A 115,343-nucleotide genomic window follows, 5' to 3' on the forward strand; every position below is an offset into this window, starting at 1 on the left:
CCTTCATCGGCTTCGAGGCGACGACGATCTACGCCGAGGAAGCCCGTGACCCCAAAGTCACCATTCCGCGCGCCACCTATTTCTCCGTGCTTTTGATCGGCGTCTTCTACATGGTCACCGCATGGCTGATGGCGGTTGGGGCCGGCGTCGACAAATTGCTGCCGGCGCTGCAGGGCCTGCAGGACCCGACGACCTTCCTGTTCGGCCTCTCCGACCGTTATGCCGGCACGCTGCTGACGCATGCGATGAGCATCCTGTTCGTGTCGAGCCTGTTTGCCGGCGTGCTGGCGTTCCACAATGCGGTTGCCCGCTACATCTATGTCTCGGGCCGCGAGAAGCTATTGCCGCAGTCGATCGGGGTCACGCATTCGGCGCACCAGAGCCCGCATGTCGCCTCGGTGATCCAGAGCGTGCTGGCGGCTGTCGTCGTCGGCCTGTTCGCCGTGCTCGGCCTCGATCCGGTGCTGGCGCTGTTCTCCTGGCTGACCAATGTCGCAACGCTCGGCGTCATCGTCATGATGGCTGTCGCCTCGCTCGCGGTGGTAATGTACTTCCGTGCCAATCCCTCGACGCAGGAGAATGCGGTGAAGACCACCATCCTGCCGGGACTGACCTTCATCGCCTTCGTCGTCATCATCTATCTGATCGTCATCAATTTCGGCAGCCTGTCGGGGGCCGGTGGCTTCCTCGGCGTGTTCCTGCCGGGGATGGTGCTGATCGCGGCGGTGATCGGCCTGCTGCTGGCCGGCGCCTTGAGGAGCCGCGACCCTGTCGCCTTCGAAAGCCTCGGCCTGCCGCTGAAGGATTGAGCGAAACACTGGATTGAGAGAGGGGCGGCGTGCCACGCCGCCCTTCTCACCGTGAAGGGGAGTGGCGGCTTTGAGCTTTGCCGAAAACATCACCGTCGAGGCGCTGGAGGCCGACCCCTATCCAATCTATGCCGAGCTCAGGCGCAGCGCGCCGGTCGCCTTCGTGCCCTCGGTCAATCTCTGGTTCGTCACCCGCTGGAAGGATGTCGAACTGGTGGCGAAATCGCCCGACACCTTCTCGGCAATCGTCAGAGCGGGCGTATCGCCCGTAGAGCGGTCCTTCGGCAAGCCGACCATCCTGACCACCGATGGCGAGACGCACAAGCAATTGCGCCAGGGCGTCGACCCGAAATACCGGCCGCGCACGGTCGCCGCCTATGCCGGCGATCTCGTGCGCTCGATCGCCGAACCCTATCTCGACGCGATCGCCGAGCGCGGTTCGGCCGAGCTGATGGCGGACTATTTCGAGCCGGTGTCGACGCTCAGCCTGGCGCGTTCGCTCGGCCTTGCCGACATCGACATGCCGACGCTGCGCCGCTGGTTCTATGGGCTCGCCCAGGGCGCCATCAATTTCGAGAAAGACCCGAAGCGGCAGGAGATCGCCGACGCCATCGGCGCCGAGGTCGGCGCCGCCGTGACGCCGACGCTGGAAAGGCTCGTCCGCGCACCGGATGATTCCGCGCTGTCGCATATGCTGCATGACGGCATGCCGGAAGGGAAAACGCGTCACATCGACTTCCTGATGCCGACCATCAAGGTGATCCTGCTTGGCGGCATGCAGGAGCCGGGCCATGGCGCCGGCTCGATCCTTGTCGGTCTGTTGAGGAATCCCGACCAGTTGCGGCAGGTGCTCGACGATCCCGCGACCTTCGTGCCCAAGGCCGTCGATGAAGGCCTGCGCTGGGTGGCGCCGATCGGCACGCAGACGCGCGAAACGACCCGCGCGGTCGAGATCGGTGGCGCGACGATCCCCGCCGGCGCGCCGGTCGCCGCACTTGTCTCTTCCGCCAGCCGCGATGAGAGCCGCTTTGCCGATCCGGACCGCTTCGACATCAACCGCGACGAAGGCAACCACGCCGCTTTCGGCTTCGGCCATCACTTCTGTTCCGGCCGCTTTTTTGCGCGCGAGCAGATGTGCCTCGCGGTAAGGCTCTTGCTTGAACGATTCCCCGATCTCAGCCTGGTGCCCGGCAAGGAGCCGGTGTTCCGTGGCTGGGAGTTCCGGGCGCCAACCACATTGCATGTTAGTTTCGGAGCCGGTTCCCCATGATCAGTCAAAATGCCATCGACACGCTGCGCAAGGCGGAGATCGGCGCGCGCGGCCTGTTCATCGATGGCGAACAGTCAGCGGGAATAACCGGCGCGACGCTGCCGGTCATTTCGCCGATCGACGGCCGCGCCTTTGCCAGCATTGCCGACGGCAATGGCGCCGATGTCGACCACGCGGTGAAATCGGCACGCAAGGCGTTCGAAAAGGGTTCCTGGTCGCGCGCGGCACCCGCCTTTCGCAAGAAGGTGCTGACCAAGCTCGCCGAACTGGTCGAACAGCATGTCGACGAACTGGCGGTGCTCGGCGTGCGCGACAATGGCACCGAGATCGGCATGGCTTACAAGGCCGAGCCGCTGTCGGCGGCCGGCACCATCCGCTACTACGCCGAGGCGATCGACAAGGTCTATGGCGAGATCGCGCCGACGGCCGAAAACGTGCTGGGGCTGATCCACAAGGAGCCGCTCGGCGTCGTCGGCGTCATCGTGCCGTGGAATTTCCCGCTGATGATCGGCGCCTGGAAAATCGCGCCGGCACTGGCCGCCGGCAATTGCGTGGTGGTCAAGCCGCCGGAGATCGCCTCGCTGACGCTGCTGCGGCTGGCGGAGCTGGCCACTGAGGCCGGCCTGCCCGCCGGCGTGCTCAACGTCGTCACGGGCCGCGGCTCCGTCACCGGCGAGGCGCTCGGCCTGCATATGGATGTCGACGCCATCGCCTTCACCGGTTCGGGACCGGTCGGCCGGCGGCTGCTCGACTATTCCGCCCGCTCCAATCTGAAGCGCGTCTTCCTCGAACTCGGCGGCAAGTCGCCCAACATCGTCTTTGCCGATGCGCCGGACCTGAAGCAGGCCGCGATCGTTTCCGCCAACGGCATCTTCCGCAATTCCGGCCAGGTCTGCGTCGCCGGCTCGCGCCTGCTCGTCCAGACGTCGGTCTATGACCGCTTCATGGAGGAGCTTGTCTCGGCGACCACGCGGCTCAAGGTCGGCGATCCGCTGGATCTCACCAGCGATGTCGGCGCGGTATCGAGCGCGGAACAGCTGGACAAGAATCTCGGCTTCGTCGCCAAGGCCACCGAACAAGGCGCAAGGCTGGTCACCGGTGGCGACCGGATCCTGGCCGAGACCGGCGGCAGCTACATGGCGCCGACGATCTTCGAGAATGTCACGCAGGACATGCAGCTGGCCCGCGAGGAGGTGTTTGGGCCGGTGCTGGGCGTCATGCGCTTCGACACCGAGGAGGACGCGGTGCGGCTTGCCAATTCGACCGTCTACGGGCTCGCCTCGGCGGTGTGGACATCAAACCTCTCCACCGCGCACCGCATGGTGCGCGCCATCAATGCCGGCGTCGTCCACGTCAACACCTATGGCGGCGCCGACATCACCGTGCCGCTCGGCGGCGTCAAGCAGTCCGGCTTCGGCCGCGACAAGTCGCTGCACGCGCTTGAGAAATATCTCGAGCTGAAAACCGCCTGGATCGCGCTTTGAGGACCCATGGCGATATCGGGCTCCCGCCGAATCTGATCCTCCCATCCAAGGTGTACAGGATCGCACCGCGGCCCACCGCTGGTGGGTCCGACGCCGTCTTGTGCTCCATGTCTTGAAATTTTTGAGAGAATATTCCTGGCATCGGCAGCAAAGGCGAAACACGTTCTTTGATAAAATCGATAGAATTTCTGACGATGTGACCAAGCCTAGGCAATCCGCCTTGCTGCTATGACTTCACAACCGCAGAGATCAATCATGTCGAACACTTTACCATCTTCCCTTTGGTCAACCATCAACCGGCGCGGCGGCCTTGCTCTGCTGTTCGCATCGGCCGTCGCGGTCGGCAGCCTGATGGCGCCGCATGCGTCCTTCGCCGAGGACAAGAAGGCGATCAAGGTCGGCATCATCAGCGGCGAGGACGAGGATGTCTGGCGTGTCGTGGTCGCTCAAGCCGCCGAAAAGGGCCTGGCTGTCGAGACTGTGGTGTTCAACGACTACACCCAGCCCAACGAGGCGCTGGAGCGCGGCGAGATCGACGCCAACGCCTTCCAGCATCAGCCCTATCTCGACAACCAGATCAAGACTCAAGGGTATCACATCGTGCGCGTCGGCTATACCGGCGTCTGGCCGATCGGCCTCTACTCCAAGAAGTACAAAGCGGTCGCCGACCTGCCCCAGGGCGCGGTCATCGGCGTGCCGAACGACCCCTCCAATGAAGGCCGGGCGCTGCGCGTGCTGCAGAATGAGGGCGTGATCAAGCTGAAAGACGGCACCGGCATTCTGGCCACCACCGCCGACATCGCCGAGAACCCCAAGAAGGTCGAGATCAAGGAGCTTGACGCCGGCATCGTCGGCCGCTCGGTCGAGGATCTCGACGCCGCCGTGGTCAACACCGACTGGGCGCTGAAAAGCGGCCTGACGCCGGACAACCGCATCGCGCAGGAGCCGATCGCCGACAACCCGTACCGCAACTTCATCGCCGTGAAGGTCGGCAATGAGAACGAGGCCTGGGTGAAGACGCTGGTGGCTTCCTACCAGAACGATGCGGTGAAAGCCGAGTTCGACAAGGTCTACAAGGGCACCGGCCTCAGCGCCTATTGATCCGCCGGACGTCCAGTTCGAGAGCAAGTGCGGTCCGCGCCTGAGCGCGGGCCGCAATTGCGTTTTCGGATGGCGAGAACAGGAACACGCATGGACCAGCATATCACGGCATCCGGGGAGATCGCCGATCCGACCCACGCCCGACCCGAAGCGTCGCAGGATGTGGTGCGCCTTGTCGAGCTGAAACGCCGCTTTGGTGCCACGCCGGCGATCGACGGCATCTCGCTGACGGTGCGCAAGGGCGAGATTCTCGGCATTATCGGCCGCAGCGGCGCCGGCAAATCGACGCTGATCCGCTGCCTGAACGGGCTGGAGCGACCGGATTCCGGCGAAGTGTTCATCGAAGGCCGCGAGATCAGCCGGCTCGGCGAGCGCGACCTGCAGCCGCTGCGGCGGCGCATCGGCATGATCTTCCAGCATTTCAACCTGCTGTCGGCCAAGACCGTCGAGGACAATGTCGCGCTGCCTCTGAAGATCGAGGGCTGTCCGAAGGCCGAGCGGCTGAAGCGGGCGGCTGAACTGCTCGACCTCGTCGGCCTGTCGGAGAAAGCCAAGGCCTATCCGGCATCGTTGTCGGGCGGCCAGAAGCAGCGCGTCGGCATCGCCCGCGCGCTGGCCGCGCGACCGGCGCTGCTTCTGTCGGACGAAGCGACATCGGCGCTCGACCCGGAGACGACGCGCTCCATTCTTGCCTTGCTGAAAGACATCAACCGGCAGCTTGGCCTGACCATCTTGCTGATCACCCATGAGATGGAAGTGATCCGCTCGATCGCCGACCGCGTGGCGGTGATCGATGCCGGGCGCATCGTCGAGCAAGGGCCGGTCTGGTCGGTGTTCGCCGACCCGCGGTCGGAGATCACAAGAAGCCTGCTTGGCGCCATTCGACCGCAGCTGCCGGCCGAACTGTCAGCAAGGCTGCAGCCGGCTTCCGGCGCCGAGACGATCCTGCGCATCGATGTCGCCGGCGAAGCCGCAAGCGGCCCGCTGCTGTCCGACCTTGCCACGGCTGTTCCGGGCGCCTTCCGTCTCGTCCATGGCGGCATCGACCATATCCAGCAGCAGCCCGTCGGCACGCTGTTCCTGTCCGTCCCCGGCAGCGATGCAAGTCATCTCGCCGAAGTGATCACATTCCTGAAGGCCCGCCAGGCGCGGGTGGAGGTGCTTGGCCATGTCGCCAATCCTGTTTGAGCTTCTGCTGCGTTCGATCTGGGAGACAATGCTGATGACGGCCGCCTCCGGCCTGATCTCGCTGGTCTTCGGCCTGCCGCTTGGGCTGGCCTTGATATCAACCGAACGCGGCGGCATCGCGGAAAGCCTGTGGGTGAACCGCGTGCTCGGCGCCATCATCAACGGCTTCCGCTCGGTGCCGTTCATCATCCTGCTGGTGGCGCTGATCCCACTGACGCGGCTGATCGTCGGTACCTCGATCGGCACCTGGGCGGCCATCGTGCCGCTGTCGATCGCCGCCACGCCCTACTACGCGCGCATCGCCGAAGTGTCGCTGCGCGAAGTCGACCATGGCCTGATCGAGGCGGCACGCGCCATGGGCGGCAACCGCTGGACCATCATCCGCGAGGTGCTGGTGCCGGAAGCCCTGCCCGGCATCGTCGCCGGCTTCACGGTGACACTGGTGACGCTGATCGGCGCCTCGGCCATGGCCGGTGCGATCGGTGCCGGCGGCCTCGGCGACCTCGCCATCCGCTATGGCTACCAGCGATTTGAGACGTCGGTGATGGTCGCCGTGGTCATCGTGCTGATCATCCTGGTTTGTGGCATACAGTGGGTGGGTGACCGGCTGGTCGCGCGGCTGGATCGGCGGGGGTGAGCCGGCTGAATATTCAGGTCGGCCGGGATCTTCTCATGAAACAATCTTACCGTTTGCGCCGCCCCTCACTGTCCTGCCGGACATCTCTCCCCGTAGAACGGGGAGAGAGAGGCTGCCCCTGACGCCGGCACCCTTCTTGGAACGCTGATGATTGGCGAAGTCGGCGACGGAGCGTCCCTCTCCCCGTCACTATGGGGAGAGGGACGCCGGCAGGCAGGTGAGGGGCAGCGCCGGCGGCTGGCCAAAGTGACGCTATTTCCTGCGGATTTCTTCTTTAATGAGCGAGCGTCGCTCATCCCCGGACAGCCCCTGCAGCACACTATGGTTGAGCACCTTCGCCATGCGGGGCGATAGCTTCAGACCTTCGACGGCACTAATTTTCTCGCCATGCGCTCTCGTCAGCACAAAATGACCCGTCTTGGCTGAACGGCCGATTCTTGAATTAGGAGCCTTCATTCGCAAATCATATCATGGACCTGGAAGGGAACCCAAAACGATTTCCCGGAAAGCCAAGCTAGCCCCGCAACCTCGCCCCCTCCGGATCGAAGAACGGCATCGGTGCCACCACGGCGCGGGTCGGTTTGCCGTCTATCTCGATGCTGAGTTCTGTGCCTATCGCCGTGAACGGCAGCCGCAGATGCGCGGTCGCCAGCACCTTGCCGAGGGAATAGCCGTGGTCGCTGTAAGTGACGATACCGGCATCCTCGCCATCGGCCAGCACACGCGCATCCGTTGCCGCTGGTTTGTCGCCGTCGAGGATCAGGCCGGTCCAGCGTTCATCGATGCCCTTGTCGCGGATCTTGAGCAAGGCTTCGCGGCCGACGAAATCGCCCTTGTCGAACTTGATCCAGCGGTCGAGACCGACATGGAACGGCGTGCGGGTCTCGTCCATGTCAATGCCATGCGCCGGATAGGCTTTTTCCAGGCCGAGCGTGAACATCGCCAGCACGCCATAGGGCTTCAGGCCGAAGTCCTTGCCGGCCCGCATCAGTACTTCCCAGACCGAGGCTGCCTCGTCGGCCGGCACGAAGAGTTCGAAGCCGAGCTCGCCGGTCACGCCTGTGCGCGAAATCAGGACCCGCGTGCCGTTGATATGGCCTGAGGTGAACGCCCAGCGCTTCAGACCATCGAGGTCGGCATCCCTGATCATCGCCTTCAGCAGGTCGCGCGAGCGCGGACCCTGGATGGTCGGGAAGGCAACGGCGGCGGTGATGTCGGTGACATAGGCTTTTCGCCCTCCGGCATGGTGCTGCAGCCAGGGCAGCATCTTCAGGCGATTGACCGAGCCTGTCACCAGCATGAAATGCTCCGATCCCAGGCGGAACACGGTGAGGTCATCCATGATGCCGCCATCCTCGCGGCAAATGGTGGAGTAGCGGACCTGGCCCGGCTTCATCGCGGCGGCATCGTTGACGATGACATGGTTGACCAGCGCCTCGGCGTCCGGGCCCTTAATGTCCATCTTGCCCATGGTGCTGAGGTCCTGCACGCCGACATTCTTGCGGGTGTTCAGGTGCTCGTCGGCGATGCCGGAATAGTACTTGGCCGAGATGAAATCGCCGCCGACCCGACCCATGGTCGCGCCGAGCCCGACGATGCTGCTGTAAAAGGGGGAACGCCGCTCAGCCAAGAAGGTCTCCATCGCTTGCCGACGGAAAAATACGAGCTTTTGCATCGCCGGCGGAGACGGAAACGACATGCCTTGCGCCGATCACGGCGGATCGAACGATCCGCGCCGTCGCGACCGTTTCTGTGTCAGCCGGCGCGTCTCTTGTCCGTCGCCGTCTGATCAACTGCAAGCTGGCCTGCCGACAGGACAACGCCAAACTTTTCGCTGGCTTCCGCTGAGGAGTAGTATCCCAGCGCCACATCGCGCAGCACCAGATCGGCATCGCGCTCGCGCGGATCACCATAACCGCCGCCGCCGGGCGTGCCGACGCGCACGCGATCGCCGGCCTTCAACGGAATGTCCTGCTCCTTGGACAGATGCGGCGGCACGTGTTCCTCGCCGTTGCGGAACACGGTCACCGTGTTGACCGCGCCGTCCTTGCCGCCAAGGGCGCCTTGCGGGCCGAAACGACCGTGATCCATCACGAAGGAGGCGCGCGCGTCGCCGCGCAGAATCTCGACCTCATAAGCGAGGCCGAAGCCGCCGCGATGCTTGCCGGCGCCGCCCGAGCCTTCGCGCAACGCATAGTGGCGGTAGAGCACCGGAAACGCCTGCTCCATGATCTCGACGGGCGGCGACTTGGAGATGCCGATGGTCGAGCAGCCATTGGTCAGCCCGTCATGGCCCGAATTGCCGCCATAGCCGCCGCCGGAGATCTGGTACATGACGTAGTCGCGGCCGCGCGCGGGATCGTTGCCGCCGAGCGCGAAATTGCCGCTGGAGCCGGCGGGGGCCGCCGTCACCTTGTCGGGCAGCGCCTGCACCATGGCCGCGAACACCGCTTCGGCGATGCGCTGTGAGACTTCGGCGGCGCAGCCCGACACCGGACGCGGATATTTGGCATCGAGGAACGTGCCCTCCGGCCGCTTCACGATCAGCGGCTCGAAAGCGCCGGCACTGATCGGCACATCCGGAAAGATGTGGCGCATGGCGAGGTAGACCGACGACAAGGTCGTTGCCAGCACGCTGTTCATCGGTCCGGCGCAGGGCTTCGACGAGCCGGTAAAATCGAAGGTCAGTGTATCGCCCTGCTTCTCCACCGCGAGCGCGATCGTTAGCGGCTCGTTGACCACGCCGTCGGAATCGACAAACGCCTTCGAATGGTAGGTGCCATCGGGAATGGCCGCGATGTTGGCGCGCATCTGCTCGGCGGCGCGGCGGCGCAGCTCGGCGATTGCCTCGACAACCGTTTCATCTCCGTAACGATCCAGGATTCCATTGAGCCGGTCCTGCCCAATCAGCAACGCCGCGGCCTGCGCCCGGATGTCGCCGATGCGCTGGTCGGCGACGCGAATGTTCGAGCAGATGATGGCGTAGATCTCGGGATCGAGCACGCCCTTCTTGAACAGTTTTACGGGCGGCAGCCGCAGGCCTTCCTGTTCGACAGCGGTTGCCGAGGCGGAAAAGCCGCCCGGCACCGAGCCGCCAATGTCGGGCCAATGACCGGTATTCGACAGCCAGCAGAAGATCTTTCCGCCTCGATAGACCGGCATGGCGAAGCGCACATCCATCAGATGGGTGCCGCCGAGATAGGGGTCGTTGACGATGTAGATGTCGCCCGGTTCCGGGGCCAGGCAACGGCCGCCGGCGATCATCTCGATCACCGTCCTGGTCGAATACTGCATGACGCCGACGAACACCGGCAGGCCCTGGCTGCCTTGCGCGATCAGCGAACCGTCGACAGCCGAATAGATGCCGTCGGAGCGGTCATTGGCCTCGGCGATCACCGGCGAGAAGGCGGCGCGCGAAAAGGTCAGGTCCATCTCGTCGCAGACCTGCTGCAGCGCCGCCTGGAGGACCGAAAGGGTGATGGCGTCGAGCTTTGCCATATTAATGTCAGGCATCTCAGGCCTCGCCAATGTCGATGATGATGTTGCCGTCGGCGTCCGACCGTGCGCGGTCGCCGGGTTCGAGCACGGTGGTGGCGTCCATCTGTTCGAGGATCGCCGGGCCTTCGATAACCGCATCGAGCGGCAGTTTTTCGCGTGCGTATACCGGCGTGTCGCGCCACTGGCCCGCATACCAGACCGGCCGGATTTCGCGCCGCGCCTCGTCGAGCGTCTTGGCACGTCCGGCCGGGTCGATCAGGCGCGACAGATCGATCGCCGGGCCCACACCGGTGACCGAGGTGTTGAGGTTGACCAGATTGGCGCGGATTTCCGGCAGCTCGACCTTGAAGCGGGCGAAATAGGCTTTTTCGAACAACGCTTGCAATTCCTGCCGGGTCACCGACGACGACGGCAGCGGCACGTTGATGATGTGGGTCTGACCGACGAACTGCATGTCGGCGGAGTGGGTGACACGGATCGTCTCCGGCTTTACTGCTTCCTTGCCGATCAGCTCTTCGCCTTCGTTTCGGTGCCGTTCCAATACCGAATGGAGCTGGGATTCATCGAGCACGGCCACCGGCTGGTTGATGGTGTTGACGAAGTCATGGCGCAGATCGGCGACGACGCAGCCGAGCGCATTGGTGATGCCGGGACGCGCCGGCACCAGCACACGGGGCAGGCCAAGCTCGCGCGCCAAAGCGGTCGCATGCAGCGGCCCGGCGCCGCCGAAAGCGAACAGCGCGAAATCGCGCGGGTCATGGCCGCGCGACACCGACACCATGCGGATGGCGCCGGCCATCTTCATGTTGCCGAGCCTGAGCACGGCACCCGCCGCCTCGACGCCGGACAGGCCGGTCGCCTTGCCGATCTTGTCTTCGAAAATCCCGGTGACGCGCTCTGATGTGACCGGGTTTTCGACCGCCAGCAGCTTTTTCGGCGCCAGCCGGCCGAGCACCAGATTGGCGTCGGTGATGGTCGGCTCGAGGCCGCCGCGGCCGTAGCAGATCGGGCCGGGATTGGCGCCGGCACTTTCCGGGCCAATCTGGATCAGGCCGGCCGCATCGACACGCGCGATCGAGCCGCCGCCGGCGCCGACCGTGTGCACCGCCACCATCGGCACATGGATGGGCATGGCATATTCGATCTCGATCTCGTTGGAGACCGCCGGCTCGGCGTTGCGGATCAGCGCCACGTCGGTCGAGGTGCCGCCCATGTCGTAGGTGACGAGATTTTCGAAGCCGGCGCGCTTGCCCGTATAGGCGGCGGCGATGACGCCGGAGGCGGGGCCGGACATGACGGTCTTGGCCGATTCACGTGTGACGAAGCGGGCCGAGATCATGCCGCCATTGCCGTTCATGATCAGGAAGTCGCGGGCATAGCCTTTTGCGGCCAGTTCCTTGCGCAACCGCTCGACATAGCGTTCGAGGATCGGCTGCACGGAGGCATTGACCGACGCGGTGACGCCGCGCTCGAATTCGCGCGCTTCCGACAGCAGCGCATGGCCCGTGGTGATGTAGCTATTCGGCCAGAGCTCGGCGGCGATTTCGGCGGCACGTCGCTCATGCAAAGGGTTGGCGTAGGAATGCAGGAAATGGATGACGAGGGATTCGCAGCCGGCCGCGATCAGCGTCTTAACCGCCTCGCGCATCTCGGCTTCGTCCAGCGGCGTGCGCACCGCACCCGAGGCCTCGACGCGCTCCGACACTTCGAGCCTGAGATTGCGCGGGATGATCGGGACGAAGCTGCCGGTCATGCCATAGGGTTGAGGCCGGGTGCGCCGGCCAAGCTCGATCACGTCGCGAAAGCCGCGCGTGGTGATCATGCCGGTCCTGGCTAGCCGGCGTTCCAGCACGGCGTTGGTGGTGGTGGTCGTGCCATGCACGATGAGGTCGATGCCGTCGATCGCAAAACCGGTGGCGCCAAGTGCTGAAACCACGCCGAAGGCCTGGTTGTCGACCGTGGTCGGGGTCTTGGCGATGTGCACCTTGCCGCCGCCCTTGCCATCGATCAGAAGCAGGTCGGTGAAGGTCCCGCCGACATCGATGCCGGCAACAACATTTCCCTGGGAATCGCGCGCTTGCGCGGGAAAATTCTCTTTCATCGTCGAAACCCGAAATGCTGGGACTACGGATATGCGTCAGTTTGGAAAGGTGTTTTAAGGTAGCATCTTGACGCAAATATCGTTTGTATACTAATAAATTCAGGACACAAGAGCTTACCGCTTTGGAGTGTGCGAACAGCACGCCGGGACCTGAACGGTCCGGGCGCGCAGGTGAAAGTTTGGCGCCCGCGTCCTTGGTTGGGCCAGAAAGTTGGATTTGATGAACACCACATCCGCTCTCAACACCGCCAGCGCCCGCCCGCTGCAATTTCCGATTCCGGCCAATGTCTATGCCGAAACCGTCGTCTCGGTGAAGCACTACACCGACCGGCTGTTCTCGTTCCGCATCACCCGTCCGCAGTCGCTGCGTTTCCGCTCCGGCGAGTTCGTCATGATCGGCCTGCCCAATGCCGAGAAGCCGGTTTACCGCGCCTATTCGGTGGCGAGCCCGGCCTGGGACGAAGAGCTGGAATTCTTCTCGATCAAGGTGCCGGACGGCCCGCTGACCTCGGAACTGCAGAAAATCCAGGTCGGCGACACCGTCATCATGCGCCAGAAGTCGACCGGCACGCTGGTGGTCGACGCGCTGACCCCGGCCAAGCGGCTGTTCATGATCTCGACCGGCACCGGCATCGCACCCTTCGCCAGCCTGCTGCGCGACCCCGACACCTATGAGAAATTCGATCAGCTGATCCTGACCCACACCTGCCGCGACAATGCCGAGCTGACCTATGGCCAGGAATTGGTGGCGGCGCTGGAAAGCGATCCGCTGATCGGCGAACTGACTGCTGGGCGCGTCACGCTCTACAATTCGACGACCCGCGAAGAGTCGGCCTGCATGGGCCGCATCACCGCGCTGATCGGCTCGGGCAAATTCTACGCCGACCTCGGCATCGAGAAGCTCAATCCCGAGACCGACCGCATCATGATCTGCGGCTCGATGCATATGCTGAAGGACGTCAAGGAACTCGCCGAAAGCCTCGGCTTCCAGGAAGGCTCGCTCAGCCATCCCGCGACTTTCGTCGTCGAGCGCGCCTTCGTCGGCTGAGGCCTGCTACCCACCCTGTGGACGTGCAGCTTTCCGGGCGAATGTCTGATACCGGATAGCCTGCTGGCATAGTTCGGGCCACTCCATCCCAATCGTGAACCAGGCAAGCGCGCGCCTGTCGCCGCATGCCGGCCATATCTGATTCCAGGCCAGGCAAACTGTGCCCTGGAATGGCAATGACGACGTCCGCCACGTCGCCTGGGCCGGCGTATCGATGGGCGGTTGAGAAGCGCCTCGCATCCCCGGTCGGTCGAGGCTCCAACGGATCATCGGAGTAACTTTATCGCGATGGTGCATTCAACGCGGCCTCACGCATCCTTGAATGCTGCGGCGCAACATGACCGACTTGTAACCTGACAGGACCGGGTCCTCGGGACTACTCTCCCGGTGATCGACACGGTCGCTCCTAACCCCCAACCATCCTGAAAAGGCTTGATATTCTTGCCCGCAGGTGGACGGAATCATGACTATTTCCACAACACAGCAAGCCAGGCGAAACCGACCCATGCGTTCTCGGCGTATCGTCCTATTGACCACAATCCTCCTCTTGAGCGGCGGCTACGGGATATGGCGCAACCACGCCGACGGCGTGGCAAGGGCAGCCGCTGCCACTCAGTCGTCGCAGCCCGCACCCAAGGTCCCGGTCACCGTGGCCACCGTGCAAAAGGCCGATTTCCCGCTTTACCTCTACGGGCTCGGAACGGTGACGCCGCTGAACAATGTCAGCATCTCAAGCCGCGTCGCCGGTGTCGTCCACGCAGGTTCCGGTCGAGGAGGGGCAGATGGTCAAGCAGGGCGACCTGCTCGCCGTGATCGACCCCCGCCCCTATCAGGCGGTGCTCGACCAGGCGAAAGCCAAGGAGGCGGAGGACGAAGCGACGCTCAAGAATGCGCAAGTCGTCCTCAAACGCCTTTCCACGCTCCTGCAAAAGACCTTCGAAACGCAGCAGGATGTCGATAACCAGCAGGCTGTGGTCAACTCCACCGCGGCCACGATCGAGGGCGATAAGGCGGCTATCGAGGCGGCCCAGCTCAACCTCGATTTCACCAGCATCACCGCGCCGCTGAGCGGCAAGACGAGCTTCCGCACCATCGACCCCGGCAACATCGTGCAGATTGGTCAAAGCCCCGGGCTTTTCACCGTCGTGCAGCTTCAGCCTATCTATGTGTCGTTCACGGAACCGCAGGACAACGTTCCGACCATCAACAAGGTTTTCGCGACTGGCCCGGTTTCGATCGACACGCTGGGCGCGGATATGAAGACCGTGCTGGCGAGCGGCAAGCTGGAGGCAGTGCAGAACGCAGTCGACCAGGCTTCCGGCACGATTTCGTTCAGGGCGACATTCGCAAACCAGGACGATGCGTTATGGCCGGGCTTGTCCGTCAACACACGCATACATATCGGCACGATGGAAGGCGCGATCGTGGTGCCGGACGAAGCCGTCCAGCATGGCCCTGACGGGCTCTTCGCCTATGTCGTCGGCGACGACGGCAAGGTCCGTCGTCAGACCGTCAAGACGGGTCCTTCGGACGGCGGCGAAACGGTCGTCACCGACGGCCTCAGCCAGGGGCAACGTGTCGTCGTTGGTGGTCAATACCGGGTGGTTGACGGCGCAAGCGTCGATCCGACGCCGGCTTCCGGCGCCGGACAGGCGCAGAACGGCGCTGCCGGAGGTGCAAGCTGATGGCAGCCATCGGTGTTTCCACGCCTTTCATCCGCTATCCCGTCGCCACGTCGCTGCTGATGATCGGCGTGCTGTTCGTCGGCGTGGTCGCTTATCTCAACCTGCCGGTCGCGGCGATGCCGAACGTCGACTTTCCGACGATCCAGGTGTCGACCAGCCTGCCAGGCGCCGACCCGATCACAATCGCGTCGTCGGTGACCCAGCCACTCGAGACGCAGTTCGCGCAGATTCCCGGCATCGCCGAAATGACTTCGAGCAGCCTGTCCGGCTCCAGCCAGATCACCTTGCAATTCGCTCTCGACGTCGACATCGCATCGGCCGCCGGACTGGTGCAGTCGGCCATCAATGCCGCCGGTGGACAGCTGCCGAAGAACCTTCCCAATCCGCCCACCTACAGGGAGGTCAACCCAACGGATTCGCCGATCATGCTGATTGGCGCGAGTTCGACCGACTTGCCGCTGACGACGTTGAGCGACGACGTCTACACCAAGCTCGCGCAGGTGATCAGCCATGTCGACGGCGTCGGCCAGGTGCTGGTCGGCGGCCAGCAGACGCCCTCGATCCGCGTCCAGCTCGATCCGGCCAAGCTCGCGGCAAGGGGGCTGTCGCTGGAAGCGGTGCGCACTCCGCTGTCGATCGGTACGGTGGACCTGCCCAAGGGCAACATCCAGGGCGAAGTGCGCTCCTTCACCATCTTCTCCAACGACCAGATGACCGCGGCCGATGACTGGAACAACGCCATCATCGCCTATCGCGATGGAGCGCCGGTGCGGGTCAAGGATGTCGGCCGGGCCGTGCTCGACGCGCAGGACTACACCCAGGCCGGCTGGACCGACACGACGCGCGGCGTCGTCCTCGTCATTTTCAAGGAGCCCGGCGCCAACATCATCGACACGGTCGACAAGATCAAGGCGGAGCTGCCTATGCTGACCGCCTCGATGCCGGCTTCGCTGAAGCTGCAGGTGCTTTCCGACCGGACGCAGACCATCCGCGCCTCGGTGGCGGACGTGCAGTTCACGCTGATGCTCACCATCGGGATGGTGGTGATGGTGATCTTCCTGTTCCTGCGCAATGTCTGGGCGACGGCGATCCCGGCCTTCACCGTGCCGCTGGCGCTGCTTGGCGCATGCGCCCTGATGTGGTCCGCCGGCTACAGCATCGACAATCTGTCGCTGATGGCGTTGACGATCTCGATCGGCTTTGTCGTCGACGACGCCATCGTCATGCTGGAGAACATCGTTCGTTACATCGAGCACGGCGAGAAACCGATGGATGCCGCTATCCGCGGCGCCAGCGAGATCGGCTTCACCATCATGTCGATCTCGATTTCGCTGGTGGCGGTGCTGATCCCGCTGCTCTTGATGAGCGGCATCATCGGCCGCCTGTTCAAGGAATTCGCGGTGACGCTGGCCATGACCATTCTGGTTTCGGCCTGTGTTTCGCTGACGCTGACGCCGATGCTGGCCTCGCGTTTCATCAAGCCGACGAACGAGGAGCATCACGGCAGGCTCTACCGGTGGAGCGAAAGTGTTTTCGACGGCATGCTGCGCGCCTACGAACGCGGCCTCGACCGGGCGCTTGGGCATCGTTTCATCACGCTGCTGGTGTTCCTGACCTGCGTGGGGCTTACCGGCTATTTCTTCACGCTGGTTCCCAGCGGCTTCTTCCCGCAGCAGGACACCGGCCTGATTTTCGGCCAGGTGATCGCCGGGCAGGATGTCTCCACCGGACAGATGCAGTCCTACATGGCGCAATTTGCCGGGATCGTCTCCAAGGATCCAGCGGTGGCGCATTTCGCGGCATCGACGGGCGGCAATGGCAATACGCAGAACACCGGCCGCATGTTCATCCAATTGAAGCCGCGCGACGAGCGCGACGTTTCGGCCGACCAGATCATCCGGCGGCTGCAGCCGAAGCTTGCGGCCGTCCAGGGCGCGCGCCTGTTCATGCAGGCCTCGCAGGACGTGCGCGTCGGCGCCAGGCTGTCGGCGTCGCAATACCAGTACGTGCTGGAAAGCAGCGACCTCGACACGCTCGACGACTGGGCGCCCAAGCTGTTGACGGCCTTGCAGCGCCTGCCCGAATTGCGGGACGTCTCGACCGACCAGATGAGCTCCGGCACGACTCTGACACTGCAGGTCGATCGCAACCAGGCCGCCCGCTACGGCCTGACGGCGAACGATGTCGACAACACGCTCAACGACGCCTTCGGCCAGCGCCAGGTCGCCCAGTACTTCACGCAGCTTTCGACCTATGACGTGATCCTGGAGGTGCTGCCTTCGCTGCGCGGCAACCTCAAGGCGCTCGACCAGATCTATCTGACGACATCGAGCGGTTCGCAGGTGCCGCTCTCGGCCATCGCCAAATGGACGACGAAGCCGGTGCAGCCGCTGGTCATCAACCATGAAGGCCAGTTCCCGTCGGTCACGATCAGCTTCAACCTGGCGCCCAACGTCGCGCTTGGCCAGGCCACCGCCGCGATCGACAGGGCCGCCGCCGAGATGCGGCTGCCGGCGACCATCCAGACCAATTACACGGGAACGGCGCAGGCCTTTCAGCAGTCGCTGTCTTCAGTGCCGGTGCTTATCCTCGGCGCCCTGGTCGTGGTCTATTTGATCCTCGGCATCCTCTACGAAAGCTACGTCCACCCGCTGACCATTCTCTCCACGCTGCCCTCCGCCGGGCTTGGCGCGCTGGGCACGCTGCTCGTCTTCCATATGGAGTTCAACCTGATCGGCCTGATCGGCGTCATCCTGCTCATCGGCATCGTCAAGAAGAACGGGATCATGATGGTGGACTTCGCCATCGCGGCCGAGCGGGACCAGCATCTCAGTTCGCTGGAATCAATCCGCCAGGCCTGCCTGCTGCGGTTCCGGCCGATCATGATGACCGCCATGGTTTCCATGCTGGGCGCGCTGCCGCTGATGCTGGAGAACGGCACGGGAGCGGAAATCCGTCAGCCGCTCGGCTACACCATGTTCGGCGGTCTGCTTGTCAGCCAGGCGCTGACGCTGTTCACCACGCCGGTGATCTATCTCTATCTCGACGACCTCTCTCATTGGCTCACCTCATTCCGCAAGCATGAGCAGGATGACGGCGAACCCGAACACATCGAGGCTGAAATCGGCCCGCCTGGGCGTAAGCTGGCGGCCGAATAGCTGCCTCGACGCGCGGGCCGGCATCAGACAGGACAGGCTTGTGGCCTCGACCCGAACGATCGTGTAAGTATCGCCCTAAACGAGAAAGGGCAGGAAATGAGCAACACGATCCGCGAAGCCGAGCCTGGCACCAGCGCGTCCAAGGTGACGCCGCTGCCGGCCCGCGCCGCCGCCAACACACCCGTCCCGCTGGACCATCGCATCGCGCGCAATCCCGGCATGAAGCTCGACCTCGGCTTCATGGAATCGGTGCGCAGCGTCAACCGCTCGGCGCTGGAACGCCGCGTCGCCAGCCTGACCAAGCGGCGCTCGATCAAAGCCGACAACCAGGCGGCCTGGCTGCTGCGCGCCGTCGCCTGCATGGATCTGACGACGCTGAATTCCAATGACACCGAAGAGCGCGTGCGCCGGCTTTGCGCCAAGGCGATCAACCCTTTCCGCCGCGACATCGTCGAGGGCCTCGGCATTGCGGGCGAAACCATCCGGCCGGCGGCCGTCTGCGTCTATCATCCCTTCGTCGCCACCGCGGTGGACGCCGTGCGCGGCACCGGCATTCATGTCGCCGCCGTCTCCACCGCCTTTCCGCACGGTCTTGCGCCGCTGTCGACCCGCCTGCAGGAGATCGAGGCTTCGGTGCGCGACGGCGCCGACGAGATCGACGTCGTCATTCCGCGCGGGCTGGTATTCGGCGCCAAGTGGCGGGAGCTTTACAACGAGATCGTTTCGATGCGCGCCGCCTGCGGTGACGCGCATCTGAAGGTCATTTTGGGCACCGGCGACCTTGCCACTTTGCGCAACGTCATGCTGGCCTCGATGGTGGCGATGATGGCCGGCGCCGATTTCATCAAGACCTCGACCGGCAAGGAAAGCGTCAATGCGACACTGCCCGTTGGCCTCGCCATGGTGCGTGCCATCAGGGCCTATTTCGAGGAAACCGGCTATCTCATCGGCTTCAAGCCGGCCGGCGGTATTTCCACCGCGAAAGCCTCGCTCGACTGGTTGGTGCTGATGAAGGAAGAACTCGGCCGGCCATGGCTGGAGCCGGAGTTGTTCCGCTTCGGCGCGTCGAGCCTGCTGACCGACATAGAGCGGCAGCTCGAGCACCACCTGACCGGTCACTATTCGGCCAATCACCGCCACGCAATGGCTTGAGCACCCACCCCGATCGGCTTGGCCGATCGACCCTTCCCGCTAAGAGGGAGGGTGAAGGAGGCACCCCATGAACATTCTCGACCGCTATCACGCCATGGAATACGGCCCGGCGCCGGAAGCCCGCAACGAGGCCGATGCGTGGCTTGCCGCGCGCGATTTCGGCAAGGCGCTGTTCATCGACGGCGGCTGGGAAGCCGCGACCGGCGGCAAGACTTTCGACACCAGCGAGCCGTCCTCCGGCAAACTGCTGGCCAAAGTCTCTGACGCCAGTGCCCCCGATATCGACGCAGCGGTTGCGGCGGCCACGAAGGCGCTGCCGAAATGGAGTGTCAGTTCCGGTTACACCAGGGCAAAGGTGCTCTATGCCATCGGCCGCGCCATGCAGCGGCATCAGCGCCTGTTCGCGGTGCTGGAGTCGATCGACAATGGCAAGCCGATCCGCGAAAGCCGCGACATCGACGTGCCGCTGGCAATCCGCCATTTCATCCACCATGCCGGCTGGGCGCAGGCGCTGGATCGGGATTTCCCCGGCCAAAAGGGCGTCGGCGTCGTCGGCCAGATCATTCCGTGGAATTTCCCGCTGTTGATGCTGGCCTGGAAGATCGCGCCCGCACTTGCCGCCGGCTGCACGGTGGTGCTGAAGCCGGCCGAGTTCACGCCGCTGACAGCCATCCTGTTTGCCGAAATCTGCGAACGCGCCGGCGTGCCGAAAGGCGTCGTCAACATCGTGCAGGGCGGACCAGAAGCGGGAGCGGCCATCGTCAACCATCCCGGCATCCAGAAGATCGCCTTCACCGGTTCTTCCGAGGTCGGCAAGATTATCCGCAAGGCGACTGCCGGCTCAGGCAAGAAACTGTCGCTGGAGCTTGGCGGCAAGTCGGCCTTCATCGTTTTCGAGGACGCCGATCTCGACAGCGCCGTCGAAGGCCTGGTCGACGGCATCTGGTTCAACCAGGGCCAGGTCTGCTGTGCCGGTTCGCGGCTCTTGGTGCAAGAAGGCATCGCCGATGCTTTGATCGCCAAGGTCAAGACGCGGATGAGCCGGCTGCGCGTCGGCAGCCCGCTCGACAAGAACACCGATATCGGCCCGCTGGTCGACGCCACACAGCTCGACCGCGTCAAGGGTCTGGTCGCCGAGGGCGCGAAACAGGGCGCCGTCTGCTGGCAGCCGGATGCGGTGCTGCCGTCCTCCGGCTACTACCATCTGCCGACGCTCGCCACTGGTGTTTCGCCGGCTAATATCCTGGCGCAAGAGGAAGTATTCGGACCGGTTCTGGCGACGATGACCTTCCGCAACACCGAGGAAGCGATCGAGCTCGCCAACAACACCCGCTACGGCCTCGCGGCGTCCGTGTGGAGCGAGAATGTCAACCTCGCGCTCCATGTCGCGCCGCAGCTGAAGGCCGGCGTCGTCTGGGTCAACGGCACCAACATGTTCGACGCCGCCTGCGGCTTTGGCGGCTACCGCGAAAGCGGCTTCGGCCGCGAGGGTGGGCGCGAAGGCATGTTCGAATATCTCACGGCAAAACTGGCGCTCGGCCCGGTCATCAAGCCGGCGACGCTCTCGGCGCAGCCCGTCGAGCAGGCCGATGACGCGGCGATCGATCGCACGGCAAAACTGTTCATCGGCGGCAAGCAGGTGCGCCCGGACGGCAATTATTCGCTGGCCGTCGCCACCGCCAAGGGCAAGTTGGCCGGCGAGGTCGGGCTTGGCAGCCGCAAGGACATTCGTGACGCCGTCTCTGCCGCCCGCGCCTGCAAAAGCTGGCCGGAGGCCACCGCCTACAACCGCTCCCAGGTGCTTTACTATCTGGCCGAGAACCTTTCCGGCCGCGCCGGCGAGTTTGCCGCCCGCCTGACCGAACTGACCGGCGCTACGCCCAAGGTCGCGCGGGAAGAAGTAGACCAAACTATCGAACGGCTGTTCCTCTATGCCGGCCTTGCCGACAAGTTCGAGGGCCGCGTGCACCAGCCACCGGCCCGCGCCGTGACCCTGGCGCTGCACGAGCCGGTCGGGGTCGTCGGCATCGTCGCGCCCGACGCATCGCCGCTGCTCGGGCTGATCTCGCTCATCGCGCCGGCGCTGGCCATGGGCAACACCGTCGTCGCGGTGCCGTCCGAGCGCTATCCGTTGCTGGCCACCGATCTCTACCAGGTGATCGAGTATTCCGACGTTCCGGCCGGCGCCATCAACATCGTCACCGGCCGCACGGCGGAACTAGCCGGCGTGCTGGCCAAGCATGACGATGTCGACGGGCTGTGGATATTCGCCGATGCCGAGACCTGCGCCAAGGCGGAAGCCGAGTCCATCGGCAACCTCAAGCGCGTCTGGAGCGGCAATGGCCGCGGCCTCGACTGGGCGTCCGACGAGGCGGCTGGTGACGCGTTCCTGCGCCGCGCCGTCGAGGTGAAGAACGTCTGGGTGCCCTACGGCGACTGACATTTCCATGCTGTCGCAATGGTGATCGTGTTCGGGCTTGACGCCCGGACACATGTTCTTTAACGAGAAAAAACATCTTTATCTGTGAACTGGCTGCGACACAGGCCGCACAATCGAGCCTGACTGGCACATGACGCCTTCGCCGGTCGCCGATAAAGGCAGTTGACCCAAGCAGGCGAGGAAAAAAGGCATGGCGGATCTGGCAGGCAAGGTCGTTGTCATCACGGCAGCGGCGCAAGGCATCGGCAAGGCAAGCGCTCTGGCCTTCGCCAAGGCTGGAGCCACGGTCTACGCCACCGACATCAACGAGACGCTTCTCGCCGAACTCGCCAAGACCTCCGGGATCAAGACCCGCAAGCTGGATGTGCTGAACGACGAGGCGGTCAATGCCGCGTTTGCCGAGATCGGCCGCGTCGACGTGCTGTTCAACTGCGCCGGCTTCGTCCATTCCGGCTCGATCCTCGAGATGAAGGATGGCGATCTCGATTTCGCCCTGAACCTCAATGTGCGCGCCATGGTTCGCACCATCAAGGCCGTACTGCCCGGCATGCTGGAGCGCGGCGATGGCGCCATCATCAACATGTCCTCGCTGGCGAGCTCGACCAAGGGCGTGCCGAACCGCTTCGTCTATGGCCTGAGCAAGGCCGCGGTGATCGGCCTGACCAAGGCGGTCGCCGCCGACTATGTCGGCAAGGGCATACGCTGTAACGCCATCTGCCCCGGCACGGTCGAGAGCCCGTCGCTGCAGGACCGCATGCATGCGCAAGGTGACTACGAAGCTGCCCGCGCCGCCTTCATCGCCCGCCAGCCGATGGGACGGCTCGGCACGCCGGAGGAAATCGCCGATCTCGCCGTCTATCTGGCCGGCGCCACCTATACGTCCGGACAGGCCTATAATATCGACGGCGGCTGGTCGATCTGAACCAATCTGACTGAGGAGAGCATTCTATGAAACTGCTGCGCTATGGCGAGGTGGGGAGCGAACGTCCCGGCCTGCTCGATGCGGATGGAACGATCCGCGATCTCTCCGCCCATGTCGCCGACATTGCCGGCACGGTGCTTCATCCGGCCTCGCTGGAGATGCTGTCGAAGCTCGATGCGAAGTCGCTGCCGGCGGTTTCCGGCAAGCCTCGGCTCGGCGCCTGTGTCGCCGGCACCGGCAAGTTCATATGCATCGGCCTCAACTATTCCGACCACGCCGCCGAAACCGGCGCCACCGTGCCGCCGGAGCCGATCATCTTCATGAAGGCAAGCTCGGCCATTGTCGGCCCGGACGACGACGTGCTGATCCCGCGCGGCTCTGAAAAGACCGACTGGGAAGTCGAGCTCGCCGTGGTCATCGGCAAGACGGCGAAATATGTCAGCGAAGCCGATGCGCTCGATTATGTCGCCGGCTATGCCGTTGCCCACGACGTCTCCGAGCGCGCCTTCCAGGCCGAGCGTCAGGGCCAGTGGACCAAGGGCAAGAGCTGCGACACGTTCGGCCCGACCGGCCCCTGGCTGGTGACCAAGGACGAAGTGGCCGACCCGCAGAACCTCAAGATGTGGCTGACCGTCAACGGTAAGACCATGCAGAACGGCTCGACCAAGACCATGGTCTACGGCGTCGCTTACCTGGTGTCTTATCTCAGTCAGTTCATGTCGCTGCACCCCGGCGACATCATTTCGACAGGCACGCCGCCCGGCGTTGGGCTCGGCATGAAGCCGCCGGTGTTCTTGAAGGCCGGCGATGTGGTAGAGCTGGGCATCGAGGGCCTGGGTCAGCAGAAGCAGACGTTCAAGGCGGACGTGTAAATCTGCCGAATTCCACCGCTGCAGCCCTATGAGGTCCCCCTCATCCGGCCGCTTCGCGGCCACCTTCTCCCCGAGGGGAGAAGAGACTGGCGCCAGCGCTCGTAGTCTCCTCTCCCCTCGAGGAGAGGTCAGCCGAGCGAAGCGGAGGCTGGGTGAGGGGGAGCTGCGCCGCGCTACTTCAGCACCTTCCCATCCGCGCCAAACCGATAGGTCTTCGCCGGATCCGGCGTCGCATAGAGCGTGGCACCCGGCTCGGCGTCATAAACGCCAAAGATGCGCACCGTAATCAGCCCGGCCTTTTCGCAGTCGAGATAAAGGTTGGTGTCGGCACCAAGATGCTCGGCGTGCACGACGGTGCCCTTCCAGCTGCCCGACTTCGTGTCGACCGTCAGATGCTCCGGCCGCACGCCAATGGTCTTGGCCGTTTCGCCGAGCCTGGCACCGTCGACGAAATTCATCTTCGGGGAGCCGATGAAGCCGGCGACGAACTCGTTTGCCGGCGAATTGTAGAGCTCCATAGGGCCACCGATCTGCTCGATCCGGCCGGCATTGAGCACGACGATCTTGTCGGCCAGCGTCATCGCCTCGACCTGGTCGTGGGTGACGTAGATCATCGTTGCCTTCAGCCTGCGGTGCAGCTGCGCGATCTCCAGCCGCGTGTTGACGCGAAGTGCGGCATCGAGGTTCGACAAGGGCTCGTCGAAAAGAAACAGCTTCGGCTCGCGCACAACGGCGCGGCCGATGGCGACGCGCTGGCGCTGGCCGCCGGAGAGCTCGGCCGGCCGCCGTTCCAGATAGGGCTCCAGCGACAGCATCGACGAGGCAATGCCGATGCGGCGATCGATCTCGGCCGCCGGGGTGCCCGCCTGTTTCAGGCCGAGGCCCATATTGTTCTTCACCGTCAGATGCGGGTAGAGCGCATAGGTCTGGAACACCATGGCGATGCCGCGCTTGGCCGGCGGCGTGGCGGAGACATCCGCGCCGTCGATGACCACCCGGCCCGAGGTCGAATCCTCGAGCCCGGCAATGACCCTGAGCAAGGTCGACTTGCCGCAGCCCGACGGGCCGACGAAGACGACGAATTCGCCGTCATTCACTTCGAGGTTGATGCCCTTCAGCACCTCGACCGGCCCGAAGGCCTTCTTTACATTCTCAATCTTCAGCGAGCCCACAATATTTGTTCCTAGCTCTAGAGTTTGACGGCTGCGCCGCTGCGCACGCTCTCGTCGGCTGCGAGGCAGACGGCGAGCGATTTCACCGCGTCGTCCATGTGTTTGGTGAGATCCAGATCCTCGCGGATGGCCTTCAGCACGAAGGCCTGTTCGAGGTCGCAGAGGTCTTGGTGGCCCGGTTCGGCTGCCATCGACAGCATCTGGTCCTCCTTGACGAATTTGCCGTCCGGCCCAGTCGCGGCGCTGTGCAGGCGGATGGTCGAGGTCTTGGTGTGGGTGTCGATGTCGTCGGACTTCACGCCCTCCTTCATGACAATCGACACGCAGCCCTTCGGCGAGATGACATCCTTCACGAAGAAGGCTGTTTCGGAAATCATCGGGCCCCAGCCGGCCTCGTACCAGCCGACCGAACCGTCATCGAACAGCACCTGCAGGTGGCCGTAATTGTACATGGTGGGCGCGACCTCCTCGGTCAGCCGCACGCCCATGCCACGCACCTCGACCGGCCTGGCGTCGGTGATCTGCAGCATGACGTCGAGATAGTGGACGCCGCAGTCGACGATCGGCGACGTCGTCTGCATCAGCTGCTTGTGCGTCTCCCAGGTATGGCCTGAGGATTGCTGGTTGAGGTTCATGCGGAAGACGTAGGGGCCGCCGAGCTTGCGCGCCTCGGCGATCAGCCTGATCCAGGACGGGTGATGGCGCAGGATGTAGCCGATCACCAGTTTTTTGCCATTGGCCTTGGCGGCCGCGACGACGCGCTTGGCGTCGGCGACCGTCGTTGCCAGCGGCTTTTCGACGAAGACGTGGCAGCCGGCTTCGAACGCCTTAACCGCATAGTCGGCATGGCTGTCGGAATAGGTGGCTATGCAGGCGACATCGGGCTTTTCGTTGCGCAAGGCCTCGTCGAAGGAACGACGGATGCCATAGCCCGACAGCCCGTCCGGCAGCGGCACGTCGGAGCGGTTGATGAGCGCGGCGATCTCGAAGCCCGGGTTGGTGTGGTACGCCAGCGCATGGCTGCGGCCCATATTGCCGAGCCCGGCGACGACGGCACGAAGAGGCGATTTAGAGCTCACCTAGCTACTCCAGATATTCGAGTTTCTTCTTGAGAGGGTGTCACCCCGCCCGGCGCTGCGCGCCGACCTCCCCATCGAGGGGAGGTAGGACGTTGGCGCGAACACCCCCACTGCCAAAGAAGCTTCTCCGAAAGGTGCCCCTTGGCGGTCGTGAATGAAGCCGCGACCTTCTACCTCCCCTTGATGGGGAGGTCGGCGCGCAGCGCCGGGTGGGGTGAAGGCTCCAGCAGAGATCTGTAGGGCTCCGCTCACTTGACGGCTCCGGAGGTAATGCCGCGGATCAGCTGCCGCGAGAAGATGACGTAGAGGATCAGCACCGGCATGATCGCCAGCGAGAGTGCAGCCAGGATGGCGTTCCAGTTGGTGACGAACTGGCCGAGGAACAATTGCGCGCCGAGCGTCACCGTCTTGGTTTCTTCCGACGGCGCCAGGATCAGCGGGAACCACAGATCGTTCCAGATCGGGATCATGGTGAAGACGGCGACCGTCGCCATGGACGGCCTGACCAGCGGCAGCACCAGGCGGAAGAAGATGGTGTATTCGGACAGACCATCGATGCGGCCGGCGTTCTTCAGATCGTCGGACACCTGCTTCATGAACTCCGACAGGATGAAGACGGCGAGCGGCAGGCCTTGCGCGGTGTAGACCAGGATCAGCGCCGTCAGCGTGTTGACCAGCCCGCTCGCCACCATCAATTGCAGGATGGCGACGGTGCCGAGCCGGATCGGGATCATGATGCCGAGCGCCAGATAAAGTCCCATCAGCGTGTTGCCGCGAAAGCGGTATTCCGACAGCGAAAACGCCGCCATCGCACCGAACAAAAGCACGAAGAACAGCGAAGCGACGGTGACGACGAGGCTGTTCTGGAAATAATGGATGAAGTCGCCCTGGCCGATGACCGTGGTGTAGCCGATCAGGTCGAAAGTCCCGGGCGTCGGCGGCGTCAGCGGCGCGCCGAAGATGCCGGCGCGGGATTTAAACGAATTCATGATCACCAGGATCACCGGAAACAGCGCGATCGCCGTATAGGTCAGCAGGATCGCGTGTGCGCCGATGGTGCGTGGGAGCGAACGGGTGGCGGTGCTCATTGGGAGGTCTCCTGGACAATCGCGATCCGTGAGGTCGGCGCCCAGGCACCCCCCTCTGCCCTGCCGGGCATCTCCCCCGCAAGGGGGGAGATTGGCAGTTTTGGCGTTGCCGCACGTCTTGCAACGTTGGAGATTGGCGAAGGCCGAAATGACATCCGATCTCCCCCCTTGCGGGGGAGATGGCCGGCAGGCCAGAGGGGGGTGTTTAGCCGTAACATATCCACCCCTCAGAACTGGTAACGACGCAGGCGCGTCTGGACGAGGAAGAGGTAGACGCAGACGCCGCCGAGGATGATCAGGAACATCATCGTGGCGATCGCCGCACCCATGTTGGGATCGCCGACCTGCAGCTGGAAGCCGAAGAAGGCGCGGTAAAGGAAGGTGCCGAGAATGTCGGTCGAATAATTCGGCCCGGCGAGCGCGCCTTGTGCCGTGTAGATCAGGTCGAAGGCGTTGAAATTGCCGACGAAGGTGAGGATCGAGATGATGCCGATCGACGGCAGGATCAGCGGCAGCTTGATCTTCCAGAACTGCGACAGGCCGGTGATGCCGTCGCATTCGGCCGCTTCGATCACCTCTTCGGGGATCGACAGCAGGGCGGCGTAGATCAGCATCATCGGAATGCCGACGAACTGCCAGACCGAGATCAGGCTGAGCGCGGTCAGCGCGTATTGTTCCTTGCCGAGCCATGGTGTGAATAGGCTTTTCAGCCCGACCAGGTCCATCATATGCGGCGCCACGCCCCATAGCGGCGACAGGATCAGCTTCCAGGCGAAGCCGACGATGACGAAGGACAGGATGGTCGGCACGAAGATCGCCGTGCGGTAGAAGGCCGCGAACCGGAGCCTCGGGCTGGACAGAAGCGCCGCCAGCATGACGCCGATCGGATTCTGCACCAGCATGTGGATCATGAAGAACCAGGTGTTGTTCCTGAGCGCGTTCCAGAACCCGACGGACCAGTTGGGATCGCCGAACAGGGCGCGGAAATTGTCCAACCCGACGAAGATCTGGTGCTGCTCGATGTTGCGGAACAGCGACAGCTGCAGCGTGCCGGCCAGCGGCAGGATCATGATCGCCGTGTAGACGAGCAGCGCCGGCGCCAGGAAGACGCCGATGTGCCAGCGGGTCGGTCTTTTCGGTCGTGTTTCTGCGGCCATGAGTTCGGTCCCCGCCGTCTCTCGGTTCCAGACGATGTTGATGCTAGAGCGGTTCACCGTTTCACGGAAACGCCGAGCCGCTCTATCTTTTTTGCACGCAATTCCGGACGGAAAACCGCTTCACACTTTTCCTGGAATTGCTCTAGATGACGCCTCGATGCACGGCCCTGACATCCTTGCCGGTTTCGGCAAGAACAAAGGCCTGCGACTGATCAGCTAGCCTTTCCCCAGTGGATCAAGGGTAAGGCCGCGAGGCGGTGCCGACAATCGCTATCTGAACAGATGCACTCTGAAAAACCAGGAGTGTCCGGAACCGGCCAGGCATGCGCCCGGCCGGCTCCGTTGCCTGAGCTCTTACTTCGCCGGCTTGTACCAGCTGTCGAGACCGGTCTGCAGCTTCTTGGCCGCGGCTTCCGGGGTGTCGGTGCCGTTGATGACGTTGGCCGATTCAACCCAGGTCTCGTTTTCGAGGTTCGGCGTGCCGCGCGACAGGATCTGGTAGGTCGAGCGGATCGTCGACTTGCACTTGCCGCGCCAGGAGACGAATTCCTGCGCCAGCGGGTCTGCCATCTTCACCGGCGAGGAGTTCAGGCTGAAGAAGCCCGGCAGCGCGTTGGCGTAGATGGTGGCGAAATCCGGCGAGGCCACCCACGACAGGAAGGTCTTGGCGGCGTCGGCGTTCTTCGAAGCTGCATTCAGGCCCATGCCGATATCGGTATGGTCGGATATGTAGCAGGTGTCACCGGCCTTCTCGACCGGGGGCGGGAAGGCGCCCATCTTGAACTGGGCCTGGGTGTTGAACAGGCCGATTTCCCACGAGCCGGCCGGGTAGATGGCGGCGCGGCCAAGCGTGAACAGGTTCTGGCTGTCCGGATAGGTCTGCGCTTCAAAGCCGTCGCCGAGATACGGCTTCCACTTGGCCAGTTCCTCATACGGAGCGACCCAGTCCTTGTCGGTCAGCTTCTGGTCGCCCTTGATCAGCGCTGCACGGCCGTCCTCGCCCTTCCAGTAGTTGGGGCCGATGTTCTGGTAGCCCATGGTCGCAGCTTCCCAGAGATCCTTGGTGCCCATCGCCATCGGGATGTAGGTGCCGTCGGCCTTGATCTTGTCGAGCGCGGCGAAGAACTCGTCACGGGTCGTCGGCACCTTGATGCCGAGCTTGTCGAAGGCGTCCTTGTTGTAGATGAAGCCATGGATGACGGAGGCCATCGGCACGCAGAAGCTTGCCTTGCCGTCGTCGGTCTGCCAGGCGGACTTGGCCACCGGCGAGAAGTTCTCCATGCCGGGCAGCGCCGAGAGGTCGGCGAGGTTGCCCTTCTTGTAGAGTTCAAGCGACTTGTCGAACGGGCGGCAGGTGATCAGGTCGCCCGCCGAGCCGGCGGCGAGCTTGGCACCGAGGGCCGCGTCATATTCGGTCGGAGCCGATGGTGCGAACACCACCTTGATGCCGGGGTTCTTGGCTTCGAAAGCCGGGATCAGTTTGTCCTTCCAGATGGCAAGGTCGTCACCGCGCCAGCTTTCGATGTTGAGCGTTACGTCCGCGGCAGAAGCCACCCCGGCCGAGCCGAGAATGCTGGTGCCCAGAAGCAGTGCCGTCAGTAGTTTCGTTGTCATGCTCAGTCTCCCTGTTGACCTTTTTCAGGTTCGGTTTTGATGAGAACAGAGGCTTTTGGCCCCTTGCTCCCCTCGCAAGCCCGTTTCACCCCGATGGAAATCGGGATGAAACAGGCTCTATTTCTTTGTTCGAGCATGATCTTTTTCGGGATCATGCCCCAGCGCGGAAAGGGCCGGCCGCAGCTTCTGGCCGGCCTCTTCCAGTATCTTCTGTGCCGCAGCGGCGCTGTCGGCGCCGGCGGCGAGCAGAATGGCGGTCTTGACCGCGCCACCGCTCTTCTCGAGCAGCCCGGCCGCTTCGTCCTTGCCGCGCCCGCTGATGGCGGCGACGATGCGCGCGGCGCGGTCGCGCAGCTTGATGTTGTCGGCCATGAGATTGACCATGTAGCCGTCATGGACATGGCCGAGATGGACGGCGGTCAAGGTCGACAGCATGTTGAGCGCGATCTTCTGGGCGGTGCCGGCGCCCATGCGCGTCGAGCCGGCGATCACTTCCGGCGGCGTTTCGAGCAGGATGGCGGTTTCGGCCTGACGAAGCAGAGCGGAGTCGCGGTTGTTGGCGATGCCGATGGTGGCCGCACCCCGGCGGGCGGCTTCCTCGATGGCGCGTACCGCATAGGGCGTGCTGCCGCTGGCGGAAAGGGCGATCAGGCAATCGCCCGCGCCGATGCCGGCATTGGCCACGGCCGTCGCGGCTTCCTCGGTGTCATCCTCCGGCCCGCCGGCCAGCGTCCTGAACGCCTCGTCGCCGCCGGCGACCAGGATGGCGATGCGGTCGCGCTGGATGCCGAAGGTGCCGGGCAGCTCCAAAGCGTCGGCCAGCGCCATCAGGCCGGAACTGCCGGCCGCGGCATAGGCAAGCTTGCCGCCGCTGTTCAACCGCCCGGCGATGATCTCGGCGGCTTTGGCGATGGCGGGGATGGCATTGCGGACGGCCTTGGCAGCTTCGATCTGCGCATCGGCCAGCGAAACAAGGATAGCTTCCGGAGCCTGGATATCCAGCCCCTCGGCATTCCTGTGAAGCGCTTCGGTGCGCGTTTCAGCCATCCGTGTTCCTCCAATACCAGAACAATACCAAAAAAATACCACTTGTCCACATGCATTAACGAATTCGCGGACAGGAAATCGCTGAGCCGACGAAATATGCAGATTTTTCAATAAAATACGGCTTAATCTTTTTGAAACGGAAATTAATCCTTGGCTATTGGTATTTTATTGGTATTATTCGCCCGGAGGAGAAATCGCGTGAAATTCGTGCTCGGTATCGATGGCGGCGGCACCAGCTGCAGGGCCGCCTTGGCAACGGTGGACGGCGCTGTCGTCGGCCGCGCCAAAAGCGGCGCCGCCAACATCCGCACCGACCTCACCGGGGCGCGCTCGAACATTGTCGACGCCGCGCGGCAGGCTTTCATCGCCGCCGGACAGGATCCCGAACTGATCCCGCAAACCCCCGCCATTCTCGGCCTCGCCGGCGCTAATGTCGGTACCTACCGGCAACAGCTCGAAGCAATCCTGCCGTTCAGCATCAGCCGCGTCGAGACCGACGCCGAGATCGCGCTGGAAGGCGCCGTCGGCTCCGGTGACGGCGCGATGGCGATCCTCGGCACCGGCACCGCCTATATGGCGCGCAGGAACGGCACGTCGCGCGCCATCGGCGGTTGGGGTTTCCAGGTCGGCGACCAGGGCAGCGGCGCCCGCATCGGCCGCGATCTCCTGGAACAGACACTGCTGGCCCATGACGGCGTGCGCGCGCGCTCACCGCTGACCGACGCCATGATGGCCACCTTCCGCAACAATCCCGAGGACGTGGTCGAGTTCACCACCAATGCCAAGCCCGGCGATTTCGGCGGCTTCGCGCCCAAAGTGTTCGAGCATGCCGAAAAGGGCGATGCCGTCGCCAACTGGATCGTCGACAAGGCGGTCAGCGATGTCGAAGCTTCGCTCGGCGCGCTCGGCCTTCCGGATGATGCGCCGCTTTGCCTGCTCGGCGGACTGGCACCGCTTTATGCGCCGCGCCTGTCGGCACGCTACCAGGCGCTGCTGACGCCGCCGCTCGACGACGCGCTGGGCGGGGCGGTGCAGATGGCGGCGCGTCTGTTCGCCAAACCAGCGGAGGCGGCTCGATGAGCGACGCCGCCGACCAGATCTTCGCCACGCTGAAGCAATCCTCGCAAAGCGGCGCCCCGCTCTATCTGCAGCTGCGCAAAAGCATCGAGGACGCGGTCAACCGCGGCCTGATCGGGCCGGGTGACGCGCTGCCGTCCGAGCGCGACATCGCCACCAAGGCCGACATTTCCCGCGTCACCGTGCGCAAGGCGGTGCAGGACCTGGTCAAGGGCGGCATACTGGTGCAGCGTCATGGCTCCGGCACTTTCGTGGCGCCACGCATGGAGCGCGTCGAGCAATCGCTGTCGCGGCTGACCTCGTTTACCGAAGACATGGCGCGGCGCGGCATGGCGGTGCGTTCGGCCTGGCTCGACCGTGGCCTCTACGCGCCCTCGCCCGACGAGATGATGGTGCTCGGCCTGTCGTCGAGCGAACTGGTGGCGCGTGTGGCCCGCCTGCGCATCGCCAATGACACGCCGCTGGCGATCGAACGCGCCTCGTTGTCGGCCAGCGTGCTGCCCGACCCTGCGGGCATCGGCTCCTCGCTCTATGCGGCGCTGGAATTGACCGGCAACCGGCCGGTGCGGGCGGTGCAGCGCATATCGGCCGCCAATCTTGGCGACAGCGATGCGCGCCTGCTCGAAGTGCCGCCGGGCATTGCCGGCCTGCACATCGAGCGCATTTCCTATCTCGCGAGCGGCAAGGTGATCGAATTCACCCGCTCCATCTATCGGGGCGACGCTTATGATTTCGTCGCCGAACTGCGGCTGACAGGGCCGAGCGAAGAGGGCCGACCATGATCTCCAACACCACCCATATGCAGCGCGAGATCGAGGAGATCCCGCAAGCCGTCGCCCGCCTGCTCGATGGCTCCGGCGCCGTGCTCGCCGAAGCCGGGCGCGGCATCAGGGAACGCGACCCCCATTTCGTCGTCACTGTGGCGCGCGGCTCGTCCGACCATGCCGCGACCTTCATGAAATATGCCGTCGAACTGACCGCGGGCCTTGCCGTCGCTTCGGTCGGCCCTTCCATCGCTTCGATCTATGGCCGCAAGCTCCGCCTTGGCGGCTCGGCCTGCCTGGCGATCTCGCAGTCGGGCAAGAGCCCTGACATCGTCGCCATGGCCGAAACCGCACGCGCCGGCGGCGCGCTGACCATCGCAATCACCAACACCGCCGATTCGCCGCTGGCGCGCGCCTCGGACTATGCGATCGACATATTGGCCGGGCCCGAGCGCAGCGTCGCGGCAACCAAGACCTTCGTCAATTCCGCCGTCGCCGGTCTTGCTTTGATGGCGCATTCCACCGGCGACGAGGCGCTTCTGGCGGCACTTGCCCGCTTGCCCGAGCATTTCGGCAAGGCGATCGCCTGCGACTGGATGAGCGTGCTCTCCGAAACCATCGAGAAGCAGAAGTCGCTGTTCATCCTTGGCCGCGGCCCGTCGGCGGCGATGGCCAACGAGGCGGCACTGAAGTTCAAGGAAACCTGCGGCATGCATGCCGAGGCCTATAGTGCGGCCGAAGTGATGCATGGCCCGCTGGCGCTGATCGGCCCCGACTTTCCCGTGCTGGCGCTGGCCGCGCGCGATGCGTCCGAGCCGTCCATCGCCGAAGCGGCAGACGGCCTGGCGGCCAAGGGGGCGCCGGTGTTCGTTACATCAGCGCTTGCCAACCGCGCCACGCGCCTGCCGCATGTCGCCACCGGTCACCCGCTGACCGATCCGCTGACGCTGATCGTCTCCTTCTACGTGTTCGTCGAGGCCTTCGCGCGCCACCGCGGCCTCGATCCGGACACGCCGCGCAATCTTCGCAAGGTGACGGAGACGGTATGAGCGATCGTTTTGCCCTGACCGGCGCCCGCATTTTCGACGGCGACGACTGGCATGAAGACGCGGCACTTGTCGTGCGTGACGGCCTGGTCGAGGCTATTTTGCCCACCGGTGCCATCCCCGCGGATATCCGTGCTGTCGACACTGGCGGCCGCATGCTGGTGCCGGGCTTCGTCGACATCCAGGTCAATGGCGGCGGCGGCGTCATGCTCAACGACCACCCCGATGTCGCCTCGATCGAAACCATATGCCGGGCGCACGCGCCGTTCGGCACGACGGCGCTGCTGGCGACGCTGATCACCGATACGCCTGCCATCACCGCTGCTGCCATCGCCGCCGGCGAGGCAGCCGCGCAGCAAAAGGTTCCGGGATTCCTCGGCTTGCATCTCGAAGGCCCGCATCTGTCGATCGCCCGCAAGGGCGCGCATGATCCGGCGCTGATCCGGCCGATGACGGATGCCGACCAGGCGATGCTGATCGCGGCCCGGCAGAAGCTGCCTGTGTTGCTCACCACGATCGCGCCGGAATCCGTCGAACCGGCGCGCGTTGCGGCATTGGTCAAGGCCGGCGTCGTCGTCAGCCTCGGCCATTCCGACACGGGTTACGCCACGGCAAAAGCCTTCGCCGAAGCGGGTGCCAGCGTGGTCACCCATCTGTTCAACGCGATGAGCCAGATCGGCAACCGGGAACCTGGCCTTGTCGGTGCGGCCATCGACATTGGTACCTTGTCCGCCGGGCTGATCGCCGACGGCATTCATGTTCATCCCACGACCATCAGGATCGCGCTCGATGCCAAGCAGGGCCCGGGCAAGATCGTGCTGGTCAGCGACGCGATGGCGACGATCGGCACCGACATGACCTCGTTCACGCTGAACGGCCGCACCATCTACCGCCGGGATGGGAGTCTCAGGCTTGCCGACGGCACGCTGGCTGGCGCCGATCTCGACATGATCTCGGCCGTGCGCTTCATGCACAATGTCGTTGGTATCGATCTGTCCGAGGCCTTGCGCATGGCCTCGCTCTACCCGGCGCAGGCGATCGGCCAGTCGCACCGGCTTGGCCGCCTGGCCAATGGCACGGCGGCGGATATCGTTGCGCTGTCGGACGATCTTGGCATAGGAAGCGTCTGGATCGGCGGCGACAAGGTGTTCGAGGCCGGCGCTTCACGCTGAAAGCGAGGCCATGCAGACAATCGATTGTGTCGTCGCCGGAGCAGGCGTCGTCGGGCTTGCCATTGCCAGGGCGCTTGCCGTGTCGGGCCGTGAGGTGGTGGTGGTCGAGCAGGCCGATGCGATCGGCACCATCACCAGTTCGCGCAATTCCGAAGTCATCCATGCCGGGCTCTACTATGCGCCGGGAAGCCTGAAGGCCCGGCTCTGCGTCGAAGGGCGTCGGCAACTCTACGCCTACTGCGCGGAGCACAACGTCGCCCATGCTCGCACCGGCAAGCTGATCGTTGCCAGCGAGCCAGGCCAGACGGACGGGTTGCGGAAGATCCAGGAAAATGCGCGACGCTGTGGGGTCGACGATCTCCAGTTCTTGACGCGGGGCGAGGCCGAAAGCCTGGAACCGGCGCTGACATGTGCCGGCGCGCTCTTGTCGCCATCGACCGGCATTGTCGACAGCCATGCACTGATGCTCTCGCTGCGCGGCGACGCCGAAGCCGCCGGCGCATCTTTCGCTTTCCTCACCTCGGTCGCCGGGGCGACGATCGACGCCGACGGGATCCGGATCGACACGCGCGATGCCTATGGCGAGACCTTCGCCCTGGAGGCTCGCGCCTTCGTCAATGCGGCGGGTCTTGATGCGCAAGCGGTGGCCTGCCGCATCGATGGCTTCCCAAGGGATCTCATCCCCCGGCAGTGGCTGGCGCGCGGAAACTATTTCGCGCTTCCGGGCCGGTCGCCGTTTTCGCGGCTGATCTATCCGGTCCCAGTCGAAGGCGGCCTTGGCGTCCATCTGACGCTTGACCTCGGCGGCAGTGCGCGCTTCGGGCCTGATGTCGAATGGGTCGACCGCGTGGATTATACCGTCGATCCCGACCGAAGCGCCGTCTTCTATGAAGCGATCCGGCACTATTGGCCCGATCTTGCCGACGGCGCCCTGCAACCGGCCTATGCCGGCATCAGGCCGAAACTGTCCGGCCCGGGTCAGGCGGCGGCCGATTTCATGATCCAGGGTCCGGCCGATCATGGCACTGGGCGGATCGTCAATCTGTTCGGCATAGAGAGCCCCGGCCTGACGGCAAGCCTGGCGATCGCCGACCATGTCGTCGAACTGCTGGACGGGAAATGACAGGGCCGTCGGGCATTGTCGTCTCAAGCGAACGTCATGAAACCTTTTGATTTTGAAGCCGTTGTCAGGGCGTATGTCCGACGCGAAGCCCAGATCGAAACCGGCCGACGGCATCAAACCGGACGGCACTCCGAAGCCACGTCGAGGAAAGCCGCGACGCCAGAGGCCGCGTGACGAGATTCCGCGCGATAATGAGCCGCGCGAGAAGAAGCCGCGCAAGAACAAGGCATCGATCGTCGAAGCGGCAGCTTCCGAGGTTGTCGGCGAGACTCCACTGCCACCGGAAGCCGTCGAACCCGATCCGGAGTTGACGGCCGAGGAGGCCGAGCAGGCGCGCAAGAAGTACCTGCTGAAGCGGTTCTGGATCAGCGGACGCGGTTACTGGGGGCGGCACGGCGACAGACTCGGCTGGCCATTGACGGTCGGGCTGCTGATCCTGATCATCGTCAATGTCGGCTTTCAGTACGGCATCAATCTCTGGAACCGCGCCATCTTCGACGCCATCGAAAGGCGCGACGCCCATACCGTCTATTTCCTCAGCGCGGTGTTCGTGCCGCTCGTGCTTGGCAGCATCAGCCTTGTCGTCGTGCAGGTCTATCTGCGCATGACCATGCAGCGCCGCTGGCGCTCCTGGCTGACCACCTCGGTGATAGCGCGCTGGTTGGCCAATGGCCGCTACTACCAGCTGAACCTCGTGAAGGGTGACCACCAGAACCCCGAGGCCCGCCTCTCGGAAGATCTGCGCGTCGCCACCGAGGCGCCGGTCGACTTCGTCGCCGGCGTAATTGTCGCCACCCTGTCGGCCTCGACCTTCATCGTGGTGCTGTGGACGATCGGCGGAGCCTTGAGCGTCACGCTGGGAGGCTCGACCTTCACCGTGCCCGGCTTCCTCGTCATCACGGCGGTGATCTATGCCGCGATCACCTCCACCTCGATGTTCGTTATCGGCCGCGATTTCGTGCGTTTGTCCGAGGAGAAGAACCAGACGGAAGCCGAATTCCGCTACGTGCTGACGCGCGTGCGCGAAAACGGCGAGAGCATCGCCTTGCTCGGCGGCGAGGCGGAGGAACGGAGCGGCATCGACAGGACCTTTGCAGGCGTGCTGAAGCGATGGGCGCAACTGACCGGCCAGCACATGCGCACGGCGGTGGTGTCGCAGGGCTCGAGCCTGTTCGCGCCGGTCGTGCCGGTGCTGCTGTGCGCGCCAAAATTCCTCGAAGGCTCGATGTCGCTCGGCCAGGTCATGCAGGCGGCCTCCGCCTTCGCCATCGTGCAGGGCGCGTTCGGCTGGCTGGTCGACAATTATCCACGTCTTGCCGACTGGAACGCCTCCGCACGCCGCATCGCCTCGCTGATGATGTCGCTCGACGGGCTGGAGCGTGCCGAACAGAGCGACGAGCTGGGGCGCATCAAGCATGGCGAGACCAAGGGCGATACGATGCTCTCCCTCGACAATCTCTCCGTGACGCTCGACGACGGCACTTCCGTGGTGAAGGAAACGGAAGTCGGAGTTGAAGCGGGCGAGCGGGTGCTGGTGTCCGGCGAATCCGGCTCGGGCAAGTCGACGCTGGTGCGGGCGATCGCCGGCCTGTGGCCATGGGGAAGCGGCAGCGTCAATTTCCATCCCGACAAACGATTGTTCATGCTGCCGCAGCGGCCCTACATCCCTTCCGGCACGCTGCGCCGGGTGGTCGCCTATCCCGCGGCGGCCAACCGCTGGAAGATCGAACAGATCAAGGCCGCCCTCGACAAGGTCGGCCTCGGCTACCTCACCGGCCGGATCAAAGAGGAAGCGCCCTGGGACCAGACCCTGTCGGGCGGCGAAAAACAGCGGGTCGCCTTCGCGCGCCTTTTGCTGCATCGCCCAGACATCGTCGTGCTGGACGAGGCGACCTCGGCGCTGGATGAGAAGAGCCAGGACCAGATGATGGAAACGGTGATCCGCGAATTGCCCGAGGTTACCATCGTCAGCGTGGCGCACCGCGCCGAACTGGAAGCCTTCCACACCCGCAAGATCACGCTGGAGCGGCGCAAGGGCGGCGCAAAACTGGTCGGGGATATCAACCTTGTGCCGCGCAAGCGCAAACGCAGCCTGCTTCAGCGTGCCTTGTGGGGCTCCGGGACGAGGCTTGAAAAGCCGCGCAAGACGGCGAGCCGCTAATTAGGACGCGTAGAGATCCTTGTAGGTGTCGCGCAAAAGATTCTTCTGCACCTTGCCCATCGTGTTGCGCGGCAATTCGTCGACGAAGATCACCTGCTTCGGATGCTTGTATTTCGCCAAGCGCCCGGCGATGGCGCCAAGGATTTCAGCTCCGGTGATCTGTGCCCCCGGCGCCCGCACGACGACCGCGGTGACACCTTCGCCGAAATCCGGATGGGCAACACCGATGACGGCGCTTTCCAAGACCCCGGCAAGCGCGTCGATCTCGCTTTCGAGCTCCTTCGGATAGATGTTGTAGCCGCCCGATATGATCAGGTCCTTGCCGCGGCCGACGATGTGGACATAACCATCGGCATCGACGATGCCGAGATCGCCGGTGATGAAGAAGCCGTCGGCGCGGAATTCCGCCTTGGTCTTTTCCGGCATGCGCCAGTAGCCACCAAACACGTTCGGACCCTTGACCTCGATCATGCCGACCTCGCCCTGGGCCAACGGCTTGCCCGTGTCGGGATCGGCGATGCGCAGCGCAACACCGGGCAAGGGGAAGCCGACCGTGCCGGCGCGCCGTTCGCCGTCATAGGGATTGGAGGTGTTCATGTTGGTCTCGGTCATGCCGTAGCGTTCGAGGATGGCGTGGCCGGTGCGCTCGCGCCAGGCCTTGTGCGTCTCGGCCAGCAGCGGCGCCGAGCCGGACACGAACAGGCGGATATTCTTCGCCGCCTCGCGGTCCAGGCCATCCTGCTGGAGCAGGCGCACATAAAAGGTCGGCACGCCCATCAGCACTGTGGCACGCGGCAGCAGTGCGATGATGCGGGCCGGATCGAATTTCTGTTCGAACCGCATCGAGGCGCCGGCCATCAGGATGACGTTGGTGGCGACAAACAGGCCGTGCGTATGGAAGATCGGCAGCGCGTGGATCAGCACATCGCCTGAGGTGAAGCGCCATTGCTCGACCAGCACCCGCGCATTCGAGGCGAGGTTCTCGTGGCTGAGCATGGCGCCTTTCGATCGGCCGGTGGTTCCCGACGTGTAGAGAATTGCCGCGAGATCATCCGCGCCCCGCTCGACATCGTGAAAATCGGACGCCTGCCGCGATGCCTGGTCCGCCAGCGATCCCTGGCCATGGCGGTCGAGCGTGACCACGACCGCGCCGGATGGCTCGACCATGCGCGCGATATCGGCCGACTTCGCCGGATCGCAGATAATGACGCGAGGTGCTGCATCGCCGAAGAAATATGCGAGCTCGGTCAGCGTGTAGGCGGTGTTGAGCGGCAGAAAGACGGCACCGGCGCGCACACAGGCGAGGTAGAGCAACAGCGCCTCCGGGCTCTTCTCGACCTGCACCGCGACACGATCACCCGGCTCGACGTCCAACTGCAAAAGCGCATGCGCGAGCTGCGCCGACCGCGCCAGCATGTCGCCATAGCTGAGCCAGCGCCCATCGTCGGTTTCCATCAACAGACGCCCGGGCGCCGGCATCCGGGACCGGAACGCATCGAACAGATGATTGCTCATGAAGTTTTCCCTGGGGTGGCGGCAATGGCGGCGCCGGACACGCTCTTCAGGCGGCATGCATCGGCGGCGAAGAGTTCGCGTTTCCCAGCCACGCCGTCAAGACCGCCAACAGCGGTCAAGCGCGTCCCGTTTGCCGAAAAGGTCGTGAACGATGCCGGCAAAATCCGCGAAAGGAAACGATCGTTACCGCCGGGCGCGTTCGACCGAGGCGGCGGCTTTTGAGATTTCGCCTTGCTTGAAGCGTTCCATGCACATGGAAGCGGTCAGCTGATAGTGATCGATCAAGGCCTGGACGGCGCCGTCGGCATTGCCGTCCAGCGCGCATTCGGCGATCAGCCGGTGTTCGCCGAAATCGTCGCGCTGGATGCCTTCGCCGTCACTGGCCATTTGCCGGTAGCGATAGGCGTGATCGGAAAGCTGATCGCAGAAACCCACCAGCCAGTGCGACCGGCAGGCCGAGATCAGCACCCGATGGAAGGTGCGGTGCAATTTCTCCCAATCCGGATCGAGCGACGAGAGACTTTGCGGCGAAAGGCGTGAGGCGCGGCCCAGGCGATGCAGTGCCAGCACCAGCTGTTCTTCCCATTCGGCGGTGCGGTGAGCAATGGATTCGCGAAGCGCCCGCTCCTCGAGCCAGCAGCGGGTGCGCGTCAACTCCTCGAGCTCCGTCGCACTGACCGGCATGATGAAAAAGCCACGCTGGTCGTGACGACCAAGAAGTCCTTCGGAGGCAAGGCGATTCAGGGCTTCACGAACCGGGGAAGCACCGGCGCCATACTTGGAAACAACCCACTCGACCCGCAGCTTGCTTTCGGTTTCAAGAGCACCGCCGAGAAGATCATCCCGCAATTGGTGATAGACCGTACTGGCAAGTGTGCTCTTGGATCCTGTGCCGTCGTCGTTCAGGTTGGCAGCTCCATATGTCAAAGTTGACTCCTTGTCCCCATTTTTCTCCGGGCAATCGAGTCCGAAAAGAATCCTTCCGTACATGTATCATACAGTGTTTGCGCCCAGAGGCTCAAGCAGAAGATGGCTCTATTGTACTTAAGCACAAAGGAATATATCCCGATCTGCATCTGATCGTGGAAATTTGCGCGTCTCTACAACCAGTAGAAGCTTAACGTGTTTTGTATGCACGCAAGATCATCTGTTTCTCGTGTGGCCATGCGAGCATCTTTTCTGGCGCGCGCAAAGACAGCGGATGGTTCGCCCGAATCAGCCTTCTGTGCCGGTCTGATTCGGGCATGGCGGGCCCTGAAGGAACCGCGTCTGCACCCGGCTTTGGCCGGCCTATTGGACTGAAACGGGGGATCTTGGCGAGTTAGCCGGCGGCTTTGTCGGCCGCTGTCCTGATTGCCTCGATGTTGGCGCGGTAAGCTTCGACGCTGCCGCCCTTGAAGATGGCGGCACCTGCCACCAGCACATCGGCGCCGGCTGATGTGACCAAGGGGGCTGTTTCGGGCGAAACGCCGCCGTCGATTTCGATGCGGATCGGCCGGTCGCCGATCAGCGCCTTGACCCTTCTCACCTTGTCGACCATGGCAGGGATGAAAGCCTGGCCGCCAAAACCTGGATTGACGGTCATGATCAGGATCAGGTCGAGCCGGTCGAGCACATATTCGATCATCGTTTCCGGCGTCGCCGGATTGAGCGACACACCGGCCTTCTTGCCGAGGTTCCTGATGGTCTGCAGCGAGCGGTCGAGATGCGGGCCGGCCTCCGCATGCACCGTCATGCCGTCACAGCCGGCCTCGGCGAAGGCGGCGAGATAGGGATCGGCCGGCGCAATCATCAGATGGCAGTCGAAGAAAGCCTTGGTGCGGTTGCGGATCGCCTTGATGACGGGCGGACCGAAGGTGATGTTGGGGACGAAATGGCCATCCATGACATCGAGATGGATCCAGTCCGCACCGGCCGCCGCCACCGCTTCGACCTCGTCACCGAGCTTCGAAAAGTCCGAAGCCAGCACCGACGGTGCGATCAAGGTCTTTCTGCTCATCTCGCGGCCTTTCCGGGCGCCCTTTTCATAACCGCTCACCCTGGACCGACTGCCTAATGCGCGGCGGGTGACTTGTCGAGGGTGCAGACACGGCGGCTCCACAGGCTTGGGTGGCGTTGCGGCGTCTCCGATCCACACTTGGGTCATGAAGAAAAACCCGCCGGCTTGCGCCGGCGGGTTCGTGGTCTTGGTGTCGCGCAGACGGTTACTGCTGCTGGAGTTTCAGGATCCTGTTTGGTACCGGGTCCTGTTGCTGTTCGGACTGCGGCAGGCGCCTTGGCAGGACCTGCTGCAGCAGGATGCCCGGGTTGAGCTCCAGCGACGGCTGCCCGCGCATCGGCCGGCAGTTGGGATACCGCCCAACCGTGCCTTCCGGGCAGCGCCGCCTGAAGATCGGCTGACACTGGCCATTGATCATCTGCGAGCCCGGTGCGCATTCCGTCTGTTGCCTGGGTTTGCGGCACGCGCCGTCGATCACCTCGGTCCCACGCGGGCAGACACACTCGCCGCGCTTGTTGTGGACCTGGCCGCGTATGTCGCACTGCTCCAGTTGCGGCTGCTTGCGCCGGCAGGCATTGCCTTGCACCTCGGTACCCCGCGGGCAGACGCAATTGCCGTCGGCGTCGTGGACCTGGCCACGGATGGTGCACTGGTCAGGCTTCGGCCGGACCGGACGGCAGGCCCCGTTGCGCACCTCGGTTCCTTGCGGACAGACGCAATCGCCATCGGCATTGCGGATCTGGCCGGGGATGCGGCACTGCTGGGGCTTCGGCCGGACCGGACGGCAAGCGCCGTTGCGCACTTCGGTCCCTTGCGGGCAGACGCAGTCGCCATCGGCGTTGTGGATCTGGCCACGGATGGTGCACTGCTCAGGCTTCGGCCTGTCCCTCACACACGCGTTGGCTTGCCTGTCGAGATGCGTTCCGTCGGGGCAGTAGCAGCCATTGCCGTCCGAAGTCGGGACCGAACCGGGTATGGTGCAGCCTGGCTTGGAGGTCTTGACGCAGGCACCGTTCTCAAGCTCCGTGCCGCGTGGGCAGATGCAGCGCCCGTCCTCGGTCCGGATCTGGCCTTCGAGCAGCACGCAGCGCTTCGGCGGCGGCACGGGAAGCGGCAGAAGGTTGGTGCCGCCGCCGGTGCACTGGCCGTTGCGGAAGGTGGTGCCTTCCGGGCAGACGCAGCGGCCAGCGTCGTTCATGACGAAGCCCGGCGAGCACTGGTTCTTCACCTCATGCGTGATGATGAAGGGGTGGCACGCATAGGCCTTGCCGCGATCGCCCTGCAGGTTGGTCTGGTCGCCGCCCAGCACGTCGCCGCCGCCCTGCACCCGCGTGTCGGGAGACAGGACACCAACGCAGTTCTGGCCATTGACGTTGCCCTGCAGATTGGCGAGACGCCCGTCGTCGGGAATGACCACGGTGACGTGATGCGACTGGCTTTCGCCGGCACCGAGCGTCAGGTTGGCGATGCAGGAGGCCGGCAGTGTCATCGGCTCCGGCGAACAGCCGAAGGGCGGGTCGATCGAGGTGATCGCAACGCCATCCAGCCGGCCGAGACCTTCCACGCCGATCGCATCACCGATGCGAACCGGGCCAGAGAAGGGGCTCGTCCCATCATTTGTGATGGCGATGTCGAACGAGCAGGGCTGGCCGAGCCGGCATTCGCGGTCGCCGGTCTTTTCGACACGGATGGTCGAAGAGCCGCCGCCCTTGGCGCAGGCCTGGCCGATCGGATTGACGACGTCGTCGCCTGGCGCCGGACCATAGGAGCCGCGCGCGCAGTTCTCGAACTCGCCATTGGCCGAGACCGTCACGTCGAAGTGCCTGCTGGTTCCGGGTGTCATGACGGCGCCGGGAATCTGGCACGACAGCGTGTTGGCCGGAACCGGTCCGCACGCCCATTCCGCGCCGTCTGGTGTGACGGTCTGGATCTGGACAGGCGCGCCGCCCGACACCAGCGTGGCGGCATCGTTGACCCGCACCGGACCGGTGGGGGCAGCCGTGCCGGCGTTGGAGACGGTGATGCGGCAAGAGACGACCGCGGCACCGGCCAGTGAGCCATTGCAGACCTTGGTGATGCGCAGGCCAGGCTGGCCGCCATTGGGACGACGGATGCGTTCCTTGGCGCAAGCCTTGTTGTTGGTGAGGTCGACCTCACCGGGAATGGCCTTCACCTCGGCGCAGTTCTCGACCGTATCCGACTGGTAGCCGGCCGGCATGACCGCCTTGACGAAGATCGGCGTCGAGGCGCCCGCGGGCAGCGAAATCCCTGCATTGTCGCAGCGGAACTGGCCGGGGCCGTTCGGTCCGCATGTCCAGGGCGGGCTCGGCCCGAAGGTCGAGGAGGCCGGCGCGCCGCCAGGGTAGTTGTCGATCACCGTCAGCGGCCCATTATAGGTTGCTGTGCCGTTGTTGATGATGTCGATCACGAAGAAGCAGACGCCGTCGGCCGTGCAGATTTCGGTGCGGGCACGCTTCTTCAGGATCAGGTCGACCTTCTTCTCGACCGGCGGCTGGCAGTCGCGGTCGCGATCGCCACGGCGGCAGATCGGGATCGAGGCGCAGCCCCTGTCGTTTTGCTGGCTGCCGAACAGCGGCTTGCCGCTGGCCGGATAATTATAGGTGGCGCAGTTGCGCAGCACCTTGCCTTGCCAGCCCCCGGCCGGCTTGAAGCCGAGCTTGAGGTCGACAAAAGCCCCCGGATTGAGCGTGGTCACCGGATAGGTGCATGTCATCGGGGTGGTGCCGGGCACGCAGACCCAAGGCGGATTGGGCCCTGAACTCAGCGTCGAACCGGCCGGCAGCGTCACTTCGTCAAGCACGATCTTGCCGTTATAGGGCGCGGTGCCGACATTGGTGACCCGGATGGTGAAGTCGCAGCCGCCGGCCATGGTGCAGCGCGGGACATCGGCGCGTTTCTCGACCTTGAGGTCCGGCTCCTTGTCCTTGGGCGGGCATCTCTGGTCACGCGGGATGACGATATCGATGGTCTGCGTGCAGCATAGGCCCCAGCCTTCCTTCGGGCCGGGATAGGTCTCGATGCCGGTGACGATGAGGTGGATGACGTCGCCGGGCGATGCGCCGACGATCTTCCAGTTGAGCACACCGCCGCCCGGAGGCACCAGCTGGGTGTCGGGGATGATGGTGATGCCGGGCGTGGTGGTCGACACCTGCACCCACTTGCCGGCCATCTCCGGGCCGACCGGCATGTGGTAGATGAAGGCGCCGCCGCCGGGCACGCAATCGACCGTGCCGCGTTCCACCTTGAAGCATTCCTTGCCGGGAGGCGGTGGCGGGGGTTCGCACTTGGTGACGTCGATCTTGATCGAGGTTTTCACGCCGGTCTTGTAGTCGCCATCGTCGGGCTTGCTCGGATCCTGCGACGGGATGATGGAGCCCGTCCCGGTTCCGTTTGTCACCTTGATCAGGCCCTGGTTGTCGACCATCGTTGGCGCGGGAAACGCCGCGTGGTCGATCTTGGCCGTGATCTGGAAGGTGATGACGCGTTCGTTCGCTGCGCCGACGCCATCGAGATCGTCGGCGGAAAGCCGGAAATCGGAAACCGTCGCCGTATCGTTCGGATTTGTCGACGTGCTGATCGAAGCGCCGGGCAGCGGCCCACCGGATGAATCCGTGCCGTCGCCGCCTACATGCACGCTGACGATCTGCAGGCCGTGCGGAAGCACGTCCTTGAAGTCGAGCTGGGCTTTTTTCAACAAGGCCGCCAGGCTCGGGTTGGCAAAGTTCTGCGGATCGCCGCGCACGCCGAAGCTCAGGAAATATTCGACATAGTCGCAGCTTCGTTGTCCGCCTTTCTTGGTGAAGAAGGGTACGAGCCGTCCCGGCTCCGGATTGACGACGCGTGGGTTGTCGAAATCGAGCTTGGGTTGGGTGACAGCGGTGTAGACATCATAGGCGAAGCTTTGCACCGGGGTCAGGGTGGCGACCGCGATACCGGCCGCCATCAGCCAGCGCGCGCCGCGCCTGGCGTATGACAGGGGTTTCATGATCGTCTCCATGACGGTTGAGTTGTTTTGCGCGAGCGGGGAGAGTGCGAGATTTTTCATCTTCCCCTCCTCAACGTTCGCAGCTGACGGCTGGGGTGCGGAGCGGCAAGGTCATCTTGCAGCAAGGGTAGTAGCCGCCCTTGTCCTTGTCGGACTTCCTGTAGAAGCAAAGTCCAACATCCACTCTGTCGCCCGGATCGTGGCCGGTGATGTTGATCGTGTAAGGCTTGCCTGGCGCATGCGACATGGGTGAAGTCACCCCGACGCCTGGCGTCCTGGACTGGGCCTTGATCGAATCGCCGCCGAAGCCGGCATGGTCATGGAGATAGAGATCGGCCTCGAGGCCCGAAGGCGTGCAGTAGTACTGGACATCCTCGACATCGAGACAGGGAGGCAGATTGCCGGGCGGTGGGAAGTCCGGCGGGTAGAAGGGTGGCAGATAGCCGCCCGGGATTTCTTCATAATAGCCGGCACGACCCTCGCAAGGGTGCCAGACGGCGACATCGCCGACATGGCCTTCCACCTCGGGATCCTCGAAATAGCCGTCGAAATCGACGAACCAGGAACCGAAGGGCGGCACGTTGGCCGGCTTGACCAGGTCCTTGGGCGTGATCTGCACGCCATGCACGGCGAGCGGCCCGCCAGCGGCGAGCTGCTCGGCGAGCGTTGGATTGTCGCGCAATTTGTCACCGGTGTTGACCAGCGTCTGGGTGCAGACCGAGGTGTCGAGATTGCCGTCGGCATCATAGCCATATTGCAGGTCGAGACCGCCGGCCGACTGCCGGCTGCCTTGCGGGAAGCCGACCGCATATTCCTGCGGCACTTCCACCCAGACCGATTCCGTTGCCGGATCGTCCGGATTTTCTCTGAAGTAGCGGATGACCTCGCCCTTGCCGGAATCGGCGAAGCGGCTGTAATCATAGCGATTTTCGACCGGGCCGCGCTGGGCGAGGTACATGAAGCCGCTGTTGTCGAAGGCAATGTCGGTGACGGCGTAATCCTTGTCGGCCTTGACCGTCAGTTCCCAGCGCGGGTCGCCGGCAAAAGTGCCGTCGCGGGCAATGCCCACCGACCAGATTTCCGACTTTTCGCCGACCGAATAGTAGAGCCGGCCGCCATGATAGGAGACGGCCCAGACGCGACGCTCGTCCTGGGTGTAGCCCCAGGTCTCGGGATCCTCCGTGTCGAAGGCGGCACCCTGAATGTCCATCACCGCGCCATCGTCGGCGACGGGAGCCAGGCCATGCGCCGGGCGCCCGGCGACACCATGGTCGAAGGTGTCGATCAGTCTGCCGTTGGCGTCGATGCGGTGGATGAGGCCGGTGTCGAGGTCCGAGGCGAAGAACTGGCGGTGGTTGGGATCGAAGGTGAGGTTGCCGATGCCGGGGCCGCTGTTGGTGTCGATGTCGGCGAATTTGGCCACCTGGCCGGTGATGCCGTCGATCTTCCAGATGGTGCCTGGTCCGCCGCCGTTTTCGGTGCCGAACTGGCCTTCCATGAAGGTGGCGCCTGCCGTGCCGCGGCGCTGCCGCTCCGGCCTGCCGTCATTGTCGGCGTCCGGCGTTACGATGCGGATGCCGTGCAGCGAGGTGGCGGCGGCGTAAAGGTTGGGAATGCCCGATGGAACACCATCGCGCACGCCGTCATCATAGGTGACGCCGAAAACCTGGCCGATCTGGCCGGCCGTCACCTCGAAAGGCGGCGGTGTGAAGACGAGCTGGCCCGAAGCCGGGCCGCCGAGATGCGAAACATCAAAAACGCGCAAGGTGGCGCGCGTGGTGTCGATGAAGGTTTCGTCGACCGGATCGACCCCAGGCGGCAGGCCCTGGTCGAAATTGGGGATGATGGTGCCGGAAAATCCGGTGACCGCCATCGAGCCGGGATAGATGATCTGGCTGTCCTGCGCCTTGGCGGCGCCGCCAAGCCAAAGGCTGGCGGTCAGGGCAAACACAAGAAGTCCGCCGGTTGCCTTGATCAGGCGGCGCAAACGGTTGGCGAAAGAAGGCACGAGCGGGCCGTGGTCGCAAGACATAGAACTCCCCCCGAAGTCTATGGGCGGAACCTCCGGCTGAGCCGCACGAACCAGGGCAAGGCGCGGCGGTCCGGCTCGTTCTTCCCTGATCGAATTGTCTGCTTTCCTCGAAATCACGATACGCCTGCTCTTACGCAGGGTCAACGGAATCAGCGGGAAGCCCAGCGCATCGACCCCGTCCCGAAGGCGGTGGTCGCGCCGAACTCCTGTTGTTCCCGGAGACCGCAGAGCCTCTGGGTTGCTGGTCATGGGGGCTTCCTTTCCGGGCCGCACCATGCGGCACCTGGACGTCAGTCGCGGGCGGAGGTGGAAAGGTTCATGGAAGCCTTGCGCAGAATGCTTGCGCCCGATGCCGCCTGTTCTTATATACGCGCCAAGCCGTCCGGCACCGGAACACCGGTTGCCGAACGGGATTTCTTGTGAACAGGGGCTTTCGTCGGAACGCCTTCACGGGTCCTGAAAGCCTGCTTAGCGGAGAGACTAGAAAAATGGCAAAAGTAATCGGTATCGATCTCGGCACCACAAACTCCTGTATCGCCATCATGGATGGCAAGGAGCCGAAGGTGATCGAGAATGCGGAAGGCGCGCGCACGACGCCTTCCATCGTCGCCATCTCGGGCGACGGCGAACGTCTCGTCGGCCAGCCGGCCAAGCGCCAGGCGGTCACCAATCCTGAAAACACCATCTTCGCGGTCAAGCGCCTGATCGGCCGCCGCTATGACGATCCGGTGACGGAAAAGGACAAGAAGCTTGTCCCTTACAAGATCGTCAAGGGCGACAATGGCGATGCCTGGGTCGAGGCCGGCGGCAAGAAGCAGTCGCCCTCGCAGATCTCGGCCATGATCCTGCAGAAGATGAAGGAAACGGCGGAAGCCTATCTCGGCGAGAAGGTCGAGAAGGCGGTCATTACCGTTCCGGCCTATTTCAACGACGCCCAGCGCCAGGCAACCAAGGACGCCGGCAAGATCGCCGGCCTCGAAGTGCTGCGCATTATCAACGAGCCGACCGCGGCGGCCCTCGCCTACGGCCTCGACAAGAAGGAAGGCAAGACCATTGCCGTCTATGACCTTGGCGGCGGCACGTTCGACATTTCGGTGCTCGAAATCGGCGATGGCGTGTTCGAGGTGAAGTCGACCAATGGCGACACCTTCCTCGGCGGCGAGGATTTCGACATGCGCCTGGTCGAGTACCTGGCGGCCGAGTTCAAGAAGGAACAGGGCATCGACCTGAAGAACGACAAGCTTGCCCTGCAGCGCCTCAAGGAGGCCGCGGAAAAGGCCAAGATCGAGCTGTCGTCGACCACGCAGACCGAAATCAACCTGCCCTTCATCACCGCCGACGCGACCGGCCCTAAGCACCTGACGCTGAAGCTGACGCGCGCCAAGTTCGAAAGCCTGGTCGAGGATCTCGTCCAACGCACCATCGAGCCCTGCAAGGCGGCGCTCAAGGATGCCGGCCTGAAGGCTGGCGAGATCGACGAAGTGGTCCTGGTCGGCGGCATGACCCGCATGCCCAAGATCCAGGAGATCGTGAAGCAGTTCTTCGGCAAGGAGCCGCACAAGGGCGTCAACCCGGATGAGGTTGTCGCGCTCGGCGCCGCCATCCAGGCCGGCGTGCTGCAGGGTGACGTCAAGGACGTGCTTTTGCTCGACGTGACGCCGCTGTCGCTCGGCATCGAGACGCTGGGTGGCGTGTTCACCCGACTGATCGAACGCAACACGACGATCCCGACCAAGAAGAGCCAGGTGTTCTCGACCGCCGAGGATTCGCAGTCGGCCGTGACCATCCGGGTCTTCCAGGGCGAGCGTGAAATGGCCGCCGACAACAAGGCGCTCGGCCAGTTCGACCTGGTCGGCATCCCGCCGGCCCCGCGTGGCGTGCCGCAGATCGAGGTCACGTTCGACATCGACGCCAACGGCATCGTCAATGTTTCGGCCAAGGACAAGGGCACCGGCAAGGAGCACCAGATCCGCATCCAGGCCTCGGGTGGTCTTTCGGACGCCGACATCGAGAAGATGGTGAAGGACGCCGAAGCCAATGCCGAGAGCGACAAGAAGCGGCGCGCCGTGGTCGAGGCCCGCAACCAGGCCGAGGCGCTGGTGCATTCGTCCGAGAAGTCGCTGAAGGAATATGGCGACAAGGTCTCGGAAGCCGAGCGCACGGCGATATCCGATGCGATCGCGGCGCTGAAGACGGCGGCCGAAGGCGACGACGCGGCCGACATCGAGGCCAAGAGCCAGGTGCTTGCCGAAGCTTCGATGAAGCTCGGCCAGGCCATGTACGAGGCCTCGCAAAAGGAAGCGGCGGAAGCCGACGCCAAGGCGGACGCCGCCAAGGACTCTGACGTGGTCGATGCCGATTTCGAGGAAATCGACGAGGACGACGACAAGAAGAAGTCGGCCTGAGCCGCCTGAAGGCAAGATAATGCGGAAAGCCCGGCGCAAAGCCGGGCTTTTTTGCAACCCTCGCTGAAAAAAGTGCGAGCCCTGCCGAAAAAATCGCTGAAAACCACGGACAAGTTCGCGCCGGCCCTAGCATCCGGGCAGCACCGCTCCTAAATCGAGACAACGTGCCGGCAAACGACGCAACAACATGCATCAAGACGTTGAGCATCCGGACTGCGGGAAAAAATGAAAGCTGATTTCTACGAAACGCTGGGCGTGCAAAAGGGAGCCGACGAGAAGGAGCTCAAGAGCGCTTTCCGCAAGCTCGCCATGCAGTTCCACCCCGACCGCAATCCCGGCGATCATTCCTGCGAGCACAAGTTCAAGGAAATCAACGAAGCCTACGAGACGCTGAAGGACCCGCAGAAGCGCGCGGCCTATGACCGTTTCGGACACGCCGCCTTCGAGCAGGGCGGCATGAATGGCGGTGCGCAAGGCTTTGGCGCCGGCGGCTTCGCCGACATATTCGAGGACATTTTCGGCGACATGATGGGCGGGCGCCAGCGCCGCTCTTCCGGCGGCCGCGAACGCGGCGCCGATCTGCGCTACAATATGGAAATCTCGCTGGAAGAGGCTTTTGCCGGCAAAACCGCGCAGATCCGCGTGCCGGCCTCGATCTCGTGCTCGGAATGCTCTGGGACCGGCGCCAAGCCGGGCACCCAGCCCGTCACCTGCTCGATGTGCAACGGCCACGGCAAGGTGCGCGCCACGCAAGGCTTCTTCTCGATCGAGCGCACCTGCCCGCAATGCCAGGGCCGCGGCCAGACGATCAAGGATCCGTGCCCGAAATGCGCCGGCCAGGGCCGCGTCACCGAGGAGCGCTCGCTGTCGGTCAACATTCCGGCCGGGATCGAGGACGGCACCCGCATCCGGCTTGCCAATGAGGGCGAGGCCGGCCTGCGCGGCGGGCCTTCGGGCGACCTTTATATTTTCCTGGCGGTGAAGCCGCACGAATTCTTCCAGCGCGATGGTGCCGATCTCTATTGCAAGGTGCCGATCTCGATGACGACGGCAGCCCTTGGCGGCTCCTTCGAGGTGACAACGCTGGACGGCACCCAGACCAAGGTGAAGGTGACCGAAGGTACGCAGAACGGGCGCCAGTTCCGCCTCAAGGGCAAGGGCATGCCGGTGCTGCGCCAGCCCAATGTCGGCGACCTCTACATCCAGACCGCCGTCGAGACGCCGCAGAACCTTACCCGCCGCCAGCGCGAGCTGCTGGAGGAGTTCGAACAGCTCTCCTCGCAGGACAATTCGCCCCAATCGAGCGGGTTTTTTGCCCGCATGAAGGATTTCTTCGAATCCTTCGGCGAGCGTTGATAATGCAAGAACGGCGCGCAAATCGATGAAACGCGCCGCATCTCGGGACACGACGAAATCTATCTTATCCACGACATCGGCAGGGTCGTGCCTTGCCTTGCGCTGCTCAGGTGTTAAGTAACCTGAGGGGAGCGCTGAGGAGAGCTTGCATGACACGTGGTCCCGGACTGCGGAAGGCGCTTGCCGAAAAATTCGACGACGAGCTCAAGTTCTTCAGGGGCTGGATCGACAAGCCGAAGACGGTCGGCTCGATCGTTCCGACCAGCTCGATCACCGCGCGCAAGATGGCCTCGATCGTCAATCCCAGGTCCGGCCTGCCGGTGCTCGAGGTTGGTCCGGGCACAGGCGTCATCACCCGCGCCATCCTCGCCCAAGGCGTGCGGCCCGAAAACCTCTATGCCGTCGAATACAACACGGATTTCGTGCGCCACCTGCGCCAGCTCTATCCCGGCGTCAACGTCATCGAGGGCGATGCCTTCAACCTCAACGCCACGCTTGGCGAGAGGAGCGGGATGATCTTCGATTCCGTCGTTTCCGGCGTGCCGCTGCTCAATTTCCCCGTCGCCCAGCGGATCGCCTATATAGAGAGCCTGCTCGACCGCATCCCGGCCGGGCGGCCGATTGTGCAGCTGACCTACGGTCCGATGTCGCCGATCCCGGCCGGCCGCGGCGACTATACGGTCAAACATTTCGATTTCATCTTCCGCAACATCCCGCCGACGCAGCTGTGGATCTACCGGCGCGGCAAGGGTGACTGAGACCTTGCCGGAGGCAGGACGCTTCCAGATTTTCCGGAAGGATCATTGCAAGGCTGGCTGGTTCGCCAATCGATCCAGAAATGCCCCAAGCCTTCCGAACGCTTCCTTTCCGGCCTTCCGGTCGAGATCGAACTGATATTCATGCGGCAAGGCCGGGCTGTAATCGTCCGCAAAGAACAGCGTGTCTACCTCGACGCCCTGCGCCCTGATCGCTGCTGCGATCAAGGTGGATTGCGGCGCCAGCGGATCGGCATTGCCGACCGACACGAATGCCGGCGGAAATCGCGGCGTCAGGTGCCGATTGACGGAGAATTCGGCGACGCGCGGATCATCCTTCAACTGCTTCGTCCCGAGATATGACCACATGACGGTCCTGATGAAGCCCGCGAACGGCCCCTCGGGCGCAATCATCGTGGCATCGTAGACGCCGCAGAACAGTGCGACGCCCTTCAGCCGCGCGCGTTCGATGGCCGGCTTGACGCCAACCGTGGCGGCATAGGCTGGATCGCTAACTGTCGCAGCAAGTTGGGCGACGATCTGCGAGCCAGCGGAGTCGCCGGCAAGAAAAAACCTGTTGGGGTCGATACGGTAGCGACCGGCATTGCGGGACAGGAAGGCAAGCGCCTTGTTGGCTTGAAGGACCGGGGTCGGATAGCGGGCTCCCGGGGCAACCGAATAACCGACCGCGACGGTGACATAGCCACGCCCGGCCAGGATTTTCATGTAGCCCGAAATGTCGGCCTTGTTTCCGGCGACAAAGCCGCCGCCATGCACCCAGACGATTGCCGGCAAGGCCTTGTCCGGGATGTCGGTCGGAAAGAAAACATCGAGAAGCTCGTCCGGGCCCTCGCCGTAGCGCTCGTCGCGCAGCCCGCTCACATTGGTTGGCACGTGCTGTTCAAGCGCCTGATTGCGCTCGACCCCGTCCTTGTGGAAAGCATAGCGAATCAGAAGGACCGAGGGCCATGGGCTGAATATGAATGCGGCATAGCCGGCTGCGACAGCCGCCGCCAAACCAACCAGGACGTAGCCAACCCACCTCACTCTCATCGCCGCAACCTATACATGGCATCTAGCTTCGGCAAAGCGCCGACCGCAGGACCGCAATCTCAGCTATTGATTCGGCCAGCGCATCGCCTATAGCTGCCTCCACAGCAAGGGATTGCCGATGTCGATCGTCCCGAAAATCCTCGTCTTCGCCGGTTCGGTGCGCAGCGGCGCCTATAGCGGCAGGACCGCCGATGTGGCGCAGAAGGAACTTGCGGTGCAAGGCGCCGAGGTGACCCGCATTTCGCTCGCCGATTATCCCCTGCCGATCCTCGACGAGGATTTGGAGAAGGAGAAGGGTGTCCCCGACAACGCCCAGAAGCTTGCACGGCTGATCATCGTCCATGACGGGCTGCTGATCGCCACGCCGGAATATAACGGCTCGATCCCGCCGCTGCTCAAGAACACGATCGACTGGGTGAGCCGGGTGCGCCGCGACGGCGGCCGATCGGTCAGGCCATTTGCCGGCAAGGTCGCCGGACTGTGCTCGTCCTCCAACGGCCATTTTGGCGGCATCCGCTGCATCAACCATCTGCGCGCCGTGCTGGTGCGCTGCCAGATGGAGGTGGTGACGCCGGAATGCTCGGTGCCGGACGGCGGCGACGCCTTCGACGAAGGCGGCAATTTCCGTGATGAAAGACTGTACAGATCGATGGAGCACCTATGCCGCACGCTGATCGAAACCTCGCGCATGCTGTCGACCCGGATCGAGGCGTGATCGCCGCAACGATGCAGACCCAATCCATGCAGACCCAATCCATGCAGGCCAAATCCATGCAGGAAAGATTGATCGTCGGCCTCGACGTGCCGACCGTGCGGGAAGCCGAGCAGGCGGTGCGCGAACTCGACGGCGTCGTCTCCTTCTACAAGATCGGCTATCAGCTGGCCTTCGCCGGCGGGCTCGACTTCGCCAGGGAACTGGCCAGCGGCGGGACAAAAATCTTCCTCGACATGAAGCTGCTCGACATAGACCACACGGTGGCCAAGGGCGTCGAGAACATCGTCAAGATGGGCATGACCATGCTGACCATCCACGCCTACCCCAAAGCGATGCGGGCGGCGGTGGAAGCGGCGCGGGGCAGCGAGCTTTGCCTGCTCGCCGTCAGCGTGCTGACTTCGATGGACGAGCAGGACATGATCGATGTCGGCTATGAATATGACCCGCACACGCTGGTGCTCAGGCGCTCGGAACAGGCGCTGCATGCCGGCATGGGCGGCATCGTCTGCTCGGCGGCGGAGGCCGAAGCGGTGCGGCGCATCGTCGGACCCGACATGGCGGTGGTGACGCCCGGCATCCGGCCGGCGGGCAGCGACCATGGCGACCAGAAGCGCGTGGTGACGCCGGCGCAAGCGATCCGCAACGGCGCCAGCCATCTTGTGGTGGCCCGGCCGATCATCGCGGCGGCCAACCGACGCGAGGCGGCCGAAGCCATTCTGGACGAAATGCGCTCGGCCTGATGTTCCAGATACAAACTCGGAGAAGAAGCATGCCCAAGGGATACTGGATCGCTCGCGTCGATGTGCGCGATGCCGAAGGCTACAAGGACTATGTCGCCGCCGCCAAACCCGCCTTCGAGCGCTTCGGCGCGAAATTCCTGGCGCGCGGCGGCGAGCATGAAAAGGCCGAAGGACCCGGCCGCGCCCGCAACGTCATCATCGAATTCGAGTCGCTCGCCGCGGCGCATGACTGCTACCACTCGCCGGAATATCAGCGCGCGGTCGCCATCCGCCAGAAGGTCGCCGACGGTGAGATCGTGCTGGTCGAAGGCGCCTGAGCTTCAGACGAGGTCCTGAAGGTTCACGTCGCGCAGCTTGGCGCCGCCAAGCAGGGCTCCGACCAGCTGGTGCTTGAGGGCAAGGCACTGCGAGCGGGCAAGTTTCACGATGCCGGGGACGTCGCTCTTCTCGCAGGCCTGCAGCAATTGCTTCTGCTGTTCGATGATCAGCGGCATGAAATCGCGCGACTTGAAGCCGAGGTGGAGCGTCCGCTCCGACTGGTCGAGGATCTGGCTCAGCAGCTGTGCCAGCCGCAAATTGCCGGAGAGCTCGGCAATCGCCAGGCGAAAGGCACGATCGGCCGCGAGGAACGCAACCGGGCTGCGCAGCGTCTCGGGCTTCAGCACCTTTCTGGCCGCCAGCCTGATCTCGTCCAGTCCACGCTCGGTGATCCCCGAAGTGGCAACCCGGAACACTTCGGGTTCGATCAGGCTTCGCACATCGAAGATCTCGTTGACGTCGCGCAAGGTCAGCGTCGTGATGACATAGCCACGGCGCGGCTCGCTCCGGACCAGGCCTTCCTGCATGAGGCGGGCCAGCGCCGAGCGGATCGTCGCCTTCTTGATGCCGTAGCGCGCCTCGATCTGCTTTTCGGTCAACGCTTCACCGGGCGACAGGACGCAGGCGACGATGTCGCTCTTCAGCTGTTCGTAGGCCTGTTCGCTGCGCAGCACATCCGCCGTCGACAGCGCCGTTGTCCCACCTGCGGACGCTGCCGATTTCGATGGTGCGGCTTTTGTCGGCTTCATGCTTCTCTCGCTTTGCATCGGCCTTGACATTGGCCATCTTAGCTATTCTTACTGAGCATCTCAGTCAGGAGCTGTGGCATGCCTCTATCCGCCGACTCCCCTCTCTACCCCGCGATCGAGGATATCGTCAACGCGGCGGCAGGCGTTGATCCCTTCGAGCGGGTCAAGGCCGTCTTGAGCGACTATACCAACCGCTTCCATGCGCTCGGCGGACTTGTGCATGAGGAGGATGAGGACGAGTTGCTGCTGCATGCCAGCCCGAAGCTGACGATCTACCACATCACGCTTTCGCCCGGGGTGCAGTATCCGCCGCATAACCATCTGATGGACGCCCTGATCGGCATCTATTGGGGTGGCGAGACCAACTTCATCTACCCGCTCGCCGGCGATCAGGTCGATGAGCCGGAGCGGCAGGATTTTTCGGCGCCCGCGCTGGTGCACATGTCTTCCAACACCATTCACTCGGTCGCCAATACCGGCAACGCCCGCTCCGGCGCCCTGCATGTCTATCTCGGCGATCTGCCAGGCACCGATCGCCAACTGTGGAGCCTCGCCGACCACCGGCCGGAGCCGTTCGACAACATCAGGTACATGGCCGGCGCGCGGCCGATCCAGCAATCGCGGGGATAGGCCGGGACCAACCTAGCTAAGGCCTTGTCTAGGGCTCATCGCCGGCAAGCACTTCGGCCTGATGCCGGTGTCCGAGCGTTTCGTAGCCGACGACGGTGACGGCCGGCGCCAGCATCAGGATGACGAGGCAGACCGCCATGTCGACGCCGGCGGACGCGGCGAGGATGGCAACCGCCACGACCGCCACTGTTGCGACCAGCAGCCAGATGTGGAACGGGTCGAAGCGCCGGACGAGATAGGTATAGAGCGCATAGATTGCCGCCAGGAACACGCTGACGGGAATTGCCGTGGCAAGCAGTGTCGCAAGCGGGCCGATATGCGCCTTGTGCTCGATGAAATAGGCCGCGACATGCAGCCCGGCGCCGGTCGCGACGATGGCGGTGACAATCAGCATCTGGCCATAGCCCCAGACGAAGGCGCGGTTGCGGTGGACATGCAGGATCGGCGCGGAGGGCAGCATGTAGTAGACCCACCACATGCCGAAGGTGAGCCCGGTGCCGGCGATGCAGACCAGGGCCGCATCCACGGTCCAGCCCTGCTCCTCGACCACGGCGGAGAGGCTCGCGAGCGTACCGACAACCCCTTCACCCAGCGCGATGATGGCGAACAGGCTGTAGCGCTCGGCCATATGGTGCGCATGCCAGGGCGTGCCGCCATCGCTGCGTTCGGCAACCACCGGCCCCGCCAGCTCGATGAGGCCGAGGATGACGGCCAGTATGATGCTGGTGCCGACCGGGAAATCGACGACGATCTGCACCACCCAGCCGATCTGGGCGATGGCTATGGCTATGGCATAAGTCAGGCAGGCGCGGCGCCGGGCGGGATCCTGTCTCGCGGCGCGCAGCCACTGGAAGATCATCGCCACCCGCATGATCACATAGCCCAGCACCATCACCGAATTGTCGAGGTGCTCGCCATGCTCGATGGAGGCGAACATGCGCGGCAGGCCGATCGCCAGCACCAGTACGCCGATCATCTGCACCATGGTGACGAGGCGGAAAACCCAATCGTCGGTGTCATAGGCCGAGGAGAACCAGGAAAAATTGATCCAGGCCCAGCAGATGGCGAAGCTGGCGAAGGCGAAGCCGAGCAAGGCAGCCGTGTAATGGCCTTCGGCCAGTGCATGGGCGAGCTGCGAGGAGGCGAAGCTGAACGCCGTCACGAAAGTCAGGTCGAACAGCAGCTCGAGCGGGGTGGCGACACGATGCCCCTCATGCGGATCGCGCCCGGCCATGCGCCTGAGGTGATGATGGAGGGTTTCAGGATTGACGGGCGTTGTGTTCATCGCGCGGCCTTGGCTAGGGGTCGTCAAGCCGACACTAGAGACAGGACAGTCAGCGTCAAGGCGCGCAGCCAGAACCGCGTTCCGCCGGCCTGAGGGTTGCGATATACGGCTAGCCGTGATGGCGCTGGCTGGTTAGCCGGTTCGCAGCCGTCTCGGCCATGGCATCGGCGAGGCTCAGGCCCCATTGCGACCGACAATAGGCGCGGAAATCGAAGCAGGGCAGGCCGGGACAGACCTCGAACTCGATCAGGTGGACCGTGTCGTCGGCCTCGACACGCAGGTCGACGGAAAACACGTCGCGCAGGCCGAGCCCGCTGATCAGCCGTTCGGCGATCGCCCTGATCCTGGCGTCGGCGAAGGGCTGGAGGTCGGCGACGGCAACGAGCTCCGGTTCGGCATAAAGTCCTGCCGCCTTCGCCGCCTCACCGGTTTCGCCGTAGAGCGCCAGGCTGTCGGCCATGGTCTGGAAATCGGCGCCTGAATCGACAAAGGCGATGCCGAGCGCCTCGACACCGGTTTGCGGCGTCAACCCGAGAAAGCTGGCGCGGACGTTGCGTCCGGCGACATAGGGTTGGACGACGACGTCGTCGCGATAGGCGGCGAACACACGCCGGCTAAGCTCCAGCGCGTGGCCGAGGTCGCTGCTGCGCGAATCCGGCCAGATGCCGATCTTGGCGCCAAGCCGGTTGGGCTTGGCGAACCAGCCGGCGGCAGAGGCCGGCGGCTCGACCAGCCATTTGCCGTCCCGGGCAAGGCCGGCCTGCGGCACCGGCAGGCCGAGCGCGCCAAGCACCGCGCCGGAGCGGAATTTGTCCTGGCAGAGCGCGAACAGCGAATCATCGGCGCCGATCGTCCTCAATCCCTTCAGCCGGGCCAGCGCGGGTGCGGCACCGCCGCGGAAATAGGCGATGCCGTCGGACAACGTCCAGACCAGCGTGTTCTGCGCATCCGCACCGTCAAGCGCCTCGGCGGCATCGTCGAGCGCCACCGGCGCAAAGGCGAGACCGCGCGCCTCGCAGGCGGCGGCAAGGGCTCCGAATTCGAGAGCCAGATCGGTCGACTGCGCCAGATAGGACGAGATTTCGGTGGCGCGCTGTGGCGCGTAGCCGTCGGCGATCAGGCGGTCGAAGCAAGCCTTCTCCGGCTCATAGACAAGGATCAGTTTTGGCTTGTGGCGCGACATCAAATGAACAATTCCCGGCGGTGCGATCGCCTACCATCGCACGGCCGACGCAAACGGCTTTCGCGAAACCGACCCGTGCCGGGCGCTTGGGTGACAGTGCCGGTCGGCCAGTCTGCTCAGGCGATCAGCACGCGCGGTTCGAACCGGCCATTGACCGGACTATCGATGAGGAAGGTCATGCCCGCCTGCGGATCGAGTTGGCGCTGTTTCTCGTCCTTGCCTTTCCAGGCCGAGGTCACCGCCAGCCGGTCGGCCTTGGCGCCGACAAAGGCCGGACAGGACGCCTGCGTCACCGGCATGGGAATTTCGCGCAGCAATGTGCCATTGGGCGAATAGGCCTTCACCGCCTTGCCACCCCAGACGGCGTTCCACAGCACGCCATCGCGGTCGACGACGGAGCCGTCGACGTAGCCCTTCGAAGAGCGATGGTCGACGAACACTTTTGGCTCGCCAACCGGTAGGCCCGTGGCCGGATCGCAGGCGGTACGCATCAAAAGGCCGGTCGCGGTGTCGGTGTAATAGGCGATCGTCCCGTCCTCGGAAAAGCAGATCGAGTTCGACACGGTGATGCCGGTGTAGAGCGTGCGCAGCTTGCCCTTGAAAAACCAGTAGATCGAGCCCGCGCCCTTGGCCTCGTCCTTGGCCATCGTGCCGACCCAGAAGGCACCGCAGGGATGGACGCGGGAATCGTTGGAACGGGTGACCGGGTTGTCGGCCTCAATCGGCGTATGCAGCGTCATCTTGCCGGTCGCGACGTCGCGGACATGGAGGCCGGTCTCGGTGGCGATCAGCTGGCGCTGGTCATCGATGATGGCGATAGCGCTCGCCATCTGGCCAAGCTCATGGATTTTCAGCGCGCCCGTGAGCGGCTTTTCCAGAAGCTGGCCGTTGACGATGTCGAACCAGAACAGTGTGTCGGTGGCGGGATCGTAGCTCGGCCCTTCGCCGAGCTGGCAGATGTGATCGGAAAAAACCGAAACCTCACTCATCATGCGTCTCCGCCGAATGCCGCATCCCAGGCTGTTACTGCCTCCCGGGCCCGCGCGGCGACGTCGTCGACGCTCATGCCGGGCTTGAACAGGCTGGAGCCAAGCCCGAAGACCGTGACCCCGACCGCCTTGTAGCCGGCAAAATCCTTCTCCGAAACACCGCCGACGGCGCCGACCAAAGTCTGCGCCGGCAGTACCGCCCGTATGGCGGAAATGCCTGATGCACCGAGCGCGCTCGCCGGAAAGAATTTCAGCGCCGAGGCGCCGAGCCGGATCGCCTGGAAGGCCTCGGTGGGCGTGAACACGCCAGGCATGGTCACCATGCCGTAGTGCATGGCGCGCGCCATCACTTCGGCATCGATGTTGGGGCTGACCAGGAGCCGCCCGCCGGCCTTGTGCAGGCCGTCGACATCGGCCGCCGTCAGCACCGTGCCAGCGCCGACCAGCGCTGACTTCGGCAGCACTTCGGCAATCCTGGCGATCGACGAGAAGGGTTCGGGTGAATTCAGCGGCACTTCGATCGCCTCGATGCCGGCATCGAACAGTGCCTGCCCCATGGCAATCGCCTCTGCAGGCTTCAGGCCACGCAGGATGGCGACCAGCCCGCGCTTGAGTTTTGGAAAGGCTGCGGTCTCGGTCATGCCAAGGCTCCGGTTCTGGCGATCATGCCGTTTTCGCGCGCGGCTTCGATGAGCCCGGCGCGCACCGCTTCATCCGCATCGACGGCTCGGAAGGCAAGCCCGGCAAGGTCGAGTGCGGCCGAATAGAGCGAAGCCAGCGCGCCGGAAGCGATCAGCACGACCGGCGCGTCGTCGGCGCCATAGCGGCGCTTCGCCGAGGCGATCTCGCCGCCGATCAACAGCCCGGACAGGCAGGCCGCCGCATCCTGCGACTTCAGATCCTGCAGGAGCCCGGCGGCGCGGATGGCAAACAGCTTCGACGTGACGTCGCCGCCCTCGCCAAGCGCGCGTTCGCACCATTGCCGGAAGAACGGATTGTCCGCCGCCACCGCAGCCGGATGCTCGCCCAGCGAATGCTTGAGGATCGAATGCGCGGCCAGTACCGAAAACAACTCGCCGGTCGGCCATGTGCCGAAGCCGGCCACCGCGCCATCCTCGACCACGACCCATTTCGAATGCGTGCCCGGCATGCAGGCGAGATGTCGCCCCTTTGCCGGCAAACCAGCTCCGGCGAGCTGTGTTTCCTCGCCGCGCATGACATCAGGCGCGTCGGCCAAGCGCTGGGCAAGGCCGGGAACGATGCGGATGTCGCGTTTCTGATCAGCCACGCGGGCGGCACCGCCGAGGATGGCGCCGATCGGCGCCGGAACAGTCACATAGGGCGCCTCGATCCAGCCCTGGCGGGAGCCGGCCATGCCGCAGATGATGACGCGCAGCGTTTCCGGCGCGCCCATGGCGGCCAGGTGGCCTTCCAGCACGTTCGAAAACCCTTTTTCGCGCGCGGTGATCAGGCCGTCATCGCCGCGACGTTCGGCAAGCACCTTGCCGCTGCCGTCGATCAGCCATGCCCGAAGCCGGGTTGTGCCCCAATCGAGCGCCGCGACCGCAGGAGCCGCGCTCACAGGAAGCCTCCGTCGACGATCAGCATTTGCGCGGTCAGCATGCGCGAGGCATCCGAGGCCAGGAACAGCACCGTGCCGACCATGTCGTCCGGACGCATGACGTCCTTGATGCACTGCTTGGCGACATGGGCTTCAAGCGCCCCTTCGGTCACCCAGCGTTCCTGCTGCCGTTCGGTGATCACCCAGCCGGGCGCGACGGCGTTGACGCGGATGCGGTCGGGCCCAAGCTTGCCGGCCAGCCCCTTGGTCAGGCCGAGGATGCCGGCCTTGGCGGCGGTATAGGCCGGCATGTCGGGATGATTGATGAGGTAGGACGTCGAGGTGAAATTGATGATCGAGCCGCCGCCGGCCCGCTTCATGCCCGGCGCCACCGCCTGCGCGGTGAAGAAATGTGGCCGCAGGTTAATCGCCTGGTTGTTGTCCCAGAACTCCACGGTGACATCCTCGACGGCGTGGCGCTCGTCCCAGGCGGCATTGTTGATCAGCACCGTGACGTCGCCATGCACTTCTGCCGCTTTGGCCGCCGAGGCGCGCAACGCCTCGATGTCGCGCAGGTCGGTCTTGAGGTAGAGCGGCCGCCGCCTGAAGTCTCTCTCGATGCGGTCGGCAAGCAGCGTGCTCGGGCCATCGGCGATGTCGATGAAGGCGACATTGGCGCCCTGGCGGACAAAACCCTCGGTCAGGGCCGCGCCGATCCCGGAGCCGCCGCCGGTGATCAGCACCGAGGCTCCCTTGAGGTCGGCAAAATCCGCCGATGGCATCATATCTTTTTCTCTCCGCGCTTAACCGGCGCGCATCCTAGCCACGCAAGTCGCGCGGGCAAGGGCGAAAAGGTGGATTTGCGGCTTATGTCAGACAAAACGACAATGCGCCGCACTGGAAGCGCGCGGCGGTATCGGCGGAATGCTGATTACCTCGAAATCGCCGGTCAGATTGCCTTGGCGCGCAAGGCGCCACGGAAGGAATCGCGGAGATAGCCCAGCGTGGCGTCGGCGTCGACCGGCTTGCCGAACAGATAACCCTGCCCGCCGGCGCAGCCGAACTGGACGAGGCGATCGGCCTGCGCTTCCTCCTCGATGCCTTCGGCGACCACATCCATGCCCAACCCTTCGCACATGGCCAGAATGGCGCGGATGATGTGTTCGGACGGACGGTCGTCGAGGATGGAGGAGACGAAGGCGCGGTCGATCTTGAGCTTGTCGAAATGGAATTCGCGCAAGCGGCCGAGCGAGGACTGGCCAGTGCCGAAATCGTCGAGCGAGACGCGGATGCCGACGCGGCGCAGATCGTCGACGATTTGCGCGGCCGAGGCCGGGTCGTTCATCAGGCCGGTCTCGGTGATTTCGATCTCCAGCCGGCGCGGGTCGAAACCGGTGCGGTCGAGGATCGCCAATATATGCAGGCCGGTGTTCTGGTCGACGAGCTGCGAGGGCGACAGGTTGAAGGACAGGAACAGGTCCTTCGGCCAGCTCCTCGCCGCCTCGGTCGCCTTGCGCAGCACAAGCTGCGACAGCGGGCCGATGATGCCGCGCTCCTCGGCGATGGGGATGAAGACGGTCGGCGGCACCGCGCCGAGGTCGCGATCGGTCCAGCGCGCCAGCGTCTCGAAGCCGATGGTGCGGCGGGTGTTGAGATCGACGATCGGCTGGAAATGCGGCTCGACCTCACCGGCCGAAACGGCGCGGCGCAGCGCCTGCTCGATGCGGGTGACGCGCTTGGCCGCCTCTTCCATTTCGCGGGTGTAGACGACGACGCGGCCGCGGCCTGACCGCTTGGCGTGGTAGAGTGCCGTTTCGGCCTTGTTGATGAGGATCTCGGTGGTCTCGTCGCCGGAATAGAACAGCGAGCAGCCGACCGAGGCCGACAGCCTGGCGGTGCGTTCGCCGACATCGTAGGGCGCCGACAGGATTTCGATCAGCATGCGGGATTTTTCCGCCGCCGCCTCCTCGGAGAACACCAGCGGATAGAGGAAGGCGAATTCGTCGGCGCCGATGCGGCAGACCGTGGAATGGCCGTCCATCGAGGCGCGCAGCCGCATGGCGACCTGGATCAGGATATCGTCGCCGGCCTTGTGGCCGAACAGATCGTTGATCGGCTTGAAGCCGTCGAGGTCGAGAATGCCGACGGTAAAAGGCGCGGGATCGTCGGCGCGGTCGCTGATCAGGCGATCGACCTTGTCGAAGAAGCGGCGATGGTTGCCAAGCCCGGTCAACGGATCGGTGAAGGCCAGATCCGTGCTCTCCCTGTTTGCCTGACCGGTGCCAAACTGAGTTTGCATCGGTGTCCCTGTTTTTTGATGTCGAAATTTATTTTCGAGACTGGCAGCAAACCCTTTAGGAAACGTATCCCGAAAATCGATTTTTCGCGACCGGCGCATGATCCCGAAGAATGGTTTCCAGTTTTCACTGGCGATCTGCCCAAACAGAAAGCCGGATGCCTTCGAGAAGCCGGCTAACCCGTGCGTCAAGCCTTTGTTTTCAAGCTGATTTTCAGCCGTTTGACTTGACGCGATAAAGCTCGAGCGGGGCGCCGCGCGTCTCCGCCACCGGTTCCAGCCAGTCCGGCACGTTGCCGCGCATCAACCCGGCCAGGAAGCCGGCCGGCGCCTTGGCCGCGAACAGCCGGCTTTCCGGGTTGCCGCGGCAGAGCGCGACAAGGCCGACATGGTGGCTTTCGACGATGGCTTTGGCATCAGCGGCCGAACCCAGCAAGGCATCGAACACGAGCAGGTTTCCGGCGACGTTGCGATGGTAGGGCCCGGCGAACACGCGATGGCCGGTGAAGGCGAGGATCGGCGAGCCGAGATTGGAGATGGCAAGCACCGTGGTGGGGGCCATCGCGCCAAGTGCGGCGAACGACGCCTTGCTGTTGCAGGGTGCATCGATGCTGGCGTCCTGGGCAGGTGCGCCGGTTGCGAAAGCGTTCGATGCGGCCTGAGCGGCGCCCGACCAGATTGCATTGACCGAGATCAACCAGGCCGCGGCCATCTTGAGCACCGAGCCGCTGGACGGGCTGGCCTCGGCCCGCTGCCGCCATTTGGCGATCCAGGCCGAAAGCGGGATCACCGCGAACGCAATGGAGAAGGTCGAGCCGCGCACTTCCCAGGCGCTGACCAGGACCGCTACCACCAACAGCGCGCCGACGAGGCTGTCCTGCCGCCGCCAGCCGCCACGGCTGAAGCGAAGCGCCATCAGGACGATCGCCACCAGCGGCGTGGCAAAGCGCGCCACCGCCCTTGCCGGATCCTCGGCGACGAGCTGGACGATCGACTGCGCCTCTTCGATATAGCCGAGCCACATCTGCTGCAGGCGCGGGTCGAGATGGGCATAGGGCGCCGCCAGGCATTGCGGGAACAGGAGCACCACGATGAGAGCGAGAGCGGCGGCAAGCAGGCCAAGCGCCATCAGGCGCCGGGCGGCCGTTGCGTTGGCGATCCTCAAGGAGGTGATGACAGCCAGTCCGGCGCCGGCAAGTCCGGTGACAGCAAACTGCACGACCGAGAATGTGTCGCATTGGGCCCGGCCCCAGGACGACATTGGGATGGTGGTGACGAAGACGACAGCCGAGACGCAGGCGACGCCGAGGCCGAAATCCCTGGCGATCGGCCTTTCGCCGTCACCCTTGCCGAGAAACAGCAGGGCGACGACGGCGCCGAGGGCTCCGGCATAGGGCGCGCTTTCCATGCCGATGGCCAGGGTCAGCGTGGCGCAGATGCCGGCGACAAAGGCGGCTAGCCGGTTTGTGGGCGCCTCGAGCAGCAGATCGAGGCTCGCCAGCGTCAGCGCCAGCTGGACATTGTGGTGATCGAGCGCACCGGGGGAAAAGATACCGATGTAATACAGGGCCGCGCCGCCAACGACGGCAGCGGGCAGCACCGCATGCGCGCCGGCAAAAGCGCGCGCGGCACGGATGATGAAGAAGATCGCGATAAAGAACTGCAGGGTGGGCCAGAGTATCTGCACGATCTGTTCGGCCAGGGTGGTGCTGCCCGTCAGGGCCGATACGGCAAGGATGGCAAGCGCCTGCGGCGCGTCGAGCAGCCGCGACCAGTGCATGACGAAGCCGCCTTCCAGCCCCATCCGGTACTGGTGCAGGTCGAACCAGCCCTGGCCTCCCATGAGGTCGCGGACTTCGACCAGTTGCAGCAGGCTGTCATTGTCGCCGGCCGGATTGGCCAGTTGCGGGAACCCGGCATGGGCATTGAGGGCCAGCAGCAGCAAGGCGGCAAGCAACGCGAACGCGATATCGGACTTCCCTGAGGAAGCTCCCTTTGCTGTGCCCATCCCGATCGCCCTTGGCGGGAATGCCGGGCCTTTCCAGGCCAATCGACACTCATGAAGTCGGTTCTAAACCTAGCCTTAACGGCTTCAATAAATAGTAAAACCGCCTGAACGAGGCCGGTTTCCGGCGCGCGACCGTGTGGTCGATAGGCTTTCGGAGACGAAAATGCCGCAAGACGTCCGCCAAGAGCCTGTCATCGCCGTGCTGCTGCCTTGCTACAATGAGGAGCTGACCATCGCCGAGGTGGTGCGGCGGTTCCGCGAAACGCTGCCGGCCGCCACCATCTATGTCTATGACAACAATTCGAAGGACCTGACGGCGCTTCGTGCCCGCGCGGCCGGCGCCATCGTGGTGCGAGAGCCGCGCCAGGGCAAGGGCAATGTGGTGCGCCGCATGTTCGCCGACATCGACGCCGACATCTATCTGATGGCCGATGGCGACGGCACCTATGCGCCTGAGGATGCGCCGCAGCTGATCAACACGCTTTTGACCGAACGCTCCGACATGGTGGTGGGCACCAGGCGCGGCGTCACAGACGATGCCGGCCGGGCCGGCCATGCTTTCGGCAACCGCGTCTTCAACAGCCTCTACAAATGGCTGTTCGGCAGCGATTTCACCGACATCTTCTCCGGCTACCGCGTCTTCACCAGGCGCTTCGTCAAGAGCTTTCCGGCCGTCTCCGGCGGCTTCGAGATCGAGACCGAAATGTCGGTGCACGCCTCGCAGCTCAAATTGCCGGTCAGCGAAATCGCCCTCGACTATGGCCGTCGTCCGGAGGGCTCGTCGTCTAAACTGTCGACCTTCCGCGATGGTGCAAAAATTCTCTGGATGTTCGCCATGCTGATGAAGGAGACGCAGCCGCTGCGCTTTTTCGGCGCCTTTTCGTTGTTCTTCCTGGCCTCGAGCCTGTTGCTGATGGCGCCGGTGCTGGTCGAGTTCGCCGAAACCGGGCTCGTGCCGCGCATGCCGACCTGGGTGCTGTCGGTCGGCCTGCTGCTCTTGTCGATGCTGGCGGCGGTGACCGGACTGATCCTTGATTCGGTCTCGCGCGGTCGCGCCGAGCAGAAGCGTATTTTCTACCTGTCCATGCCTTCCGGGCGCGTCGAGCGGCGCGCCGGCGAAGTGGTGGTGAAACCGCAGCCGGGCAAGACTCCGCGCGCGGCCTGAACAATGCAACGCCTGGTCCGCTTTGTCTTCGCCGGCGGCATCGGTTTTGTCACTGATGCGGCGGCGCTCTGGCTGCTGCTGGCCGTCACGCCGCTCGGACCTTTCGTCGCCCGCGTGCTGTCGATCGGCTTTGCGCTCTGCGTCACCTGGCAGATCAACCGGCATCTGACCTTCTCGCCCTCGCGCCGCGGCATGGCACAGGAAGGCGCCCGCTATGGCGGCGTCGGCATCGCCACCAGCGTCGTCAACTATCTCGTCTATTCCGCAATTCTGCTCGCGCTGCCGGCGGCACCACCGCTGGCGGCACTTGCCGTTGCCTCGCTGGTCGCCATGGCACTGTCCTTCCTGGGTTACTCGCGGCTGGTCTTCGACCGTTAACGGCGTGGCCCGATTGGCAGAAGGCGCGCCGACCCTTATATCGCTCTCGTCGACTGCGCTGGGGACTTGCCATGAAGCTGAAAATCGCCGTCCAGATGGACCACATCTCCACCGTGTCGATCGCCGGTGACACGTCGTTTGCGCTGTCGCTGGAAGCGCAGCGGCGCGGCCATCAATTGTTCCACTACACGCCCGACCGGCTGTCGCTGCGCGACGGCAAGGTGTTTGCCCGCATCGAGGAGATGCAGGTGCGCGACGAGAAGGGCAACCATTATTCGCTGGGCGAAAAGGTGCGCACCGGCCTGTCTGAAATGGACGTCGTCCTGCTGCGCCAGGATCCGCCCTTCGACATGAACTACATCACCACGACGCACATCCTGGAGCGCATCCATCCCAAAACATTGGTCGTCAACGACCCGGCCTGGGTGCGCAACAGCCCGGAAAAGATTTTTGTCACCGAGTTTTCCGACCTGATGCCGGACACGCTGATCACCAAGGATCCGCTCGAAGTTGCCGCCTTCCGCAAGGAGTTCGGCGACATCATCGTCAAGCCGCTCTACGGCAATGGCGGCGCCGGCGTCTTCCATCTGCTCGAAGGCGACCGCAATCTCGCCTCGCTGCTCGAAATGTTCGGCCAGCTGTCCCGCGAGCCCTATATCGTGCAGCGCTATCTGAAGGATGTGCGCAAGGGCGACAAGCGCATCATCCTGATCGACGGCGAGCCGGTCGGCGCCATCAACCGTGTGCCGGCCGAGCATGATTCCCGCTCCAACATGCATGTCGGCGGCCGCGCCGAAAAGACCGAGCTGACGACACGCGAGCGCGAGATCTGCGCCCGCATCGGGCCGTCGCTAAAAGAACGCGGCTTCATCCTCGTCGGCATCGACGTCATCGGCGACTACATGACCGAGATCAACGTGACCTCGCCAACCGGCGTGCGCGAAGTGCAACGTTTCGGTGGCGCCGACATTGCCAGCCTGTTCTGGGACGCGGTCGAGGGGAAGCGGAAGTAAGCCGTTTTCAGTTCGTATTAACCATGTTCCGCTTTTGCAACCAGGCACAATCCTGCTGCAACCCAGGCGATTGAACGTTCTTGTAATGTTCTTGATTTGACCGGGGAATTGTGATTGTCTCCCGCAAGGGCCATTCTTGGCTGATCGCATGGGTTGCGGCCCATATCCGGGGTGGGAAAATGGTGGCGCGGGTTCGCACGGTTGCTTTCCAAGGCATCGAGGCCGTGCCGGTCGACGTGCAGGTGATGATCGCGCCCGGCAAGGTCAACATGCATATCGTCGGCCTGGCCGACAAGGCGGTGGCCGAAAGCCGCGAGCGGGTACAGGCCGCACTCCATGCCTCTGGCCTGTCGATGCCGTCGAAAAAGGTCACGGTCAATCTGGCGCCCGCCGACCTGCCCAAGGAGGGCAGCCATTACGATTTGCCGATCGCGCTTGGCCTGATGGCCGCCCTTGGCGCCATTCCGGGTGACATGCTGGCCGGCTATGTTGTGCTGGGCGAACTCTCGCTCGATGGCACGATTGCCGCGGTCGCCGGCGCCTTGCCGGCGGCGATCGGCGCCAATGCGGAGGGCAAGGGCCTGATCTGTCCGTTCGCCTGTGGGCCGGAAGCGGCCTGGGCCGGCAAGGATTTCGACATATTGGCGCCGCGCAGCCTGATTGCCATCGCCAACCATTTCCGTGGCACGCAGGTGCTGTCGCGGCCGGAGGCCGGCATCCACGCCGCGGCGCGCGACCTGCCCGACCTTGCCGACATCAAGGGCCAGGAGACGGCCAAGCGAGCGCTGGAAGTGGCGGCGGCCGGCGGCCACAATCTCTTAACATTGTGGCTAATTAAACGGCGCGGCGAGATCGCGGCCCAAAAGGTCCGCTAAGCGCCATTTGCAGGCGCGTTTCCCAACTCGGCCAGGATGAGGTCTTCAACGCGCCGAACCAGAGCGCCAGCCTGGTCGCCCTGGCTCAGGAGATAAAGGGGAACCGCTTCAAGCTCCGGCAAGTGGGCATTGCCGATCAGTTCGACCAACCCTGTCGGCGCAGTCCCTACCGCCATCGATGTGATCGCAACACCCGCCTGCACTGCAGCGAGAATCCCGGCCTGGCTACTGCTTTGCACCGCGACCCGCCAAGTGCGTTGCGATGCCTCCAGCGCCGTGATCATCGTGCGGCGGAAGACGCAGCCCTCCGGATAGACGGCGAGGGGAATTGTGCCATTGGCTTCCGGCTGGAAATCCGCACTGAGAACCCAATTCAATCGGGTCATGATCTGTTGTCGAGCGGATGTCGGCCTCGCCGCCAAAGTCACCAGCGCTATGTCGATCTCCTGTCGTTGCAAAGCGGCCGCCAGTTTCGCACTGAGATCGCAAACGATTTCGAACTCGGTCTCGGCCATTCGATCACGCATATTAGCGATCACCCGGGACAGGAAGCTGAACGCGTAGTCGTCGGGCATGCCGATGCGGACCTTGGTGCGCGGCCTCTGGCTGCGTGTGGTCGATATCATTTCGTCATAGGCGGCCAGCACGCTCAAAGCCTTGGCATAGAGCTCGCTGCCCTTCGATGTCGGCTCGATCCGGTGGTGGTGCCTGATGAACAGCGGCCCACCAACCTCGGTTTCCAATATCTTCAGCCGCATGCTCATGGCGGCCTGTGTGCAAGCGAGCTTCTCAGCCGCACGCGATAACGAGCCGCGTTCGTATATGGCGACGAAACTTCTAAGCAGGCGAACTTCGATATCCATTGCAGGATAAGCATGCCTTATCCCGCGGATAAGGACAATTTGCTTGTCAAACGTAAGCCGCCTTGTGAGCATTGTCGTGGTCAAGGGAGACAATTGCATCATGATCGTTGGTTTTATCGGCCTTGGGACGATGGGGCGAAATGCGGCGCTGAATGTGCGCCGAGCCGGTTTTGACATGGTCGTCCATGACATTCGCCCGGAGTCGATGGACGCGCTTGCCGCCGTCGGCGCAAGTCGGGCTGCGAGCCCGGCCGAGGTACTCGACCGCAGTGATGTCGTGGTGACAATGGTGTTTGGCCCGAAAGAAATCCAACAGGTGGTCAGAGGCGAAAACGGGCTTTTGACGACCTCCTGTGCAGGCAAATACTGGATCGACATGACAACCAGCAGCCCGAAGCTGATGCGTGCCTTGGCGGGCGAATTCCAGGCGAAAGGTGGCGGACCTGTCGATGCGCCGGTTACCGGATCTGTGGATGCCGCGATCCGGGGCGACATGCCGATGTTCGTCGGCGGCACTGATGGCGATGTCGAGGCGGTGCGCCCCGTGATCGAAGCCATGGGTGAACTTCGGCGCGTCGGCCGCTACGGCAATGGTTACGTCGCCAAGCTCGTCAACAACCAGCTTTGGAAAATCCATGCCGCTGCCATTGGCGAGGCGATGGTGACTGCCAAACTCGCCGGGCTGGAGCCGGAGATCTGGTGGCAGGTCATGAAAGGCGGGGCAGCGGATAGTTTCGTGCTCCAGCACGACGTTCCATCCATCTTCGCTGGCCATTACGATCCCTCGTTTCCCATCGCGCTCTGCCTGAAGGACCTCGGTCTGATCGAAGAGTTGATGGCGGAGACTGGCACACGAAACGAACTTACCCGCGCTACCCATGATCGTTTCAAATTGGCGGGCGAACGCTACGGCACCAGCGCTGGCGAAATGACGGTCTGCAAGGTCATTGAGGATGATGCCAACGTGGCTCTGAGGGTTGCAGGCGACTGGGTTGCTCCTTGGGATGTAGTCCATCCAGAGAGCCGGGTGGGCCGCTCGTGCGCCAATTAAGCGGTATCGAGCGATCGCGTTCCGAAGCGTCCGCTTTGCGCCTCAAATCAAGCCGTTGCCCTCGTTGCTGATGAGACCCAAGAGCTGCAAGTTGCATTAGGCGGCCGGCGCGAGATCAAAGCCGCCTTCATCAAACACCTCCAGTTGCGCTGGCCTTGGCAGTGACCCGTCGCCGTTCAGGCGAGCGAGAAGATGGGCCACGGCGAGCACCATCTCGGCGGCGTCATAGGGTTTGGGCATCGACGCGATTGCGACGGTCTTTGCCGAGCTAGCCCGGCTGACCTGGCCGCTGATCAGCAAGACCGGTATCCCGAGAGCTTTCAGATGCTCGGAGAGTTTGATGCCATCGTCACGCCCGGCGAGCCGGATGTTAACTAACGCCAGATTGGGCTTCTCGGCCCTGGCGACTTCAAGCGCCTCGGCGTTACGGTCCGTCAGGTTGAGGACCTTATATCCTGCATCCTGCAGTTCGTCCCGCAGGACCGTTGCTACAAGCGCTTCGTCCTCGACAATCATCAGGGTCTCGGTCGTATTGCTGTTTTGCGCTGCCGTCATGATCATTCCTCTGTTTGTCAGCTGCAGATCGCGACTGACGCCGGACGCACCGCTGCACGCGGCTCGCCCGCCGCTTCGGGCTCGCCTCCCACCAAGGCGACCTGGGTATGCGTGATGGAAACCTGGGTTCCCGGGTGCTCGGGAGTTATCTCGACCAAAGCACGCAACTGTCGGGCCAGCGCCGCGACGATGCTCGTACCCAGGCCGGTCCGCACCGGCACGGTCGGCGGCATGCCGACGCCGTCGTCGCGCACGCACAGGATCCAGTTCGGCCCGTGGAAATTATAGTCGATGGTTATCTTTCCTGGTCGTCCATCGGGAAAGGCGTGCTTGAGCGCGTTGATCACGAGTTCCGTGACGATCAGGCCCAGGCTCACCGACACCCTGGCCTCGACCACACCGTCTCCACCTTCGACAATAAGTGAAATCTGATCGACGTCGCCGATCATCGAAGCCGAGATGCTTTCACAGAGCTGGGTGAAATAGGCGTGCACTTCGATGTCGCCGTCTCTCGAGGTGGACAGCAACCGTTCAAGCGCGGCCACGGACATCACCCGATGATGGGCATTCTCGAGATGGCCGCGCGTCTCCTCCGACGTGGTGGTTCGCGCGTTGCCTAGCAAAACGCTGGCGATGATCTGCAGACTATTGGCGACCCGGTGGCGAACCTCCTGCAACAGGACGCGATTTTCGCGGGCGGCCTCTTCCTTCAGCGTCGTATCGGCCCGCGCGTGCGTGACATCTGAAACGGCGACAAGGATGCGCGTTTGCTCCAGATCCAGATAGTCCAGCCGTCTGGCCTGGACGATCAGATGCTGAACTGGCCGCTGCAGCCGTTGGAGATTGATATCATGGGCGTCAGCCGAACCGTCCCCCGCCAGTGTCGTTGTCATCAAGGATCGCAGTTGGAGGTTATCCCATTTGCCGTCATCCAAAGTGTAAAGCGGTTGGCCGGTCAGCTGCGCCGCGTCTGCGCCGAAAACCGAGCAAAAAGACGTGCTCGCCGCGATGATGGTGAGCTCACCGTCTAGAAGCAACAGCGGTGCTGGCGAGGACGTGACGATAGCTAAGGTCAGGCTGAGCGCTACGTCTTCGGGACTATGTTTTTTGGCAGACATGAACAGCCTTCGGAAAACCGGAAGGCTCGCGGAGCGAAAGCCAGGGGCCGGGGGGTCGCGAGCGTCAGAACGTGCGTTGGTCGACACCCTTGGAAGCGCTCACGTAAATCCATAACGGATGAGGGCGTGCAAAGTTGCGCCAATGAAACAATGTTTATGTGAGCGTATCAGACATGGCTTCCTAAAAGCCGCCCGTCCTTTGTCGGCCAGAAACGGACCTCTAGCCGGCTGCTATACCGCTGCACGAAGGGCGTGGAGCCGGCAGCCACCACAACCTGACATTGTGGCTAATTAAACGGCGGGCTCTTAGGGATCGTTAGACGTTAGACGCTTCAGCGCCGCCTTTACGATCGCGCCCTGATCGGAGTGATAGCCAACTTGAGCGTAGGCCGCCTTCAGGCCGCCGAGCCGACGGCGGAAGAACTGGCTGGTCGGTATGGTAGGATCTGCATCAATGACATCTATCGACAGGTGGCCGTGCTGATCCATCAATCGTCGCAGGTGATCCAGAAGCTGTTCATCCGTGATGCGGCTGCCGTCTTGGTTGAAGCGGATTGACGCTTTATTGGCACCCTTGTCATGCCGCTCACGCTGATTTCGTAATGAAGCTGCACGGCGGCTGGTCATATTCACTTCGCCAAAACCTGCCAAGTGACACGCGTTGGCAAGACCGCCGAACCTCCGAATAAAATATCTGGCAGTGGGCGAATGGACATCCTTGTTGATGATCGCCGGCGTCAGGTGCCCATGCTCGGCGTAGATGCGACGCAGTTCGTTGAGAAGATCCTCGTTGGTGTAGGGTTTGCCGTCGGCGTTTAGTTTCCATCGGGTCGGCATTTCATAGCCGACTGACAGATAAGCCGCGTACAGGCTCCCGTAGCGTTTCCGCAATGCCTGAGGCAGAGGCAGGTACGGACAATCATGCACGAGTGAATATGTCAGGCGCCCGTGCTGTACATAAAGCCGAGTAAGACGTTCATGGAGGTCTTGGTCACTCAGGCGCACCCTGGTGATCTCTTTCAGCCGACGCGCCGCAGCTTTAAATAGTTTTATAGGAATGATGGGCTCCATCATTTCAGAACGCGACCACGTCTCGGGCAGAGTCTTGAAAGGTCGGCCCAAATTGTTGAGCTGCCGGCCGAAGACGTAGCGGCCGATGTAGATTTCGTTTCTCAGGAGGTTACGGATGGTGCCCAGTGACCAATCGCCACCGTGGGTGGATGTGCGCCCCTCTGACGCCAGCGCTTTTTCGATCTCGGCAAGGCGCATTTTTTGATCGACGAACATTTGGAAGATTCGACGCACAAGATCCGTCTCCTCCTTCGGCCCATGGGTCAGAATGACCCGATCGGTGATGATCGCTTTGCGTTCGCCCGGCTCCAGTATCATACGGCGAGTGCCGCCCTCGTCGACCAGCTGCCGCCTGGTTCCGTAAGGAGGATCGCCGCCTTGCCTAAAGCCAAGCCGCGCCTGTTGGCGTTGCGCGCGCGATACCTTTCTTGAAAGCTCCCGGCTGTATTCTGCCGCCATGACGCGCTTTATCTGCTTGACGATCGCGGACGTCGCGCTGCCATCGTTTTCAAAGGCCTCGGCACAATAGGCGACCGAAACGCCAGCCTCTCGGCACAGAAACTCGTAGTGGGCTGACTGATCCACGTCCTGGAATCGCCCCCAACGGCTGATGTCCAGAACAAGAACAACCGTATAGGGCGCCTTGCCGCCCATCACGTCGCTGAGCAGTTGTTTGAGGGCCGCTCGTCCCCGCAGTGACAGGGCGCTTCGTCCCGCATCCTTGTAGGTTTCCACGATCTGATAGCCACGGGATTTGGCGTAGGCCGCAATTCCTGCGCTCTGATTGTCGAGGGAATAACGTTGGTGTTCGGTGGACATGCGTAGGTATTGCGCAGCCGGAATTGACCCGGTGCGTGCGACTGGCAGTTTCAAAGCTACTTTTCCTCGGGAGTCGGCGGCGTAAGATCTGCCTCGGGGAGTAACCGAAGCATGGCAACAGTCAAGGGACAGACTTCCGCCCCGGCGAAGCCGATATTTTCACGGAGCGCGACCGCCATATGGCAGAACGTCCTTGGGAACCTCCCCCTGCGCATTCAGGCCGTATGTATGTGGGACAGCCGGTGGAGGATTCACGCTAAGATTGTGGCTCGGCGCATAAAGCTCGTGGCCCAAATGAGCCCCTGCCACATCGATCGACTCAGCCGAATTTCAGGTGAGGAATGCGGCCACGCTGGCTGGGGTATAGCCGGCTTCGTCTTCCTGTAGGTCTGCCACTAGGTCGGCAAGCTTCGAGTGCCGGCCCGCCTCGACAAGCCCCTGGAAATGGGCAGCGAGCGTGCTCGAGCGTTTGATCAGAACGCGATACCTGCCCAGGAAAACATAAGGTTTGCTTTTGGGCGTGACGAAGTCACGCAGATATATCGCGCCAGTCCAACGCCCCTGCACCTCCACCAAAACCTGCGCTGGCCGCGATACATCCACCCTCTCAAGCTGAACGACCTGAATGGCAAGCGGGCCAAACGGCTTAACTTGTGCGAAGGTCACGGTACTATCGGGATCGGCATCGAAGAGCCACGAAGCTGAACGGTCTTGCTCCATAACGAAGCTGATCCCAACAGCGTTGGTCATGATTTTTTGCACGAGACGGGCACCTGGCTCGCCTTCGGTTTCGTGCATGACCATGCCGTTAGGCGTTTGGGCATAGAGGTGCTGCTGCGTGAAGCAGACTATGCCGGTCAGCGTTTGGAGTTCGTCGGCCCTGACATGAATCGGATCGCCGCCACGGAGTGGGTAGAGCTTGAAGGGTGCAAGGTCTGGGAAGCGACGTACGGCCTCAAAGAGTTCGTCCTTCGTGAAGGAGTCATAGACATTCCCGCCATGCATCGCGGCCTGACGCCGTAGCTCCGCTATCGTTCCGAGGTCCTGGCCGTTGGTGTGCTGCAGGAAGGCGCGATAGCCATCGTGGACAAGGTTAGTGACATCTTTGGCAAACTCCGCGGACGTCGAGTTCTCGATGAGTTGGCGACGATCGAGTGAAAAGGCAATGCCATCCGGGGTAGTGCGATTAGCGAGGTAGGCGCCGACGCGATCCAAATCGAAACAAAGGTGCGTAGTGCGCAATGGCGCTCCGAACCCGCAGATGCTGGTGCGCGAATGTCGCAGCCCAGGCAACGCATTCATCAACGATTGACGATCATTGAGGAGGAAGGTCGGCTTGCCGTTGACTATCCGGTAAGCGATGAGAAGCGAGAGGTCGGTTTTGCCTTTGCTGTCGCGCCAAGGGAAGAGTCGGATGCCGTGCTCGTCGATAATCTTGCCGCGACTGCCAAGCACAGCCTCATCGGGGACATCGGGCACGACGTTGGGAATGGCTATTTCCTCATCATCCGTTCGGAAGGTCACCGGGATTTCAGAACAGAGAATTTGTGCTCGGGCGCCGGTAAAGACGTCGTCGATGATGATGTCTTCGCGAAGCTGGATTCGCACCGTGGTTCCGCATGGCCGTGTGATCGGGCGGAAGACGGTGTATTCCTTGAGGTGGTCGAGGGAGACATCAAAAGCCGTTCCAACGGCTGCCTCCGCCGCTTTGGGGTCGCCGCGATAGGGTTCGAAGGAAGCCGTCTCGACGTGCGCGATCTGCGCAAGAGTAAAGACGGACCAGAAGCCGACGCCGAAGCGGGCGATGGGCGCGTACCCGGCGCTGGTGTAGCCCGGCTCGGCCGACCGGCTGCTGCCAACGGTGAGAAGGTTGTTGAGGATGACGCGCTCGGTCATGCCGCAGCCGTTGTCGACGACCACGATCTCGCGATGTTTGCGATCGAAGGTCACGGAGACCCGGGGCTCATAGACGTCGGCTTGGCTCGAATGGTGTCTCCGATATCGGCAAGCCTCGACGGCATTCTGAAGCAGTTCACGGATGGCGAGCCCACCGCTTTCTCGCCAGATTGCGTTTGAGGAGATGAGGTCGATGACGCTGCGCTTGTTGAGCCGCACGCCGAGACGTTCGAATCGGCCGTTGGGGAAGGCGAGGTTTCGGATGAAGGGTTCGGGTCGAATGCGAAGCCTCGGCGTGCTCAATCGCCGCTCAAGATCGCAATAACCTCGTATCCAAGCCTCCATCTGGTCGAAAGTGAGATGGGCCAGGGCCAGCACCTCTTCCTCACTAAAGGTGCCCGATACGATCACTCGACCGTCGGTGTCCACTGCGAGGCTGTCGCCGACACAGATGTGCTTCATATTCTCGAGATAGGAGATGCGGGCCTCCAAACTTGGATCCGTGGCAATAGCTGCCAGGACTCCGTCAACTACCCGCGTTTCGCTGAACTCCAGTGCGTCTGCTACGCACATTATGATGGCAAGCTGGCGAACGTCGATCGGCTTTTCCTCGGCCGCGTAGGACGGCGCAATTGTGGCCTCGAGCTCGCCGATCGAGAGGTTATGGGCGCGCATGATTTTGTCGAGAGCGTCCACGAGATTGATCGGCACTTGGAGGCGCGCCGCGTTCTCTTGGATATATGACCCACCGCGTTTCGAGTGCTCGCGCCGCAGGAACGATTGGAGCCGAGGATTGGTCTCCCAGTCAGGTCCTTCCGTAAGGCCGAGGGCTTTTAGCAACTGGTCGGCCTCGCCGGGGAACACCGTCATCCCTAAGTCGTGGGCGTAAGCGGCGAGGATGATGAGGTAGATTTCGGCAGCGGTGAACGATTGTGGTTGAGTGTCATCGAGGCATCCGAGCGCGATAACCTGCTCGACCCGGCGCAGCACGCGAAAGCCGTGATGGGCGTCGTGCCGTGTGTAATAGGGGAAGTGCTTGGCCGTGCTCGCCAACATCGGCGTGATCGCCTCGAGGAAAGTGATGGCGCGCTGGGCGTATGCAGCGTCGAGTTCGACAAGTCGCTGGTAGAGGCGTGTAGAACGAAGTTCCACCAAAGGCTCACGAATATCCACGCCTGTTAGCTCCCTCTCCTAGCTGGCGACTCTGTGCGGTCATGAGTCGTTAGGTCGAGCACTGTGTTATCCAAGCGACCTTCCGGCGTCAAAAGTGTGCCGCGAGAACGCGATAGGTTACGAATTGTGTCCTGAGACCTACCCAACTGTGAGCTACTTTGGGTGTGGTGCAGCCGCACTTACAGGCGTGATTACGTTGGGGAGGCAGGTCCGTTAAGCGTGAAATGGCGTCGTCCAAACGTCGATTTGGAATGACCGCAAGGGGCCGTTAGCCGGCTGGCAACCCTCAGAGCCCAGGCTGTTGGATTATGGTAACCTTGGAGGTGCCTGCTACACAGCGTTAATCGGTGGCACCACCGCTTTGATGGCAGCCCTGAGTTCTGGCTTTCTTGGGTCCTTAATCGCCCTGACGATCCAGGCTGTAAATACGTCTTTATGGACGCCGCGAAGGTAGCGTGCGGCAGTTGCGATTATGTGATCTTTGTGATCGTAGACGCGAAGCAGCGCTGATATGTCATCGTCAGTGATTGCCTTGATGATCGCGTCACGCACCTCTTTGGCGAGGGCGGCCACGTTGATCGTGGCGATCCGAGCCGTGAGCTCGGCGCCGAGCTCGGCCTCGTCCCTCACATCCTCAAAGCTGACTATCTTGAGCGCCCGATCGATTCGTCGCCGGCAATGCTCCACCGCGATCGCGGTTTGAACGCCGGGCTCCGAGGCCTTATTGAACAGATCGGCCTTCAACTTTGACAGCCGAGTAATCTTCTCTGCCTCGTTGTGCGACTCATGGTCGAGAATAGCGCTCGCAACGCTTGGCAACAGGAAGAGGTTTTCCACACGGAGACCGGCAGCACGAAGATATCGTCTCCGGCGAGACTAGCTAAGTCCGCCTCAGTTCGAGAATCCGCATCCACAAGGCCGGCACAGGTAACCCTAGTGAGCGACGCGTTGGCACGCATGGTGCGGACCGACCGGATGACCTGCTCGCACCCTCCGCGCGCCACGACCGTCAGATTGGGGTAGCAGGCTCGGTAGATCGCCAGATCAAGGCTGGTACCTTGGCCCTCTACAAACAAAATCGGACGACGACTACCGAGAATCAGAGTGGTGAGTTGCTCGTCGAAACCGCTGTCGTCGGGAACCTCCTCGACGACCCAACTCGCTGGCGACGAGAAGGAGCGCACGACGAGTTTGCGCCCGGTCTTGCTGGCGGCGAACTCCAAATCGTGGGTGATTAAGACGAACGCGCAGTCTGGTCGGCTTGCCTCCAATTCATCCCAAAGACGTCCGAGCACGGCACGATGAACGTGCAACTCAGGTTCGTCAAAAATGATAACACCTGTGGGCGCGAAAAGGACTTGACCGATCATGTAAAAGATAGCGCGCTCGCCGTCGCTCATTTGGCCGGCGCTGTAAGGTGCGACATTCCCGCCGCCTACAGGCTCAACTTGGATATCGTCTGCCGTAATGATCAGGCGCTTGGTGGGCAGCACTCTCTCCCACATTGCAGCCAGCTGCTTGAACTTCGTGCTTGCGGGTTCGCTAACAATCCCTTTGTAACGATCCGTTAATTCACGTACGGCGATGTTGTTCTGCTCAGCATAGAGCCACTGTAGCAAAGCGTCAAAGTCGTTTAGCAGATGAGTCGAGGAGTTCGATCGCCAGCGATTGCCCTCGCGATAAGTCGGTATGTCTTGCTGGGCATATTGATTGGTTTGAGGAGAGTCGATCCCAGACAATAGATTAAATTTGCTTTGGATCTCGCTGACCTTAACGACGTTAGGGTTCAGAGTGAGGGCTCGGTGAGCGCTTACGCGGTGTGCGTCGACGCCAGCCCATTGTTCTAACCAACTAGCCAGCCGCGTTTTGCCGCTGCCGTTGGCACCAACAAATATCGTCGTCTCGCCAGCGCTGAGTTTGAGGGAAAAGTCTGCGCTTGGAATTTGAACGTCTAGCGGGAGTGGCATGTCGTCAAAATGGCATTATGCTGGTGGCGCGTCTAGTGCAGGCGACCACAGGTAGAGCCGGTTAGCGCGCTCGTCCAACGACGGCTTCCAAGGATAACTCCGAGCGTACGGGACGGCAGATGGAGGCGCGAAGCGGTCGTTCGCATTTTGGAAGCCGCATGCGGGTCCGGGATCAGGGCGACCTTAACCGGCGGGTGTTCGATGCTCACAGATTCTGGTAGCCATTTGATCTCTTCGGGAAGGCGCCGAGGATATAGCCTCACCCAGACACTGACTCCTACGACATCGTGGCATTCCTTCACCGAGCCGTGCAGGGATCGCCCAGAGCTGAGAAAGTGCTTCTTCGACTTGCGATCGACACCGCCGGAGTCCCAGCGAGTTGAGTCGCCACCGACTTGAGAGAGTCGTAGCGCGCTCTAGACGGCTAAGGGTCGTCAGTCGGTCGACGGGTCGACTACTGTAACACCTTGCCTAATAAACGGCGGGGGGCGATCGGAAGCCAAGAGGCGCGCTGGTCTTTAAGAGGCTGCGAATTCATTTCCATTCAGGCTCATACGCGTGGGTCGAATGTCGGGACGGAATGAGCTCGCTATGTCAGGGCAGGCCAACAGGAGTATGGTTTCCAATATTAGCCCCCCGAGTCGTTTCCAAACGGACTTCCCTTGAAACACCATTTCAATCCTGCGGTCTCTATCAAACCGTGGGCCGGAACGGACAAGCTCGTCTGTCAGATGCGCTTGATCAATGGCCGAGTCGTTCATGGCCGCATCCATCCGAATGCTACCGGCTACGAGCGCGACCTGTACAAGACGAATGGCTTGACGCCGGAGGTAGAGCAGCACCTTGAGGTGAATTTTTTCAAGCCGGTCGACACTGCTGCCGAGCTGGCACTACGGAAGATGCTCGCTTGGGACAAGACGCTGTGGACGCCCGAGATGAGGAGCGCTTGGACACGTTACCTCCTTTCGCTACGCTTCCGTAATCCGGACACTGTCAACGATCTCAAAGCACACGTGCTCAACATATGGTCGGCAGCGCGGGAGAGCATCAGGAAGAACTTCGCCAATTGGCGACGTGACAACGATCCCCATACCTGGGACGAATTCGAGAAGCTGCTCGACCCGGCTGCCCCGCACATCGGTGCAACTAACCTGATGATCCGGATCATCGACAACGATAAGATCGGGCCGACGATTTTCGGCATGCACTGGTCGATCCACAAGCTCGTCGATTCCAAGGTACCGCTGCTGACTTCGGACCGCCCGCTCGACTGGCCGGCCGGTCTCTCATCCCCGAAGGCCTACATCGCCCTTCCAGTCTCGCCGAAAACGGTCTTCCTGGCTTCTAACGACTCCGGGATGCAGCACTGGGCAAAATCGCAATCGCACACCCAGATCGCCAAGGGCCTGAACAAGAGCGTCGTAACCCAGGCGCGCGAATACGTGTGGGGCACCGACGGTCGACAGATCGAGTTCGTACGGAAGCACTTCGGGACGGCATCGATCTACTCGGCGATCACCGCAGCTCAGAAAGCGGCGTCACTGCGCGCAGCGACTGGAGAGAAAGTCGACCCAGCGGCTTGAGCGGCGCTCGGCAGATCTAAGACGGCGGTGCGCGGCGAGCAGTTCCTCTAAGAAGCGGCGATGACGAGGATCTTCGCCATGTGCTAGGTGGTGTGGCACTGTGACTGACTTCGCGGGAGAGTGCGCAGGAGTGAACATCGACGGTGAGGACTTGGATTGGGCGCCGATGGACGCCGCTTTCAACAGCTTGAGCAACAGCTTTGTTGTCGGGGAACTCGAGCGAGCCTTTCTGGTGCAGGGTATTGACCCGACCAAGGCAAATCGTGCGGCGACGCGGTATTTGCAGTCGATGCGAAAGCATGGACGAGCGCTCTATATACGCAAAGCATGGCTCAAGTTGAGAGAGTACGGAGAGCCTTGGCTGAACCTGCGACTGTGAACACTTGGTGAGCGATCTGCTCTCATAAAATCTGAATTAAGTGGCAGCCTTCCTTGGGCAGCTAGTTCCTCGGCGAAGCCTCAAAACCCGCATTCTGGCTCACCGACGCCTACTTCGCGTCGTCGTCCGGTCTGACCAAATCGACATGGCTTACGCCCAGGGCTTGGGCAATTTTTAGCACCGTCTCGACACTGGGATTTCGCTGCCCGCGCTCCAAGCCGCTGACATATTGCTGGCTGATGTCCGCCCGCTCAGCGACCTGCTCCTGCGTTAACTGGGCGGCCGCGCGCAGCCGCGCGAAGTTTCTGCCGACCAGCTTGCGCATATCCATGCGCGCGAAAATCGACGGTTTCGGCCCGAGAGTTTATCAACTATAATATGTAAATGGCAGGGTGACGTCGGGGTTTTTTTATGCAGTCCAAAACGAAACAGGATGTGGTGCGCTGGATCGAGTCAGAGATGGTCAACGCCGATGCCGAACATAGGCTTTACCTGGAAGCCATCATGGCATTCCTGCACATGCCCCCTGATCGACGGGATCACATGTCATGGCAAATAGGGGATATCGAGTTTGCCCCGGATCGCCCGGTAGACTCCGGGGGGCGATGATATGGCCGATTGGATTGACAACGACACGTTCATTTCCAATGACGGCAAGGTTGTTAGGAAAGGGTTCTACCATGATGATGCCGGGGTGTTGCGGGCATATTTTGGCCCGAAGCCCTTGCAACCGCCGCCATCTCTCACAGCTGTCAGTACGCCAACCTTCGTGGGCTACCCTGCGCCTTACGAACGACGAAGGCCCGAACCATACTTCGAGCACAGGACCAGGGTGGACACTGCACCCTGGTCCCAGCCCGACCCTAAGCCAACCTTCGTGCCTTACGAACGACCAAGGGCTGAACCATACTTCGAGCATAGGTCCTCGACAGACACCGAGTCCTGGCCCGCGCCGGACGCCGAGCCCCGGTCAAACCAGTATGTCGAGCCCACCGGTGCCGGCCTGTCATGGCTAGGCGTACTCGCCATCGTGATTATCACCTCGATCGCAACGGCAACGTACATGTCATTCCTGAAGAATGATGGAGCCGGCGCCACTCAGGGGCAATGCTCGCATGCTGAATGCTGACTAGGTTGCAAGGCTTCTTGACGGCAACTGATGCGCGCTTCTTTTCGCACCTCATTACGCGGAACGTGTCCCAGGCGTCTGACTTGTATGTTGCAGTCCATTAGGCCTTGGCCGTGTGGACCGGTCCCCTGACTCGACAATTCCCGGTCCACATAATCGGCATGTACTTTGGACCGGGACGGTATATAGCCGCCGATCCTATTGGACCGGAGAGGGCAGATGCTTGTCGGATATGCGCGAACTTCGACTTTTGAACAGGAAGCCGGCTTGGCCGCCCAGGTTCGTGACCTGAGCCGCCTCGGTTGCGAGAAGATCTATAAGGAGCAGGCGTCGGCTCTTGGAATCCGAACAGCGCTGGAAGAAGCGATCGAGTTCTGCCGCGAGGGCGATACGTTTGTCGTCACAAAGCTAGACCGGCTCGCCCGCTCAGTTAAGCACATGTGGATGGTTCTCGACCGCCTCCAAACGAAGATGGTGGCCGTGAGGATTGAGAACCTTGGTATCGACACCGGCACACCAACCGGCAAGCTGATGTTGAATATTCTCGGCGGCGTGGCGGAGTTCGAACGGGAGATGATGCTTGAGAGGCAGCGCGAAGGCATTGCCAGAGCCAAAGCCGCAGGACAGTACAAGGGACGAAAGCCTACAGCGCGAGCACGACACGTCGAAATTTTCGCCCTGCGCGCTGAAGGGTTGAGCATGAACGTGATTGCCGCCCGGCTAGGTATTGGAAAGGGGTCTGTCGCAAGAGCGATCAGAGGTCTTTAGCCGGGTGTTTTTTCACGCTTGTTTTCCATTGCGGAAACGTCGTCTACACCCGAGAGACGCGCGGACACGCTGAGACGTTGTTGCTTTGCCACGGCCACGCCCGCTGAGCCAAGGCGGCGCGGCGGGATGTTGCCTAGGCGGTCGATTGGTCGGCTCCGAAAACGGACTAGAAATCATCCCTCGTGAGGAGGTCGACAATGTAGGCGTGCTCATGCGTTAGCCCCTCATTCAGAGTCATACGCATCGCCAGGTGTGAAGGCACCTGAAGCATCGAACTCTTTTCGCTGCCTCGCGCGTGCCCTTCGAAAACGGTGCACTTATCGAGGACCTCGTCAGGCAGCCGCCCGCCTTTGGGCTGACCCATGACGATACAATAAATGTCGCGATTCAACATATCCTCCAGGTTCCCAATTGCCGTAGGAACATCCCAGTCGCCGAGGTAGACGAAAACTGCGTCGGGCTTTACTCTGTCGAGGAGAACGGGCAAGTCGACCGGTTCACTCACTTCGATGGCGTCACAGCCGTAAGCTTTCAGCAACTTGACGGCGTCGTCGGGGCCATTCCCATCCAAGCCGATAACCAGCCAAGACGGCCGAGGCCGCTTTGCGCTGAATTCCTTTTCTTCCTCGAAGATTTTCTTACGGTCTTCGGCCAGTTCGCGCTCTTTCTTCAGCCACGCGAACATCGTCGATTCGAACATGAACGGGTGACCATCGGCATCGACATCGATCGAAGGACCCCATCCTTTTCGATACATAAAATAGAGTGTGTCTTCGGTCATCCTGACATAGCCAAATTTGCGCAACTGCCTGACCACTTCGGCAAGGCTCAACACGACATCGCCTTCTTTCATAAATCCTCTTCTTCCGTCGATTGAACGGCAATCTAATGGCCGATTGTCTTCGGCCGTTGGTGGGGACGTCGACTCTATCGGCCGACGGCATGGCGATATCACACGTGAAGCAAAGCTCAAATAAAAAAATTGTCTACATTTCTTTCGTGGGCTTTTGTCGTTGTTTTTGCTTTACGCCGGACCTGTCATCCCCTATATAGCCGATCATGTATCGTGATATTCTTGGTTGGCGCGGCCGACAACTTTATAAGCAAGGCTTGGTCGAGCTGGTGGCCGGCATGCCCGGCCTCGCCTTCAACGTCACCGCTGGCCTCCACCCAGGAGCGTCGCGAACGGAAGTGGAGGCTGCGCTTCGCGGGTGGGTCGCGCGAGTGAATCGATACTATCTCGGCCGAAACTGGCTCAGGCAACCCAGCAAGGGCACAAGCGGCATTGTGTTCTTCGAGGACAGACCGCACAATCACGCACACGCAATAGTTGCGCCGCCATTGGGCGCGTCATTTCTGCACTTTGAACTTTACGGGCGGTTTTGGTTCGAACCTTATCCGGCAAAGGAACTGGCATCATTTTATCCGCGCCCAGTCCACCATCGTGGCAAGATGCTGATCCAGCGGCTGGGCCGAACCAAGGAAGATCTTGATCGTACCGCTGGGTACAATGCCAAGAGAATCGAAAGGGACTTCCGCGCCATCACCGCGTGGAAGATGATAAACGACCTCGGCCGTCAGTAAGCCTTATTCATTATGATCGCCATGAGCAGGCCCTTCGCCACGCGTCGGTTCTGTTAAGGCCAAATGGGCCCACTTCTTGGCTCCCGCTAGGGACCCGAGAATGGTTTAGTATTGTCAGAAAGCCCTCCTTCGAAAGCGTACCATCCTTGGAAGGGGTAGACGAACGCTGACCCACCGTTGGCGGTGTCCAAGGGTTTGAGCCATGACTACTTCGACAAAGTTGTTCCATGCCTCCAACCGAATACCGTTGGCCGCACATGACCAAGACCGATGCCGGTCAGGTTGAAAAGCATCCGGTGCTCGACCAAAGACCCTGTCCACATCAAAACAATCGATATACTGAGGTGCCCCTGCGAAAGGGATGTGCCATGTGGATATGTTTCAAGGAAGGCTTTGTCTCGGCAGTTCAGAACCCAGACGATCCAGACGATCTGGTGGTCAGGGCCAGGAACGTCCGGCATCTAGAGGCGCTGTTTCCGAACCATGAGATCGTCATGTCACCAGATGCCGACTATGCTTGTCGGGCCTATATCCCCAAGACTGAATTCGGCGCTCTGTTAGCACGTAAATCTGCGGCAATCGATTACCAGAACTTCAAAGCCAGCGTGATGGATCGGCGGCTTCATCAGCTGTATGCCGAGTTCTGGCGCCTTCATTTGCGCTACCAATGGAGCGGCGGCGTCTAACCTTTCCGGCTCGATGGGTAAATCGACCGAAAAACATCACTTTCGCCAACAACCGGTTTATCCGCCCGTGGCCGTACGACCCGATTGTTGCCGTCCTTGAAGAAGACGTCGAACTGTCGCGCCGACCGGTCGTGTGGTTCGTCATCCATTCCCGCATCTCCGTTGCCATAGACACTGTCATGCTGTGCCTTCGATAGCTCGACGACGTTTTCGGCACGCGGCTGCCTGTCGCCCAGTGTGGCAACTTCGATTACAGAGATCAGGGACTTGAGCCGCCCGGCCACCTTGGTGCGAAGCCGGTACCTTTCATCGTCCCCGCCAGACCGCAGCTCGGCTATTAAGGTTTGAATTTCTGCTCGGCTCTGGACGAAGCTGGCCACTTCGACATCAAGCCGACGACGCTCTTGCGCGAGTTCATCAGATTCCATTGACAAAGCTTCTATCTCGCCCTGGATCCGGGCGAGCTCGCCCTTCAGGAAGTCAGACGGCATGTCCTGATCGAGTAGTAACCGAAACGTCCGGTCTCGCTCCCTTTCGAGTCGAACGAGGCTGCCTTCGGCCGCCTGCATTTTCCTCTCGACCGCTTGTCGATGGCCCGAGCCATCCTGAGCGCGAAGGAATGATCCCAGATCGATCTCCTCAACGAACGTCAGGAACGATGCCTCGAAGTCGTCGTAGCGCCAAGCCATGTTGTCACAGCCAAGCCCACGTCGTGCATTGTCACAGGCTAGGTACGTACCGCCTTTTGGGAGTGAGCCTTTATTGATGAAATGCATTGGTGCAGCGCAGTAGGCACAGCGTGCTAGCCCCGAAAACAGGTTGCTGACAAACTTGCCTTTTCGTCCAGCTCCGCCGATCCGGCGCTGAAAACGGCCCGACTGGACGCGCAGGAACAGCTGTTCGTCTACGACTGCCGGAAAGTAGTTCTGGACGGCCGGCCCTGCGGGAACGCGGCGGCCATCAACGATCTTGTGCGGCTGGTACTCGCCAATGGCCGCGCGACCGGTAAGAATTTTCCCGACGTAAGAGGTCTGCCAGCCCGTCGATCTACCAAACGGCTCGACGCCTGACTTGTTCAACCTTCTTGCAATCGCGTAGCTGCCGAGGCCAGATGCCGCATCCTCGAATATCGATTTGACGACGCTGGCGCGGTCGGGATCAATATTGAAGGACGCTCGGTCCATTGACAAATGTAGCCATGCCGGAGCCAAAGCGGTCAGCTTCTTCTCATCTATCGTTTTGCGCTTGTTGCCCCAAGCTGCGCTTAAGCGGCGGCTTTTGGTCTGCGACTCTTCGTGCGCTCGGCTCATGATCGCCAACGACACAACTAACTGACTGAAGTCGGTTGTCTCGGCCGTGTAGACCTGGCCATCGGCAAGGGTAACGAGCTTGACGCCGGCCTTAATCAAATCTGTAAAGACCGAGAGTGACGTGAAAACGTTTTGCCGGCTAAGTCGATCAAGGGACTCAACCAGCAGGTACGACCCGGAGGGCACATCTCCGCTCTTCACCGAATTTAGGAATCGACCAAGGCTGGACACATCGGACAGATTGGCTCCCCGGAACGCCGACACACCGAGATCCTCTAACTGAAACTCTTTTACGAGATCCAGATCGTGATCCTTGGCATAGGCCTCGGAGAGTTCAAGTTGCCGACGGCGGCTGTCTCCTCTCAACTGAATGTCTGTCGACATGCGTATGTAGGAATATGCCCGAGGGCGAATGGGTGCCGTTTTTGCCATAACCGGAGGCACTAACGGGTGTGTGACAGAGTGTCAATTAATTGACCATAATGTCTTGATGGTTGGCCCACCAGGCTCCGGCAAATCGATGCTGGCGCAGCGGCTGCCGTCGATCCTGCCGCCGCTGGCGCCGAAGGAATTGCTGGAAGTCTCGATGATCGCTTCGGTGGCGGGCGAGCTCGGCGAAGGCAAACTGACCGACCGGCGGCCGTTTCGCGCGCCGCACCATTCGGCCTCGATGGCGGCGATGGTCGGCGGCGGTCTGCGCGCACGGCCGGGCGAAGTGTCGATGGCGCATCACGGCGTGCTGTTCCTCGACGAGTTCCCCGAATTCACGCCGCAGACGCTCGATGCGCTGCGCCAGCCGCTGGAGACCGGCGACTGCATGATCGCGCGCGCCAACCATCGCGTCACCTATCCGGCGCGCATCCAGCTGGTGGCGGCGATGAACCCATGCCGCTGTGGCATGGCCGGCGAGCCGGGCTATCGCTGCCTGCGCGGCGAACGCTGCCGCACCGACTACCAGGCGCGCATTTCCGGGCCGCTGCTCGACCGCATTGATCTCAGGATCGAAGTGCCGGCGGTCTCGGCCAGCGACCTGATACGGCCCGATCGGGCGGAAAAGAGTGCCGCGGTCGCGCTGCGCGTCGCCCGCGCCCGCACCATCCAGCGCGAACGTTTCGAGCGGCTCGGCGTGACCAGCGCCACCACCAACGCCCATTGCGCGCCGGCGGTCATCGAAGACATCGCGATGCCCGATGCCGCTGGCCTGTCGCTGCTCAAGGACGCCAGCGAAAAGCTCGCTTTTTCAGCGCGAGCCTACCACCGCGTGCTGAAAGTGGCGCGCACGCTGGCCGATCTCGACGCCAGCGAAACCGTTGGCCGCATCCATCTGGCCGAGGCGATCTCCTATCGTATGAGTTCGGAACGGGTGGCGCAGGCGGCATAATATCCGGCACCGGTGCCTTGTCGCCGCCGATCTGAGCTAACGCCGAGGACAAGGGCCTGATCTGCCCTTTTCGCCTGTGGGCCGGAAGCAGCCTGGGCCGGCGAGGAGTTCGACATTCTGGCGTCGCGCAGCCTGATCGCCATCGCCAATCATTTCCGCGGCACACAGGTGCTGTCGCGACCGGAGGTCGGCATCCACGCCTCGGCGCTGGACCTGCCCGACCTTGCCGACATCAAGGGCCAGGAGACCGCCAAGCGGGCGCTGGAAGTGGCGGCGGCCGGCGGGCATAACCTCCTGACGTTGTGGTACGTTATCTTCGAGGAGTCCGGCACGGGCTATCGGGCTGGCAAGAATGTCTACTTAGAACACGAGAGCGGTCATTGCAGGATGAGGCCGTCGTAGACGGGAAAGCCACATCTTGGTTACGTCAGCGTTCCAGGTCAGCCCGCGTGAAGACAGGAAGAACGGGCAGCGCGGGAACGCCTTGGATGCTAGGGGCACCTTCGCCTCGCCAGATCGCGCATACGACTGCCAAGACGTCCGCCCCTTCATTCGCCGCAAGTTGATGGGCGTCCGCGACGGCGCCTCCGGTCGTGATGACATCCTCGATAAGGGTCACTTTCCGTCCTGCGATGTCCTGACCTTCGATGGCACGACACGTCCCGTAGGTCTTGGCCTCTTTTCGGACGAATGCCGCCGGCAGCCCGGTCTCAATCGAAATCGCTGTGACAAGAGGGATGCCCCCCAGTTCAAGGCCCGCGATGATTTCCGTTTCAGCAGGCAGAAGATCGGTCATTGCCCGAGCCAGCGACCTCAGCAAAACGGGTGTGCCTTCAAAGCGATACTTGTCGAAGTAGCGGTGGGACACTTGGCCGGATCGCAGCACGAATGCACCTTCCATCGTGGAGATCGCCGCGATCTGCCGTGCAAGGTCCGACAATGATATAGTCCCGCTGGCCATCCGCTCTCTCCTGAAAATGCAGACGGTAGGCAGTAGGATAAAGACTGTTTGTCAGCAAGCTTTCCGCGCCCGAATGGCCACTTCGTCCCGCGTGGCTGCCACTATCATACCAGAACGGCAACGACCGCTTTCACAATTACAGCCATTTAGTATTCCCTAATGTATAGCGGATCTTTTAGGTTGACGTTGTGCTACATTAATCCAAGGCTGGATAGAGAGACACCGACGTCCATCTAGAATGTCGGTGGAGACGCGATTCGAGATCGTGCTGGAGCTGGCAACTCGTGTGCCGAACACAGTTCGGCAACCCGCTTTTCGAAATCTGGCGTTGCGCGCGGATGGAGGATTACCCCCTCCACAAGAGCTTTCACATCCACTGGCGGCGTGTAGCCTCTCGTGTCAGGCAACATAAATGGCTTGATGAATTGGCCGTTGGCAGGTTCCGCCGACAAGCTCCACATCACGGCGCGAACCTCTCGCTCGTCTGCAAAGAAATGCCGCTTGTGCGTGATGAGTTGCATCATATTCAACGACGGTAGTGGATCGCGGTCATAGTCGATGTAGCGGACCATTGCGAGGTTCACTACAGCGTGGTTGAGCTGTCCATTGAGCGTCGAATACCTTGTCCGCACGACGACAGAGTCTGGCCCGCTGACGTAGCGCTCCCACATCGCAATGTTTTCCTCGCATGCCATGTGCCAGCAGGAGAGGTAGTACTTGTTCTGGAACTCGCGCGCAAAGTCGGATAGCTGAACGCGGTTGTCTAAGATGACGTTTCGCTCTTCTTCAGTTGGAGCGTTCTCTGCCGCGATACGCCAGCTTTCAAGCTCTGCGGCAGGCGTTGTTCCCTCAAACTCATCAGATAATAAGTCCGCCCGGCACATGTAGAGCGTGCGCGTCGTCACGAGCGATTCAAACTTGTCGAAAGCCATATACCGCCAGATCGCCGAACCCTCATCAGAAGGCTGCGGAAACGCGGGATGGCGATGATTGGAAACGGTGATTTCCATTCTTCACCTCGAATGTTGGGGCAGATGTACGCTCGTCTGCGGGGGATGGGAACGCCGGAGTTCTCCCCACGTTAGATGTCCCCCAGAGCCGCCGTCGCATGGTCCACCCGGCAGGCACGGCTGGATAAGGCAAGGGCTGGCGCGGGCGCAGGCCGAAGGCCGAGCCTCAGGCCCCTTGCCCTATCACCCTTGAGAAACTCATAGAGCTCTCTGGGTAGAGCGGCGATCACGCCCACTTCTCATTGATGTGATCGCGCCACCCTTGTGCAGCGCGAGCGGTCAAGAATAAAAGCTGACCGCTCTGCACAAGTTTTCGGCCTCGCTCCTGAAAGGCCGGAGCTTCAGCAGGTTTAGCCTCCAAAAAGGCCTCCTCCCCGGCGCGGCTGGACAGACAATGCTGGTACCGTTCCTGATCATGTTCCGCGAGGGTGTCGAGGCGGCGCTTATCGTCGGCATCGTTGCCAGCTATCTCAGCCGCACCGGTCGCGGCGCCTGGATGCCGGTGGTATGGATCGGTATTTTCCTGGCGCTCGCCTTCTCGCTCGGCGTCGGTGCCATCCTGCAATTTGCCAGTGTCGAGTTCCCGCAGAAGACGCAGGAACTGTTCGAGGCCATCATCGGGCTGGTCGCCGTCTGCGTGCTGACCTCGATGGTGTTCTGGATGCGCAAGGCGGCGCGCTCGATCAAGGCGGAGCTGCACAATTCGATCGACGCGGCCTTCGAGACGCCATCGCATAAGGGCTTCGGCCTGATCGCTATGGTCTTCCTGGCGGTGGCGCGCGAGGGCGTGGAGTCGGTGTTCTTCCTGCTCGCCGCCTTCCAGCAGGAGAACAGCTTTGCGCCGCTGGCGGCCCTTGCCGGCGTGCTGCTGGCGGCAGCCGTCGGCTACGGCATCTATGCCGGCAGCGTGCGGCTGAACTTCAGGCGCTTCTTCCGCTGGACCGGCGCCTTCATCCTGATCGTCGCCGCCGGCCTGCTCGCCAATTCGGTCAATGCGCTGCATGAGGCCGGCCTGTGGAACCATGGGCAGGGGATCGGCTTCGACATCAGCGGCGTGCTGCCGATGGACGGCCCGCTGGGCTCGGTGCTTTCGGGCATTTTCGGCTATATCGACGCGCCGACCTTGAGCGAGATCGTCGTCTATCTCGGCTTCCTCCTGCCGTCACTGTGGCTCTTCCTGGCGGACCGGCCAGGCCTGCAGCCGGCAACGGCCGCCAAGCAAGGACGGCCCGCGACATGATCACCACGCCGCAATCCCCCGCGCTGCCAAGCGCCGCCGTGCGGGCCGGCCTGGCGGTTTCGATCGCGCTGCTGCTGGTCGCCGCAGCGGCTTTCACCTATGCGACACGGGTCGCGCAGAAAGGACGCCATGACGCGTCATCCGCGACCCTGGTGGCGATCACTGAAAAATCCTGCGAGCCCAACGAGCTGACTGTTGCCGCCGGCCGGCATGTCTTCCGGATCGAAAACCGCTCCGACCGCGCCGTCGAGTGGGAAATCCTCGACGGCGTGATGGTGCTCGAGGAGCGCGAGAACATCGCGCCGGGCTTCACCCAGACATTGGCCACCCGGCTCGAGCCCGGCGACTACGCCATCACCTGCGGCCTGCTCTCGAACCCGCGCGGCCGGCTGCACGTGCTGCCCGCCGCCAATGCCGGTGCGGTGCAGAAACCCGATCTGGCCGCCTTCATCGGCGCGCTCGCCGAGTACAAGGTGTTTTTGGCGACCGAGACCGATGCCTTCGTCCAGGCGGCGGATGCCTTCACCGGCGCGGTGAAATCGGGCGATCTGGAGGCGGCAAAGGCGCTCTATCCGCCGGCCGAGACCGTCTATGCGCATCTCGCGCCGGTGTCGCCGCTGTTTTCGGATCTCGATGCGGCGATCGACGGGCGCGCCGAAGCGTTCGGCCAGCGCGAGGCCGATCCGGATTTCGGCGGCCTGCACCGCCTCGAATACGGGCTGTTCAGCCAGGGCAGCACGGACGGCCTCGCCCCCGTCGCCGACAAGTTCATGGGCGACGCGGCATCGCTCAAGACGCGCGTCCACGATTTGCGCATCATGCCCGAAAGCATGGTCAGCGGATCGGTTGCGATCCTGGAGCGGTTTGCAGCTCCAGGCCCAGGCTTCGGCGACAGCCCCTACGCCCATGGCGACCTCACCTTCTTCGAGGCGGCGGTGACGGGCGTTCGCAAGGTGTTCGACCTCCTGCGGCCAATCGCGGCCAAGACCGCGCCCGACATCGTCGCGTCGCTCGACAAGGATTTCACCGTGCTCGGCGACATGATCGCCGTGCGCCGCGCTGAGGCCTCCGACGTGCTGTCCGATCCCGCCAAGGCCGAGCTCGGCAAGGCCGCCACCGTGCTCGCCGGAGACCTCTCCCGATTGCGTGAAACCATGGACCTCAGCCAATGACAGCCAGGGAAAAACCCTTCGACCCGAATGCGGCCTTCTCGCCCTCACGCCGCTCGGTGCTGATCGGCGCGGTTGCCGGGGCGCTCGCCCCCCAGGCAGCCGTGGCTGCCGGCGCCGGCAGCGTCACCAATGCGCCGGAGAGTGACACGATCGACCAGCGGCAGGCTTTCCATGGTGAGCATCAGCCCGGCATCGTCACGCCGCGGCCGGCCGCCGGCCTGGTCGCTTCCTTCAACGTGCTCGCCCAGAATCGCGCAGGACTGCAAAGGCTGCTGCACACACTGACCGAGCGCACGGCCTTCCTGATGGCGGGCGGAACGCCGTCCGTGCTCGACCCGAAATTTCCCGCCGCCGATTCCGGCATTCTCGGCCCGGTGGTGACGCCGGACAATCTGACGATAACGACGTCGCTCGGCGCCTCGATCTTCGACGACCGCTTCGGCCTGCAGGCGCTAAAACCGAGGCATCTCGTCCGGATGACATCGTTCTCCAACGATGCCCTGCAGGATGAGTTCTGCCATGGCGACCTGTTGCTGCAATTCTCGTCGAACACGCCTGACACCAACATCCACGCCCTGCGCGATATCGTGAAGAACACGCCGGATTCGTTGCTCTTGCGCTGGAAGCAGGAAGGCTCGGTGCCGGTGCGGCCGCCAAACCCGGGAAAGCCCAAGCAAAGCGCGCGCAACTTCCTCGGTTTCCGCGACGGGTCGGCCAATCCGGATTCCACGGACGCCGCGCTGATGAAGCGGATCGTCTGGGTGCAGCCGGGCGGCGCCGAGCCCGCCTGGACAGCAGGCGGCACCTATCAGGTGGTACGTCTCATCAGAAATTTCGTCGAGCGCTGGGACCGCACGCCGCTGCAGGAACAGCAGACGATCATCGGCCGGCAGGAAGCGAGCGGCGTGCCGCTCGAGGGCGGCACAAGCGAGGCCGATGTCCCGCACTACGCCAACGATCCGCAGGGCAAGACCACGCCGCTCGACGCGCATATCCGGCTGGCCAATCCGCGCGACGCCGAGGCGCAAAAACACCTGATCCTGCGGCGGCCCTTCAACTATTCGAACGGCGTCAGCAAATCCAACCAGATGGATATGGGCCTGCTGTTCATCTGCTACCAGGCCGACCTCGAACAAGGTTTTGTCGCCGTCCAGACCCGCCTCAGCGGCGAGGCGCTCGAGGAGTACATCAAGCCCTTCGGCGGCGGCTATTTCTTCGCCCTGCCGGGCGTGAAGGACGACCAGGACTACCTCGGCCGCTCCCTGCTCGAAATGCCTGCCGAGACCCATGCCTGAATTCCGAACCCCCGCTTGACACTATGAGAGGACGTCCCTTGAGAAACCATCGCCTGCCGGCGGTCTCCGCCATCGCCCTGCTGACCAGCTTCGCGCCGGCTCACGCCGCCGTTTCGCCGCTCGATCTCGTCCAGCCGATCGCCGACTACAAGCTCTACGTCCAGGGCAAGATCGACACGCTGGTGACCAGCACCAAGGCGTTCACCGACGCGGTCAAGGCTGGCGACCTCGCCAAGGCCAAGGCGCTTTATGCGCCGGCCCGCGTCAACTATGAGACCATCGAGCCGATCGCCGAGCTGTTCTCCGACCTCGACGGCGCCATCGATTCGCGCGCTGACGACCATGAACAGAAGGAGAAGTCGGCCGACTTCTACGGCTTCCACCGCGTCGAATACAGCCTGTTCAGCCAGAACACGACAGATGGCCTCGGCCCGCTGGCCGACAAGCTCAACGCCGATGTGCTCGACCTGCAGAAGCGCGTCGCCGGCCTCACCGTGCCGCCGGAAAAAGCCATCGACGGTGCCGCCGGCCTGCTCGAGGAAGTGGCGTCCAGCAAGATATCGGGCGAGGAAGACCGCTACAGCCACACCGATCTCTGGGATTTCCAGGCCAATATCGACGGCGCCCAGAAGATCGTCGCTCTTGTGCATCCGCTGGTCGAGAAGGAGAACCCTACTCTGATCAAGACCGTCGACGACAATTTCGCCACCGTCGACGCTATCCTGGCCAAGTACAAGACATCGGATGGCTTCGAGACCTACGACAAGCTGTCGGATGCCGACCGCAAGGCGCTGGCCGGTCCGGTGACGGCGCTGGCCGAGGATTTGTCCAAGCTGAGGGGTACGTTGGGGCTGAACTGAGGATCGTAGAACGGATCTGCGATCTCTTTGAAACGCGGCGTTTGACCCCGCGGCGTTCGGGGCTGGTTGCCTACTCGCCAGACGCAGCGCCGCCCCTCATCTGGCTGCCGCCATCTTCTCCCCGAAACGGGGAGAAGGACGCTGTCATCGCTGGTTTCGCCAATCGCCGGCGTTGCAGGGATGGTACCGGCGGTGCGGCCAGCTTCTTTCTCCCCGTTTACGGGGAGAAATGCCCGGTCCACCCTCCGCAGCTGCTGCGGAGGACGGGCAGGGCAATGAGGGGCAGCGCCGACCTATGAATAGTGATCGCGGCGGCTCAATGCGACGCCCTTCGATCCACTGCTCTTGCCCGTTCAGCCCTTCGCCTTCAGTTCCAATCTCCGCGCGTGCAGCACCGGTTCGGTGTAGCCATTGGGCTGGCTGGTGCCCTTGAACACCAGGTCGCAGGCGGCCTGGAACGCGATGGACGTGTCGAAATCCGGCGCCATCGGACGGTAGAGCGGATCGCCGACATTCTGGCGGTCGACGATCGCCGCCATGCGCTGCAGCGAATCCCGCACCTGGATTTCCGAGCACACTTTGTGACGCAGCCAGTTGGCGATGTGCTGCGAGGAGATGCGCAGCGTGGCGCGGTCTTCCATCAGGCCGACATCGTTGATGTCGGGCACTTTCGAGCAGCCGACGCCCTGGTCGATCCAGCGCACGACGTAACCCAGAATGCCTTGCGAATTGTTGTCGAGCTCGCGCTGGATCTCGTCCGGTGTCCAGTTCGGCCGCACCGCGACCGGCACCGACAGAATGTCGTCGAGCTTCGCCTTCGGCCGGCTCTTCAGCGCCGCCTGCACGGCATGCACGTCGACCTTGTGATAATGCGTGGCATGCAGCGTCGCCGCCGTCGGCGACGGCACCCAGGCGGTGTTGGCACCGGCCTTGGGGTGGGCGATCTTTTGTTCCAGCATCGCCGCCATCAAATCCGGCATCGCCCACATGCCCTTGCCGATCTGGGCGTGGCCGGCGAGCCCGCATTCGAGCCCGGTGTCGACATTCCAGGCCTCATAGGCGGAAATCCAGGCGGCCTGCTTCATGTCGCCCTTGCGGATCATCGGGCCGGCTTCCATCGAGGTGTGGATCTCGTCGCCAGTGCGGTCGAGGAAGCCGGTGTTGATGAACACCACGCGCTCCCTTGCGGCCCGGATCGCCTCCTTGAGGTTGACGGTGGTGCGCCGTTCCTCATCCATGATGCCCATCTTGATGGTGTTCTTCGCCATGCCGAGCAGCGCTTCGACGCGATCGAAGATCTCAACGGCGAAGGCGACTTCCTCCGCCCCGTGCATCTTCGGCTTCACCACATACATCGAGCCGGCACGGGAGTTTTTCCGCAGTCCCTTCGCTCCGACATCGTGCAGCGCGATCAGCGCCGTCATCGCCGCGTCCATGATGCCTTCGGGCACTTCGTTGCCGTCGCGGTCCAGGATCGCCGGATTGGTCATCAAGTGGCCGACATTCCTGACCAGCATCAGCGAGCGGCCGGGCACGGTGAGCTGGCCGCCGGCAGGCGCCGTGTAGGCGCGGTCTGGATTGAGCTTGCGGACAAAACTCTTGCCGCCCTTGCTGATCTCTTCGGCCAGATCGCCCTTCATCAGGCCGAGCCAGTTGCGGTAGACGACGACCTTGTCTTCGGCATCCACCGCCGCGACCGAATCCTCGCAGTCCTGGATGGTGGTCAGCGCCGATTCCAGGATGACATCGGCAATGCCGGCCGGATCGGTGCGGCCGATCTGGTTGTTGCGGTCGATGACGATCTCGATATGCAGGCCGTTCCTGACCAGCAGCACAGCATCGGGGTTGGCGGCATCGCCGCGATAGCCGGCGAATTGCCTGGGATCGGCCAGCGTCGTCGAGCCGGCACCGGCACTCAGCCGCAGCGCGCCATGCGCCACCGAAAGGCCGTTCACCCCGGCCCATTTGCCTGAGGTGAGTGGAGCAGCCTCATCGAGAAAAGTCTTCGTCCAGGCCACGACCTTGGCGCCGCGCGCCGGATTGAAACCCTTGCCCTTTTCAGCGCCGCCCGTTTCGGGAATGGCATCGGTGCCGTAGAGCGCGTCGTAGAGTGAACCCCAGCGCGCATTGGCGGCATTCAGCGCATAGCGCGCATTCATGACCGGCACGACCAGCTGCGGCCCGGCAACGACGGCGATTTCTGGATCGACATTCTCGGTCGACACGGTGAAGGCCGGCCCCTCGGGAACGAGATAGCCGATCTCCTTGAGGAAGCCCTTGTAGGCCTCCATGTCGATGGGCGCGCCGTTGTCGCGATACCAGCCGTCGAGCTTTTCCTGCATGGCGTCGCGTTTTGCCAGCAGTGCGCGGTTTTTCGGCGCAAGATCGTGGACGATGGCCGAAAAACCGTCCCAGAACGCATCGGCCGCGATGCCGGTGCCGGGCAGTGCTTCCTTGGCCACGAACTCATGCAGCTCGCGGGCAATCCGCAATCCGGCGATCTCGATGCGATCGGTCATAAGCTTGTCTCCAGACGAAAGGCTCGGGCGGGCCTTTGGCATGTCGGGTTTGCAGGGTCAATTCGGCTTAAGGTGAAGGGGCCATTTAGGCAAGGTTGGCGAAGCTGCGTCCTTCTCCCCGTTTACGGGGAGAAGATGGCGGCAGCCAGATGAGGGGCGGCTCGGTGTAGGTCGAAGTGGCCGCACAGTGAAACAGCATTTCGTCGGCGCTGCCCCTCATCCGCCCTTCGGGCACCTTCTCCCCGTGAACGGGGAGAAGGAAGAAGCTACACCGCGATCCTTGGCCGTCCCGAGGCCACCGCTACGACATGCGCCTCGATGAACATGCGCTGGGCTTCGACGGTCGAAACCCTGAACTCCGTCGCGACATCAATCTCGGCGCTGTCGGTGCCGGCGTCCTTGGCGCGCTGGGCGACAATCGCCCGCACATCGGCCTCGGCGGCCGCGATCGCCGCCGCCTCGTCGAGGAAATCGCGCACCGTCTCGCCCGAGGCAAGCCGGAACAGCCCTTCCTTGGGCTGGCTGACCCGCGCCTCGGCCGAGACCCTGACCTGGCCGACGACAGCGCCGAGCGCGTTGGCGACATCGGTATCTTCCGGCACCACGCAGTCATTGCCGACCAGGGGCGCCAGGCCGGCATAGTGCAGCGGCGCCGAGGCGCCGAGGCCGATGACCGGGCGGTCGAGCGCGACGCTGAGGCGAGCGATGCCGGGGTGGGCGTCGACAGCGCGCTGCACCAGTGCGTGCGCCACCGTCGCGGCGCCATCGAGCCCGTCCTCGGCGAAGGCGGTTTCCAGGATGTATTCGGCCGACCAGCGCGTCAGCGTCACCAGCACCCGCTCCGAGATCACCTCCGGTGATGCCGCAATGGGCTGGCCACGGCCATCGCGCTTGCGGGCGAACAGCTCGGCGCCAAGGCGGGCGGTGGCAGCATCCCAGTTGGCCTGCTTGCCAACCACATGTGCAGCGTCCGACGGGGTGAAGCCTGAGATATGCACCAGCCCGCGCGAAACCAGCCGGTTCAAGGTTGCGTTCTGGGCATTCGATGTCAGCAGCCTGTCGAGGGCAAGCGGGGTCGCGCCGATCGCCTCGTAAAGTCGTGCTTCCGGAGCGGTGAGACCCGCTGCAAGCCTGTCCGGTACGCCGGTGCGCACCGCGAAGCGGCCATCCATGCGGCCGGGGTTCGGCGCCCGCAACTGACGTTCGAGCTCCGATTTGACGGCGTCACCATGCGCCATGCCGGCCAGCGCCAATGGCACCAGGCGGCGCGGGCCGAGCAGGATTTTCGGGTTGAGCGCGCCATCTTCCAGCGCCACTTCGGAATCGCCGCCGAGGCCGAAGGTGCGCATGGCGACCGCCTCGACCATGGTGCGGAAGCCACCGACGGTGGCGCCTTCCGGGTCAAGCCGCGGCCGGCCCTTGTCGAGCACCGCGACATCGGTGGTGGTGCCGCCGATGTCGGACACCACGGCATTGTCGAGCCCGGTCATATGGCGGGCACCGACCAGGCTGGCGGCCGGACCGGAGAGGATCGTTTCGATCGGCCGCTGGCGCGCGAACGCCGCCGAGACCAGGGCGCCATCGCCGCGCACCACCATCAAGGGGGCAGCGATGTCGCGGGCTTCCAAAAACCCTTCGGTCGCCGCCACCAGCCGGTCGATCATCGAAATCAGCCTGGCGTTGAGCAGCGTCGTCAGCGCACGGCGCGGGCCACCGAGCTTGGCCGACAGTTCGTGGCTTGCGGTGACAGGCAGGCCGGTCTTGTCGCGGATCAGCTCGCGCGCGGTGATTTCATGCGCCGGGTTGCGGGTGGCGAAATAGGCGCAGACGGCAAAGCCGGACACCGAGGCGCCGAGTTCCGGCAAGGCGGCCTCAAGCCCGGACAGGTCGAGCCTGGCGGCATTGCCGTGGACGTCGTGGCCGCCCGGGCAAAACACCACCGGATCGGTGCCGAGCGCCGTCTTCAGCCCGTCGCGGGCGAGGTCGGCTTCGGAAAAGCCGATCATGACCAGCGCCACGCGGCCGCCCTGACCCTCGACCAGCGCATTGGTGGCAAGCGTCGTCGACATCGACACCAGTTTGATCGCGGCCGGATCGGTACCGGCCTTTTCGAGCACCGCGTCGACCGCGCCGGAAATGCCGACCGCCAGATCATGCCGCGTGGTCAGCGCCTTGGCCTTGGCCAGCACCTTGCCCTTGTTCGGCCCCTGCTGTGGGCCTTCGGTTTCAGACCACAGCACGGCATCGGTATAGGTGCCGCCGGTGTCGATGCCGAGGAACAGTGGTTTTGGCTTGGTCTTGGCGGTCATTACTGATGGCGGTCCGATTTATCTGCCCCTGCCCATTAGCCGATACGGAGCGGGCGATAAAGCCGCGAGCGCTGGGCCAAGGGAGACGTGGTTGCTTTGGCGAACAAGCAAGGCCGGCGGGACAGCCCCCCTCTGCCCTGCCGGGCATCTCCCCCGCAAGGGGGGAGATCAGATGTCATCTCCGCTTTCGCCAACCTTCAACGTCGCAAAAATGGCACCGCCAGCGAAGCTGCCAATCTCCCCCCCTTGCGGGGGAGATGGCCGGCAGGCCAGAGGGGGGTGCTGTCCCGCCGACCTAAACGCCTACCCCACAAACCCCACCCGCTTATGCGACCCATCACAAAACGGCTTGTTGGCCGAGTGGCCGCAGCGGCAGAGGAAGGTGCGTTGGGAGCGGTCGATCGTATGACCGGTGCCGGTGACGATTTCGACATTGCCCTCGAGCTTGAGCGGGCCGTTGGTGGTCGGCGTCACTTTCAGCGGGCCATTGCGCGCTTCGAGCGCCGGCGTGTCCTTCAGCGCCGGTTCGCCTGTGGCGGTGAAGCCGGCCTTGGTATGGCTGCCATCGCAGAACGGCTTGTTTTCCGAAGCGCCGCAGCGGCAGAGCGTGGCGCGATAAAAGGTTTCGTCGTTGAGCACGATCTCGGCGTGAACGGCGAGCGGGCCGTTTTCGCGCAGCCGCACGGTGTTGACCACCGGCGGCTGTTCCTGAGGCCCACCATCCTTCCTGACATAGGTGATGGCGCCCGAGGGGCAGTTTTCGGCGATTGCCACCACCTTCTCGACGCTTGCCGCATCGGGGTGGATCCATTGGCCCGGCGCGTTGGGCACGAAGACATGCGGATCGCCGAGCACGCAATTGCGCGAATGGATGCAGCGCTTGCCGGAAAATCCGACGTCGATCTTCTCGCTTTCGACCATGCCGGCCATCGCGGTGCTCCTGTTGCCTGGAGCGCGGCGCGCCTGAATGCACAGACGCGGCGCGCTTTGGGTGTTTGAGCAGGCTATGGCTCGAACAGGAAACCCGTCAAGCTGGCAAACCGGTCAGGGGACGAGATTGATCTCCTCGGTCTCGCCGCCGCTGCAGGTGTAGCAGCAGTCGTCGCATTTTTCCTTGTTGCCGGGGCCGACGCCCCAATAGGTGCCCTCGTCGCCGTCGACCCAGGCGCCGTAGCAGATCGATTCACCCTCATTGCAGGAGATCGGCAACGACTTGGTCTCGCCATCGTCGAGATAGAAGTCCTTGCCATCGCCCGGCCAGACATAGTCGCGGTCCTGGCTGTAGAGCTCCAGGCGCATGGCATTGGGATGGCTGTTCTTGACGGTGAAGGTGACGTCGCCGGCATGGGCGGCAGACGCAAACAGGACGGCAAGCGAAAACGCGGCGGCGAGCCGGCGCGCGGACGTGAAAGACATGGAAACCCCCGATGAAGAATCGGCCCCCACGGCCGATGGAGGGGATCATGCCATGAGACGGGCGGGCGCTAAAGGGATGATGGCGACAATCCCTGATATAATCGCGCGAGCAAACTGGTGAACCGGCGTCATTGCAGCCTTCGCCCTAAAGCGCGGCGCGTCGAAACGGACTCATGCGTCGCGCTTTAGGCCTTTGGTCTTTATGCATGTCGTCTTCCCAAAACCGAGATCACTTTTGGGCGACATGCATTAGCGTTGCCAGAAGGGCAGCTTGGCGATCTCTTCATCGACCTGCCGTCTGGTCAGGCCGATATCGTCGATCAGGTGCGGATTGGTGTCCGAGATTCGCTTGAGGTCCCAGCGAAAGTGGGCCCGTTCGCGCCAGGCCGCGATGGTGTTTCGCAGGCCGGCAAGGCTAGAGCGCCGGCGCGACGCCTTCCCGGCGGGCGTTCCCCGCCGCACTGCCTGATGCGGGGCCGATGCAAGGATATTGGTCATGGCAACCTCCATGTGGTTTGGGGCCCATACGGATTGGGAATGGGCAGCCCTCGACCTGAATGAGGTTGAATTCTGCAGGATATGGACGGCGCCGTAATTAAGCCCTCCCAAATAGTTCTCAAAAGTTCCAAATGGGCTCTAACTCTTTGTTTTGACGTCATTCCCAAGGCAAAGCGCCAGGCGCTTTTCCCGGCAAACCGCCTCACACTTTTCCTCGAATTGCTCTATAGATGCGCCCTATGCAGGGATCGCGCTTTGCCTTTGGTCCGTTCGTGCTTGATCCGGGTGCGGGAACGCTGCTTCGGAACGACGATCCCGTTGCCGTCGGCTACCGCGGGCTGAAGCTGCTTGCGGCGCTCGTCGGACGGCCCGGCGAAATCCTGGAGAAGGCCGAGCTGATGGACGCGGCGTGGCCGGGCACGGCGGTCGAGGAAGGCAACCTCACCGTCCAGATCGCGCAGCTGCGCAAGCTGCTTGGTCCGCCCGCCGACGGAGGTGAATGGATATCAACGGTTCCGCGCGTCGGCTACCGCTTCACCGGTGCCATCGAACAGCTCGACCGCGCGAAGCGAAAACATTTGCCGCTGCCCGACAAACCATCGATAGCGGTGCTGCCCTTCGTCAACCTCAGCAACGACCCCGAGCAGGAGGCCTTCGCCGACGGGTTGACCGAGGATCTGATCACCGACCTGTCCAGGGCCTCGGGCCTGTTCGTTATCGCCCGCAACTCGACCTTTGCCTACAAGGGCAAGGCGATGGATGTGCGCGCGATCGCCGAGGAGCTTGGCGTGCGCTACCTCCTGGAGGGCAGCGCCAGACGCGCCGCGGGGCGCGTGCGCATCAACGCACAGCTGGTCGACGCTGTGAGCGGCGAGCATTTGTGGGCCGAACGCTTCGATCGCGGCCTGGACGATATCTTTGCCGTTCAGGACGAGGCCACGGCCAAGATCGTGGAGGCGCTGCTCGGCCGGCTGCGCGCGCCGCCGCCGCGCAATCGGCCCAACAATCTGGAGGCCTACGATCTCTGCGTGCGGGCGCGAAAGCTGATCGACGGTTCGCCGCAGACGGCACGGGAAGCGCATCTGATGCTGACGCGTGCGCTTGCGCTGGATCCGGACTACGCCGAGGCCTATCGCTGGCTTGCCATGAACCACTGGATGGGATGGGTGCATTGGGGCGAGCCGGTTGAGCCCAACCGTCGTATTGCCCTGGAATTGGCGCGCAAGGCCGTGACGATCGATCCCAACGACGCCGGCTGCCGCTGGGTGCTCGGCAATTTGCTTGCCTATGAGCACAGCTTCGAAGAGGCGGATGTGGAGTTCGCCAGGGCGTTCGAACTCGACCCGAACGAGGCCGACGCCTGGGCGACACTAGCCGACATCTCGACGCTGGCCGGGCGGGTCGCGGAGGGCCTCGAGCAGATCCGCAAGGCGTTCCGGCTGAACCCGTTTCCGGCAAGCTGGTATTATCTTACCCTTGGCCAGGCGCAGTATGCGGCGCGCGACTACGAGGCCGCCGTCGAGACCTTGCGCCGGGACGAGACCTATCGGACAAGCTCACGCCGTTTCCTGGCGGCAAGCCTGGCCCAGCTCGGCCGGCTCGACGAGGCACGCGCGGAGGTCGAACTGTTCCTCGTCGGCAACCCGCATTTCACAACCCGCTACTGGGTCTGGACCGAGCCATTCCGTGACGCAGCGATACTCGATCATTTCGTCGATGGCTTCCGCAAGGCCGGCCTGCCGGAGTGATCTGCCGCGGGCGTAGAGGCCCCAATCACGGCACCAGATCGATCGTCTCGGTCGTGTGCTCCACGCAGATGAAGCAGCAGTTGTCGCAAGGCTGGTCGTTATCAGGCCCGACACCGGCCGAGATCTGGTCATTGCCGTCGACCCAGGCACCATAGCAGATGCGCTCGCCCTGATTGCAGGACAGCGGCACCGATTTCTGGGAGTTCGGGTCGATCATGAACACCTTGTCATTGCCCGGCCAGACCGTCTCGCGGTCGCGGCTGAACAATTCGACCGCCACCGCCTCCTTGCGCAGGTTCTTGACGAAGAAAGCCATGTCGGCGGCTTGGGCCGAATTGGTGCAGACCAGTGCCGCGAGCACGGACATACGAAACAGCGTCACGGTCGGACCTCCCGAATCACCGCCGCAGAGTCGCATGGCCGCCCATGGCTGTCGCTCGCGTTTTTGACCTATTTCCCGGAAGGTTCTTGCACCGCGATCTCTCGCCCCAGCCGTATTGTTTCCCGCACCAGAAGGTCGAGGTCGTCGCGCCTTGTGCGATGGTTGGTGATCGCCACGCGCAGCCAATGCTCGCCATGCACGGTGGTGTCGGAGAGGGTGGCAATGCCCTGTTCCTGCAGCCGCAGCATGATCTCGGTGTTGAGCCCCTTCAGAGTCTCGCCGGCAAGGCCCGGCTGGTAGCGGAAGCAGACGATGTTGATGGTCGGCGGCAACGCCAGTTCCAGCGAAGGCTCGGCCTCGATCCGCCCGGCGAGATAGAAGGCTTGTGCGATGTTCTGGTCGATCAGGCGGCCGAATTTGTCGACGCCATGTTCCTTCAGCGCCATCCACACTTTGAGCGCGCGAAAGCCGCGCGAGGTCTGCAGGCCGTAGTCGTGCAGCCAGTCGCCGGAAGCAAGGCCGCGCGGCATCGATTCCAAATATTCCGGCGTCACCGCGAAGGTCCGGCGATGCGCGATGGCATCCCTGACCAGGGCGCAGCCGACCTCGAACGGCGCATGCAGCCATTTGTGCGGATCGAGCGCGACCGAATCCGCCCATTCGATGCCGGCAACGCGATGCGCATTGTCAGGCGCAATCGCGATCAGCGCGCCGATGCAGCCGTCGACATGGAACCAGAGGTCTTCCTCGTGTGCGAGTTTGGCGAGCGTCCGCAGATCGTCGATCGCGCCGGTGTTGACCGTGCCGGCATTGCCGATGACGCAGGCGGGTTTGAAACCGGCCGCGCGATCCTCTGCGATCACCGTTCGCAAGGCTGGTATGTCGATGCGCAGGCCGGCGTCGGTCGGGATGCGGCGCAGCGCCCGGTTGCCGAGGCCGAGCGCTTCCATCGCCTTGCGATGGCAGGAGTGGATCTGGTCCGAGCCATAGAAGCGCAGCGGCTTTTCGATGGCGACGACGCCGTGCTCGCGCACATCGATGCCGGCCTTGGTGTTGCGCGCCACGGTCAGCCCGATGATGTTGGCCATCGAGCCGCCACTGACCAGCGTACCGGAGGCGGAGGCCGGAAAGCCCAGCATTTGCTTGCACCAGTTCACCACCTGGCTGTCCATCAACCCGGCGGCATGGTTGCCGCCGCCGAGATTGGACCCCTGGATTGCCGCCAGGAAGTCGCCGAGCGCGCCGGTGAAGTTGCTCGACCCCATATACCAGGCCCAGAAGCGCGGATGGATGTTGCCCATCGGATAGGACATCACCGTGCGCGAGACCTCGCTGTAGACAGCGGCCAGCGGCGCCGGTGATCGCGGCAAGGGTGCCGCGAAGGCTTCTCGCACATCCGCCGGCATCGGACGCCAGGCCGGGCGGTCCCTGACATGGCGCAGGTAGTCGACGGCATCGTCGATGACCTGGTGCGACAGGGCCTGGACAGCGGCCCAGTCGGCGGGGTCAAGCGTTTCCTCAGTCACCGTGCCAGGGGTTTCCTGCGCGATATCCATGACCGGTCTCCCGTCAAACCGCCGGGAACTGGCAGCCGGGCGTCGAGCGCGACAGCGCCGTCTCGTCGGCATCCATCTCGGCCTCGATGCCGTCGAACAGCGGCGTCGACATATAGCGTTCGCCGGTGTCGGGCAGCATACACAGGATCACCGATCCGGCCGGCGCCTTTTCCGCGACCTGCCGCGCCACGGCGAAGGTGGCGCCGCCGGAAATGCCGGTGAAGATGCCTTCCTTCTGCGCCAATGCCTTGGCCCATTTGATGCCTTCGGGCCCGGCAATCGGCATCACCTCGTCATAGAGGCTGCTGTCGATTGCCTCTTGCAAGACATTGGGGATGAAGTCCGGCGTCCAGCCCTGGACGGGATGCGGCTCGAAGGCCGGATGGCTGGCGGCAGGGGCGCCGTGCGCACCGCGCTGCTGCGCCTTGCCGCTGCCGACAAGTTGCGCATTGGCCGGTTCGGAGAGTACGATGCGGGTCTCCGGCCGCTCACGGCGCAGCACGCGCGCCACGCCGACCACGGTGCCGCCGGTGCCATAACCGGTGACGAAGCAGTCGAGCCGCGAGCCGGCGAAATCATTGACGATCTCGCGCGCCGTGGTCGCCTCATGGATGGCGGCGTTGGCGGCGGTCTCGAACTGGCGGGCGAGGAACCAGCCATTGGCCTCAGCCAGCTCCACCGCCTTCTTGTACATGCCAAAACCCTTTTCGGCGCGCGGCGTCAGCACCACCTTGGCGCCCAGCATGCGCATCAGCTTGCGGCGCTCGACGGAAAAGCTGTCGGCCATGGTGACAACCAGCGGATAGCCCTTTTGCGCGCAGACCATGGCGAGGCCGATGCCGGTGTTGCCGCTGGTCGCCTCGACCACGGTCTGGCCGGGCTTCAACGCGCCGCTGCGCTCGCCTTCCTCGATGATGTTGAGCGCCAGCCGGTCCTTCACCGAGGCGGCTGGGTTGAAGAACTCGGCCTTGACATAGATCGTCGCGTGGGCCGGTGCGAGATTGTTGATGCGGATCACCGGCGTGTCGCCGACCGTATCCAGAATGCTGTCGAACAGGCGGCCGCGCCCGGCCGTGGTCCTGATTTTCTGTTTGTTCAACATCGTTGATCTCCTCGATCGTGTTCATCTTCACAGGCCGGTTACAAACCGGAGGCTTGGGCGGCGAGGTTTCGAGACATGGCCGCGTTAGGACTGACTGCCGACGAAGCGGCGATTGCGATGCCCGGCGCGAAATGCGCCGCCGGATGCGCCGCGTCGTGTTTGGTGATACAGCAAGGGCCGACAGGCCAGCGTGGGAGCAGGCGTGGAAACGGACGTGGAATCCGCACCATCGAGGCTGGACGGCGACATGCCACGCCTGTCCGTGCGCCTGCTTGGCCCGCTGGAAATCGTGCGTGACGGCGTGGCGGTGGGACTGCCGGCGTCGCGCAAGGTGCGCGCACTCCTGGCCTATCTGGCGCTGGCGCCGCACGCCGTGAGCCGCAGCCGCCTGTGCGAGCTGTTGTGGGATGTGCCCAACGATCCCCGCGGCGAGTTGCGCTGGTGCCTGAGCAAGCTGCGCGGCGTACTCGACACGCCGGACCGGCGCCGGGTCACCACGCAGGGCGATACGGTCGCGCTCGATATCGACGGCTGCCTTGTCGATGCGCTGGAGATCAGCCATGCCGCCACGCAAGGGATCGCCACGCTTGATGTGGAGGGGCTGCGCGCGTTGGCCGGACTCTTCGCCGGCGATCTGCTTGACGGGCTGGAGCTGGAGCGAAGCCCGCATTTCAACAGCTGGCTGGTCGCCCAGCGCCGCCGTTTTCAGGCGTGCCACGCCGCCGTATTGGAACAGCTTGCCGTCAACCATCCGGCGGGCTCGCCCGAAATGTCCACGCATCTCGACAAATGGGTCGAGCTGGCGCCATTCGACACGCGCGCGCATCTGGCCTTGCTGTCCAACCTGGCGGAGCGCGGCGCCATGGGCGCGGCCGAGGCGCATCTGGCTTCGGCGGCTCGCCTGTTCCAGTCGGAAGAACTGGACTTCGCCCCGCTTCGCGCGGCCTGGCAGGCAATCCGTGACCAACAGTCCGGCACCTCGCCCAAGGCGCAACCGGCCGGCCTGTCCACACTACCGCAATTGGTCGCCACATCAGATGATGTCGGCACGATCGAGCCAAGCCAGGCGTCGCTGGCGGTGATGCCGTTTGTCGAGGAAAGCGGTGGGCGCGGCGGGCTGGCCGACGGTTTCACCCACGACATCATCACCCGTCTCGCCAAGCTCCGCGATTTCTTCGTCATCGCGCGCGGATCGGTATTCGCGCTGGCGCAGACGACCATCGCGCCGGAGGAAGCCGGCAGAAAACTTGGCGTCGACTATGTCGCCACGGGCACCGTGCGCAGCACGCCCGGCCGCCTGATTGTCAGCGTCGAACTCGTCGAGGTGCGCACGGCCAGGATCGTCTGGGCCGAAACGTTCGAGCGCCGGCCCGACGACCTCTTCACCGTGCTCGACGATATCGGCGACAGCATCGTGTCGTCGATCTCGGCCGAGATCGAAACGGTCGAGCGCAACCGCGCCATGCTGAAGGCGCCCAACTCGCTCAATGCCTGGGAGGCCTACCATCGCGGCCTCTGGCACATGTACCGCTTCACCCAGGCCGAGAACGAGCAGGCGCGGCATTTCTTCGACAAGGCCTTGCTGCTCGACCCGACCTTTGCCCGCGCCTATGCCGGCCTGTCCTTCACCCACTGGCAGAATGCCTTCCAGCGCTGGGGCGACCGCGACCGCGAAAGCGCGCTGGCCTATGAGAGCGCCGGCCACAGCCTGCTTATCGACGACCACAATCCGGCCGCGCACTGGGCAATGGGCCGGGCGCTGTGGCTGCGTGGCGAACACGACGGATCGCTCTCCGAACTGGAACGGGCGGTCGATCTCAGCCCGAATTTCGCGCTCGGCCATTACGCGCTGTCCTTCGTCCATTCGCAGTCGGGCGATCCGCAAGCGGCGATCGGCTCGTCCGACCATTCACGCCATCTCAGCCCCTTCGACCCGCTGCTGTTTGGTATGATGGGCGCACGCGCCATGTCGCATGTCCGGCTCGGCCAGTTCGAGGAAGCTGCCGAATGGGCGCTGAAAGCGGCGGCAAGGCCGAATGCCCACACCATCATCCTGGCGATCGCCGCGCACTGCCTGGCGCTGGCCGGCCGGCTCGACGAGGCGCGCGGCTTTGCCGCCGCCATCCGCAAGACATTGCCGGACTATCGCGCCGACGATTTCATCGGCACCTTCCGCTTCGACCCCGACGCCGAGGCGCTGTTCCGGCAAGGCGCAAGGCGGATCGGGCTCAGCTGATTTCGCGCTTGAGCCCACTCGTTAACGAAGTCGGAAGGAGTTGCTTAACCGTTCACCTCTATGTGACCTCCCCGGGGGGTCCATGGCAAAGTGAGTATGATGAGCGACAGCCCCGACAAGCGCAGCAACGAATGGCGCGCCATTTTTTATGTACAGGCCCGTGTCGCCATCCTGTTCGTCCCGGTGGTCGCCAGCCTGCTGATCATCGCCGCCCTTGCCGGGAACGACCGCAAATCCGTTCCCGATGTCGACCGGACGGTCACAGGGTCCGTGCGATAAAAGGAGCAACAGTCGGCTCTGAGCGCCTGTCGGGAAGCCCCGACCTGGCGGGATGGCTGGGGTATCGATACTTCGCGAGCGGATTCTGAAGCCGCGTCCCGTAACGTGGAAACAGCTCGATTGCGCTCCCTGGAGCTGTTCACCGTTTCACGGAAACGGCGACCCGCTCCTTGTTTTGACGCAATTCCAGACGGAAAATCGTTCACATTTTTCCTGGAATTGCTCTAACAGGCTGTTGAAGAAGTGCTGGCGCGGTTGTTTGGAGCGTGATTCACTTCTCCCCGGATGATTTGGGGATTTGTGGATGCGCGGCTCGGACGAACGGACAGGCTCTCTGTTTTCGTATGTCGATCTTGAGGCGCGGGTTCGACGTGATCATCCGCTGCGGGTGATACGGGAGATCGTTAACGCGGCTCTTGTCGCGATGGATGGCGATTTTGCGGTGCTTTATCCACCCGGGCTCGGCCGCCCGTCGATCGCCCCGGAACGGTTGCTGCGTGCGATGCTGTTGCAGGCCTTCTACGGCATTCGTTCGGAACGTCAGTTGATGGAGCGGATGGAGTTTGATCTTCTGTTTCGCTGGTTCGTGGGGCTTGGCGTTGACGATCCGGCCTGGGATCATTCGAGCTTCACCAAGAACCGGGATCGGCTGTTGGAAGGTGAGATCGCGGCAAAGTTTCTGCGCGCTGTGCTGGCGCAGCCAAAGGTGAAGCGGCTTTTGTCGTCGGATCACTTCTCGGTGGACGGGACGCTGATCGAGGCCTGGGCTTCGATCAAGAGCTTCCGCCGCAAAGACGGAGACGACAACGGTCCGGATGGAGCAGGTCGCAATGCCGAGCGTGGCTTTCATAAGGAGAAGCGCTCCAACGACACACACCAGAGCACGAGCGACCCGCAGGCGCGGCTCTACAAGAAGGGCGACGGGCAGCCGGCGAAGCTCTGCTACATGGGGCATGCGCTGATGGAGAACCGCCATGGGCTGGCGGTCGATGGCGGCATCACCCAGGCCACGGGCACGAGCGAGCGTGATGCCGCGCTCGCCATGTTGGACCGCAGACCGTCGCGGCGGCGCATCACACTGGGTGCCGACAAGGCCTATGACGTGCGCGCTTTCATCAGGGATCTGCGCGAGCGCAAGATCACGCCGCACATCGCCATCGACGGCCATCTGAGCAAAACCGGCAAGCCTCGCGTGACGGCGATCGATGGTCGCACGCGCTCCCATGCCGGCTATGCGGTCAGCCAGCGCTGCCGCAAGCGGATCGAAGAAGTGTTTGGCTGGATCAAGGCCTCGGCCGGCATGGCCAAGGTCAAGCTGCGAGGATGCGCCCGTGTGGGCGCGGCCTTCACCTTGAACCTGGCGGCCTACAATCTGGTCCGCTTGCCCAAGCTGCTGGCAGCGCCGGTATGAGCCTCACCGGCCGCTGGCGGATTGTCGCGATGCCCGACTATGTCGAGGACTATCGCGACATGATGGAGCCCGCCTACATTGAGTTCGCGGCCGATGGCTCCGGGGAATTCGCCTTCGGCTGCGTCACCGGGCAGATCATCGGCGCGGGCGACGGCAACGATGTCGCCTTCTCCTGGCAAGGCAATGACGAAATGGACGAAGCCCAGGGCAATGGCTGGGCTGAAATCCAACCAGACGGCTCCATCAACGGACAAATCTGCTTCCATGGCGGCGACGAAGCTGACTTCGTCGCTCGCAAGTGCACTTCTTCAACAGCCTGCTAACGCGTCTCTAAAGCGACATCCATTGGCATGGGTTTCCCTGGTTGGTTGTGAGGTGGATTCTTGAAGCTTGTCGATGAACACCGCATCCATCAGATCTTCGAAGTCAGCGTATGGCTGAAGGGCGCGCATGCCCTGATCGAATGCATCGGCGGGATTCTGCTTTATGTCGTCACTACCGATGCCATTGCCTCCTGGGTCAATGCCCTCACCGCAGAGGAATTGATCGAAGATCCGAACGACTTCATAGCTGGCCATCTGTCGCAGATGGCAAGCCATTTCTCGATCGCCAGCAAGGAGTTTTATGCCTTCTACCTGCTTAGCCACGGCCTGATAAAGCTGGCCCTGGTTGTCGGGCTTTTGAGAGGCAAGCTCTGGTCGTACCCGGCATCGCTTGCCGCATTGGGCTTGTTCATGATCTACCAGGTCTACCGCTACTCATACACCCATTCATTCGGCCTGCTGGTCCTGACCGTCTTCGATGCTGTCGTCATGGTGTTGATCTGGCACGAGTGGAGGATCGTGCGACAGCACAAGCCGGCATGACGTCTCTGTTCCCTGAACGCCGGCACAAATTGGACCGACGGACCGACGGTAGACGCTGTTGCGGTCCGGCTACAAACGCCTGATCGCAAGGAGCGCCCTGTTTGCCGAGGAACCCCGTGCCCCGTCGAACATTGTCTTCCAGGACAGCCCTGGAGGACATGATGACCCGAGCTTTCGACGTCAACGAAACCACCGAAGAAAATCCCAAGCGCCCGCCGCAGCCTGAGACCGGCGACGACCTCAAGAAAAAGAAGGTTGATGGCAAAGCCTTCCAGGTGAATGAGAACAGCGTCGACAATCCGACACCCGCGCCTGTGACGCCAAAGCGGGACTGATCGCGAGGTCAGGATATCAGGCACGAAAAAGCCCGGGCAACCGGGCTTTTTTTGCGCCTCGGAAACTGACCGCACGGCGCGTGATCTTAATAAAATCGCGGGATAGGACCGTTCTGCGGTGTCGTGCGGTCACCAAGGTCCAGAAAAACCTCGTCGACATAGCACCAGCCCCAGCCTTCCGGCGGGTCGTAGCCCTCGATGACGGGATGGCTGGTGGCGTGGAAATGTTTTGTCGCGTGGCGGTTGGGCGAGTCGTCGCAGCAACCGACATGGCCGCAGGTGCGGCAGAGCCGCAGATGCACCCACCACGAGCCGCTCTTCAGGCATTCCTCGCAGCCGAGCGCGCTGGGCGTGACGTCCTTGATCCCAGCCGCATGCTTGCATTCGTCCGCCATCACACTCTCCTGAACTATCTCTTCGTTGAAGCATGATCTTTTTCCGAAAACCGATCCCCGCTTTTCGGGATCATGCTTTGGGGCGCGACGGTTTGGCTGCCGTCGCGCGCAAGATAAGCATGCAAGGCCGCGACCACCTGGGCCCCTTCGCCGACGGCCGCCGCGACGCGCTTGACCGAGCCGCAGCGCACATCGCCGATGGCGAAAACGCCGCTGCGGCTGGTTTCCATCAGGCCATGCTCCGGTCCGAGTTCCGATCCGGTGCGGACGAAGCCCTTGGCATCCAGCGCCACATTGCATTGCGCAAGCCAGTCGGTGTTGGGGTCGGCGCCGATGAACAGGAAGAGATGGCGGATCGGGCGCGTCGTCTCCTCGCCGCTGACGCGGTTGCGCCAGCGGACAGTGGCAAGATTGCCGTTCTCGCCCTCCAGCGCCTCGATTTCGGTCTCGGTCAGCACCTCGATGTTCGGCTGCGCCTTGATGCGCTCGACCAGATAGCGCGACATGCTGGCATCGAGGCTGCCGCCGCGCGCCAGCAGCGCCACCTTGCGCGCATGGCTGGCCAGGTAAACCGCCGCCTGCCCGGCCGAATTGCCGGCGCCGACCAGCGCCACTTCCTGCCCCGCGCAAAGCCGCCCTTCGATGGGCGAGGCCCAATAGTGCACGGACGTTCCCTCGAACTGCGACAGGTTGGCGACATCGAGACGGCGGTAGCGTGCGCCGCTAGCGATGACCACGGTGCGCGTCCGCACCGTCTCGCCATCGCCGACCTCCAGCAGATAACGGGCGCCTGAATTGTCGGTCGCGGCACTCAACAGCTTCGCCTCGTCGGGGATCACCATTTCGACGCCGAATTTTTGGGCCTGATTGTAGGCACGTGCCATCAGCGCCATGCCGGTAATGCCGGTGGGGAAACCGAGATAGTTCTCGATGCGCGAGGAGGCGCCGGCCTGTCCACCGAAGGCCCGGCAATCGAGCACGATGGTCGACAGCCCTTCGGAGGCCGCATAGACGGCGGCCGCCAGCCCCGCCGGGCCGGCGCCGACGATGGCGACGTCATACAGCGTATCGGCGTCGATCGGCCTGAGCAGGCCGATGCAGCGGGCAAGGTCCTTCTCGCCGGGATTCATCAGCAGCCTGCCATTCGGACACAGCACGACCGGCAGATGATGCGGGTCGACGTCGAAGCGCTCGACCAGGGTTTTCGCGCAGGGGTCGCTGCCGGAATCGAGCACGCGGTGCGGCTGGCCGCTGCGGGCCAAAAACCCTTGCAGCCGCAAGACGTCGGCATTGTCGAGCGGCCCGATGATGATCGGCCCGCTGGTGGCGCTTTCCAAGAGCCCGACACGGCGCAGGATCAGCGCCCGCATGATGCGCTCGCCTAGATTGGCCTCCTGCACCATCAGGTCGCGCACCCGCTGCGAGGGGATGACGAAGGCCTCGACCGGTTCGGCGGCCTCGGCATTGACCAGCGAGGGGCGGGCCGAAAGCTGCGCCAGCTCGCCGACGAAGCTGCCCGGACCATGGGTGACGATCGTCTCGCGCCGACCGAGGCCATCCTGGGTGATGTCGACCTTGCCCGACAACACGACGATCAGGCCGGGCGCGACATCGCCGGCCTTGATGATGTGCTCGCCGGCGGCATAGGCGCTGGCCTCGCCGAACCGGCGCATGCGCTCGATGTCGGCCTCGGTGAGCGTTGGAAAGGCCTGGTCGCGACGGGCGCCGAAGATTGCTGTGCTGGATTGAGACATGGCCGCAAGCGTAGCGAAGCCGTGGCTCGGTTTGAAGCGGTTTGTTCAGGGACTAGCCGCGAGGGGAGGTTTGGTGGACGGCCGCCGCCGCCCTGTTCGTTCCGAGATGACGACTGGGGGCTCAAGGATCGGTCCTGTCGACGGGTCGTCAGCGCCTGACAGCCAATTGTCAGCTGCGTCGTGAGACATTGTCGCCGAATTGCCGCGAAGCCGATTCGCAGGCACGGGATTCAAGGTGGAACGAGCCCATGAAACAGATTGCCCTGTCCCTTTTCGTGATCGCGTCCTCAGGCGCCTATGTAGCCTATGTATGGGACCAGGCAGGCAAGGGTCCTGCCGGCGACCTGATCGACGCTGCTGGGCCCGCCAATGCCACCAAGGACAGCGTGTTGCAGACGCCGCTCGATCCAGCACCTGCTCGGGCCGGCGCCGTTGCGCCATTCGCCTTGACCGCTCCCGCGATCGAACGGCAGGGCGTGCGGCTTGAGCCGCCGGCAACCCGACCGGCCACAGTCGGCAGCGAAATCACCGGCGCGATCGCCGCGCCCGCCCCGAAGCAGCAAGCGGCAAGCGGCAAAGCCGCCGGGGAGCAGCCAATTGCAGCCAGCCAGCCGCAGTTTTCGACCGCGCCAGCGCCAGAACAGACGCCGGCCCAGCTCGTCGCCGATGCCGCGCCGCAAGCAGCGTCCTTCGCCGTAACCCCGGCCGTCTACATCCCCGTTCCCCAGCCGAGGCCGGACTATCCGCGGGCACCCGTCCGCGTCATCAAGGCCGGCATGAAGGCGACCGTGGGTAATAGCACAAAGCCGGCGGGGCATGGCTTTGCCGACGGCACCTACACCGGCCCTGTCGCCGATGCCTATTACGGCCTCATCCAGATCCAGGCTTCCATCCAGGGTGGCCGTCTCACGGCGCTCAAAGTGCTGAAATACCCGTCCGACCGCCGCACTTCGATCAGCATCAACAGGCAGGCGCTGCCGATGTTGCGTGACGAGGCGATCAGCGCGCAAAGCGCCAATGTCGACATCATTTCGGGCGCCACGCTGACCAGCAGGGCCTTCAGACAGTCGCTCGGCGGCGCATTGAAGCAAGCATCCTCCTAGTTCCATGCGCGACACCAGGATTTTGATGGGCATGCCCATCACCGTCGACATCGGCGGCGCCTCAGACAGCGGCCTTGTCGACACGGTCTTCGACTACTTCGAGCACATCGACCGGCGCTTCAGCACCTACAGGAGCGACAGCGAGATTTCGGCCATTAACCGGGGTAATCTTCCGGTCCGCGACTGGAGCGGCGAGATGATGGACGTTCTGGCGCTTGCCGCACAGACGAAAACCCAGACGGACGGATATTTCGATATCCGCAAACCCGACGGTTCGCTAGACCCGTCCGGCATCGTCAAGGGCTGGGCCATCCGCAATGCGGCCGGCATGGTTCAGCGGGCCGGCGTCGGCGATTTCTTCATCGAGGCGGGCGGCGACATCCAGTCCCGCGGCAGGAATGCTTCGGGCCTCGACTGGAGCGTCGGCGTCCGCAATCCCTTCAATGCCGAAGAGATCATCAAGATCGTCTATCCGCGCGGACACGGCGTCGCCACCTCCGGCACCTATGTGCGCGGGCAGCACATCTACAATCCGCTCGGGACCGGCGATCCGATCACCGAAATCGTCAGCCTGACCGTCATCGGGCCGGATGTGTTCGAAGCCGACCGTTTCGCCACCGCCGCCTTCGCCATGGGCCGGGAGGGCATTCTATTTCTCGAACAGATGCCGGA

Annotated in this window: 96 protein-coding genes and 3 pseudogenes (2 of these 99 only partly in view); 52 read left to right on the forward strand and 47 right to left on the reverse strand. The window is 63.2% G+C overall.

Annotated elements, in window-relative coordinates:
- The 6 genes from DBIPINDM_RS16440 to DBIPINDM_RS16465 form a co-directional block, all read left to right on the forward strand.
- Positions 1-809, forward strand: the 3' portion of a protein-coding gene (locus DBIPINDM_RS16440) for an APC family permease (protein WP_258588225.1). Its footprint begins 640 nt before the window's first position; the window shows 809 of its 1,449 coding nt (coding positions 641-1,449); its start codon lies off the left edge, out of view; the stop codon is at positions 807-809.
- A gap of 70 nt (positions 810-879) precedes the next feature.
- Positions 880-2,079, forward strand: a complete 1,200-nt coding sequence (locus DBIPINDM_RS16445) for a cytochrome P450 (RefSeq protein ID WP_258588226.1) — start codon at positions 880-882, stop codon at positions 2,077-2,079.
- On the forward strand, positions 2,076-3,563 hold the full coding sequence (locus DBIPINDM_RS16450) for an aldehyde dehydrogenase (RefSeq protein ID WP_258588227.1): 1,488 nt from the start codon (positions 2,076-2,078) through the stop codon (positions 3,561-3,563). Before DBIPINDM_RS16445 ends, DBIPINDM_RS16450 begins: the two co-directional genes overlap by 4 nt.
- Before the next feature lie 255 nt (positions 3,564-3,818).
- Positions 3,819-4,664 carry a MetQ/NlpA family lipoprotein gene (locus tag DBIPINDM_RS16455; protein ID WP_258588228.1) on the forward strand — a complete coding sequence of 282 codons (846 nt, stop codon included), beginning with the start codon at positions 3,819-3,821 and terminating at the stop codon, positions 4,662-4,664.
- Between the two features lie 90 nt (positions 4,665-4,754).
- The gene (locus tag DBIPINDM_RS16460; RefSeq protein ID WP_258588229.1) at positions 4,755-5,852 is read left to right on the forward strand and encodes a methionine ABC transporter ATP-binding protein; all 1,098 of its coding nucleotides are present in this window, start codon (positions 4,755-4,757) and stop codon (positions 5,850-5,852) included.
- Positions 5,833-6,489 carry a methionine ABC transporter permease gene (locus tag DBIPINDM_RS16465; RefSeq protein WP_258588230.1) on the forward strand — a complete coding sequence of 219 codons (657 nt, stop codon included), beginning with the start codon at positions 5,833-5,835 and terminating at the stop codon, positions 6,487-6,489. The genes DBIPINDM_RS16460 and DBIPINDM_RS16465 overlap by 20 nt, the downstream gene beginning before the upstream one ends.
- A 252-nt stretch (positions 6,490-6,741) precedes the next feature.
- On the opposite strand, the gene DBIPINDM_RS16470 is transcribed toward DBIPINDM_RS16465, so the two are convergent.
- The 4 genes from DBIPINDM_RS16470 to DBIPINDM_RS16485 form a co-directional block, all read right to left on the reverse strand.
- Entirely contained in the window at positions 6,742-6,945 is a 204-nt protein-coding gene (locus DBIPINDM_RS16470; RefSeq protein ID WP_258588231.1) for a hypothetical protein, read from the reverse strand.
- A 58-nt stretch (positions 6,946-7,003) separates the two neighbouring features.
- A complete protein-coding gene (locus DBIPINDM_RS16475; protein WP_258588232.1) occupies positions 7,004-8,119 on the reverse strand; it encodes an aminomethyltransferase family protein in 1,116 nt (371 codons plus the stop codon).
- A 125-nt stretch (positions 8,120-8,244) separates the two neighbouring features.
- Positions 8,245-9,987, reverse strand: a complete 1,743-nt coding sequence (locus DBIPINDM_RS16480; RefSeq protein ID WP_258589290.1) for a hydantoinase B/oxoprolinase family protein — start codon at positions 9,985-9,987, stop codon at positions 8,245-8,247.
- A 16-nt stretch (positions 9,988-10,003) separates the two neighbouring features.
- On the reverse strand, positions 10,004-12,088 hold the full coding sequence (locus DBIPINDM_RS16485; protein ID WP_258588233.1) for a hydantoinase/oxoprolinase family protein: 2,085 nt from the start codon (positions 12,086-12,088) through the stop codon (positions 10,004-10,006).
- A 220-nt stretch (positions 12,089-12,308) separates the two neighbouring features.
- Between DBIPINDM_RS16485 and DBIPINDM_RS16490 the strand changes: the two genes are divergently transcribed.
- The 7 genes from DBIPINDM_RS16490 to DBIPINDM_RS16520 all read left to right on the forward strand — a co-directional run bounded on the left by DBIPINDM_RS16490 (position 12,309) and on the right by DBIPINDM_RS16520 (position 23,365).
- The gene (locus DBIPINDM_RS16490; protein WP_258588234.1) at positions 12,309-13,136 is read left to right on the forward strand and encodes a ferredoxin--NADP reductase; all 828 of its coding nucleotides are present in this window, start codon (positions 12,309-12,311) and stop codon (positions 13,134-13,136) included.
- Between the two features lie 782 nt (positions 13,137-13,918).
- Positions 13,919-14,821 (forward strand): efflux RND transporter periplasmic adaptor subunit, encoded by a 903-nt coding sequence (locus DBIPINDM_RS16495; RefSeq protein WP_258588235.1) that lies wholly within the window; start codon positions 13,919-13,921, stop codon positions 14,819-14,821.
- Positions 14,821-17,979 carry an efflux RND transporter permease subunit gene (locus DBIPINDM_RS16500; protein ID WP_258588236.1) on the forward strand — a complete coding sequence of 1,053 codons (3,159 nt, stop codon included), beginning with the start codon at positions 14,821-14,823 and terminating at the stop codon, positions 17,977-17,979. Before DBIPINDM_RS16495 ends, DBIPINDM_RS16500 begins: the two co-directional genes overlap by 1 nt.
- A gap of 96 nt (positions 17,980-18,075) precedes the next feature.
- The gene (deoC, locus tag DBIPINDM_RS16505; RefSeq protein ID WP_038651093.1) at positions 18,076-19,131 is read left to right on the forward strand and encodes a deoxyribose-phosphate aldolase; all 1,056 of its coding nucleotides are present in this window, start codon (positions 18,076-18,078) and stop codon (positions 19,129-19,131) included.
- A gap of 67 nt (positions 19,132-19,198) precedes the next feature.
- Complete coding sequence (locus DBIPINDM_RS16510; protein WP_258588237.1) at positions 19,199-21,571, forward strand: aldehyde dehydrogenase family protein; 2,373 nt, start codon at positions 19,199-19,201, stop codon at positions 21,569-21,571.
- 190 nt (positions 21,572-21,761) lie between these two features.
- A complete protein-coding gene (locus tag DBIPINDM_RS16515; protein WP_258588238.1) occupies positions 21,762-22,493 on the forward strand; it encodes an SDR family oxidoreductase in 732 nt (243 codons plus the stop codon).
- Between the two features lie 26 nt (positions 22,494-22,519).
- Complete coding sequence (locus DBIPINDM_RS16520; protein ID WP_258588239.1) at positions 22,520-23,365, forward strand: fumarylacetoacetate hydrolase family protein; 846 nt, start codon at positions 22,520-22,522, stop codon at positions 23,363-23,365.
- A gap of 173 nt (positions 23,366-23,538) precedes the next feature.
- Here DBIPINDM_RS16520 and DBIPINDM_RS16525 read toward each other — a convergent pair whose 3' ends face one another.
- The 6 genes from DBIPINDM_RS16525 to DBIPINDM_RS16550 all read right to left on the reverse strand — a co-directional run bounded on the left by DBIPINDM_RS16525 (position 23,539) and on the right by DBIPINDM_RS16550 (position 30,522).
- A complete protein-coding gene (locus DBIPINDM_RS16525; protein WP_258588240.1) occupies positions 23,539-24,537 on the reverse strand; it encodes an ABC transporter ATP-binding protein in 999 nt (332 codons plus the stop codon).
- A 17-nt stretch (positions 24,538-24,554) separates the two neighbouring features.
- A complete protein-coding gene (locus tag DBIPINDM_RS16530) occupies positions 24,555-25,616 on the reverse strand; it encodes a Gfo/Idh/MocA family protein (RefSeq protein ID WP_258588241.1) in 1,062 nt (353 codons plus the stop codon).
- Positions 25,617-25,864: 248 nt separating this feature from the next.
- Entirely contained in the window at positions 25,865-26,704 is an 840-nt protein-coding gene (locus DBIPINDM_RS16535; RefSeq protein WP_258588242.1) for a carbohydrate ABC transporter permease, read from the reverse strand.
- Between the two features lie 227 nt (positions 26,705-26,931).
- Positions 26,932-27,861, reverse strand: a complete 930-nt coding sequence (locus DBIPINDM_RS16540) for a carbohydrate ABC transporter permease (protein WP_258588243.1) — start codon at positions 27,859-27,861, stop codon at positions 26,932-26,934.
- 354 nt (positions 27,862-28,215) lie between these two features.
- Positions 28,216-29,475, reverse strand: a complete 1,260-nt coding sequence (locus tag DBIPINDM_RS16545) for an ABC transporter substrate-binding protein (RefSeq protein ID WP_258588244.1) — start codon at positions 29,473-29,475, stop codon at positions 28,216-28,218.
- A 117-nt stretch (positions 29,476-29,592) separates the two neighbouring features.
- Positions 29,593-30,522 (reverse strand): N-acetylmuramic acid 6-phosphate etherase, encoded by a 930-nt coding sequence (locus tag DBIPINDM_RS16550; RefSeq protein ID WP_258588245.1) that lies wholly within the window; start codon positions 30,520-30,522, stop codon positions 29,593-29,595.
- A 198-nt stretch (positions 30,523-30,720) separates the two neighbouring features.
- Here DBIPINDM_RS16550 and DBIPINDM_RS16555 point away from each other — a divergent pair, with 198 nt between their 5' ends.
- The 6 genes from DBIPINDM_RS16555 (at position 30,721) to DBIPINDM_RS16580 (ending at position 37,865) form a co-directional block, all read left to right on the forward strand.
- Entirely contained in the window at positions 30,721-31,602 is an 882-nt protein-coding gene (locus DBIPINDM_RS16555; RefSeq protein ID WP_258588246.1) for an N-acetylglucosamine kinase, read from the forward strand.
- Positions 31,599-32,381 (forward strand): GntR family transcriptional regulator, encoded by a 783-nt coding sequence (locus DBIPINDM_RS16560; RefSeq protein WP_096452258.1) that lies wholly within the window; start codon positions 31,599-31,601, stop codon positions 32,379-32,381. The genes DBIPINDM_RS16555 and DBIPINDM_RS16560 overlap by 4 nt, the downstream gene beginning before the upstream one ends.
- The gene (locus DBIPINDM_RS16565) at positions 32,378-33,412 is read left to right on the forward strand and encodes an SIS domain-containing protein (RefSeq protein ID WP_258588247.1); all 1,035 of its coding nucleotides are present in this window, start codon (positions 32,378-32,380) and stop codon (positions 33,410-33,412) included. Before DBIPINDM_RS16560 ends, DBIPINDM_RS16565 begins: the two co-directional genes overlap by 4 nt.
- Positions 33,409-34,581, forward strand: coding sequence for an N-acetylglucosamine-6-phosphate deacetylase (gene nagA / locus DBIPINDM_RS16570; RefSeq protein ID WP_258588248.1), 1,173 nt, complete (start codon positions 33,409-33,411; stop codon positions 34,579-34,581). The genes DBIPINDM_RS16565 and nagA overlap by 4 nt, the downstream gene beginning before the upstream one ends.
- Positions 34,582-34,591: 10 nt before the next feature.
- Positions 34,592-35,704: an NAD(P)/FAD-dependent oxidoreductase gene (locus tag DBIPINDM_RS16575; RefSeq protein WP_258588249.1), complete on the forward strand. Its 1,113-nt coding sequence runs from the start codon at positions 34,592-34,594 to the stop codon at positions 35,702-35,704.
- A 73-nt stretch (positions 35,705-35,777) separates the two neighbouring features.
- Positions 35,778-37,865 carry an ABC transporter ATP-binding protein/permease gene (locus DBIPINDM_RS16580; RefSeq protein ID WP_258588250.1) on the forward strand — a complete coding sequence of 696 codons (2,088 nt, stop codon included), beginning with the start codon at positions 35,778-35,780 and terminating at the stop codon, positions 37,863-37,865.
- Here DBIPINDM_RS16580 and DBIPINDM_RS16585 read toward each other — a convergent pair whose 3' ends face one another.
- The 5 genes from DBIPINDM_RS16585 to DBIPINDM_RS16605 form a co-directional block, all read right to left on the reverse strand.
- A complete protein-coding gene (locus DBIPINDM_RS16585) occupies positions 37,866-39,380 on the reverse strand; it encodes a malonate--CoA ligase (protein WP_258588251.1) in 1,515 nt (504 codons plus the stop codon).
- Between the two features lie 183 nt (positions 39,381-39,563).
- Positions 39,564-40,307 carry a GntR family transcriptional regulator gene (locus DBIPINDM_RS16590; protein WP_258589291.1) on the reverse strand — a complete coding sequence of 248 codons (744 nt, stop codon included), beginning with the start codon at positions 40,305-40,307 and terminating at the stop codon, positions 39,564-39,566.
- A 394-nt stretch (positions 40,308-40,701) separates the two neighbouring features.
- On the reverse strand, positions 40,702-41,379 hold the full coding sequence (gene rpe / locus DBIPINDM_RS16595; RefSeq protein ID WP_258588252.1) for a ribulose-phosphate 3-epimerase: 678 nt from the start codon (positions 41,377-41,379) through the stop codon (positions 40,702-40,704).
- 205 nt (positions 41,380-41,584) lie between these two features.
- Positions 41,585-45,445: a DUF11 domain-containing protein gene (locus DBIPINDM_RS16600; RefSeq protein WP_258588253.1), complete on the reverse strand. Its 3,861-nt coding sequence runs from the start codon at positions 45,443-45,445 to the stop codon at positions 41,585-41,587.
- Between the two features lie 10 nt (positions 45,446-45,455).
- Positions 45,456-47,693 (reverse strand): hypothetical protein, encoded by a 2,238-nt coding sequence (locus DBIPINDM_RS16605; RefSeq protein WP_258588254.1) that lies wholly within the window; start codon positions 47,691-47,693, stop codon positions 45,456-45,458.
- Positions 47,694-47,905: 212 nt separating this feature from the next.
- Here DBIPINDM_RS16605 and dnaK point away from each other — a divergent pair, with 212 nt between their 5' ends.
- The 3 genes from dnaK (at position 47,906) to pmtA (ending at position 51,936) form a co-directional block, all read left to right on the forward strand.
- Entirely contained in the window at positions 47,906-49,822 is a 1,917-nt protein-coding gene (gene dnaK / locus DBIPINDM_RS16610) for a molecular chaperone DnaK (protein WP_258588255.1), read from the forward strand.
- Positions 49,823-50,047: 225 nt separating this feature from the next.
- Positions 50,048-51,178 carry a molecular chaperone DnaJ gene (gene dnaJ / locus DBIPINDM_RS16615; protein WP_258588256.1) on the forward strand — a complete coding sequence of 377 codons (1,131 nt, stop codon included), beginning with the start codon at positions 50,048-50,050 and terminating at the stop codon, positions 51,176-51,178.
- A 149-nt stretch (positions 51,179-51,327) separates the two neighbouring features.
- A complete protein-coding gene (pmtA, locus tag DBIPINDM_RS16620) occupies positions 51,328-51,936 on the forward strand; it encodes a phospholipid N-methyltransferase PmtA (protein ID WP_258588257.1) in 609 nt (202 codons plus the stop codon).
- 42 nt (positions 51,937-51,978) lie between these two features.
- Here the strand turns inward: pmtA and DBIPINDM_RS16625 are convergent, their stop codons facing one another.
- Entirely contained in the window at positions 51,979-52,827 is an 849-nt protein-coding gene (locus tag DBIPINDM_RS16625; RefSeq protein ID WP_258588258.1) for an alpha/beta hydrolase, read from the reverse strand.
- A 277-nt stretch (positions 52,828-53,104) separates the two neighbouring features.
- On the opposite strand from DBIPINDM_RS16625, the gene DBIPINDM_RS16630 reads away from it, so the two are divergent.
- From DBIPINDM_RS16630 to DBIPINDM_RS16640, 3 genes are read left to right on the forward strand one after another with little or no spacing between them, the layout of a single operon-like run.
- Positions 53,105-53,701 (forward strand): NADPH-dependent FMN reductase, encoded by a 597-nt coding sequence (locus DBIPINDM_RS16630; RefSeq protein WP_258588259.1) that lies wholly within the window; start codon positions 53,105-53,107, stop codon positions 53,699-53,701.
- 26 nt (positions 53,702-53,727) lie between these two features.
- Complete coding sequence (gene pyrF, locus DBIPINDM_RS16635) at positions 53,728-54,441, forward strand: orotidine-5'-phosphate decarboxylase (RefSeq protein WP_258588260.1); 714 nt, start codon at positions 53,728-53,730, stop codon at positions 54,439-54,441.
- Positions 54,442-54,470: 29 nt separating this feature from the next.
- Positions 54,471-54,758 carry a DUF1330 domain-containing protein gene (locus DBIPINDM_RS16640; RefSeq protein ID WP_023762651.1) on the forward strand — a complete coding sequence of 96 codons (288 nt, stop codon included), beginning with the start codon at positions 54,471-54,473 and terminating at the stop codon, positions 54,756-54,758.
- A 3-nt stretch (positions 54,759-54,761) separates the two neighbouring features.
- Here the strand turns inward: DBIPINDM_RS16640 and DBIPINDM_RS16645 are convergent, their stop codons facing one another.
- A complete protein-coding gene (locus DBIPINDM_RS16645; protein ID WP_258588261.1) occupies positions 54,762-55,508 on the reverse strand; it encodes a GntR family transcriptional regulator in 747 nt (248 codons plus the stop codon).
- A gap of 78 nt (positions 55,509-55,586) precedes the next feature.
- Between DBIPINDM_RS16645 and DBIPINDM_RS16650 the strand changes: the two genes are divergently transcribed.
- Positions 55,587-56,138, forward strand: coding sequence for an autotransporter (locus DBIPINDM_RS16650; RefSeq protein ID WP_258588262.1), 552 nt, complete (start codon positions 55,587-55,589; stop codon positions 56,136-56,138).
- A 28-nt stretch (positions 56,139-56,166) separates the two neighbouring features.
- Here DBIPINDM_RS16650 and DBIPINDM_RS16655 read toward each other — a convergent pair whose 3' ends face one another.
- The 8 genes from DBIPINDM_RS16655 to DBIPINDM_RS16690 all read right to left on the reverse strand — a co-directional run bounded on the left by DBIPINDM_RS16655 (position 56,167) and on the right by DBIPINDM_RS16690 (position 65,460).
- The gene (locus tag DBIPINDM_RS16655; protein ID WP_258588263.1) at positions 56,167-57,423 is read right to left on the reverse strand and encodes a low temperature requirement protein A; all 1,257 of its coding nucleotides are present in this window, start codon (positions 57,421-57,423) and stop codon (positions 56,167-56,169) included.
- A 109-nt stretch (positions 57,424-57,532) separates the two neighbouring features.
- Complete coding sequence (locus DBIPINDM_RS16660) at positions 57,533-58,606, reverse strand: D-alanine:D-lactate ligase-like protein (protein WP_258588264.1); 1,074 nt, start codon at positions 58,604-58,606, stop codon at positions 57,533-57,535.
- Between the two features lie 116 nt (positions 58,607-58,722).
- Entirely contained in the window at positions 58,723-59,595 is an 873-nt protein-coding gene (locus tag DBIPINDM_RS16665; RefSeq protein WP_258588265.1) for an SMP-30/gluconolactonase/LRE family protein, read from the reverse strand.
- On the reverse strand, positions 59,595-60,236 hold the full coding sequence (locus DBIPINDM_RS16670; protein WP_258588266.1) for a 2-dehydro-3-deoxy-6-phosphogalactonate aldolase: 642 nt from the start codon (positions 60,234-60,236) through the stop codon (positions 59,595-59,597). Before DBIPINDM_RS16670 ends, DBIPINDM_RS16665 begins: the two co-directional genes overlap by 1 nt.
- Positions 60,233-61,177, reverse strand: a complete 945-nt coding sequence (locus DBIPINDM_RS16675) for a 2-dehydro-3-deoxygalactonokinase (protein ID WP_258588267.1) — start codon at positions 61,175-61,177, stop codon at positions 60,233-60,235. The genes DBIPINDM_RS16670 and DBIPINDM_RS16675 overlap by 4 nt, the downstream gene beginning before the upstream one ends.
- Positions 61,174-61,941, reverse strand: coding sequence for an SDR family NAD(P)-dependent oxidoreductase (locus DBIPINDM_RS16680; protein WP_027040978.1), 768 nt, complete (start codon positions 61,939-61,941; stop codon positions 61,174-61,176). Before DBIPINDM_RS16680 ends, DBIPINDM_RS16675 begins: the two co-directional genes overlap by 4 nt.
- 164 nt (positions 61,942-62,105) lie before the next feature.
- Positions 62,106-63,455, reverse strand: coding sequence for a putative bifunctional diguanylate cyclase/phosphodiesterase (locus DBIPINDM_RS16685; RefSeq protein WP_258588268.1), 1,350 nt, complete (start codon positions 63,453-63,455; stop codon positions 62,106-62,108).
- 211 nt (positions 63,456-63,666) lie between these two features.
- Positions 63,667-65,460, reverse strand: a complete 1,794-nt coding sequence (locus tag DBIPINDM_RS16690) for a GtrA family protein (RefSeq protein ID WP_258588269.1) — start codon at positions 65,458-65,460, stop codon at positions 63,667-63,669.
- 163 nt (positions 65,461-65,623) lie between these two features.
- Here DBIPINDM_RS16690 and DBIPINDM_RS16695 point away from each other — a divergent pair, with 163 nt between their 5' ends.
- From DBIPINDM_RS16695 to DBIPINDM_RS16710, 4 genes and pseudogenes are all read left to right on the forward strand, one after another.
- Complete coding sequence (locus tag DBIPINDM_RS16695; protein ID WP_258588270.1) at positions 65,624-66,625, forward strand: glycosyltransferase; 1,002 nt, start codon at positions 65,624-65,626, stop codon at positions 66,623-66,625.
- A gap of 3 nt (positions 66,626-66,628) precedes the next feature.
- Positions 66,629-67,003 (forward strand): GtrA family protein, encoded by a 375-nt coding sequence (locus tag DBIPINDM_RS16700; RefSeq protein ID WP_258588271.1) that lies wholly within the window; start codon positions 66,629-66,631, stop codon positions 67,001-67,003.
- Between the two features lie 71 nt (positions 67,004-67,074).
- Positions 67,075-68,016, forward strand: coding sequence for a glutathione synthase (gshB, locus tag DBIPINDM_RS16705; protein ID WP_258588272.1), 942 nt, complete (start codon positions 67,075-67,077; stop codon positions 68,014-68,016).
- A 179-nt stretch (positions 68,017-68,195) separates the two neighbouring features.
- Positions 68,196-68,837: pseudogene (locus tag DBIPINDM_RS16710) on the forward strand (magnesium chelatase domain-containing protein); the annotation flags it as partial.
- Between the two features lie 50 nt (positions 68,838-68,887).
- On the opposite strand, the gene DBIPINDM_RS16715 reads toward DBIPINDM_RS16710, so the two are convergent.
- On the reverse strand, positions 68,888-69,838 hold the full coding sequence (locus tag DBIPINDM_RS16715) for a LysR family transcriptional regulator (protein ID WP_258588273.1): 951 nt from the start codon (positions 69,836-69,838) through the stop codon (positions 68,888-68,890).
- Positions 69,839-69,854: 16 nt separating this feature from the next.
- Here DBIPINDM_RS16715 and DBIPINDM_RS16720 point away from each other — a divergent pair, with 16 nt between their 5' ends.
- Positions 69,855-70,805, forward strand: coding sequence for an NAD(P)-dependent oxidoreductase (locus DBIPINDM_RS16720; protein ID WP_258588274.1), 951 nt, complete (start codon positions 69,855-69,857; stop codon positions 70,803-70,805).
- Positions 70,806-70,901: 96 nt separating this feature from the next.
- Here DBIPINDM_RS16720 and DBIPINDM_RS16725 read toward each other — a convergent pair whose 3' ends face one another.
- The 6 genes from DBIPINDM_RS16725 to DBIPINDM_RS16750 form a co-directional block, all read right to left on the reverse strand.
- Positions 70,902-71,360 carry a response regulator gene (locus tag DBIPINDM_RS16725; RefSeq protein ID WP_258588275.1) on the reverse strand — a complete coding sequence of 153 codons (459 nt, stop codon included), beginning with the start codon at positions 71,358-71,360 and terminating at the stop codon, positions 70,902-70,904.
- Between the two features lie 17 nt (positions 71,361-71,377).
- Positions 71,378-72,478 carry a sensor histidine kinase gene (locus DBIPINDM_RS16730; protein WP_258588276.1) on the reverse strand — a complete coding sequence of 367 codons (1,101 nt, stop codon included), beginning with the start codon at positions 72,476-72,478 and terminating at the stop codon, positions 71,378-71,380.
- A 306-nt stretch (positions 72,479-72,784) separates the two neighbouring features.
- Positions 72,785-74,422 (reverse strand): recombinase family protein, encoded by a 1,638-nt coding sequence (locus DBIPINDM_RS16735; RefSeq protein ID WP_258588277.1) that lies wholly within the window; start codon positions 74,420-74,422, stop codon positions 72,785-72,787.
- 276 nt (positions 74,423-74,698) lie between these two features.
- Positions 74,699-77,437, reverse strand: a complete 2,739-nt coding sequence (locus DBIPINDM_RS16740) for an ATP-binding protein (RefSeq protein WP_258588278.1) — start codon at positions 77,435-77,437, stop codon at positions 74,699-74,701.
- Positions 77,438-77,767: 330 nt separating this feature from the next.
- A complete protein-coding gene (locus DBIPINDM_RS16745) occupies positions 77,768-78,181 on the reverse strand; it encodes a hypothetical protein (protein ID WP_258588279.1) in 414 nt (137 codons plus the stop codon).
- Positions 78,178-79,404 carry an AAA family ATPase gene (locus DBIPINDM_RS16750; RefSeq protein WP_258588280.1) on the reverse strand — a complete coding sequence of 409 codons (1,227 nt, stop codon included), beginning with the start codon at positions 79,402-79,404 and terminating at the stop codon, positions 78,178-78,180. Before DBIPINDM_RS16750 ends, DBIPINDM_RS16745 begins: the two co-directional genes overlap by 4 nt.
- Positions 79,405-80,066: 662 nt before the next feature.
- Between DBIPINDM_RS16750 and DBIPINDM_RS16755 the strand changes: the two genes are divergently transcribed.
- On the forward strand, positions 80,067-80,987 hold the full coding sequence (locus tag DBIPINDM_RS16755; protein ID WP_258588281.1) for a DUF4238 domain-containing protein: 921 nt from the start codon (positions 80,067-80,069) through the stop codon (positions 80,985-80,987).
- 130 nt (positions 80,988-81,117) lie between these two features.
- A complete protein-coding gene (locus DBIPINDM_RS16760; RefSeq protein WP_258588282.1) occupies positions 81,118-81,366 on the forward strand; it encodes a hypothetical protein in 249 nt (82 codons plus the stop codon).
- Positions 81,367-81,475: 109 nt separating this feature from the next.
- On the opposite strand, the gene DBIPINDM_RS16765 is transcribed toward DBIPINDM_RS16760, so the two are convergent.
- A complete protein-coding gene (locus DBIPINDM_RS16765; RefSeq protein WP_258588283.1) occupies positions 81,476-81,697 on the reverse strand; it encodes a helix-turn-helix transcriptional regulator in 222 nt (73 codons plus the stop codon).
- A gap of 80 nt (positions 81,698-81,777) precedes the next feature.
- Between DBIPINDM_RS16765 and DBIPINDM_RS16770 the strand changes: the two genes are divergently transcribed.
- The gene (locus DBIPINDM_RS16770; protein WP_258588284.1) at positions 81,778-81,975 is read left to right on the forward strand and encodes a hypothetical protein; all 198 of its coding nucleotides are present in this window, start codon (positions 81,778-81,780) and stop codon (positions 81,973-81,975) included.
- A 739-nt stretch (positions 81,976-82,714) separates the two neighbouring features.
- Positions 82,715-83,263 carry a recombinase family protein gene (locus DBIPINDM_RS16775; RefSeq protein ID WP_258588285.1) on the forward strand — a complete coding sequence of 183 codons (549 nt, stop codon included), beginning with the start codon at positions 82,715-82,717 and terminating at the stop codon, positions 83,261-83,263.
- A 166-nt stretch (positions 83,264-83,429) separates the two neighbouring features.
- Here DBIPINDM_RS16775 and DBIPINDM_RS16780 read toward each other — a convergent pair whose 3' ends face one another.
- Positions 83,430-84,116 carry a hypothetical protein gene (locus DBIPINDM_RS16780; protein ID WP_258588286.1) on the reverse strand — a complete coding sequence of 229 codons (687 nt, stop codon included), beginning with the start codon at positions 84,114-84,116 and terminating at the stop codon, positions 83,430-83,432.
- A gap of 206 nt (positions 84,117-84,322) precedes the next feature.
- Here DBIPINDM_RS16780 and DBIPINDM_RS16785 point away from each other — a divergent pair, with 206 nt between their 5' ends.
- Positions 84,323-84,847 carry a hypothetical protein gene (locus tag DBIPINDM_RS16785; protein WP_258588287.1) on the forward strand — a complete coding sequence of 175 codons (525 nt, stop codon included), beginning with the start codon at positions 84,323-84,325 and terminating at the stop codon, positions 84,845-84,847.
- A gap of 257 nt (positions 84,848-85,104) precedes the next feature.
- Positions 85,105-85,533, forward strand: coding sequence for a hypothetical protein (locus DBIPINDM_RS16790; protein WP_258588288.1), 429 nt, complete (start codon positions 85,105-85,107; stop codon positions 85,531-85,533).
- Here DBIPINDM_RS16790 and DBIPINDM_RS16795 read toward each other — a convergent pair.
- On the reverse strand, positions 85,530-87,227 hold the full coding sequence (locus DBIPINDM_RS16795; RefSeq protein ID WP_258588289.1) for a recombinase family protein: 1,698 nt from the start codon (positions 87,225-87,227) through the stop codon (positions 85,530-85,532). The two genes, DBIPINDM_RS16790 and DBIPINDM_RS16795, sit on opposite strands and share 4 nt — an antisense overlap.
- A gap of 94 nt (positions 87,228-87,321) precedes the next feature.
- Here DBIPINDM_RS16795 and DBIPINDM_RS16800 point away from each other — a divergent pair.
- Both DBIPINDM_RS16800 and DBIPINDM_RS16805 read left to right on the forward strand, forming a co-directional pair.
- Positions 87,322-88,224, forward strand: a pseudogene (locus tag DBIPINDM_RS16800) (YifB family Mg chelatase-like AAA ATPase); the annotation flags it as partial.
- 35 nt (positions 88,225-88,259) lie between these two features.
- Positions 88,260-88,521 (forward strand): annotated as a pseudogene (locus DBIPINDM_RS16805) (ATP-binding protein); the annotation flags it as partial.
- Between the two features lie 130 nt (positions 88,522-88,651).
- Here the strand turns inward: DBIPINDM_RS16805 and pyrE are convergent.
- Positions 88,652-89,185 (reverse strand): orotate phosphoribosyltransferase, encoded by a 534-nt coding sequence (pyrE, locus tag DBIPINDM_RS16810; RefSeq protein WP_258588290.1) that lies wholly within the window; start codon positions 89,183-89,185, stop codon positions 88,652-88,654.
- Positions 89,186-89,418: 233 nt separating this feature from the next.
- On the reverse strand, positions 89,419-90,195 hold the full coding sequence (locus tag DBIPINDM_RS16815) for a hypothetical protein (protein WP_258588291.1): 777 nt from the start codon (positions 90,193-90,195) through the stop codon (positions 89,419-89,421).
- 394 nt (positions 90,196-90,589) lie between these two features.
- Between DBIPINDM_RS16815 and efeU the strand changes: the two genes are divergently transcribed.
- Genes efeU through efeO (DBIPINDM_RS16835) form a run of 4 tightly spaced genes read left to right on the forward strand, consistent with a single transcriptional unit; the run spans position 90,590 to position 94,762 of the window.
- Positions 90,590-91,435 (forward strand): iron uptake transporter permease EfeU, encoded by an 846-nt coding sequence (efeU, locus tag DBIPINDM_RS16820; RefSeq protein WP_258588292.1) that lies wholly within the window; start codon positions 90,590-90,592, stop codon positions 91,433-91,435.
- Positions 91,432-92,607, forward strand: coding sequence for an iron uptake system protein EfeO (efeO, locus tag DBIPINDM_RS16825; RefSeq protein ID WP_258588293.1), 1,176 nt, complete (start codon positions 91,432-91,434; stop codon positions 92,605-92,607). The genes efeU and efeO (DBIPINDM_RS16825) overlap by 4 nt, the downstream gene beginning before the upstream one ends.
- Complete coding sequence (gene efeB, locus DBIPINDM_RS16830) at positions 92,604-93,902, forward strand: iron uptake transporter deferrochelatase/peroxidase subunit (RefSeq protein WP_258588294.1); 1,299 nt, start codon at positions 92,604-92,606, stop codon at positions 93,900-93,902. The genes efeO (DBIPINDM_RS16825) and efeB overlap by 4 nt, the downstream gene beginning before the upstream one ends.
- A 23-nt stretch (positions 93,903-93,925) precedes the next feature.
- Positions 93,926-94,762: an iron uptake system protein EfeO gene (efeO, locus tag DBIPINDM_RS16835; RefSeq protein ID WP_258588295.1), complete on the forward strand. Its 837-nt coding sequence runs from the start codon at positions 93,926-93,928 to the stop codon at positions 94,760-94,762.
- A gap of 353 nt (positions 94,763-95,115) precedes the next feature.
- On the opposite strand, the gene DBIPINDM_RS16840 is transcribed toward efeO (DBIPINDM_RS16835), so the two are convergent.
- From DBIPINDM_RS16840 to DBIPINDM_RS16860, 5 genes are all read right to left on the reverse strand, one after another.
- Entirely contained in the window at positions 95,116-97,281 is a 2,166-nt protein-coding gene (locus DBIPINDM_RS16840; protein WP_258588296.1) for a malate synthase G, read from the reverse strand.
- 266 nt (positions 97,282-97,547) lie between these two features.
- Positions 97,548-99,590 carry a hydantoinase/oxoprolinase family protein gene (locus DBIPINDM_RS16845; protein WP_258588297.1) on the reverse strand — a complete coding sequence of 681 codons (2,043 nt, stop codon included), beginning with the start codon at positions 99,588-99,590 and terminating at the stop codon, positions 97,548-97,550.
- Between the two features lie 303 nt (positions 99,591-99,893).
- Positions 99,894-100,520 carry a CDGSH iron-sulfur domain-containing protein gene (locus DBIPINDM_RS16850; RefSeq protein ID WP_258588298.1) on the reverse strand — a complete coding sequence of 209 codons (627 nt, stop codon included), beginning with the start codon at positions 100,518-100,520 and terminating at the stop codon, positions 99,894-99,896.
- A 114-nt stretch (positions 100,521-100,634) separates the two neighbouring features.
- The gene (locus tag DBIPINDM_RS16855; protein WP_258588299.1) at positions 100,635-101,006 is read right to left on the reverse strand and encodes a hypothetical protein; all 372 of its coding nucleotides are present in this window, start codon (positions 101,004-101,006) and stop codon (positions 100,635-100,637) included.
- Between the two features lie 249 nt (positions 101,007-101,255).
- Positions 101,256-101,504 (reverse strand): DUF1127 domain-containing protein, encoded by a 249-nt coding sequence (locus DBIPINDM_RS16860; protein WP_258588300.1) that lies wholly within the window; start codon positions 101,502-101,504, stop codon positions 101,256-101,258.
- A gap of 230 nt (positions 101,505-101,734) precedes the next feature.
- Here DBIPINDM_RS16860 and DBIPINDM_RS16865 point away from each other — a divergent pair, with 230 nt between their 5' ends.
- Positions 101,735-103,252 (forward strand): winged helix-turn-helix domain-containing tetratricopeptide repeat protein, encoded by a 1,518-nt coding sequence (locus DBIPINDM_RS16865; RefSeq protein WP_258588301.1) that lies wholly within the window; start codon positions 101,735-101,737, stop codon positions 103,250-103,252.
- A gap of 25 nt (positions 103,253-103,277) precedes the next feature.
- Here DBIPINDM_RS16865 and DBIPINDM_RS16870 read toward each other — a convergent pair whose 3' ends face one another.
- The 3 genes from DBIPINDM_RS16870 to DBIPINDM_RS16880 form a co-directional block, all read right to left on the reverse strand.
- Positions 103,278-103,634: a hypothetical protein gene (locus DBIPINDM_RS16870; protein WP_258588302.1), complete on the reverse strand. Its 357-nt coding sequence runs from the start codon at positions 103,632-103,634 to the stop codon at positions 103,278-103,280.
- A 68-nt stretch (positions 103,635-103,702) separates the two neighbouring features.
- Positions 103,703-105,190 (reverse strand): pyridoxal phosphate-dependent decarboxylase family protein, encoded by a 1,488-nt coding sequence (locus tag DBIPINDM_RS16875; RefSeq protein WP_258588303.1) that lies wholly within the window; start codon positions 105,188-105,190, stop codon positions 103,703-103,705.
- Positions 105,191-105,203: 13 nt separating this feature from the next.
- On the reverse strand, positions 105,204-106,292 hold the full coding sequence (locus DBIPINDM_RS16880) for a PLP-dependent cysteine synthase family protein (protein ID WP_258588304.1): 1,089 nt from the start codon (positions 106,290-106,292) through the stop codon (positions 105,204-105,206).
- A gap of 247 nt (positions 106,293-106,539) precedes the next feature.
- On the opposite strand from DBIPINDM_RS16880, the gene DBIPINDM_RS16885 reads away from it, so the two are divergent.
- The 6 genes from DBIPINDM_RS16885 (at position 106,540) to DBIPINDM_RS16910 (ending at position 111,419) form a co-directional block, all read left to right on the forward strand.
- Positions 106,540-108,528 (forward strand): transcriptional regulator, encoded by a 1,989-nt coding sequence (locus tag DBIPINDM_RS16885; RefSeq protein WP_258588305.1) that lies wholly within the window; start codon positions 106,540-106,542, stop codon positions 108,526-108,528.
- 99 nt (positions 108,529-108,627) lie between these two features.
- Positions 108,628-108,807 carry a hypothetical protein gene (locus DBIPINDM_RS16890; protein ID WP_258588306.1) on the forward strand — a complete coding sequence of 60 codons (180 nt, stop codon included), beginning with the start codon at positions 108,628-108,630 and terminating at the stop codon, positions 108,805-108,807.
- Positions 108,808-109,111: 304 nt separating this feature from the next.
- Positions 109,112-110,218, forward strand: coding sequence for an IS5 family transposase (locus tag DBIPINDM_RS16895; RefSeq protein ID WP_258584194.1), 1,107 nt, complete (start codon positions 109,112-109,114; stop codon positions 110,216-110,218).
- Positions 110,215-110,541 (forward strand): hypothetical protein, encoded by a 327-nt coding sequence (locus DBIPINDM_RS16900; protein WP_258582457.1) that lies wholly within the window; start codon positions 110,215-110,217, stop codon positions 110,539-110,541. Before DBIPINDM_RS16895 ends, DBIPINDM_RS16900 begins: the two co-directional genes overlap by 4 nt.
- 60 nt (positions 110,542-110,601) lie before the next feature.
- Entirely contained in the window at positions 110,602-111,084 is a 483-nt protein-coding gene (locus DBIPINDM_RS16905; RefSeq protein ID WP_258588307.1) for a DUF2127 domain-containing protein, read from the forward strand.
- A 161-nt stretch (positions 111,085-111,245) separates the two neighbouring features.
- Positions 111,246-111,419 carry a hypothetical protein gene (locus DBIPINDM_RS16910; protein WP_258588308.1) on the forward strand — a complete coding sequence of 58 codons (174 nt, stop codon included), beginning with the start codon at positions 111,246-111,248 and terminating at the stop codon, positions 111,417-111,419.
- A gap of 86 nt (positions 111,420-111,505) precedes the next feature.
- Here DBIPINDM_RS16910 and DBIPINDM_RS16915 read toward each other — a convergent pair whose 3' ends face one another.
- Positions 111,506-111,814, reverse strand: a complete 309-nt coding sequence (locus DBIPINDM_RS16915; RefSeq protein ID WP_015314705.1) for a UBP-type zinc finger domain-containing protein — start codon at positions 111,812-111,814, stop codon at positions 111,506-111,508.
- Positions 111,815-111,828: 14 nt separating this feature from the next.
- Positions 111,829-113,568 (reverse strand): FAD-dependent oxidoreductase, encoded by a 1,740-nt coding sequence (locus tag DBIPINDM_RS16920; RefSeq protein ID WP_258588309.1) that lies wholly within the window; start codon positions 113,566-113,568, stop codon positions 111,829-111,831.
- A 248-nt stretch (positions 113,569-113,816) separates the two neighbouring features.
- Between DBIPINDM_RS16920 and DBIPINDM_RS16925 the strand changes: the two genes are divergently transcribed.
- Both DBIPINDM_RS16925 and DBIPINDM_RS16930 read left to right on the forward strand, forming a co-directional pair.
- A complete protein-coding gene (locus DBIPINDM_RS16925; RefSeq protein ID WP_258588310.1) occupies positions 113,817-114,671 on the forward strand; it encodes an FMN-binding protein in 855 nt (284 codons plus the stop codon).
- A gap of 31 nt (positions 114,672-114,702) precedes the next feature.
- Positions 114,703-115,343, forward strand: the 5' portion of a protein-coding gene (locus DBIPINDM_RS16930; protein WP_258588311.1) for an FAD:protein FMN transferase. Its footprint extends 76 nt past the window's final position; only the first 641 of its 717 coding nucleotides appear in the window; it begins with the start codon at positions 114,703-114,705; its stop codon lies beyond the right edge, outside the window.

This window comes from Mesorhizobium sp. AR02, assembly GCF_024746835.1.
Lineage (GTDB): Bacteria > Pseudomonadota > Alphaproteobacteria > Rhizobiales > Rhizobiaceae > Mesorhizobium.

Excerpts from the sequence above, each read along its gene's own strand:
- DBIPINDM_RS16815 (WP_258588291.1), bottom strand. The coding sequence starts at position 90,195 with ATGGAAATCACCGTTTCCAATCATCGCCATCCCGCGTTTCCGCAGCCT.
- DBIPINDM_RS16495 (WP_258588235.1), top strand. The coding sequence starts at position 13,919 with ATGGTCAAGCAGGGCGACCTGCTCGCCGTGATCGACCCCCGCCCCTAT.
- deoC (WP_038651093.1), top strand. The coding sequence starts at position 18,076 with ATGAGCAACACGATCCGCGAAGCCGAGCCTGGCACCAGCGCGTCCAAG.
- DBIPINDM_RS16795 (WP_258588289.1), bottom strand. The coding sequence starts at position 87,227 with ATGTCGACAGACATTCAGTTGAGAGGAGACAGCCGCCGTCGGCAACTT.
- DBIPINDM_RS16655 (WP_258588263.1), bottom strand. The coding sequence starts at position 57,423 with ATGAACACAACGCCCGTCAATCCTGAAACCCTCCATCATCACCTCAGG.
- DBIPINDM_RS16450 (WP_258588227.1), top strand. The coding sequence starts at position 2,076 with ATGATCAGTCAAAATGCCATCGACACGCTGCGCAAGGCGGAGATCGGC.
- DBIPINDM_RS16560 (WP_096452258.1), top strand. The coding sequence starts at position 31,599 with ATGAGCGACGCCGCCGACCAGATCTTCGCCACGCTGAAGCAATCCTCG.
- DBIPINDM_RS16840 (WP_258588296.1), bottom strand. The coding sequence starts at position 97,281 with ATGACCGATCGCATCGAGATCGCCGGATTGCGGATTGCCCGCGAGCTG.
- DBIPINDM_RS16490 (WP_258588234.1), top strand. The coding sequence starts at position 12,309 with ATGAACACCACATCCGCTCTCAACACCGCCAGCGCCCGCCCGCTGCAA.
- dnaJ (WP_258588256.1), top strand. The coding sequence starts at position 50,048 with ATGAAAGCTGATTTCTACGAAACGCTGGGCGTGCAAAAGGGAGCCGAC.
- DBIPINDM_RS16545 (WP_258588244.1), bottom strand. The coding sequence starts at position 29,475 with ATGACAACGAAACTACTGACGGCACTGCTTCTGGGCACCAGCATTCTC.
- DBIPINDM_RS16580 (WP_258588250.1), top strand. The coding sequence starts at position 35,778 with ATGTCCGACGCGAAGCCCAGATCGAAACCGGCCGACGGCATCAAACCG.
- pyrE (WP_258588290.1), bottom strand. The coding sequence starts at position 89,185 with ATGGCCAGCGGGACTATATCATTGTCGGACCTTGCACGGCAGATCGCG.
- dnaK (WP_258588255.1), top strand. The coding sequence starts at position 47,906 with ATGGCAAAAGTAATCGGTATCGATCTCGGCACCACAAACTCCTGTATC.
- DBIPINDM_RS16880 (WP_258588304.1), bottom strand. The coding sequence starts at position 106,292 with ATGTTGAACAAACAGAAAATCAGGACCACGGCCGGGCGCGGCCGCCTG.
- DBIPINDM_RS16860 (WP_258588300.1), bottom strand. The coding sequence starts at position 101,504 with ATGACCAATATCCTTGCATCGGCCCCGCATCAGGCAGTGCGGCGGGGA.
- DBIPINDM_RS16885 (WP_258588305.1), top strand. The coding sequence starts at position 106,540 with ATGCCACGCCTGTCCGTGCGCCTGCTTGGCCCGCTGGAAATCGTGCGT.
- rpe (WP_258588252.1), bottom strand. The coding sequence starts at position 41,379 with ATGAGCAGAAAGACCTTGATCGCACCGTCGGTGCTGGCTTCGGACTTT.
- DBIPINDM_RS16765 (WP_258588283.1), bottom strand. The coding sequence starts at position 81,697 with ATGGATATGCGCAAGCTGGTCGGCAGAAACTTCGCGCGGCTGCGCGCG.
- DBIPINDM_RS16670 (WP_258588266.1), bottom strand. The coding sequence starts at position 60,236 with ATGACCGAGACCGCAGCCTTTCCAAAACTCAAGCGCGGGCTGGTCGCC.
- DBIPINDM_RS16925 (WP_258588310.1), top strand. The coding sequence starts at position 113,817 with ATGAAACAGATTGCCCTGTCCCTTTTCGTGATCGCGTCCTCAGGCGCC.
- efeU (WP_258588292.1), top strand. The coding sequence starts at position 90,590 with ATGCTGGTACCGTTCCTGATCATGTTCCGCGAGGGTGTCGAGGCGGCG.
- DBIPINDM_RS16470 (WP_258588231.1), bottom strand. The coding sequence starts at position 6,945 with ATGAAGGCTCCTAATTCAAGAATCGGCCGTTCAGCCAAGACGGGTCAT.
- efeO (WP_258588293.1), top strand. The coding sequence starts at position 91,432 with ATGATCACCACGCCGCAATCCCCCGCGCTGCCAAGCGCCGCCGTGCGG.
- gshB (WP_258588272.1), top strand. The coding sequence starts at position 67,075 with ATGAAGCTGAAAATCGCCGTCCAGATGGACCACATCTCCACCGTGTCG.
- DBIPINDM_RS16855 (WP_258588299.1), bottom strand. The coding sequence starts at position 101,006 with ATGTCTTTCACGTCCGCGCGCCGGCTCGCCGCCGCGTTTTCGCTTGCC.
- DBIPINDM_RS16845 (WP_258588297.1), bottom strand. The coding sequence starts at position 99,590 with ATGACCGCCAAGACCAAGCCAAAACCACTGTTCCTCGGCATCGACACC.
- DBIPINDM_RS16750 (WP_258588280.1), bottom strand. The coding sequence starts at position 79,404 with ATGCCACTCCCGCTAGACGTTCAAATTCCAAGCGCAGACTTTTCCCTC.
- efeO (WP_258588295.1), top strand. The coding sequence starts at position 93,926 with ATGAGAGGACGTCCCTTGAGAAACCATCGCCTGCCGGCGGTCTCCGCC.
- DBIPINDM_RS16785 (WP_258588287.1), top strand. The coding sequence starts at position 84,323 with ATGTATCGTGATATTCTTGGTTGGCGCGGCCGACAACTTTATAAGCAA.
- DBIPINDM_RS16920 (WP_258588309.1), bottom strand. The coding sequence starts at position 113,568 with ATGTCTCAATCCAGCACAGCAATCTTCGGCGCCCGTCGCGACCAGGCC.
- DBIPINDM_RS16865 (WP_258588301.1), top strand. The coding sequence starts at position 101,735 with ATGCGCCCTATGCAGGGATCGCGCTTTGCCTTTGGTCCGTTCGTGCTT.
- DBIPINDM_RS16720 (WP_258588274.1), top strand. The coding sequence starts at position 69,855 with ATGATCGTTGGTTTTATCGGCCTTGGGACGATGGGGCGAAATGCGGCG.
- DBIPINDM_RS16695 (WP_258588270.1), top strand. The coding sequence starts at position 65,624 with ATGCCGCAAGACGTCCGCCAAGAGCCTGTCATCGCCGTGCTGCTGCCT.
- DBIPINDM_RS16900 (WP_258582457.1), top strand. The coding sequence starts at position 110,215 with ATGAGCCTCACCGGCCGCTGGCGGATTGTCGCGATGCCCGACTATGTC.
- DBIPINDM_RS16790 (WP_258588288.1), top strand. The coding sequence starts at position 85,105 with ATGACCAAGACCGATGCCGGTCAGGTTGAAAAGCATCCGGTGCTCGAC.
- DBIPINDM_RS16520 (WP_258588239.1), top strand. The coding sequence starts at position 22,520 with ATGAAACTGCTGCGCTATGGCGAGGTGGGGAGCGAACGTCCCGGCCTG.
- DBIPINDM_RS16910 (WP_258588308.1), top strand. The coding sequence starts at position 111,246 with ATGACCCGAGCTTTCGACGTCAACGAAACCACCGAAGAAAATCCCAAG.
- DBIPINDM_RS16550 (WP_258588245.1), bottom strand. The coding sequence starts at position 30,522 with ATGGCTGAAACGCGCACCGAAGCGCTTCACAGGAATGCCGAGGGGCTG.
- DBIPINDM_RS16565 (WP_258588247.1), top strand. The coding sequence starts at position 32,378 with ATGATCTCCAACACCACCCATATGCAGCGCGAGATCGAGGAGATCCCG.
- DBIPINDM_RS16660 (WP_258588264.1), bottom strand. The coding sequence starts at position 58,606 with ATGTCGCGCCACAAGCCAAAACTGATCCTTGTCTATGAGCCGGAGAAG.
- DBIPINDM_RS16510 (WP_258588237.1), top strand. The coding sequence starts at position 19,199 with ATGAACATTCTCGACCGCTATCACGCCATGGAATACGGCCCGGCGCCG.
- DBIPINDM_RS16460 (WP_258588229.1), top strand. The coding sequence starts at position 4,755 with ATGGACCAGCATATCACGGCATCCGGGGAGATCGCCGATCCGACCCAC.
- DBIPINDM_RS16685 (WP_258588268.1), bottom strand. The coding sequence starts at position 63,455 with ATGCAAACTCAGTTTGGCACCGGTCAGGCAAACAGGGAGAGCACGGAT.
- DBIPINDM_RS16515 (WP_258588238.1), top strand. The coding sequence starts at position 21,762 with ATGGCGGATCTGGCAGGCAAGGTCGTTGTCATCACGGCAGCGGCGCAA.
- DBIPINDM_RS16680 (WP_027040978.1), bottom strand. The coding sequence starts at position 61,941 with ATGATGCCATCGGCGGATTTTGCCGACCTCAAGGGAGCCTCGGTGCTG.
- DBIPINDM_RS16665 (WP_258588265.1), bottom strand. The coding sequence starts at position 59,595 with ATGAGTGAGGTTTCGGTTTTTTCCGATCACATCTGCCAGCTCGGCGAA.
- DBIPINDM_RS16585 (WP_258588251.1), bottom strand. The coding sequence starts at position 39,380 with ATGAGCAATCATCTGTTCGATGCGTTCCGGTCCCGGATGCCGGCGCCC.
- DBIPINDM_RS16690 (WP_258588269.1), bottom strand. The coding sequence starts at position 65,460 with ATGGGCACAGCAAAGGGAGCTTCCTCAGGGAAGTCCGATATCGCGTTC.
- DBIPINDM_RS16540 (WP_258588243.1), bottom strand. The coding sequence starts at position 27,861 with ATGGCCGCAGAAACACGACCGAAAAGACCGACCCGCTGGCACATCGGC.
- DBIPINDM_RS16775 (WP_258588285.1), top strand. The coding sequence starts at position 82,715 with ATGCTTGTCGGATATGCGCGAACTTCGACTTTTGAACAGGAAGCCGGC.
- nagA (WP_258588248.1), top strand. The coding sequence starts at position 33,409 with ATGAGCGATCGTTTTGCCCTGACCGGCGCCCGCATTTTCGACGGCGAC.
- DBIPINDM_RS16485 (WP_258588233.1), bottom strand. The coding sequence starts at position 12,088 with ATGAAAGAGAATTTTCCCGCGCAAGCGCGCGATTCCCAGGGAAATGTT.
- DBIPINDM_RS16780 (WP_258588286.1), bottom strand. The coding sequence starts at position 84,116 with ATGAAAGAAGGCGATGTCGTGTTGAGCCTTGCCGAAGTGGTCAGGCAG.
- DBIPINDM_RS16645 (WP_258588261.1), bottom strand. The coding sequence starts at position 55,508 with ATGAAGCCGACAAAAGCCGCACCATCGAAATCGGCAGCGTCCGCAGGT.
- DBIPINDM_RS16895 (WP_258584194.1), top strand. The coding sequence starts at position 109,112 with ATGCGCGGCTCGGACGAACGGACAGGCTCTCTGTTTTCGTATGTCGAT.
- DBIPINDM_RS16640 (WP_023762651.1), top strand. The coding sequence starts at position 54,471 with ATGCCCAAGGGATACTGGATCGCTCGCGTCGATGTGCGCGATGCCGAA.
- DBIPINDM_RS16915 (WP_015314705.1), bottom strand. The coding sequence starts at position 111,814 with ATGGCGGACGAATGCAAGCATGCGGCTGGGATCAAGGACGTCACGCCC.
- DBIPINDM_RS16465 (WP_258588230.1), top strand. The coding sequence starts at position 5,833 with ATGTCGCCAATCCTGTTTGAGCTTCTGCTGCGTTCGATCTGGGAGACA.
- DBIPINDM_RS16650 (WP_258588262.1), top strand. The coding sequence starts at position 55,587 with ATGCCTCTATCCGCCGACTCCCCTCTCTACCCCGCGATCGAGGATATC.
- DBIPINDM_RS16500 (WP_258588236.1), top strand. The coding sequence starts at position 14,821 with ATGGCAGCCATCGGTGTTTCCACGCCTTTCATCCGCTATCCCGTCGCC.
- pyrF (WP_258588260.1), top strand. The coding sequence starts at position 53,728 with ATGCAGACCCAATCCATGCAGGCCAAATCCATGCAGGAAAGATTGATC.
- DBIPINDM_RS16730 (WP_258588276.1), bottom strand. The coding sequence starts at position 72,478 with ATGTCTGCCAAAAAACATAGTCCCGAAGACGTAGCGCTCAGCCTGACC.
- DBIPINDM_RS16455 (WP_258588228.1), top strand. The coding sequence starts at position 3,819 with ATGTCGAACACTTTACCATCTTCCCTTTGGTCAACCATCAACCGGCGC.
- DBIPINDM_RS16480 (WP_258589290.1), bottom strand. The coding sequence starts at position 9,987 with ATGGCAAAGCTCGACGCCATCACCCTTTCGGTCCTCCAGGCGGCGCTG.
- DBIPINDM_RS16700 (WP_258588271.1), top strand. The coding sequence starts at position 66,629 with ATGCAACGCCTGGTCCGCTTTGTCTTCGCCGGCGGCATCGGTTTTGTC.
- DBIPINDM_RS16875 (WP_258588303.1), bottom strand. The coding sequence starts at position 105,190 with ATGGATATCGCGCAGGAAACCCCTGGCACGGTGACTGAGGAAACGCTT.
- DBIPINDM_RS16850 (WP_258588298.1), bottom strand. The coding sequence starts at position 100,520 with ATGGCCGGCATGGTCGAAAGCGAGAAGATCGACGTCGGATTTTCCGGC.
- DBIPINDM_RS16575 (WP_258588249.1), top strand. The coding sequence starts at position 34,592 with ATGCAGACAATCGATTGTGTCGTCGCCGGAGCAGGCGTCGTCGGGCTT.
- DBIPINDM_RS16770 (WP_258588284.1), top strand. The coding sequence starts at position 81,778 with ATGCAGTCCAAAACGAAACAGGATGTGGTGCGCTGGATCGAGTCAGAG.
- DBIPINDM_RS16535 (WP_258588242.1), bottom strand. The coding sequence starts at position 26,704 with ATGAGCACCGCCACCCGTTCGCTCCCACGCACCATCGGCGCACACGCG.
- DBIPINDM_RS16890 (WP_258588306.1), top strand. The coding sequence starts at position 108,628 with ATGAGCGACAGCCCCGACAAGCGCAGCAACGAATGGCGCGCCATTTTT.
- efeB (WP_258588294.1), top strand. The coding sequence starts at position 92,604 with ATGACAGCCAGGGAAAAACCCTTCGACCCGAATGCGGCCTTCTCGCCC.
- DBIPINDM_RS16600 (WP_258588253.1), bottom strand. The coding sequence starts at position 45,445 with ATGAAAAATCTCGCACTCTCCCCGCTCGCGCAAAACAACTCAACCGTC.
- DBIPINDM_RS16725 (WP_258588275.1), bottom strand. The coding sequence starts at position 71,360 with ATGACGGCAGCGCAAAACAGCAATACGACCGAGACCCTGATGATTGTC.
- DBIPINDM_RS16605 (WP_258588254.1), bottom strand. The coding sequence starts at position 47,693 with ATGGTGCGGCCCGGAAAGGAAGCCCCCATGACCAGCAACCCAGAGGCT.
- pmtA (WP_258588257.1), top strand. The coding sequence starts at position 51,328 with ATGACACGTGGTCCCGGACTGCGGAAGGCGCTTGCCGAAAAATTCGAC.
- DBIPINDM_RS16630 (WP_258588259.1), top strand. The coding sequence starts at position 53,105 with ATGTCGATCGTCCCGAAAATCCTCGTCTTCGCCGGTTCGGTGCGCAGC.